This window comes from Acidobacteriota bacterium (assembly GCA_035529075.1).
In the GTDB taxonomy this organism is placed as follows: Bacteria; Zixibacteria; MSB-5A5; order GN15; family FEB-12; genus DATKXK01.
The window spans coordinates 57,672-173,014 of sequence record DATKXK010000011.1; the positions used below are offsets into that span (position 1 = coordinate 57,672).

Sequence of the window (115,343 nt, forward strand, 5' to 3'; positions counted from 1 at the left end):
ATGGTTTACACCCCGGGCCGAGGTGGAGTTGTGCGGCCACGCCACGCTCGCCAGCGCTCACGTTCTGTGGCAGGACGGGCACCTGGCCCTCGATGAGGCGGCCCGATTCATCACCAAGAGCGGTGAACTCGTTGCCCGCCGGGACGGCGATTGGATAGAGATGGATTTTCCCGCCACCCCGGTGCAGGAGGCGGCCGCCCCCGCCGAGTTGAGTTCTGCACTCGACGTCGTCCCGAAGTTCGTGGGCAAAAGCAAGTTTGACTACCTCGTGGAGATCGACTCGGAGCAGACCCTCCGTGCGCTCAAGCCGGATTTCGGTCTGCTGGCGCAAGTGCCGTCGCGCGCTGTTATAGTGACCGCCGCCTCAGCGGATCAGAAGTACGACTTTGTTTCCCGCTGTTTCGCTCCCTCGGTTGGCGTTCCCGAAGATCCGGCGACCGGCTCGACACACTGTGCCCTGGGGCCATACTGGAGCCTGCGCCTGGGCAAGCAGAGCATGGCCGCCTGCCAGGCCTCGGAACGGGGCGGCGTGCTGCGAGTTACGGTCGACGGCGAGCGGGTTCGCCTGGGCGGGCAGGCGGTCACGGTGCTGCGCGGCGAGCTTGTTTCGCCCTGAGCACCGGCCGTTGACTTGAGTGACGGCCGTACTGCTTCCGGCTCTTCTTGCCGGGTCGCTCCAACCCGCCGCGCTGCCGGCATCGGCGGGTGGTGCGGCCACATCTGGCGGAAATCTGATTGCGGAATCCGAGAGGTCATCTATATTCCTTAGCACGCCATGAATCGCCTGCTAAGTGACCTCAACGACGCCCAGCGCGAGGCCGTGACGACTACCGAAGGTCCGGTGCTCGTTATCGCCGGCGCCGGATCCGGCAAGACCCGCGTGCTCACCCGACGTCTCGCCTACCTGCTGACCGAACGGCTGGCGGAGCCGCACCAGATCCTCGCGGTGACTTTTACCAACAAGGCGGCAGGTGAGATGAGAGAGCGGGTCGCCCGGCTGATGGGCGGCGAACTGCCCGGATCGCAGGTATCGACGTTCCACTCCTTCTGCGCCCGGGTTCTTCGCCGTGAGGCGCAGGTTCTCGGCTACAGCTCGGATTTTACGATATTCGATGCTGACGATTCGAAAACCCTGATCAAGAACTGCCTGAAAAAACTCGGCTTTTCCGAAACCCAATTTCCCCATCGAGGCCAGTTGCGCACGATCTCGGGTCTGAAAGACCGGATGATCAGTTCTGAAGCTTACGCCGCGACGGCATCCGGTTACTTTGAAACCCGTAGCGCCCAAATCTACTCGCTGTATCAGAAACGTGCGCGCGAGTGCAATGCCATGGACTTCGATGACCTCCTCTTTAACGCCGTCTGGCTTCTCAGGAACGACCCGCAGGTGGGCCGGAAGTACCGGCAACGTTTTCGGTACCTGATGGTCGACGAGTACCAGGACACCAACCACGTGCAGTATCTCCTTCTCAAGGAGCTTCTGGACCACCACCAGAACCTCTGCGTCGTCGGGGACGAGGACCAGTCGATCTACGGATGGCGGGGGGCCGATATTCGCAACATCCTTGATTTCGAAAAGGACTTTCCCGGCGCCAGGGTAGTAAAGCTCGAGCAGAACTACCGTTCCACCGGTACCATTCTCAAAGCAGCCTCGGCCGTGATCGCCAACAACGAGATGCGCAAGGGCAAGACCCTGTACTCCACGCTCGAGGAAGGGGCCGAGCTGGACCTGGTGATGGTGGACAACGCCGAGGAGGAGGCGGCATGGGTAGTTGACCGGATCGTTGCCTCCAACGGTGCGCTGAAGGAAACGGCCATCCTGTACCGTACGAACGCCCAGTCCCGGCCACTCGAAGAACAACTCAGGCGTCGAGGCATCCCCTACCAGGTTTTCGGCGGCGTGGCATTCTACGCGCGAAAAGAGATCAAGGATCTGCTGGCCTATCTCAGGTTGACGTGCAACCCTGCCGACGACGTCGCCTTCGAGCGCATCATCAACTACCCCAGGCGCGGTATCGGTGCCAAGACGCTCGGGCAGATCGCCGCCATAGCCCGGGACAAGGGCGTCTCCCTGCACCAGGTGGCCGTCGAAGCAGAAAACTGCCCCGAACTGACGGGAAAGGTCAAGCGAATAGAACCGTTCGTGCAGATCATCGAGAAGTACCGACTACGCTACCGCGATGAGCCGGTGGACCTGGTGACGCAGGACCTCGTGGAAGAACTCATGATTATTCCCGACCTGATGACCGAAGACCCTGTTTCGGGACAGACGCGGGTGGAGAACGTCGAGGCCTTTATCGAGGGTATCGTCGAGTACGCACAGACCCGGGCCGAGCCAAGGCTGTCCGAGTACCTGCAGGAGATATCGCTGTTTACGGATATCGACGCGTACCGCGAGATCGATGACAAGGTGGTGCTGATGACGATTCACTCGGCCAAGGGACTTGAGTACGATACGGTCTTCATGGTCGGTTTGGAGGAAGGCCGTTTTCCGCTGCAGCGGGCTATTGTCGAACCGGCCCAGCTTGAAGAAGAACGCCGGCTGTTCTACGTTGGCATGACACGGGCGCGCAAACGGGTGTACCTGTCGCTGGCGGCAGTTCGGTTTCAGTTCGGCGAGGTTGAATCCATCCCGTCACGTTTCGTCCGCGAGATTCCCGGTGAGCTGGTTGTGAAATGCGACCAGCGGACCGGGTCGCATCTGCATCGTCCCGCCCCGGGCCGGGCCGCCGGCCGCACGCTTCCGGCCGATTTATCCGGCGATATCAGCGGCACTCACTACGAGTACGAGGGCCAGGAGATGTTCCGCGTGGGCTGCATAGTGTCGCACCCCACCTTTGGCAGGGGCAAAATCGCCAGGGCCGAGGGGTTCGGCGAATCGCTCCGCCTGGAAATCATGTTCCCCGGCGTGGGCATGAAGAAAATCATGGCCAAGTATGCCCGGCTCAGAGTGATCGGCTGACGCACTTCAGAGCCCTCTGCCCGGCTCCCGCGCGGGCCTGAAACCTATCACCTCCCGGAGTGATAGAGCCGCACGGCGGCCGCGTCTACCGACTTCCTTTTTAAGTTGCATCCCTACTGGCGGCAGTGCTTTGTCATGGTTGGATACCGTTCCACAGGAATCAGGTAGCTGTGGACAAGCTGCTTCATTACACTATTTCCAGAAAGCTCGGCAGGGGAAAACACGGCGACGTGTACGTGGCCCTCGATACCGGGCTGGATCGTGTCGTGGCCATAAAGTGCCTCACCCCGCCCCTGTTGACCGGACAGCACCGCGAGAGGTTCCTCGACGACATGGATACACTGCTGTACCTCGATGATCCTCATATCGCGTCTTTCTACTCGCTGGAGGACATTGACGGACAGCAGTACATCATCCGCGAATACGTTGAAGGACAATCGGCCAGCCAACTGCTGGCGTCCGGGCCCGTCCCCTACGAGCGTGCCCTGGCGCTCGGCCAGCAGGCCGCTTCCGGACTGCAACACGCTCACAGACGGAACGTGCTGCACCTGAACGTCACCTCTTCGAACCTCTTCGTGACTCGTCGGGGTCCGGTGCGACTGCTCGATTTCGGTCTGCCGTTTGCTCCTCCCGATACCGATCCTGCCTGTGCCGATCCCGCCGACCTGGTCTATCTGGCGCCGGAGCAGATCGCCGGAAAGCCGGTCGATCACAGGGCCGACCTGTACGCGCTCGGCGTCGTCATCTACGAAATGCTTACCGGCAGGCCGCCGTTCTCGGGAGACGACGCCGGTTCGATCATGGACAGTATCCTGCACCGGGCACCCGACCTTGCCTGTGCGGAGGTCAAGGCTCTCCCTGACGAAGCCCGGCTCCTGCTCGGTAAGCTCCTGTCGCGGGACCCGGCTGATCGATTTTCCGGCAGCGACGAGTTGCGTGCGACCCTGCAGGCCATGACGGCGTACCTGTCCGAGGACCGTGTGCCTGTGCCTCCGGAGCCTCGCTCGGGTACCGGCCGTCAATACCTGCTTATCGCTCTGTTGATTGTGCTGTTGTTGGTCTTCTGGGTGGTCGTGACAACGGTATGGCGATAATCGGCCATTAAGTCGCAGACCTGCCATTGAGGCAAACGGCCGCATATGGTGAACGGGGCAGTGGGGGAAAGTACTTGGTCCGGCGGGCGGATTGCGGTATCTTTCAGGGTTTGGCGGAGTTTTCCGCAGCACAACACAAGTTGCAGGTTATTCGACTATGAAACTTCAACACAACTCTGAAGAGATAGAGATCAGACCGCGTCTGCCCGTCATTCCGCTTCGGGACGTGGTGATGTTTCCGCACATGATCTACCCTTTGCTGGTCGGTCGGGATTTCACGGTCAAGGCGCTCCAGGAGGCTATGGTCCTGCACAAACAGGTCTTCCTCGTCGCCCAGCGATCCTCGACCGTCGACAGCCCGAAAGCCGCCGACCTGTACAGCGTCGGTGTGGTGGCGCGCATCCTGCAGGTGCTCAAAATGGCCAACGGCACCCTTCGCGTCCTGGTCGAGGGACTGGTTCGTGCCGAGATCGTACGCCTGAGCCGTTCCGAGGGCCACTTCTCCGCCCACCTGCGCATCCAGCCGCGCCAGCAGGCTGCCAAGGATCGCGAAACGGAGGCCCTGTCGCGGGCAATCTCCGAGCAGTTTGCCGAATACGTGAGGCTTAACCGCCGGATTCCCGATGAGGTCCTGGTTTCGATAGCGTCGATAGAAGAGCACGATCATCTTGCCGACACCATATCCGGCCACATCCTGCAAAAGATCGAAGCCAAGCAGCACCTTCTCGAGGCGCCGACGATCAAGGAGCAGTTCCAACTGCTGTCCAAGACGCTTCGTGAGGAGATAGAAATACTCAAGATCGAGTTGAAGATCGACGGCACGGTGCGGGAATCGATGTCCCGGGGCCAGCGTGAGGTCTACCTCCAGCAGCAACTGAAGGCGATCAAGGACGAACTGGGGCAGGGGGAGGAGCCCGGCGCCGAGATCGAGGATTTGTACGCACGGCTCGATGAGGGCGAGTACCCCGACGCCGTGCGCACCCGGGCCGAGGAGGAGATCCGGAAACTCTCACGGATGCACCCGTACTCGGCGGAGTCGGGCGTCGTCCGGTCGTATCTTGACTGGCTGCTGGTGCTGCCGTGGAACGTGCGGACCGAGGATCGGACGGATTTCGCGGAGGTGCAGTCAATACTTGACGGTGACCATTACGGCCTGGAGAAGCCGAAGAAGCGCATCCTGGAACATCTGGCGGTCATCAAGCTGGCCGGTAAGGTCAAGGGTCCGATTCTCTGCCTGGTGGGGCCGGCCGGCGTGGGCAAGACCTCCATAGGCCGATCGATCGCACGCGCCCTGGCCAGAAAATTCGCCCGCATGTCGCTCGGCGGGATTCACGACGAGGCGGAGATTCGGGGACATCGCCGTACCTATATCGGGGCAATGCCGGGACGGATCATTCAATCGCTGAAGAAGGCCAAATCCTCATCACCGGTATTTCTGCTGGATGAGGTCGATAAGATCGGCAAGGATTTCCGTGGCGATCCGGCGGCGGCGCTGCTGGAGGTCCTTGACCCGGAGCAGAACAACACGTTCTCGGATAACTACCTCGAGGTGGAGTACGATCTTTCGGACACCCTGTTTATCACCACCGCAAACTCGCACGTTTCGATACCGCAGCCTCTGCGCGACCGCATGGAGATCATCCACCTGCCGGGTTACCTCGACTTCGAGAAAGCGGCCATCGCGCGCGACTACCTGATTCCGAAACTCGTCCGGGAACTGGGGCTGCAGAAACTTCGATTGGAGTTGCGCGAGGAGGCGCTGTTCGAGATTATCCGCTTCTACACGCGGGAGGCCGGAGTTCGCGAGCTTGAACGTACGCTCGCTGCCGTTCTGCGCCGGACGGCGGTGGATCTGGCCAAAGGCAGACGGATCCGGCAGCTGGTGTTAAACAAGAATCGCGTGCACCGGGCGCTCGGGCCGCGAAAGTACGTGGAAACAAACATCAAGTCTCAGCCTACCGTCGGCTATGCCGTCGGCCTGGCCTGGACCGAACTCGGCGGCGATGCGTTGCCCGTTGAGGTCGTGCCCATGCGCGGTAAAGCCAGGTTGACGCTGACCGGGTCGCTGGGCGACGTCATGCGCGAGTCGGCGGCGGCGGCTCTGTCGTATATCCGCAAGCACGCCGCGAGCTTCGGCCTGCCGGAAGATTTTTACGAAAAACTGGAGCTGCATGTGCACATCCCCGAGGGAGCGGTGCCGAAGGACGGGCCCTCGGCAGGCATTACCCTGATGACGGCCCTGCTGTCCGCGGTGACCGGGATTCCGGTCTGCACCGACATTGCCATGACCGGGGAGATCACCTTAACCGGTGACATACTGCCGGTTGGCGGGCTGAACGAAAAATTGCTGGCCGCCAAGCGGCTCGGAATCATCCATATTATTGTGCCGGAGAGGAATCGGAAAGACATTACTGAGCTGCCGGGAGAGCTTGTCAAGGGACTTCAGCTGCGCTACGCGCGGAATGTCAAAGACGTTTTGAAGGTAGCGATGACCCAGTCACCGTACGTGAGTTCTCGGATTAAACACGGCACCCAACCCGCGGTCCGGCTCGACCGATGACCGGTCACGTCGACTGCGGGCAACCGGCCGCAGGTCAGGAGAGAACCATTAGCACCAACAAGCGACTTGACAGCCGATTCATCGGCTCCTTCTTTGCCATGGAGCAACTGCCGAACGACCGGCGCCCCCAGGTCGCCATCGCCGGCCGTTCCAACGTCGGCAAATCATCGCTGCTTAACCAGGTTCTCTCAAGCCGCAAGCTGGCCAGGGTGTCCTCGACTCCGGGCAGGACCCGCTCGCTGAATTTCTTTCTCGTTAACGAGAAGTACTACCTCGTCGACCTGCCCGGGTATGGGTACGCCAAAGTCCCCGGAGCGGTGAAGGCGCGGTGGCAAAAGCTGATGCAACAGTACCTCACCACCGCCGAGGACCTTATCGGCCTGATCCTGTTGCTTGATTGCCGGAGGGAGATCACGGCTCAGGACAACCAGCTGGCCGCCTGGCTGGCCGAACGTGAACTTCCGGTCCTGCTGGTCGTGACCAAGGCCGATAAGCTCAGCCGGAGCAGGCTCGAAGAGAGGTTGCGACGTGTCGAGAACGAACTCGGTACCGACGTGGTCGCCTGCTCCGTCGTCTCAGGAATGGGCAAGAGAGAGTTGACGGATGCCGTGCGCGAACTGGTGAGGCGTCACGTGAAGCTGTGAAAGGTCTGTAACGATGGGTAACAATAGAGTTATAGTTGGTTGTCAGTGGGGAGATGAAGGCAAGGGGAAGATAGCCGACTTGCTGGCGTCCGACGCTGATATTATCGTGCGGTTCCAGGGTGGGGCCAACGCCGGACACACGGTCATCGTTGGTGACACGAAGTATATTCTTCACCTGATTCCCTCGGGCATCATCCATCCGGACAAGGTCTGTTACATAGGCAACGGGGTGGTTCTGGATCCGGTGGCGTGCAAGGAGGAGCTGGACTTCCTCGTGGGCCAGGGCGTCGACTACCACGGCCGCCTGTTCATTTCGCCGGCCGCGAATCTGGTGCTTCCGTATCACAAGCTTATCGAGGCGGTTGAGGAGGAGAAGCGCGGGGCGGCGTGGATCGATACCACCAAACGAGGTATCGGCCCGGCCTACGTGGACAAAGTGGCCCGGCACGGCATCCGTATGATTGACCTGTTTGCACCCGACCGCCTGAAAAAACGGCTGGACTTCCAGCGGCAGATAAAGTCACGGTACTTGGAAGGATCGGCCGACGAACGCGCCGATCTGGATCGGACCTATGAAACCCTGCTGGGCCTGGCTGACCTGTTCCGTCCCATGGTGGTCGACGTATCCTATCGCCTGCACCAGGCCTACCGGGAGGGCAAGACTATTCTGTACGAGGGGGCCCAGGGGACGATGCTTGACGTCGACCTCGGCACCTACCCGTACGTGACGTCGTCCAACACTACCGTGGGCGGCGTTCTTACCGGCCTTGGTATCGGCGTGCGCATGATTGACGAGGTGGTGGGAGTGGTCAAGGCGTACACGACGCGCGTGGGCGCCGGGTGGTTTCCCACGGAACTGGTCAGTGACATCGGCGATCGCATGCGTGATCGCGGCGCCGAGTACGGCGCGGCAACCGGCCGTCCCCGCCGATGCGGGTGGCTGGACCTGGTGACGCTCCGGCACGCCGTCAGGATCAACGGCGTGGACTCCATCGCCGTGACCAAGCTGGACGTTCTCGACGAATTCGCGGAGATCAAGGTGTGCGTCGCGTATGAGTTGGACGGACAGCGCCTGGGTCAGGTGCCGCTGGATCTCGCGGCGCTCGGCCACGCCAAGCCCGTGTACGAAGTGCTGCCCGGGTGGCAGCGTGACACCAGCGGGGTGACCTCATTTGACTCCTTGCCGGAGAAGGCGAGGACGTACCTCAAATTCATGGCCGATGATCTCGCGGTCGGTATTTGCATGGTATCGACGGGCGCCAGACGGAACGAAACGATCATGGTCTGACGCCTCGCGTTTGAGCAACATTGGCAAAGGTTTACGGGGGAAGCTAAACGATAAGATCTGGAGAGAGGAGACAACACGACGTGAGAGTATTCACAATCGTTCTGCTGGCGGCGTTGGCCCTGTCCTGCAAAACGGAGCAACAACAAGTCGGGGAAGTGGCCGGTACGGTCACTGATCTGGGTGTCAGGTACGAGGAACTGGTGGTGGGTACCGGCAAACAGGCGGAAATGGGCTCCCCGGTCGAGTGCCATTACACCCTCTGGTTTGCCGATTCCGCAGGGACCAAGCTGCAGCGGTTTCAGAGTTCGAAGGACGGCGGCCAGCCGTTCCAGTGCACGCTGGGCCAGCGCCTGATCACTGGCTGGTCTGATGGAATGGTCGGGATGAAGGAAGGCGGAATCCGTCGGCTTATTATCCCGCCCGAACTGGGCTATGGCAAGGGCGGCGGCCCGATACCTCCGGATCAGTGGCTGGTGTTCGAGATCGAGTTCCTCAAGCTGCTTCAATAGCAGGGATTCTGCGCCCGTGCAGCGGCTGGTCAGCCGCTGCGGTGGCCTTCAAGGCAGGCGCGACCGGCTGCCCGGGCAAGCCAAACTGACGAAAAAAAGCGCCGCGTCCCGCGGCGCTTTTCGTCTCTACAGGAGGTAATGCAATCATCGCATCGGTATATGAAAAGCTGAGCCTATGATACAGGCTGTCGCTTCTCTTGTGTCACGGAAATGTCATGACTCTGGAAAAAACTGGCAAATAATGGCGCCGGCTGCACCGCGACAGGCGCCGGGCCGGCAAACGGGCTGTCGCAACGGCGACGAAGTCAGCATGAAATTACAGAATTGCGTTGACATCCCCGGCCGAGACGATATTTTGTTGTGCTGAGACACATCGCCCTTGAGAGGTTTTTATGGGGGTGTAGCTCAGTGGTAGAGCATCTGCCTTTTAAGCAGGTTGTCGATGGTTCGATCCCATCCACCCTCATAAAAGTCTCTTGGCTAAATGCGCCGCTAGCTCAGTTGGTAGAGCAGCTGACTCTTAATCAGCGGGTCCGGGGTTCGAATCCCTGGCGGCGTATTTTTCCATGCCCCAGCGGCGGGACCCGCCGGGCTTGAGCCGTTTGCTTTTCCGAGCGATTCCCTGTATAAATAAGTAGATCGGATTCGGGCCGGATGCTTCTGACCGGTCCTGAGAGAAGGGTTGTGCGGTTATGTCACGTGGTAAAGCAGTCGTACTGCTCAGCGGTGGAATCGACTCTTCCACCACGCTGGCTGCGGCCGGCGCGGACGGGTACGAACTGTATGCGATCAGTTTTGATTACGGCCAGCGCCACCGGCTCGAACTTGAGTCGGCCGGGAAAATCGCCCTGGCTGTCGGCGTACAGAAGCACCTCGTGATGTCGGTCGACCTGGCGCTGATCGGCGGGTCGGCGCTCACCGACCAGATCGCCGTTCCCAAGAACCGTTCGCTCGATACCATCGGCTCCGACATTCCCATAACGTACGTTCCGGCCCGCAACACCATCTTCCTGTCCCTGGCCCTGGCCTGGGCCGAGGTCGCGGGCGCGCGGCACATCCTTATCGGCGCTAACGCCGTTGACTATTCCGGCTATCCGGATTGCCGGCCGGAATTCATCTACGCCTTTGAGTCCATGGCCAACCTGGCGACGCGGCGGGGAGTGGCCGGGGAGGGCATCGAGATCAGGGCGCCGCTTATGGAGTTGACGAAGGCCGAGATTATCAGGCGCGGCCTGGAGCTGGGGCTTGATTACGCCATGACCTTTAGCTGTTATGACCCGACGGATGACGGTCTGTCGTGCGGCGAGTGCGATAGTTGCCGGCTCAGGCACAGGGGGTTCCTCGATGCCGAGATCGCCGATCCCACCAAATATGCGGTGACACCCCGGGTCTGAGGCCGGATGAAACGATCGGAACGCATTGTCCCCTGGCCAGGTCAGTCAGCCGGCAGGCTGCCGCTCACGGAGATGTTCTATTCCGTTCAGGGGGAAGGCCGCTTCGCCGGGTTTCCGGCGCTCTTTCTCCGTTTCAAGTACTGCAATCTCGGGTGTGACTGGTGCGACGCGCGTTTCACCTGGGACCCCGATGCCATTGAGGCGGGCGAGCTGCTTGCTCCCGGCGACATCGCCGGGCGGGCGGGCCGTATGGTCGGGGAAAGGAAACTGAACCCGGGGGGGCTCCATGTTGTCCTTACCGGCGGGGAGCCGATGCTGCATCAGCAAACCCTGTCGGCCCTGATCGCCCGTATGAATGCGGCCGGATTTGACTTCTTTGAAATCGAGACCAACGGCACGCTGGTGCCGAGCAGGACGATGTGCGAGGCCATCTCGTGGTGGAACTGTTCGCCCAAGCTGGCCAACAACGGCCGACCGCAAGGAGAGAATATCGTCCCGGAGGCGTTGCGGGCGATTGCGGCCACCGGTCGCGCCGATTTCAAATTTGTCGTGTGCTCCCCCGATGACGTCGGCGAAATAGTCGAACAGTTCATGCCCCTTGTGCCCGCGGATCGTATTATATTGATGCCTGAAGGAACGTCGGCAACGGATCAACTCGAGGCGATGCCGTGGCTTCTTGACGAGTGCGCGCGGCACGGCTTCAAGTTCTCGCCCCGGCTCCATATTCTGGCCTGGGGGAACGAGCGAAGACGATAACGGCGGGTAGGTAAAACATGCGCGTAAAACTGTCCAAGCAGTTTCATTTCGAGGCGTCGCATCGCCTGGATCATCTGCCTCCTGAACACCCCTGCCACGAACTGCACGGTCACAGCTACCGGGTGGAAGTCGAAGTGGCCGGCGAGGTCAGCGAAACCACCGGTTTTCTCATTGACTACCACGACCTCAAGCGCATCGTCCAGCCTGTGATTGACAGATTGGATCACAAGAATCTGAACGACGTTGACGGTCTCGAGTTGACCTCCACCGAGTACGTGTCCAGGTGGCTCTGGGAGCGGATCAAGCCCGGACTCCCGATCCTGAGCAGGATCACGGTCTACGAAACGGCCACCAGCAAGTGTGAGTACGAAGGCTGACGGCGTTCAACGCGTGTCGGCCGTGTATTCCCGAACGATGGTCGTCTGAATCCCTCCCCGGGCGTGAAAGATCCCTTCCAGGCGTAGCCGACGCGGTTTGGCCGCCGCTACCACGTCCTCGGCCATCTTGTTGACCACGTTCTCGTGAAAGATGCCCTTGTTGCGGTAGGCCAGAGTGTACTCTTTGAGACTCTTCAGTTCGATGCAGTGCTGGTCCGGAACGTAGGTCAGGTGAAGCGTGGCAAAATCCGGCAGACCGGTCCTGGGGCAGACGCACGTGAATTCCGGGATCGCCATCCTGATCTCGTAGTCCCGGTCGGCGTAGATATTGCCGAATGTCTCGATTTCGGGCGTCTTCCAGTCCCGGATGTCGCCCTGCAGGTCTTCGTAGTTCGATTCGTTCATAGCCCCAATATAGTGCCGACGGCATTGCGTGCCAACTGCCCGTGCTCACTCTTTCAGGTACACCGTCTTTGCTTTTCGTACCACCAGCCCATCCTTCTCAAGACCTGCGACGGCTCGTTCCACCTCGGCGGCTGACCGGCTCAGAACGCGGGCAATCGTGCCCGTGCGGAGCTGTCTGCGCGTGGTCAGGCGGCGGATGATCTCACCGCGAATCTGGCGTATCGAACCATCGAAGGCCTTCTGTCGGGCCAGCGGCCTGACCGTGCCAAGCTGCCTGGGCAGCGCCAGGGCGCTATAATCCATCAAGGCATAATGCCACTCGCGGGCCTGCTTTCTTGGCAGCAGTTGCAGCGCCACAGACTCGAGCTGGCGGGGGGTTGTCGACGGAGGCAATTGCAACTCGTGGATCAGGACCCGGCGGATGTTGATGTCAACCGCCACAAACGGTTTGTTGTAGGCGAAAATCGGAATGGCCCGCGACGTGTACGGGCCGATCCCGGGCAACCGGATCAGAGCAGCAGGGTCGTCAGGCAAGATGCCGCCGTGTCGAGCAATCACGACGCGAGCCATCTCCCTGAGGAAAAGCGCCCTCCGGTTGTATCCCAGCCCCGACCAGGCGGCCAGCAGTTGCCGGCTCGATGCCTCGGCCAGGGCGGACCAGGCGGGCCAGCGTGCAATCCAGCTGTCGTACCTGGGCACGACGCGTTCCACCTGCGTTTGCTGCAGCATGATTTCGGCAACCGCAATCCTGTACGGATCGCGCGTCTGGCGGAATGGCAGTGAACGTCCATGCTCCCGGTAAAAAGCCCGGATTTTGCGCCGAAAACTGTACACTTTCTCTCTTGATATGGTCACGGGAGACGAGTATACGGCATACGGGGCCGACCGGCAAGACGTTGCGCCCTGGTTTGCCATCGTCTGCGTTGACTGCCGTCACGCCGAGGTGTATCTTCAGTCCATGCGGAATCCTCCTGCGCTCGGTCGCTCTCTGCCCGGAATCAATCCGGGCGCGGTTTCAGGATACGTGGTCACGCTGGGAATCGTCTTCGCGGCCTTCCTGGTGTACGCCTTGTTGAGGAAACCGCTCTACTTATGGGCGGCGGCCGGTTTGCCCGTGGCTCTTCTCGTAGTGTCCAACCCGCGGGTGGCGCTCTGGCAGTTTGTGTTCGTGCTCTTCATCTATGTCCCGGCCATCAGGAGCATCCCCCTCTACCTGGTGGATATCAGCGCCATGCTGGCCATCCTCGCTGCGGCACTCGACCTGTTCCTGCGCGGTGGCGGGCCGGGCCGGCCGCCCCTGCTGGCCGGTAACTATCTGGCTATTCTTGCGGCCCTGGCCATAGCCGGTCTGTTCAGCTATGATCCGTCGAGGGCCCTGCGACCACTGCTTAGAGTCGGCGTTCTGTTTGTCACTTTTCTTTCGGTGTATCGTCTGGCCGGCCGGGCCGATGTCGCGAGGATGCTCAGCCTTTTCTTCGGCCTTTGCGCCGTGTATTCGGCGTTCGTCGTGGGGCAGTTTCTCGCCGGCGGCGGTTCCGTTCGAGTGTTCGGACTTGCCCGCGTTGCTTTCGATGAATTGGCCATGCTGGCTCTGCCGGTCGGTGTGGCACTGTTTCTGTGGTCATCTGACAGGCGAGCAATACCATATTTGATCGGTTCAGTTCTGGTGGCCGGAGCCCTGGTGGCAACGCAATCCCGGGCCTCCATCCTGTTCGGCTTTACAGCCGCGTTTCTGGCCCTGGCCATTACCTTTCTGCGGGTGCGAAGAATGCGCGGAGCGACGGGCCTTGCAGGGGCGGACGCCGGGTTGGTTCTGACGGCCCGATCGGCCGGGCGGCGGTCGGGCGCCCTGGTGGTTTCGTTTTTAGTCCTGGCCGCGACCGTCATGGTTCTGCAGCAGGGACTCTTTCAGGGCGTACTGGCAAGGTTCGAGGGCTTGTTCACATCCCGACCCGGCGGGACCTTTCTGCTGCGCATCACACTGTGGAAGACAGCCCTTGCCGCCTTCTGGGATCATCCCCTGTTGGGCGTGGGTCCCGGGATGTTTCGCCGCATTTCCGACGTCTACACTACCATTCACCTCGATCCTACCTTCCTGTGGGTCAGGGGAAAGTCGGCTCACAATCTCTTCCTGCATTACCTTGCGGAAACTGGACTGGTGGGCGCTGCCGCCCTGCTGGCGCTGTTTGTCAACCAACTGCGTCTCATAAGGCGGCGGTGGGTACGGGTCGCCGATCCGAACCGGTTCGGCCCGACTCTGGCACTGTACCTTTGCGGGCTGCTGCTTCTGGCTACCACCTTGTTGGAGGCGGGCTGGATGTGGGGCCAGACGGGTTTTATCGCGGTCTTTTTCCTGGCTGTCATCGCACGCCAGGCGGACCGTGACAGGCGGGCATCGTTGAGGTCGGTCACGGCGGCGGGGCTTGCCGAGAGTGAGAGCACACCGGGTTAAACCTTGACAGCGTGGGTTTGATTGACTATAATAAAATGGATTGGGATGCCTGATCCCGTTTGGAAAGACCCTCACAATTGCGCTTCCCGCCATACGCAAGTTGCACTGAATTTGTGGCCTGCAAGAGCCACAGGTAATAAACCAAGGAGTGTTCCATGATGAAAGTAGTTTTACTACTGGCGGTCCTGCTGGTATTCGTGCTCGCCCCGTGCGGAGACCTTGTCTCGAAGGACAAGCCGTGGGATGATGGGAACGACGGCGGACCTAGCGACGGCGGGCCCGAAGGGGAGGACCATCCCTGGGGAGGCGAAAACCAGACGCCCGGTGATATCTGGAATCGGCTCAGCCCACTGGAAAGCGCCACCGGTGTCTTTGTGGTCGATGCCTTGTACCGCCTGCCGGGCATCGATACGTATCTCGAATCCCGTTTGTTCTGGGTCAGAACCGACCGGCCTTACCGCGACATTCAGAAAAAAAATCGGGGCGTCACCGACGTTCCGAGGCAGGAGAATTCATCAATCGGGAGCTACGGGGTAGAAAAGTGAAGCAGAAGAGCAATAACACAGGCACGGAGTTCTGCGATGCGGTAGCGACGTACATATCGTCGCTGGCCCAAAAGCGGGACTGCGCCGGTGTTGTCAGGTACTACGAGGCACATCGTAGTCTCATTGACGACGCCGGTGGATCCTGGGCGGGCGCGATCCTGCTCAAGGTGTCCGACGCCTGGGCTTCCCTCACTGACTACCCTGCAGCCTTGAAAACGGCTCGTGTCGCACAGGCCAAGGCAGCCGAAGACGGAGACAGCGTCCTTCTTGCTGAGATCTTCGTCACTCTCGGAGGCATCCTGCGCGACATGGGACAGGTGAAGGAAGCGCAAAAGGCGTTTCAGGACGCGGAATCAATCTTCCGCCGTAACGACTGTCTCGAAGGTCAGAGCCGCGCGCTCAATCTCCTGGCCGGACTGTACTTCCGGCAGGCGGACTATCGCAGCGCCCTGCGGGTACTCATGGACGCAGTGGAGATTGCGCGCAAACTCGACGACAAGCAGAAGCTGGCCTTCATGATGGGAAACATCGGCCGGGTTTACACCTTTATGGGCGATCTGGCCGAAGCCGAGAAGCACCTGACCATCAACGTCGATCTCTCCACGGAGCTTCGGGACGAGTTGGAGGTGGCGCGTGCGTATCTGTCGCTCGGTTATATTCACATCCAACAAGCCGCCTATGACAAGGCGGAGCGGGCGCTGGCGCAGGCATATCCGCGGATCATTACGGCCGCGAGCCGGCGGGACGAGGTCATTTACATGACCTACCTCGGTGAACTGCGATACCGCACCGGCCGCAACGAGGAATCCGGCGCAGTTCTCGAGAAGGCGCTGGTCATGGCGGAGGGCATCGCGCCGGGGACGACCCTGGTCGGCCGTGTCCTCAGGCACCTGGCTGAGTTGAACTTGCGCCTGGACAACTACCGTCTGGTCCGGAAGTTTGCCGCCCAGTCCATGGTCATAATGGAAAAGACCTCAAACAAGGTCGAAACCGGCGCGCTGCTGCGTATAAAGGCGCAGGTGGCCCAGGCGCACGGTCACAAAAAGGACGCCGTCCGGCTCTACAAAAAGGCGATCGACGTGCTGGATGAATCCGGTGTTCGCTTTGAGAGGGCTGAAGCTCTGGTGGCGGCGGGCAAATGCGAACTGTTCGGTCAGCGGCAGCGCATGACCTACCTGTTCCGTGCCGAGGAGTACTATTCCCGGTGTCGGATGACTCAGCGGCTTGACAAGGTCAGCCGGTTGATCAGCTCTCTTGGCTGCACCAAGGCGGGCCCGGTAACTCCAACGAGAACCGGGACGACGGGCGGGGTCGACTTTCTGACGGCCTCACCGGTGATTCAACGTTTCAAGGCACAGTTGCCGATGTTCGGCCATTCCGACCTTCCGCTCATGCTCACCGGTGAGACCGGTGTCGGCAAGGATCATCTGGCCCGGTACTTCCACTCCCTGGTTCGGCCCGGCGGACCGTTTGTGGCCATCAACTGCGCTTCGGTTCCCGAGACGCTCCTTGAATCGGAGTTGTTCGGCTACAGCCGGGGAGCTTTCACGGGTGCCGACGCAAGCAAGTGCGGTCTGTTCGTAGCCGCAAACGGCGGTGTCCTGATGCTCGATGAGATCGGCGACATGCCCCTGAAGCTTCAGGCCAAGCTGCTTGGAGTTCTGGAGCGGCGGAAAGTCATTCCTCTCGGTTCTACGACCGAGGTTGCCCTTGACGTCATCCTGGTCGCGGCCACGAACAAGAACCTCGAAGCCATGGTCGAAGACGGTACGTTCCGGCGCGATCTGTACTACCGGCTCAGCGGCATTACCTTCCGCATCCCGCCGTTACGAGAGCGCCGGGAGGACATTGCACTTCTGCTGAAGCACTTTCTGGTAGAGCATGATCTTCTGCCGGAGGACCTGGCACCGCCTGCCGAACTGGTCAGGCTGTTTCTGGCCTATGATTGGCCGGGTAATATCCGCGAACTTGACAACAAAGTCAAACGACTCCAGGTCATGTCGCAAATGGTGGCTGAGGGAGACCTGGTAGAGTTGTACCGTTCGCTGTTCCCCCAAAGCGCCGACCTGGACGAATCCTCGGACGGCGAGAGTCTTTTCCAGCGCGTGGAGCAGTTTGAGCGGAAACTGATCACGGAGGCGCTTCTGGCGGCACGCGGCAACAAGAGCGAGGCCGCACGCCTGCTGGGCGTGCACGAGGCGACGGTGCGCACCAAGCTGAAGCGGTACGGCATTTCGGTACCGCCCACGGTCTTAAGAGGAGGTGCACCCAGCTAAGCGATGCCACCGGACAGTGATCCGGGCGGATCACGCCTGACCTGCCGGAGCGTGTGATTGTGATAATGTGTCTGTTACAATGACGCTCCGTGAGGCCCGGTGAGAGTTATCGTTCGGTCGTACGAATCTCGCACACACTCCTTGGTTGCGGTAAGCGTTTGGTTTTTCAGGCGCTTACCGCTTTTTTTGTGCCGTCATTCGTATGATTGTACGGATTTGAACACCGCCGCCGGCCGCATAATTGACACCGAATGCCAGTACGTTCATGCCGGGCAACACGATAGAGGTGCGTACCAGACCGACGGCACGCGCCTTGCTCTCATTCTGATTGTCATTTTTACTCCTGAGCACTGTTGCCAGTGCTTGGTAGGTCCTCTTTTCTTTGGTGTGTGGCCGCCCGCAATTGAGGGGATTGCGGGCGGCGCGCTTTTTTGGCTCACACGATACGTTTTAAGTTGTGTTTTGAGAACCGGTTGCCCTTCTTTGACGCTATGTCGCGGCCTGCCCTGGGATTGATAGAAACGAGGGGACTCGCCGGAGCACTGGCGGCAACCCGCGCGGCCACTGACGCCGGTCAGGTCGTTATTGCCTCCCTGGAGCAAACCGATGCCGGGATTGTCACAGTCCGTTTCGAGGGAGACTGGCAGGCAGTCCAGCAGGCGGTCGAGGCGGGAGCACGGGCCGCTGAAGCTCTGCACGACCTGATTTCCATGCACGTGATCCCTCGCACGGACAACGGTCTCAGTCCCATCCTGCCGTACGGACGGTTCGTGGCCAGGTATCGCTCCGAGGAAGACAGGGGGCCGTCACCTCCGCGAACGCCGTCGCTGAAACCTGCCTCACGGCCGGAGCACCGGGAGATCAAGCTGCCCCCCGCACAGCCCGCGCCCGCTGTACCGACAGTTGCGCGCGTGGCGCCGCCGCCGAAACCACCGGTCACGCCAGAGCCCGCCGTTATCCCCGCGCCCGCCGTCCAACCGACTTCCGCCCCGCAGCCGCTTAGTCTTGACGAACTGGCAGAGATGCCGGTGGTCAAACTCCGCAAGTATGCACGGACAATCAGGAACCTTCCGATACAGGGCCGCCAGATCTCCAAGGCGAACAAGGAGACTCTGCTGGAAGCTATCCGAAGCGTCCGCGTGCCCGAGTAGATAACTTCGCGCCACCGGTCTCCATAATCTGCAATCGATCCGTCAAGTCTTCTCTCTTCCGCCGGATCGATCAACCCGGCGGGGCACGCACTCACCGACGAACCGATATCCTGCTCTGATGCGAGCTTCAGTGCGTTCAAGCTGGCGGATGATGCGGGACCGTGACGAGGTAATGGGCGGGTCGGAGTTCCCTGCGCAGGGGGCGTTTTCGGTTGATTTATCGGGTCTTACGGTATATATATGACCTCTGAGAAACCGTCGGCAAGTGTTCAACAGGGGTCGGCAAGGTAAGTGTCCGGTCCGTCGGCATACCCGCCGGACGGGCCTGCGCAGGAGGGCGGTGCAGTCATGGAGAAGATCCTCATCACCGGTGCACTGGGCCAGATCGGCTCGGAACTGACCGTGGTGTTGCGCCAGCGGTACGGGCGGGAGAACGTCGTGGCCACGGATATCCGGATGCCGAGCGACATCAGCCTGCGCGATTCCGGTCCGTTTGAATTCCTGGACGTCCTTGATCCGCATCACATCACGAGGGTCATGCAGATCTACAAGGCGGACACCATCTACCATCTTGCGGCGATTCTGTCGGCGGTGGGCGAAACCCGCCCGAATGTCGCCTGGCAGGTGAACGTGAACGGTCTGTACAACATCCTCGAGGCGGCGCGCCAGTACGACTGCGCCCTGTTTGTCCCCAGTTCGATAGGCGCTTTCGGCAAGTCCACGCCGCTGGACAACACGCCGCAGGACACGATTCAGCGTCCCGATACGATCTACGGGGTCACCAAGGTGGCCGGAGAGCTTGTTTGCGACTACTATCACAAGCGCTTTGGACTGGACACGCGCGGGCTTCGCTTCCCGGGACTGATCTCGCACCAGACCGACCCCGGCGGCGGAACCACCGACTACGCCGTTGAGATCTTTTACGACGCCATCCGGCATCGGGAATTCACCTGTTACCTGCGGGCTGATACGTCTCTGGACATGATGTACATGCCGGACGCCATCAGGGCGATGATTGACCTGATGGAGGCCGACCCGTCCCGGCTGGTGCACCGCAATGCCTTCAACGTCACGGCGATGAATTTTACCCCGGCGCAACTGGCCGACGAAATCCGGAAACACATCCCGGAGTTTGAGATTAAATACCAGGTAGACCCGGAGCGACAGGAGATCGCGGACAGCTGGCCTAACAACATGGACGATTCGGCCGCCCGCAGGGAATGGGGTTGGCGTCACGAGTACGATCTTCCCAGGATGACATCAGACATGCTGGACGTCTTGTCCCGGAAGCTGGCGGGGTGAGTCGGCCCGTCGCACCGTTCGCCTCGAGGCCACAGGATGATTTTCGGCATCGGCATAGACGACGTGGACGTGGAAAGACTCAGGCGGCGTCTCGGTGATACCGGCGGTCTCAAGGAGAGAGTGTTCACGCCGCGGGAGATTGAGTACTGCGAGTCCAGGCGAAGCAGCGCGCAGAACTTCGCGGCGCGCTTTGCCGCCAAAGAGGCGTTCATGAAGGCAGTCGGCACCGGCTGGCGGGACGGGTTGAAGTTTACCGACGTTGAGGTGGTTAACAACGAGAAAGGGAAGCCTGAACTTGTTCTTCACGGTGTGGCGAAACGTCTTGTCGACGAGAGCGGCATCACCAACGTCCAGGTATCCCTGTCACATATAAGGGATGTTGCCAGTGCCGTTGTCGCACTGGAGAAGTAAAGGGAAAATGGAGAATGACTAACATCGGGTCCTACGCCGAACGAGTCAAAAACTTCGATTGGTCAATTTCCGAGAAAGAGCTGGCGTTTAAGGACGGAAACGTCATCAACATCGGCTGGTACTGCTCCGACCGGATCTGCCAGTTGGGCATGGCGGACAAGCCGGCCCTGCTCTGGGAGAACGCGGCGGGACGGGAGAAGCGTTATACCTACGACGACGTCAGGCTGACCACCAACACCATCGGCGCGTTTCTCAGGGGCCTGGGGATCGGCGACGGGGACAGGGTGTGTCTTTTCATGGACAAAATCCCCGAGCTGTACCTCGGGTTTCTGGGGGTGCTCAAGATCGGGGCCATCGCCCAGCCGCTCTTCTCGGCCTTCGGTGACGAGGCGTTGCGCATCCGGCTCAGTGACGCCGGGACCGCGGCGATCATCACCCAGCGCAAGCACGTCGCCAAGGTCCGGAAGATGCTCGACCAGGTGCCCCATCTCAGGCACGTTATTCTTGTCGATTACGACGGGCGCAAGCCGCTTCGGGATCGGGAGGTTGCCTTTTCCCTGGAACAGGCCGAGCCCGTGCAGGAGTTGGAGATCTTCCCTACCAAGGCGGAGTCACCGTCCGTGCTTCACTATACGTCCGGAACGACCGGGCAGCCCAAAGGCGTCAAGCACGTTCACTATGCGCTGATCGCCCAGTACCTGTCCACCAAGTGGGTTCTGGACCTGCAGCCGGACGACGTATACTGGTGCACGGCCGACCCGGGCTGGGTGACGGGTACGTCCTACGGCATTATCGGTCCCTGGAGCCTGGGCGTCACGCAGTGCGTCCTGGATGCGGGTTTCTCGGCGGAGGCCTGGTACCGCTTCATTGAAAAGCACAAGGTCACGGTCTGGTATTCCGCGCCGACGGCCATTCGCTCGCTCATGAAGGCGGGCGATGACCTGGTGCGGAAGTTTGACCTTTCCTCGCTGCGGCACCTGGCCAGCGTAGGCGAGCCGCTCAACGCGGAGGCGGTGGTCTGGTCGAAGAACGTGTATGGGCATCCCTTTCTCGATACGTACTGGCAGACCGAAACCGGTTCGATCATGCTTACGAACTTCCCCGGCATGGAGATCAAGCCCGGTTCCATGGGTAAGGCTTTTCCGGGCATAACGGCAACCGTTCTGGACACCAAAACCTACGAGCCGATCACGGAGCCGGGCCGGGTCGGGCTGATCGCTTTCAAACCGGGCTGGCCGTCGATGATGCGGGCGTACTGGAACAACGAGGCCACGTACCAGGCCAAGTTCAGAAACGGCTGGTACCTTTCCGGTGACCGTTCGAGCATCGACAAGGACGGGTACTTCTGGTTTACGGGGCGTGACGACGACGTCATCAATACCGCCGGTCACCTGGTGAGTCCGTTCGAGGTGGAGTCGGCTCTGCTGGAACATGAGGCGGTCGCGGAGTCCGCGGTGGTGGCCAAGCCCGATGAAGTAAACATGGAAGTCGTGAAGGCGTTCGTGACGCTCAAGCCGGGGTTTGACGCCGGTGCCGACCTCGAGTTGAACATCATGAACTTCATTCGCAAGAAGCTCTCCCCGCTGGCCATGCCCCAGGAAATCGAGTACGTTGATTCGCTGCCCAAGACAAGGAGCGGCAAGATCATGCGGCGGCTGCTGCACGCGCGGGAGTGGGGCGAAGAGATCGGTGACATCTCCACGCTCGAGGATGACGAGTAGACGACGGATAGAAGTGTATAGGAGACGGTTATGGAAGACGCGAAGGACGTGGTCCTCAATTACATCATCGAGGAGTATCTTGAAGAAGAGGATGACGAGATAACCTACGACACGCCGCTTATTTCCGGTGGCATCGTCGATTCCTTCTCCATGGTTTCCCTCAAGCGGTTCCTGGAGAATAAGTACCAGATAAGCATTCCCGACGACAAGGCCACGCCGGAGGCGTTTGACACCGTCAACAGCATCGTGGCGCTGGTGAAATCCTTCCTCGGATAGGCGTGCGGACTGCCGGCTCGCAGTCAGGCGGACCGCGCCGAGTTTGGAATCCGGTCGGCGCCCGAGCTGTGGGACCCGAGGGCCGGGGCGAAGAGACCGAGTGTTGCATGAGGAGTTAAACAATGGGTTACAGTGACAAAGTCAGGGCAATATACCAGGAACAGATCAAGGAAATTCAGGACGCCGGGCTGTTCAAGCAGGAACGGTTCATCCATTCCTCCCAGGCGGCGGACATCGAGGTCGAATTCCCCATCGGCTCGTCGTTGAAAAAAGTCATCAACATGTGTGCCAACAACTACCTGGGGCTTTCCAGCCACCCGGAGGTCATCAAGGCGGCGCACGACGGGCTGGAGACGCGCGGCTACGGCATGTCTTCCGTCCGGTTCATCTGCGGCACGCAGGACATTCACCATGAACTCGAGCGGAAAGTGAGCGAGTTCCTGGGCACGGAAGATACCATCCTGTTTCCCTCCTGCATGGACGCCAACGCCGGCGTGTTCGAGGCCATCCTCGGCAGCGACGACGTTATGATCTCGGATCGTCTCGTGCACGCCTCGATCATCGACGGGATGCGGCTGTGCAGTGCCGTGCACGACACCTTCAAGCACTCCAACATGCAGCACCTGGAATCAAAATTGCAACTCCACGCCGACAAGCGATTCAAGGTGGTCATTACCGACGGCGTGTTCTCCATGGACGGCGACACGGCCAAACTCGACGAGATCGTCGAGCTGTGCGAGAAGTACGACGCCATGGTGTTCGTGGATGACTCCCACGCATCGGGTTTCATCGGCCGGACCGGCAGGGGCACTCACGAAAAATGTGGCGTCATGGGCAAAATCGACATCATCACCACAACCTTCGGTAAAGCCCTCGGCGGTGCCTCGGGGGGCTGCGTCTCCGGGCGTCGCGAACTGGTGGAACTGTGCCGCCAGAAGGCGCGGCCCTACCTGTTTTCCAACACCATCGCCCCGGTGGTTGTCTCGGGCGTGCTCAAAGTGCTCGATATCCTCTCCCGGAGCACCGAGCGGCGCGACAAGCTGGAAGCCAACACGGCGTACTGGCGCAAAGGCCTGGCCGAGGCCGGCTTCGTTCTCAAGGAGGGCGACACGCCCATCGTCCCTGTCATGCTGTTCAACGCCAAACTCTCGCAGGATTTCTCCCAGGACCTGTACAACGAGGGAATCTATGCCATGGGTTTCTTCTTCCCCGTGGTTCCCCAGGGCCAGGCGAGAATACGAACGCAGATTTCAGCCGCCCACGAAACACATCACCTCGACAAAGCACTCGAGGCGTTCATCAAAGTCGGCAGGAAATACGACATCCTCGGCAAGACGAAGCAGGAGATCATCGAGAAATACGGAATGTAGACCGGCGAGTTGTTAGGCTGGGGCCCCTAATCCTGAATAGGTGGTAGTAATGGACAGCCCGTACGAGAACTATAACGCGGTTATCCCGCGTTTAGAGGCTAGCTTCTGGCTCACCGTTGGAGCCATCGGGGCTGCTCACGAAGCAAGAGCGGAGGAGGCCGCGGAGTTGGAACGCAAACTTGATCCGGCTGCGGAGTTGCAGCGCAAACTAGATCCGGCTGTTGAGGAAGAGGATTTGAGACAGCGGGTTGCGCTACTGTCGAGAACACTCCTTGTATACGGCGTGGTAATCCTGGAAGCAATGGTGAAGGACTATGCACGTTATCTTGTATTCAACAAGCGCCAGCCCGCCACCTGTCGAAAAATGCAGGACAGCATGCTTCCGGTGGAACCCACTTTTTCCGACAAAATGAAGGATGCGTCCGCTCTCAAGCATCAGCAATGGCAGAAGAAACTAATAGGGTGGATAAAGCAGGTTGGCCAACAAGTTGGCGGTGATCAGGGACGGGACTCGCGCTTTCTCGCTGTCAGGGAGGCCATTATCAAGCGATGCATGGACTTTAGTCACTGGACTATCGTGTACAAATGCTGCATTATCCGGAACCTTGAGGTCCATAATAATGGGCTTATGAACGAAAGGAATCACAAGTGCGCGCCTATTTGTGATATAGGTCAAAAGCCCAGTTGGGACTGGGAACTGGTCAGAGACCTGTTCACGGCGCTGGATCTCTTGAACGTTCATCTCAGTGAGACAGACGTTATACAAACGGGCAGTATATGAGATCACTCAAAGACAAGGTTGTCGTCATCACCGGGGCCTCGCGCGGTATCGGTGCCGCCATCGCACGGGTCATGGCCGGCCAGGAGGCCCAGCTGGTTCTGTGCGGGCGGAACAAGAAGAACCTCCAGAACGTGGCCTCATCGCTCAACCTCTCGCGCGGCAACTTCGTGACCGTCACCGCCGACGTCTCCAAAGCATCGGGCATGGCCCGGATAGTCAGGACGGCGTATGACAAGTTCGGCCGGGTGGACGTTTTCGTCAACAACGCCGGGGTGGGTATCGGCAAGCTGTTCATCAGGACCACGGAGAAAGAGTTCGATACCGTTATCAATACCAACCTGAAGTCGGTCTTTTACTGTTTCAAGGAGCTTCTGCCGCGCCTTCAGAAACAGGGCGGGGGCCAGATCATCAACGTTTCCAGCATGGCGGCCAAGCAGGGGACGCCCGGCCTGTCGGTCTACTCCGCTTCCAAGGCGGCGGTGAACGTGCTCAGCGAGGCGGTGGCCGGCGAGGTACGCAACGAGAACATCAAGATTTGCGTCCTGGCGCCGGCCTCGGTCGAAACCGGGTTCATGTCCAATTTGGCCCCGCGTGCCCGGGCTTCCAGCAAGGCGGCTCGCAAGCTCGCGGTGGAGGAAGTAGCCGACGCGGTTCTGTTTCTTGCCCGGCAGAACGAAAACGCGTGGGTATCGCTGGCCGAGATCCGGCCACTGTTCGTCAGAAAGTAAACACGCGGCCCGGCGGATTCGTCCCTGAAACAGAACCCGCCCCGGGCGCGCACCACAGGACGGGTTTCCCCCCTCACGCAGGGGAACAGCACACCAATTCCCCTACGTTGTCACCCACACGCAATACGCTTCCAGGCTGGCAAAGAGAGCCCTCATACAGAGTATGTAGCGGATGGATATGGTTGCTCTCTCTTCGCCTGTTACGCCTTGTCGCAGGCACGCAGCAAGGCGTTTACTACGGTGAATAGTATCGATAACATGGGTGGGGGTTCTGTATCAACTACTACAAAGTAAATATATCCGTCCCCTTGCTCGCTGTCAAGGCAAAACTTCGGCTTTCCACATAAACACTCCAAAAACGTTCCGCTGCGCTGCGTATGATCCGTGTTGACAGCACACGCCCGGTCCGGTATACTAAGAGGAATCACACGGCTTAACCTTATCCTTACAACGAGCATTGCATGGCCAGACATACAGTGACCCTTATACCCGGGGACGGCATTGGTCCGGAAGTCACGCAAGCCGCCGTCAGGGTGATCGAAGCTGCCGGTGTGGATATCGAGTGGGACGTGCAGGATGCGGGGCTGGCGGCAATTCAGAAGTATGGCGTGTCGGTGCCGGATTCGCTGCTTGATTCCATTCGCGAAAACAAGGTGGCGCTCAAGGGTCCACTGACAACTCTTGTCGGTAAAGGGTTCAAATCCGCCAACGTCACTCTTCGGCAGACCCTTGATCTTTACGTCAACTTGCGCCCGGTCAAGACGATAGGGGGAGTTCCAAGCCGCTTTGAGAAGGTTGATCTGGTTATTGTTCGTGAGAATACCGAGGATTTGTATTCAGGCATTGAAAGCGTTGTGCAACCGGGAGTGACGCAGGCGATCAAGATTATCACCGAGAGGGCATCCGAACGCATTGCCCGCTGGGCGTTTGAGTACGCCCGCCGGCACGGCCGCCGCAAGATCACTCTGGTGCACAAAGCCAACATCATGAAGATATCGGACGGGCTGTTCCTTCGCACCTTTCAGAGGATCGCAGTCGAATATCCGGATATAACCGCCGAGGACAAGATCGTCGATGCTCTGGCCATGCACCTCGTGATGGACCCGGGCAGGTTCGACGTGCTGTTGCTCGGCAACCTTTTCGGCGATATCGTATCTGACCTTGCGGCCGGTCTTGTCGGCGGACTGGGCGTCGTGCCCGGCGCCAATATAGGCGAAAAGTACGCCGTTTTCGAGGCCGTGCACGGCACCGCTCCCGATATCGCGGGGAAAAACCTGGCCAACCCCACGGCCGTCCTGTTCTCGGCTCTGCTCCTGTTACGTCACCTGGGCGAGGACGAGGCGGCGGACCGTATCTGGAAGGCCGTGGTGCTCACGCTCGCCATGGGGCACTGCATGACCGGAGACCTGGGCGGCACTTGCTCCACCACGGAGTTTACGGAGGCAATCGTTAATGAAATCAGGGGTCGAGGGTAAACCGCCCCGTGGCGGCAAGAAACGGACTCGGGAAATCAGAGGAGACTTGCCATGAGTCGCGCCATACTGTACGTCGTTCTCGTATCACTGGCTGCGTGTGTCGTCACCGCCCAGCAGCCATTCAGGGTGGGTGATCCCGTGCCTGACTTCCGGCTGCCTTACGCCACCGCGGATACAATCAATTTTGACGGTATCGGGTCGAAGGATCTGGCCGAAACGCGCTATATGCTTGCCTTCTACCCGGCCGACTGGTCCCCCGCCTGCACGAAAGAAATCTGCGGCTTCCGCGACGCCGTCAAGGAATTCGCAGAACTGGCCGTTGAGGTTCTGCCCGTTTCCGCCGACCTTGTTTTCTCGCATCACGAGTGGGCCAAACAACACAAGCTGCCGTTTAAACTCCTGTCCGATTACACCGGGAAGTTCGGCCGAAGACTGGGCGTGTACCGGCCCGAGCAGGGAATGTTCCGGCGTTCGGTGTTTGTTGTTGGACCCGACGGCCGGTTTGAGTATATCGACTTTGACTACTCGATCACGGGCGACGCTGACTTCATTGCCCTGAAGGAGGCGCTGGCCCGATTGAAAAAGTAGGACCGCCCTGGTACGCTGGTTGTAAATTGCGTTGCGCGGCCGCTTGCCGTCGCCGCAATTCTTTCTATATTAGGTAAACAGGACAGGACTTTTAGGAGGAAGTATGGCCACTGAGGGACTGCTTTGCTGGAGTTGTGGCCGCCCCACCGGTATCACCGGCAAAGTTTTCCGCAAGGATGAATGCCCCGACTGTATGGCCGCCCTGCGCTGCTGTCGCGGCTGTCGCCACTTTGACCCCATGCGGCGCGCCCAGTGCCGTGAGCCGGTTGAAACGACCGTCCGTGACAAGGAGAAGCCCAACTTCTGCGACTACTACCAGCAGCGGACGGTGGTCAAAACCCCCGGGGGGATTTCCACCATCACGGACACCAAGGATTCGCGCAAGAAGAGCTTCGACGATCTATTCGATGATTGAGCTGATCCGATCGTCCGAAGTTATCCCGGAGTGGAGTTATTCCCGATCCACGTGCGGGGCGGTGGGTTCGGCGGGCAGTTGCCACGCCTGCTTATTGGAGACTCTCGCTCCATTGCCGCATGTTCGCCTGATCGTGTTCGGCGCGATACCCTACCGCACCGATAAGCCTGAGGCTCTTCAGTCCCGCCGCCACCGGGCCGTACTTGGGGTGCTCGAATACAGAACCGTAACCCTCATCGAACTCAAACCCCACAGCCGGTTCTGACGGCCAGCCTGACCGAGCCACAGACTCCATCAGCGACAGATACTTTGTGCCGCCGCGATCAGACGCCAGAAAGAGCAGCAGCGTGTCGCCGTCCCGCACATAGCTCGATGTGAACACCTCGTCCAGGCCGGCGATCTCAAGGAAACTCGCGGGATAGTATTTATCCGAGGGAATGATCCGGTCTGCCTCGGGGAACAGGGCAAACGCCTCCGGCACCCAACCGGAATCGCCGATCAGTGTCGAAATCGTGACCGCCAGCAGACGCATGGCGTCGGCGGCCGCTTCGCGTTCATCTTCGGCCGTCAGCGAAACAACGCATTCTCTCTGCGTGAAGTGCATGGCGTTGCCCCGGACGTATCCTTCGGCGCCGAGCCGGAAGGTGGTGATGCCGTCCGGCCTTGACGCGGCATAAAGCCCGTACGCATCGTTGCTGGTTGCGAACTGCGCGATCTGAGCCGATATCTCGATGTCGCTCACCACATAATTTCTGGTGGAACGACCGACCAGGCCGAAGGCGAGGTACCGGGCTGCCGGTTCGCCGGGCATCTCGTGCGCCTCGGCCCGGAGAACCGTGACTGCCGAATCGGTCGGCCGAATCACCGAACTGCTGTCGGGAAGGAATCGTGCGGCCACAAAGGGAACATCGGAAGCGTCGGCCACGGATGGTTCCCGCGTGCTGTCAGCATCTTTCCTGCCGCACGAGGCGGCACACAACGTCGCTGCGAGCACGGCTGTCATGATGCAGAGCTTGCGGAACACGGCGGCCTACAGGTAATACAGTATAAGGATTGCGGTCAACAGCCAGAGGATTACGGTCACCAGTATCGGCCTGTCACTTATCAGGACCTGCGTCGGCGAGCCGCCCCTCTCTTCTTTGTGGATCAGGTACAGGTAGCGAAAAACCCCGTAGACCACGAACGGGATCGTCAGGTACAGGTTCTCCGTGCCCAGTTTTGTCGACACTTCAGTCGAAAACGAGTAGAGCATGTACATGACGACAACGGAAGCGGTGGTCACGCCGATGCATTGATCCAGGAGGTAGGGTGAGTATCGGCTGAGAATCCTGCGGTGCGCCACGGCACCGTCTTCGAGCAGAAGGAGTTCGTGGCGGCGCTTGCCGAAGGCCAGAAAGAGCGCCAGGAGCAGCGTGTTGATCAGGAGCCACTTGGATGCCGGCACGTCGACGGCCACCGCTCCGGCGTAGGCGCGCACCACGAAGCCCAACGCCACGGCCATGACGTCAACGATAACGACGTTTTTCAGCGCCAGCGAATAAAGCAGGTTCAGGCCGAGGAACACCAGCGCGACGACAAAGAAGTGCCCCCCGAGGAACCACCACGCTCCGACGAGGCCGACAGCTACCAGCAGGACGATCATCACCACCGCCTGAGGAGGGGCGACGGCGCCTGAAGCCAGCGGGCGCTCTTTTTTCAACGGATGCTGCCGGTCCTGTTGCCGGTCGATCAGGTCGTTGAAGGTGTAAACGGCGGACGACAGGAGGCAGAAGATCGCGGTGGCGATCAGGGCCAGTTCGGCCGACCTGGTGTGCCCGGCCTCTCCGGCAAAGACCAGTGCCGCCAGCACCACGCCGTTTTTCAACCACTGGGCGGGCCTGGCGAGCATGATCAGGTTTTTGAGCATATGCAAAGATATCAGTCGGCCGGGGCCCGGCCAAGTTTTTTAACCGGCGAACGGCAGTGCTCGTTCGAGGTCGAGATAAAACGTCTGAAGGTACCTGACGGCGCGGTCCGCCGTGTTGTCTATGGTTTCGTCGCTGCCTATAGGCAGATTCACGCGAACAAAGGCTACGTCCGTCGGACGCAGGAGCAGCGAGTTGACCATCAGGTTCCACTTGAGCGCAAACTCACTCCGGATCGTGCCGCTGCGCGTTTCAAACCAGTATAGCATGAGTTGTTTCTGCTCGCGGTCGCGTATTATCAGGCGGTTGACCGTCTTGTGGCCCCCGTCCGGGAGGGGCAGCCGGTACGGTTCCAGCCGTTCGATCTTCCAGCCGCTGCCCGGCAGGCAGTGTCTGGGTGAATGAATCTGGCTGCCGTATTTCTGCGATTGGAAATACCCGACGAACATCCAGTAGGCGTCACCCTCCGGTGAAACGTACAGCCGCAGGGTGGTGGTGTCGGCCTGCAGGATATCGTACGAGTAGTCGGCGAAACGGCGTTCCTGGCCCGTGTAGCCGTCGCGGGCGTACGGTATCTCGTCGAAGTGCGGCGATCCTCCCGGGGGCCTGTCGGCGTATCGCAGGTACCAGGCAAACGCCCCCCCCGCTATGATCAGGATCGAGGCGATCAGGACGTACCGTCTCATTTGAATACCCGCCTCACCACCGCTCCTGCGACAAACAGGCAGATGAATGAAAACACAAACACGGACAACCCCAGCAGGGAGTGCAGCGGTTCGGCGGTCACCTCGATGGAAATCGCCGAGACAAGCAGAGCCGTGACGAAAACGCGGAAGACGTTGGCCGCGACCGCGATGGGCACCGTGCTGACAAAAACGATGGCCTTGGCGGCGAGGCGACGTTGCGTCAGGTAGGCATACAGGGCGCCCAGGGCCAGCAGGGAAACGAGCGACCGTATCCCGGAGCAGGCGTCGGCCACCTCCAGCGAATTGCCCGCCAGGTGAATTATGTTCCCCTGGCGCACGACTCCGAGGCCGACGACCTTCAGCAGTACGACCGTGATTTTCGTGGCCAGGGTTTGCATAGGGAAGGCGACGGCGTAGTACAACACGTACGGGATCGGAACCATGAACAGCAGGAAGAAAAACGCGAACCAGCTTTTTCTGATCACCTCGCGTCCGTACAGGCAATAAACCAGGCCGAACAGGCTGAGGATGAACGAGACGCGCACCGTGAAGTACTCGGCGGCCCCGGTGCCGACAAGCAGCAGCAGCAGGCCGGCTACAAGGAGAACCAGTCCGCCCGCGGCAGGACTCGTCCCGGTGCTGCCCAGCCGGTGGCGGTTCTTCCACAGGAGATAGCCGGAAACAACGGGCACCAGAAAGCCGTGGGAGTAATTGGCGTCCTGATACCACTCCGTCACGAGATCATACAGGACCGGAAGGTAGGCGGCCGCCAACAGGAGGAACGGGGCGGTCCGCAACCAGGGGGAGTAGCGGCTTTGTACCGCGGTAACTTCTGACATGGCAAGGTCCGGTTTAATATCCCTGCGTTTGCGAAAACTGCTCTAAGGGCCTAGTCGACACAAGGCCGGGCCGCTTTAGCCGACGGTCAGGCGGCGCGGGCACGACGCGATTCGCCGCAAAAAAAACGGTGGGCTTCAGGGCCCGTTTTGCCTACATTTCGGCGGCGGTTCTTTTATGATCAAGAAACGACGTCAGAAAGGCAAACAGAATCATTACGCCCTGTTGCTCAATCGCCGGGCGGGCGGCTTCGAGCGACGGGTGGTCGAGCGGCTGACGGCGGCGATTCGCCGGGCCGGCGCCCACTATACGGTTCTCGAACCGGAGTCGGCTACGGATCTGCTGGCCATGGCACAACAGGCCGCCGGCGTGAGACGACGCCATCGCTTTCTGTCGCAGAACATCAGTCGACGGGGGCCCATCACCGCCCTGGTCGCTTGCGGTGGTGACGGGACGTTCAATCTCGTGGCCCGGGCGGCCATGGATGCAGACCTGCCGGTGGGTGTGCTGCCGCTCGGCAGCCTGAACAATATCGCGCGTTCGCTGTGCGGATCGGTCGATCCCGGCCGGGCCATCCAGAGCATTCTCTCAGGTAACTACCGGAAGTTTGACGCGGGTCGCGCCGCGACCCAGCCCTTCTTCGGCTCCGTCGGCCTCGGTTTCACGGCCGAGCTGACCCGCCTGCTAAAGGAGAAGAAACTGCCCCGTTTCGGTATCGGCTGGGCGCAGCTGGCCAATCGCGCCGCCGCCAGCGTCTCCGTGACACCCATTATCGTCAAGGTGGACAGCTTCCGCTTTGAGGTCAGCCCGCTCATGCTCAACGTCAACCTGCTGTCGTACTCGGCGGGCCTGCCGTTCTCACCGGCCTCGGTGCCGGATGACGGTCATGCGGAGGTAATCTTTGACAGGGGAGAAGCCGTCGGAGGGTTCGGCGCCTTCGCCCGCCTCATCCATAACGGAAAGTATCTGTACGGAGATGACGTCCGAATGTACCGCGCCACTACCATCACGTGCCAGCCATCCCGGGGACGGAAACTGTACCTCGACGGTGAACTGATCGACCTGCCGACCAACGTGCTGGAGGTTCAGGTGAAGCCTCAGCAGGTGAAGGTCTTTTGCTGAAATGAAGCGCGCCGCTTACGTGCTTCTTCTCGCCGGTCTCCTTGGTCCCCCGTTGCATGCCGATACTACCGACGTGACCGCACCCGCACTGTCCGACACGGTGATCTTTCAGCCGGTACGGGATACCAGCCGCGCGGTCCAGGTGGCCAACCCGTCTGACTTCGAAAAGCACCTGACGCAGAACCCGACGGCAGCGCTGTTCAAGTCCATGCTGGTTCCGGGCCTGGGGCAGATCGGCAACCGCCGCTGGGTCAAGGCGGCGGTGATCATCGGCCTGGAGACGTGGTTTATCGGTTCAGCCGTTCATTACGGCCGGCAGGCCGCCGACTTCCGTGACCAGTGGGAAAACGCAACCGGCCTTCAAACCCGGCGGATTCTCTACGATCTTTACGAGGACCGCCGCGACGAGCGCAACAAGTTCACGTGGTTTGCGGGTGTCACGATTTTCGTGTCCATGTTTGACGCTTACGTGGACGCCCATCTTTCGGGATCGCCCGGGGACCGGCGTAACGATCAGGTGGACTGGGACGTGGCGCCGGACGGCCGGGGCGGGGTCCGTGCGCTCGTGACTTATCCGTTCTAATCGCTCAGTATGAAGTCTGTGACGTCCAGTTCGTAACGGGACGGATCTATCTGTCGGATAATCTTCCGGGCGGCGTGTTCTTCCTGTGACAGGTCCACCCACAGCGGCGTGTCAAGCAGACCCTGCCGGTCGCCCACCACCTTGACGTACGGGCGCGCCCTGTCCACCTCGTTGTTTGCCAGCACCAGCGCGATCTCATCGGTGTTCAGCAGGACGAGGGAACCGGCCGGGTAGATGCCGATAATGTCGTTGAACAGCTTCAGGAGGAAGGGGTCAAACTTGATTTTCATCTGGTAGCGCAGTTTCTTGAATACGACGTCCGGGCTCAGCGCCTTCTTCAGATACACCCGACCGGAGGTAAGGGCGTCAAAGGAATCAACTACCGAGATGATCCTGGAGAAGAGGTTGGGCGGCCGTTTCTGGTAGTGCAGGACCGGGTAGCCGGTGAAATCGTTGTTGATGTGGTGTTCAAACGTGCCCCGCGCGGCCCGGGCCGTGTGGGCGTCGAGTTTCAGGTTGCGCAGCACCGTCTTGGCGCCGAGGATCGGGTGGTACTGCATCTGGATCCAATCGTCCTCGTCAAACGCTTCCGGTTTGCTGATCAGGTCCTTGGGTAGCCTGACCTTGCCGATGTCGTGGAAAAGAGCCGTGAATCCGAGCTGTGACAGGCGCGAGCGGTCCAGTCCCAGCTTGATGCCGAGCGTGAGAGCGTATACGGAGACGTTCGTCGAGTGCGCGTACGTGTAGTCGTCGAAGTCCTTGATGGCCGTGAGTTCGAGCAGCGATGATTCGTCCCGGGTGATGTGATCGATCAGCGAGTGCACGACGCGCTTGGTCTTGGAGATATTGATATCGCGGTCTTCCATGGTGTTGACAACCACTTCCTGGACCACCGCCACGGCCCGGAAGAACGTTTTGCGTGCCATGCTGCGAAAACGGCGCCGTATCTCCTCGGCCAGCAGCGGCTCCTCGTCGTCGATGTCTTTCGCCGAAAGCAGTTCAACGCACTCCAGCCCGTTCGACTTCAGCGTGGCCGACAGGGATTCCAGGTTCCCGGTCGTCGGCTTGACCGTCGCCATGTAAGTGAAAAAGCCGGCCACCTCGTCCTTGGTGATCTCCTGGAAAAAGGTGGCACCGCCTATGCCCAGCATTTTCCATTCGGCGACTACGCCGGCGGCTCCCGACGGCCCGGCATCGTCAAACCTGACCAGCCGGTTGTTTACGAAATACCGGCTGGCCACCCGTTTCACTGTCACGTCGCCTTCGGCTTCCGACAGGGATGCCAGCAGGCCATAGAAGTTGTCGAGCTGGTTGCGAAAAGCGGCGTTGTTCTCATCGATAATGCGGGCCGTTTTGTACAGCACGAAGAAGGCGTTTACCAGCCTTTCCTCGGCCTGGCCGGCCAGCAGGCGTCCGGCGATCTGACCGACGGCCTCAGTCATCTTTTCCTCCGTAGATGAGTTCCCGGCGTCGCTTTAACGCCTGTACGGCCTGCCGTTTGATATCCGGTCGCCAGCTCGACGAGAGCTTCAGCAGGGCGCGCTCGCACCGCTCGCTTCGATTGTGGCTGAGGGCCTCAAAAGCCGCGGTCCGATAGGCCCTAAGGTTCCTGTCTCGTAACGGGTTGGGTTTCGTTATCAGGTGCATGAGATATTCCACCGCCCGGTCGCCCCCGAGCACGGAGTACGCATTGAGCACCCTCTGCTGGTCGGGACCCTCCAGTTCGCCGAACGAATCGTCGTTCAGTACGTCGGTGATGGCAACGAAAGCCGCCGGTCCGCGCCGGGCCACGATAGAGTTGACCGCCTCCTTGCGAACCTCCGGATCCTTGTCACGGGCGCCACGCTTGAGCAGTTCCAGGGCCTGCTCGTGGGTGCAGTCCAGCAGCGACGACACCAGCGCCAAGCGTACTCGCCTGTCTTCGTGGTCGACGACGTTCTTCACCTGGTTAAGCGCCGGGCCGTCGCCGATCCGGCAAAGGATGATGACGGAATTGCGCACGACGAACCACCGTTTGTCGAACAACCCCTTGGAGACGAGCTGCAGATTTTCGCGGCCTCGCTCAGCCAGGAAGTCGCACAGTGATTCTCGGTGATTCCGCTGTGTCAGTTCACCCAGCAGGTCAGTCAGACCGGCCAGGGCCTCCCAGTCGAAGAGGTTGAGATACCGGCGCAGGTCGGCCGCAGCGATATCAGGGAGTTGATTGAGCGCCTCGCACAGGATTTTCAGGCGGTCTCGACTGCCCGCCGTGATGCGGGCATCTTTCAGCCGCTCGGACCACAGGGGCTTGTCCGGACGGATGCGTTCTTCAAGTGATCGGAAGTAGCCCAGCACCCGCCCCGCGTACACGAGTCTTCCCGCTCGAATGAACTCGCTCATGACCTTCTCGGAGACCGTCACCGCCTCGTCGAAGCTGGCCATGTCTCCTTCCTGGTGCAGTAACTCCCTGAGCAATTCGGTGGTTGATTCGTATATGTCAAAATCGGCGTCGTCCCGGGCGATTTGCTGCACCTGCAACTCTTCTTCCTCGGAAAGCCTCGACTCGTCCTCAAGTATCAGGGTTGTATCGGGAGTTGCACGCTGGTCCGACGGATCGAGATCGGCGAATCCCATGGCATTGGCCGCCTCGACGGTCCTCAAGCCCTCACGGTCGCCCACTTGCTCGTCAAAGACCGTCCGCCCGGGACCGGTCGGAGGTCCGCCGTCGGCGTCCTCTTGCTCGGCCGGCCTGAAAATGGCCTCGTAGTTCTCGGTTCTCTCGCTCGCCATCTGCGAACCCTCGATACCGCCGGCCTCTCGATTGCTGAACAGTTCCTGGACTCTGAAGTCACCATCGTATTCGGACAGCGCCAGGTCCTCAACGGTCGTAAACGTAATCCCGGTCAGGCCGGCTTCCCAAAGCATGTTGACCAGGTCGCGGCTCCTGTTGGGCAGGTTGACGTAGTCTTTGATCACGTTCAGGAACAGGTGAATCTGCGGGGTGTCAAGGCCTTCGCGGAACGTCAGATCGGTGATACCGGTTTCGAAGAACAGGCCGGCCAGGCTCTCCTGCTTGGAGCGGTCGATGAACGCCGTCTCACCGTCGAGGGCCAGGCGGTCACGCTCTACGGTGATCCGTATACTGCCGCAGTCCTGGACCAGCGACTCGAGCTTCTCGGCAAACGTCCGTCGCATGCACTCGGGAAGCGGGTTCCCCTCCGGGTACATGGAGACGACCTTGATCACTTTCAGGAGGTCTTTGAGGATCAGCCGGACGTCCTGAAGGCGCTGCTCTTCTGTTGCGACCGTCGTTGTCATACTTCCAGCCTCTAAACAGCTTAGATCGGCAGGATGCCGCATCGTATTAACCGGGATCACGGCGAATGCAGAAACGGCCGGTCGCTCGCGACCGGCCGCCTGTGGAACGCGCGGGTTCCCTTAGAGCAGTTCGATTTTCTGGCGATGCCTGCGGACGTGTTTGGTGGCGTTGCGGGTGTCAAAGACGGCCCTGGCGTTATCCACGATCCACTGGTAGTCGTAGCCGCTGTGGTCGGTGACAACGACGACCAGATTGACTTTCTTGATCAGTTGAGCCGTCAGCCGGCTCGATTTCATGACGCCGTCGCGCCACGCAAAGTGCGGGACAAAAGGATCGTTGTAGTAGACCCGGCAGCCCTTGTCTTCGAGCAGCTTGATGACGTCCAGGGCCGGGGACTCGCGGATGTCCTTGATGTCTCGCTTGTAGGCTACGCCGAGGATGAGCATGGCCGACTTGTTGAGCGCCCTGGCATGACGGCGGTTCATCATGGCACCGATCCGTTGGACCACCCACTCGGGCATCTGGCTGTTGATGTCGCCGGCCAGCTCGATGAACCGGGCGTAGTAATTGAGCGACTTGAGCTTCCACGACAGGTAGTGCGGGTCGATCGGAATGCAGTGGCCGCCCAGCCCCGGACCGGGGTAGAACGGCATGAAGCCGAACGGCTTGGTGGCGGCGGCGTCGATGATCTCCCACACGTCGATGCCCAGCCGATTGCACATGACCGCCACCTCGTTGACGAGACCGATATTGACCGACCTGAACGTATTCTCCAGGAGTTTTACCATTTCCGCGGCCTGGGTCGACGAGACCGCGTGCACGTGCGGGATGGTCTTTTCATAGAAGGCCTTCGCGACCCGCGTGCAGTCGCGGGTGACGCCGCCGACTACGCGGGGAGTGTTACCGGTGGTGTACTTCGCGTTCCCCGGGTCGACGCGTTCCGGTGAGAAAGCAAGGAAGAAATCGGCGCCGACCTTGAACCCCTTCCTGTCAATGAGCGGCAGGATCAGATCCTCGGTCGTGCCCGGATAGGTCGTGGACTCCAGTACCACGAGCGTTCCCTTCCGGATATACTTCTTTACCCAGTCCATGGCGGCCAGGATGAAGCTGACGTCGGGATCTTTGGTCTTGGACAGCGGGGTCGGAACACAGATGGAAATCGTATCCATCGTCGACAGCGCTTTCGGGTTGCCCGTGGCGAGAAAGCGTCCCGAGCGCACGGCCTCACGAACGCGTTCGTCGGGCACGTCGTCGATATCCGATTTCCCCGCGTTGAGTCGCTTGATTTTCTCGCTGCTGATGTCGAAGCCGGTCACTCGGAACCCGGCCTCGACCAGGGCCATCGACAGCGGCAGCCCCACGTAGCCCAGACCGATAACACCGGCCCTGGCTTTTCGATTCTTGATCTTCTCGAGCAGCGTATCAACAGCCCTGGGTTTCCTGTGGCGTGTTTCTGCCATAAAACTTCTCTCCCGTGCGCGCCGATTATGCTTTGCCGACCTTGCTCCGCCAGTACTCCAGCGTGTCACGCAACGTCGTTTTGAGTTTATATCGGATTTCAAAACCGACCGATTGAGCCGCCTTCCGGTTGCTGCCCCTCAGGACGGGGATTTCCGCCTTACGCAGCCGGGATTCGTCAACCTTGACGGTAACTTTGCCGGTCGAAAAAGACAACAGGGCATCCAGCATCTTCTGGATTGACACCGCCCTCCCGGAGCAGAGTTGGTATACCTCGCCCGGCCGGCCTTTGAGCGCGATCAGCCGATAGCCGCGGACTATGTCGCGGACGTCGGAGAAGTCTCTGCGCGCCGAGAGGTCCCCCACTTGCACCCGCGGTTTTTGCCTGCCCGCCTCGATCAGGGCCACCTGCCGGGCGAATGACGGGATGACAAACCGTTCCGTCTGTCGGGGCCCGCTGTGATTGAAGGAACGTGATATCACCGCCGGAAGCCTGTGCTGTCGGTAGTGGTATCGGACCGCATACTCGGCGGCAGCCTTGCTGATACCGTACGGCGAGATCGGGTTTAGAGGCTGATTCTCCGTAAGGGTCCGGTTCTTCGGAGAAAAGATGCCATAGCAATCGGCGGAACTTACGTACACAAACCTGTTGAGCCGATCGAGCTGTCCGGCCGCAGCGAGCATGTTCAGGGTGCCCCGAAAATTAACCTCGACAGTAAGCGCTTCCTGTTCGTAGGACCTGCCTACCGAAGCTACCGCCGCCAGGTGAAAGACATACCCCGGTTTCAACTTCCGCAGCACCTTTTTGCACCTGTCACCATCGAGTATATCCAGGGGCACCAGCCGCAGGTCACTGCGGATGGCGGCGATATTGTCGGTAGGTTCGTCGTCGTAAATCGAGCCGGAAACGGTAAACCCGGAATTCAACAGTTCTTCGGCCAGGTATGAGCCGGCGAATCCGGCGATTCCGGTAATGAAGGCGTGCGGCTGGCTCATCGCTACTTCCGTTTGGACAGTCGCTCCATGTCGGCGTCCACCATCATATTGACCAGTTCCTCGAACTTCACGCGCGGCTGCCAGCCGAGCTTTTTGTGCGCCAGCGAGGCGTCGCCAAGCAAGAGATCAACCTCTGCCGGGCGGACAAAGCGCGGGTCTGTTACCACGTATTTCTTATAGTCCAGGTCAACCCGGGCGAAAGCCTGGCGGACGAAGTCCTCGACCGAATGCGTTTCGCCGGTGGCGATAACGTAATCGGCGGCTTCGTCCTGCTGAAGCATCCGCCACATGGCCTCGACGTAGTCCCCGGCGAATCCCCAGTCGCGTTTGGCGTCAAGGTTGCCAAGGGCCAGTTTGTCCGCCATACCGAGCTTGATCCGCGCCGCGCCGTCGGTGATCTTGCGGGTGACGAATTCCAAACCCCGGCGTGGCGACTCATGGTTGAACAGGATACCGGAACTGGCGTGCATGTTGAAGCTCTCGCGGTAGTTGACCGTAATCCAGTGGCCGTACACTTTGGCCACCCCGTACGGTGAGCGGGGGTGAAACGGTGTCGTTTCCCGCTGCGGGACCTCGTGAACCTTGCCGAACATCTCCGATGAGGAAGCCTGGTAGAACCGAATGTTCTTATCGATCAGACGGATTGCCTCGAGCACCTTGGTCACTCCCATGGCGTTGAACTCACCGGTCAGAGAGGGTTGAATCCAGCTGGTGGGCACGAATGACTGTGCCGCCAGGTTGTAGACCTCCTGCGGCTGATGTTTCTGGATCGTGGTGATGATCGAGAGCTGGTCGAGAAGGTCAGCCTGAACCAGCGTCAGCCGGTCCCTGATGTGCTCGATTCGTTCGGAAGATTCGGTGGACGAGCGGCGGACCATGCCGATAACCTCGTAGCCCTTCTCCAGCAGCAGGTCGGCCAGGTACGATCCATCCTGCCCGGTAATACCGGTAATCAATGCGCGCATGTCTTCTTATCCCTTTGCTCGATTTTTACTGGCTTATACACAAGTATCGGCCGTCTGCCCGGCATTCTCTCTTTCGGGCGCCGGGTCAGGCACGAATATACGGGCCCCGTTGCCGGAGGTCAAGCCGCCTGCGGCGGGGTCTCGTTCCCGATTGACTATGGCGGCCCCGTTGAATATGTTCAGAACATGAGAAGGGGAGGCGTGGTGTTTACCCGGATTGTGCCGATCATTGTGCTGCTGCCGCTCATGCTGACGGCCATTGAGGTCAGCCAAAGAGGAGCTCGTATGGATGCCGACCAACCGACCGCTGATTCGCTGCTATACAGCGCCGACGAAATCTTCCAGCAACGGGACTACGAGCAAGCCCTGCTTAAATACGAGGAAGCCCTCGGGCGGGCGCGTGAGGAGTTCAATCGATCCGTCGAAACAGAGACTCTGGCGCAGATGGCCCGGGTGAACCTGCTTCTGGGCAATATCGACGAGGGGAAGGAATGGCTCTCCAGGGCGGCCGAAAGGGCCAATGATAGCGATCCGATGGGTTGGTCGCGATATCTGGGCGTCAGGGGACGCTATGAGTGGAAGGCCGGCGACTTGGCCGCGGCGCGCAAAACTTTTGATGAGATGTTCGCCTACTGCAACACCAACGCCCTGTGGCCCCGGGCCGTCGATGCCGCCCATATGATAGCCATCGTCGCAAAGAATCCTGAGGAACAGATCGAATGGGGGCAAAGAGGGATTGAGGTTGCTGAGGCGGGCAGCGCCGAGCACCAGCTCGGCCCCCTGTGGAACAACCTCGGCAGCACTTACTACGATCTCAAGCAGTTCGACAGCGCCCTGTCCTGCTACCTGAAAGCGCGGGAATACCACTGGCAGTTCTCCGGTGAGGTCGAAAAGCTCTTCGCCGACTACCACGTCGGTATGTCTTACCGGCTGGCAGGCAATCCGGAAGAGGCGGAAAAGTGGTTGCGGCCGGTTCTGGCCTGGGCGGAACGCCTCGAACTGCATTCGGCGATCGGACAGGCCCTGGAAGACCTGGCGGAGATCCGGATCGCCCGCGGGCAGACCGCCGAGGGCCTTGAAATGCTGAAACGGGCCCGCCTGGAATACAAAGAGGCCGGGTTCGACCAGAGCTGGCCCGCCGTCTGGGACCACATCAACGAGCGCATCAAGCAACTCGGGGGTTGAAAACACCGGTCGGCTCACCGTCCGGGCGAATGACCGCACAGGAAACGCTTTCATTATTCCGGTGATAAACGGCGATGAATCTGATCCTTCGGCGGAGCGGCGTTGCTCGGGTGGCGGGTCAGTTTGGAAGTTGATATGCTGTTTCTTGACAGGTCGATTATGTAATGAATGGGGGCTGCGGGCGCGTACCACGCTCAACCCTACTTTTCAGCGGGTACTAGGAAACAGAAGCATTTGGCGTTCTTCGGATAAATCCGTTTGCCGCTACGTACAATGTAACGACAGAACACCAGCTTCATGCCACGTGGCACTTTAATTGGCGTCTTCGCCATAGGCTCTCACCTCCTCCTTTGTTTAAACTCCGGCACCTCGTCCCTCGGTGGGAAGCCAAAAGCCCCTCACCGAGGGGAGGGCGGGAGTCTAAGCTGAAGGAGTGAAAGCCAAACGGGGCGCCGCATTGCGCCCAGCAGCCTCTCAGGAAATATAGTGGACATCTTGGGTGATGCAAGGTTATTCTCTGCCTGCTTCCTGCCTTCATAGCGCCAGTATGATATCTCCAATGCTCCAACGGTGTTTGGTCACGCCAGCACCCACATCGCCAGTAGGTCTTAGAATCACCCAAATCCCAGCAAGTTTGAATCACAGGAAATGCAGGACAACCGCATACCCAGCGTTTTCGATTGGTTTCGAAAACCGGTTGGTCAGGTGGTTAAATCGACGCATGCCCTTACGTGCCGCGAAGCGAGAAGCCCTTGAGTCGTCGCGCCTTTTTTCATAATTCTCTTGCCATAAGCAGCATAATGACCGATATTTGTTGTAGCGGGCGGCCGGACTCGAACCGGCATTTTCTGGATGGGAGTCCCAACGGTTTACCGTTAACCTACGCCCGCTCTGTACTGGTGGAGCCGGCCGGGATTGAACCGGCGATTATCAGGTGCAAACCCTGAGATCGTCACCAGACCGGCCCCATGCACCACAAGTTAGGCTCAAGCTCTCCATGAGCTTGAGCCTCGTTTATTCCTGCTCCTCATCTGCGGTCTCTCTTTTCTTCAAATAGAGAATGAGCGTCCACACGGCTTTCTGCTCTTCCTCTGTCATCTGGTCCGGGTCCAGGATGTCAATCAAAACGTCCTTAGCAGAAGGTTCCGCAAGCGATTGATCATACCTATTTCCGTTGGCCGGTTGTGATGGTCGCATCGGCTTGGTGCCTTTTCGCGGAGACCTCCGTTTCGTCGTTCTACGCTCACGCGACATTCTCTTGAGATACGGTGACAGCTCGGCACCTGCTTCTTTCGCGAGTGCCACGAAAAACGACCGGCATTTAGCCACCGTGTCTCCGGTAGCGCCTGCTTCTTGGAACCCATTGTTGAGTTGATCTGGCGTGGTCTGGGCGATGTCAATTCCGCTCTCACCAAGGAAACTATACGTCCGTTCGAACAGTTCTCTGTACTGCGCCCTCCTACTATCAGCATCCGCTTGCACCAGACTCCTAAGCTCCTCCGACGGCACACCCGCTTCGTCGATGAGTCTCATGAAACGGAGCGCTCCCATCAAGTAGGAGCGCATTCCACCTGACATGGATGGCATAACGCTTGGATCGATGCGTGACGGCATTGCTTGCTTTAGGACATTTAAGAAGTTAACGAATGTCCGCCAAGGAACGTACGGCGGTAGGGCCTTCTTCACTCGCTCTCCGTTTGGCATTACCATAACGCGGCTCCTTTACCCTGTGGTTTATACTTGTCAGCCAAATTATGCGCTATGGGCTCTGCGGAGTCAAGTAAAAAGTTGTTCGAAAACCTAGGAATCTTAGCCCTATCTTAGTATGCGCCGTCTATTCCGGACAGAAGAAGCCGTAGGATAGCAATAGATAGATAGGCTGCCGCGAATATTGGCTGTGCTACTAGATTCCCGCAGATCCTTGATTAAGCCGTTGCAATCGCGTATCGTATTGCTGCCCAGTAGGTTGCGTGATTCGATAAATCGATCGTCAGTTGCGGCTAATCGGGATTCGCAAATGTTACTGATTCCAAGCGAATGTAAGCTATGATGTTACGCAAGTAGAGGCAGCAGACGGATTAGAGCAGACCGGCGGAAAAGCCGGCCTTGGAGTTCACTTTTTGCGGTTTTCTGGTCGTTGCTAGTGCTGCTGTCTTTGCCGCAGCAGGGCAGCGCCTGTCGGTAGGGCTTTTGGCCTTGGGCTTGTGTGGCTTTGATACTCCGGGGGGCAGGATTAGGGGTCGCAGAGTACTCGGGAGCGGTGTGGCTTGACGTGGCCAATAAGAAAGGTGCGGAGTTGAACTGGGTTCGGCGGGTTATTTCGGAGGTAACGGTGTCAGGGGAAACCTGCAAGTCAGGCAATGTGCTAGTCGGCTTAGGGAACTGCTCACCGTGAGCAGCTACGTTGGTGCGCGAACGGTTGCAGGCTACCGGCATTTTGCGTACCTTCTTCGTAAAGACAGGAATCAGCCAAAGGGCGAGCGCACTATGGAATACCGTCGAGTAGGAAAGTCGGGCCTCAGGATTTCGGAGATCTCACTCGGTGCCTGGTTAACGTACGGCTCCTCGGTCGACGGCAACGCCGCCGGGGAGATTGTCAGGGCCGCAGTGGAGGAAGGCGTCAATTTCATCGATATCGCGGATATCTATGCCAAGGGCGAGGCGGAGAAAGTGGTCGGTGCCGCCATCAGGGATTTCAAGCGTTCGGATCTCGTGATTTCCAGCAAAGTGTTCTGGCCCATGTCCGACAACGTCAACGACCGGGGGCTCAGCCGCAAGCATATCACTGAATCGGTCGAAAAATCTCTGCGCCGCATCGGCACCGATTACCTCGATATCTACTTCTGCCACCGTTTCGATCCGGAGACACCGGTCGAAGAGACGGTGCGGGCTATGAGCGACCTGGTGCAGCAGGGTAAAGTCCTCTACTGGGGGACGTCCGTCTGGGAAGCGGAGCAGATCGAGCGCGCCGTGGCGGACGCCCGCGAGTGGAAAGGCTATCTTCCGGCCGTGGAGCAACCGCGCTACAATATGCTCGACCGGCACATCGAAGAGAAGATAATGCCGACCTGCGCGCGGCACGGCATGGGACTGACCGTCTGGTCACCCCTGGCCCAGGGGCTTTTGACCGGCAAGTACAATGACGGCGTTCCGAAAGGTACGCGCGGCGGCGAGACGATGTGGCTGGCCGGAGATATGGGCCCGCAGAATATCACCCGGGTCAGAAAGCTCGGCGAGTTGGCCGACTCCCTGGGCATGGCGACGGGGCAACTGGCCCTGGCATGGATTCTCCGGCGCCCGGAGATAAGCTGTGCCATCACCGGGGCCACCAGGGTGTCGCAACTCAAGGAAAACCTCGCCGCCTCCGGCATGACTCTGGACGCGGAGACGCAAACGGCCATTGACGGGATCCTCGGGAGCGACGAGAGCAGGCAGCGGCCGTAGAATGTGATTCCGTGTGACCCTGTTCGTCCTTACTTTTGCCTTGACATATTGAAAGGGTCGTGCCACGGTGCCGCCGGCACGGCGCGGTCCGAACCAACTGCATACCCGGGAGGAAACCATGTTTACAGCAGTTGCCGATTTCGAAAAGACCTGGGCCCAGGAGTCTCAGGGCACACAGAAGGTTCTGAACGCCCTGACCGACGGGTCCCTGTCGCAGAAGGTTGCCGACGAGCACCGCACGCTCGGGCGCGTCGCCTGGCACATTGTTACCAGCATTGCAGAGATGATGCCCCATACCGGCCTGAAAATGGAATCGGTTAAGGCCGATGCACCGGTACCGAAAAGCGCCGGGGAGATCCGGTCGGCGTATGAAGCCGTGTCGGACGAACTGGCCCGGCAGGTGAAGGCCAACTGGCACGACGACACCCTGCAGGTCGAGGATGAATTTTACGGTGAGACCTGGAAGCGGGGGCTGACCCTTGATATCCTGGTGCGGCACGAAGTGCACCATCGTGGCCAGATGACCGTGCTTATGCGGCAAGCCGGCCTGAAGGTCCCCGGCGTGTACGGCCCGGCCAAAGAAGAGTGGACCAGCTACGGCGCGCCGGAGCCCGAGGTATAACATCACTCTTGGTGGTTAAAAAGGCTCCCGGGAGTGCCCGGCCCGTAAGTCTGTGGCAGCAATTAGTGGTTCAGATGAAATGATTCGCGGTTGCGCTCCGGCTACAGCCAGCGCTTGAAGAATTTCAATATACCCTGGTCCCAGCCGACGCGGTGAGTTACGCCGGTCTTGAGGTGCTTCAATTCGTCCTTGTGCTCCAGGTACCAGCGGTGCGAGGCAATAAGGGCGTCCTGGTTGGAGTTCCTGGCTTTCCAGCCGAGCTTGTCCTCGATTCTCTTGGTTGAGACGTAGGAGTCCTTGTCGGCCGTTCCGTAGACCCACTTATACAGGGGAGAGATCTTCATGAACTCGAAGACGGCCAGCGCGCCTTTGACCAGGAGTGCCGGGGTCGGCATTACGCGCGCGCCGCTTTTTGCGAAATCACAGAGCGCACCCACGTCGATCTTGACCTTCTCGAAGTGTTGTGCCCCGATGTTGAAGATGTCGTTGGCCATGTCCGCCGGCGCCGAGCCGGCCAGCCAGATAGCTTCGATCAGGTCGGTAACCTCCAGAAGCTGGTACAGGTTCTCTCCCTTGCCGATAATGGGAATCCTCTTGCCGGAATCGACCCAGTCGTAGAGAATCTGAAACACGCCCAGCCGGGCCGTGCCGATAAACGTTTTGGGACGTATCACCGGGACGCACATGCCCTGTTCGCGAAACTCGGCGCACACGGCCTCGGCGGCTATCTTGCTCTCGCCGTATGCTCCCACCCCGTCAAGGGGGTCGTCTTCAACAAGGGGGTGTTTGTCCGGGACGCCGTAGACGGCCGTTGAACTGATAAAGATCGTCCGCTCGACGTTACACTTGCGGGCCTGCTCAAGGGTCGTGCGCGTGCCCGAGATGTTGGTGGACATGATCTCATCTCGCCGCCAGAGGGGCAGAGCCGCGGCACAGTGGATGATGATATCGATCCGGTTGTCGTGGATCAGCCGGTACATGGCCTCGGTGTCGCGGACGTCGACGTTCACCAGGAGGCAGTCCTCGGGGTACTCCGCCCTGATGAACGGGGCGATGTCGTTGAACGCCATGAAGGCAACGCCCCGCCTGGGAAGGTTCTGCGCCAGGTGATAGCCAAGAAAACCGGCGCCGCCGGTGACAAGAACGCGTTTGTCTTTCATAACCCTTGTTGTTACCGTATCGCCACTTGCTACAAGAAACAAAGGCCGCCGGGGAATGCCGCCCGGGGCCCGCAGCATACAGACGCCCGGACAGTATAACAGGTTTTCATGAAAAGGCAAGGGGCACGGCAAGGCTCGGCCGGATGGCTGCCCCGGGTTCCCGGGCGCGTATCATCCGAGTCAGACTATCTCGCAGGCAGTCTTGCAAACCGCCGTCATTTTCTTCCTGAACTTCGCCCTGAGATCATCGTTGGACGGCTCCAGCAGGTCGGCGGCATACTTTTCGAATTCGCGCACCAGTGTTTCGTGAAAGGCCTTTCGGTTCACGACCAGACCGTTTTCGTCGTCGGTGTATTCTACCAGCGGGATGTCGTCGTCCAAAAGGATCCTGGAGCTGCCCCGGACTTCCGCCTGGTGCAGAATACCGCAGCGGATCTGGCGATAGAAAAGCTCGGCCATGCGGTCAGTAAAATGATCGCCGAAGCCCGTCTCGGTCAGGTATCTGACGAAGTAGAGTTTTGACTTCCCTGAGGGAGTTTTGTTGACCCCTTCCCGAAACTGCTGAAGCATCTCTATCAGGAGGCAGTCCAGGGCAAGAACGGCGAACCCCGCGTACGCGCAAGGTTCGATGCGTGATATCGGGTCGAGAAAACGCTGCCGGATACGGTCGTGCAGCATTTCAACCGCCTGCCGCCAGTCGTCCTCCGCCTGGAAAGTCAGGCGCTGCCAATCCTCGGACGTGAATCGTGGTGATACGTGCATCCAATCATCCCTCCGTCCCGGCCGGACCGTCCGTGCCTGCCGCCAGGGTGGCGACCGGGCCGAACGCCGGCGTCGGAAACACCGATATCTCCCCGGGCCGTTGTCATCTGAGTCGCCAGGAAATTAAGGCGCCGGCGGCGATCATGTAAAGGGCAAACAGAGCCCGGTCCGGCCGCTTCTCAGGCCTGCGGTCTTTCGGGCCGTCTGATGGCGGGGGTTTACAGGTCGGTCGGAGCCGTCGTGCCGGTTTCCGGGTGAAGCGAGAATTCAAACGTCTTTAGCAGGGTCATGAAGATGGCGCCGATCATCGGCCCCAGGACCACCCCCAGCAGGCCGAACAAGTAAATGCCTCCCATGATGCAGAAGAAGAGCAGCAGCGGGTGCATGGCCGCCTTCCCGGAGATCAGGTACGGGCGGATGACGTTGTCAATCTGACTGATTACGAATACCCCGGCCAGGATGACAATGAACCCTTTGATGTAGAAGCCGCTGATAACCAGTATGATGCCGGCCGGTACGTAGATGAGAAAGGCGCCCAGAAACGGAATGACGGAGAGAAACGCCATGATTGCCCCCCAGAAAACCGGCGACGAGATGCCGACGGCGAAAAAGAGGATACCACCCAGCGTGCCCTGGATCAGCGCTACCACTATACTGCCGTACATCGTGGCCAGAATGACGTCGCGCAAATGGGTAAAGGTGACGTTCACCTGCTCGGCCGGCAGCGGAATCAGGCGCTTGACCTTGGCGACAATCCGTGATCCTTCCTTGAAAAAATAGTACATGGTAAAGATCATGAGGAAGAAGAAGAACACCGCCTTGGTTCCGTTGGTGATAAGCCAGGTTGTCTGGTCCACCACCACTCCCGTGACTCTGTTCATAGCGTCCCGGACCATCTCATCGAGGTTGATCTTCGATATATCATAGTATTCGGCGAGCTTCGCTTTCATGGTGGTCAGCAGGGGAACGTCTATTTGAAGCATATCCTCCAGCTTGCCGTTCTTGTACATCTCATTGACACTGGAAACGGCTTCGACCGCTTCCTCGACCAAGGCCACGAACAGGTAGGTGACAGGGCCGATGATCAGCAGCACGATCAGGAAGCAGACGATGAGCGCCGATCCCCCCTTGGTCCTGAGCCGACCGAGGATTTTCTCGTAGAGCGGGGAAAAGAGAATGGCAAAGACGGCGGCCCAGCAGATCGGCACGAAAAACGGAATGATGATCTCATAGAAGAGATAAATGAAAAACGCCGATATGACGAAAAACAGTACTGTTAATACGTGTTCTCTTTTCATCGCCGCCATTCTCGTGTAATTATCAATCCAATCTACCGTCTCTGGAATGCCGCCGCAAGAGATATCCCCCGCCGTATGCTCGGGCGTCAGCGGCCGGCTTGAGCACCCCCGGCGCGGGTGCCTGCGGCTGCTGAGATTTGTCGACTGACCGGCGACAGTCTGTACCGCGCCGAAAACAAAACAACAGTTGCCGGCCGAGTTGCCGCCCGTGCCTGCAGGATGGTGCGGTGCAGCGGCTGAGAATCAGGCAGGATGTCGCCGACGGCGTGCACGGACCAAGCCCCCGGCTCTCCGTTCGCGCGCTGCGAATCCGTGGCGCATGGTATTGTCGATTAGCGGGTTACGATACGAGGGGTGGGGTTTTCCCCATAGTCGTTCGTGCGGGTTGATCAACGTGGCGTGCATGGGGTGTTCTGATGACGCTCATGCACGCGTCATGGATGAACGGTCCGACGAACGATCGGCCACGTGATTTATCAGACTAAAAATCTCAAGCACCTGGTATCAAGTATTTTATGATTTCGTCGATCTGTAACACATGAATACTGTTTCCGGTGGGCAGGGGCGTAGCCATCGTCTCTTCTCACAGTACCTAACAACTCAAACAAGGAGTTGAGAATGGCTTACAGACGTACCAAAACAAGGACTCGTCGCTCAATGCCCCGGCGTAAGGTGACCCGCCGTGTCACGACACGTCGCGCTCAGAATGGCGGCAATCCGTGGTCCCGTGAAGAGATTGCGTTCATGCGCAGCTACTATCGGAATCACGACACAGCGTGGTGTGCTCGCCAGCTCGGCCGTACGGTGTATTCAGTCCGCTACAAGGCATCGGATCTGAACATCAAGAAGGCCAATCCGTCAGTCTGGAAAGCGAATAAGCCGAGCGCGTTTGGGAAAGTCACTCGGCGCAACTCCACCACGCAGAAGAAGCGTTGGGCTACCCCGAAGCGTCGTACCAACCGTCAGGCGATTTCTCGCAGAAGCACTCGTCGTGTGACGAGGCGACGCAGCCGGTAATAGGACATCCAGGCCCTTCGCAACGAGGGCTTTATACTTAGGACCCGTTTTCATCCTGAAGGCGGGTCCTTTTTCTGCCCTGCCTGCCGATCCCCGCGTATATTGTCGGGCGAAAGGAGGACCGAATGGCAGTCATAAAGCAGAGCGACATCGAATTCGGCACGGTCCCCGGCGACGACGTCTCGGGGGTAGTCAAGGCCAACGTAATCGGACCGACTCAGGGCTGGCAAAGCCACGTCATGCGCGTCTTCAGGATTGAACCGGGCGGTTATACCCCGCGCCACCGGCACGCCTGGGAGCACGTCAACTATATCATTTCCGGCAGGGGAAGGCTGCGCCTGGCCGATACCGTTCACGAAGTCCGGACCGCGGATTTCGCCTTCGTGCCGCCGGATACGGAACATCAGTTTGAGAACCCGTCCGATGAGCCGTTCGAGTTCATATGCATAGTGCCGCAGGAGGTAGCGTAACCGCTTGTGAGCGCAGCGGCGGCTGCTGTTGAAGCACTCGGGCGGTCAACAGCCGGCAGGTCATTCTTCGGGCGCGGCGGAATCGACCCCGCTGGTGGAATCACCCGAAGGTTCGTTGTACCACAGGGAGTCCTCGAAGTATTGCCAGTAGTCCGGCTCGTCGAGCGACGGCAGTTCGACCGGCTGGATAACCAGGGACTCGATCTGATTCTCCCGGGAGACCTGAAGGGTGGCGCCGCCTTCCTCCAGCGCCGCCATGACTTTCTCGATCAGGTCCTTGTGCGTGCGCGGCCGGGCACCGTTGACTCGCCGAATGACGTCTCCCGCCCGCAGCCCGCAGGCGTACGCCAGCCTGAATACGTCTATCTGGTCGACCACCAGGTAATTCGACTCACCGGCTTTCACGGAAAATCCCAATTGGCCCTTGAGCGGCAGGTCCTCAATGTACACCTGTGGCCGATGTTGCCCGGCAGGTCTGGTTATTCGCGGCGGACGCGTCGCCGTCACCAGCTTGGACATTGTCGGTTCTTCGGCGATCCAGACGGCCAACGGACGCTCGGGAGTCAGAATCCACTCTCCGAGGAGATAGTCCTGCAGGATCTGCCGTCCGACCGTGCGTTGCTGCCAGAACGCTGACTGGAACGCCTCGTACGTTGAATCCAGCCCCATGACCTGTTGCGCCGTTACCAGGGCCAGCAGCATCGCGAGGTTGTCCCGCCGATACGGACCGGGTTGCATGAGCGCGTGCGAGGCAATTGACGCGTGCAGCGAATCTGCCAGCCAGTCTGTCTGGGCCAGATTCCGATGGGCCAACTGGTAGATCAGGTTCAGTTTCAGTTTGGCCCCGGTAGGGGCTGCCTCCATAAGAACACCGCGACGAATACCGCCCACCGGAAGTATCAGCGGCTGGGATGCCCCCATAGTGGGGTAATAACGGACCAGGAATATGTCGAAATCGGCCTCGAGCCACGGTATGCCTGAATAGCGGGCCAGGGTTTCAAGGATGAGATTCCCGGATTCCTCAAGGAAAGCGGCCAGCCCGCTGTCGTTGGCCTGCACCCAACGCAGGTCCCGGGCCGGCGAGCTCGTCTTGTACAGATCGGGAAAAAGACCGGCCTGCAACGAGACCGACCGGTCATTCATGCTCACGAACGGGATCGTGACATCGCCTGCCGGTTCGACCAGGTAGCCCGACTGCGAGTAGACACTCGCGCCTATCGTAAGGCACCCGAACAGCAGCCATCCGACTTTGTTCATACGGGCGAAAGTATACCGTTTTGGCACTCCCTGGCAAGGCAAAAAACCATCCGGCGGGTCATCCGGCCCGGCACATTACGGGCGGTTCCGTGACGATGTTGTCCTTGCTTTTGAGCCTTCGGTGTGGTACCCAGAGAAAGTTCCGTCAACGCCCCGGCCGGGCTGCCGCCGTACCGTGCTGGACCCCCGGGATTATCGGGAGCCGAACATTGCATTATGTCTCACGATCTGCCTGGTTCGTATATGCCGGGCTGGCCGTCGTACTTGCGTTGCTGGCGGGCTGCGACTCGTCCGGCAAGGCAGACCGCACAGCCACGGATCGCCCCTCCGACAGCGACAGTCTCGTGATCGAGTTGGCCGGCGCCGATTCGGTCTCTGTCTTCGACCTGCTTGAGGCCGGCCACGAGGTGGGTTTCACCCGCACGGCCCTGGGGGTTTTTGTCACGAGAATTGACTCTGTCCGGAACGGGTCCGGGTGTTTCTGGATTTATTCTCTTAACGACACCATGCCTTCGACGGCGGCCGACCGGTGTATCACGGTTTCGGGCGATCGGGTGCGCTGGCACTTTCGGCGGACGGCGAATTAGCCCGGGCCGCGCCGGAATCGGTGGGCCGCCGCGCCGGTTGCTCCGGGCAGACCAATGGTTTATATTCAGACTCGTGGTAAGCGACGTTCTTGACAGGCTGGAGCGGGGCGAGTTCTTTCTGATCGCCGGCCCGTGCGTGATCGAATCGGATGCAGTCTGCTTCGAGGTAGCCGAAAAGGTGGCTGGACTGGCCCGGGAGTTCGACCTGCCGTTCATCTTCAAGGCCTCCTACAAGAAGGCCAACCGTCTCTCCGCCGGATCCTTCACCGGACCCGGTCTGGACGAAGGTCTCACGATACTCAAGCGCGTCAGGGACGAGTTGTCGCTGCCGGTGCTGACCGATGTTCATGAGACGGCCGAGGTTGACCCGGTGGCCGAGGTGGCGGACGTGCTTCAGATCCCGGCGTTTCTGTGTCGCCAGACGGATCTGCTGGTAAAGGCGACGTCCACGGGCAAGTGGGTGAATATCAAGAAGGGACAGTTTCTTGCCCCTGAAGACATGGCCGGGGTGGCCGGCAAAACGGAATCCCGGAAAGTGATGTTGACCGAGAGAGGCACTACCTTCGGTTATCGCCATCTGGTCGTGGATTTCCGCTCGCTGGTGATAATGAAGGAAACCGGTCTGCCGGTCGTCTTTGACGCCACCCATTCGCTGCAGCTTCCCGGCGGCGGCGGTACGGTCTCGACCGGACAGCCGCAGTATATCATTCCGATGGCCAGGGCAGCGGCCGCAGTCGGTATCGACGGGCTCTTTGTGGAGACCCATCCCCGTCCGACCGAGGCGCTTTCCGATGCCGGTGCCATGCTGCCGCTTTCGAAGATGCGGGAGCTTCTTGAGTCGGTGATCAGAATTCGGGAATCATCACGGTAGGCGGAAGATGACCACCCTTACCCGCGAGCAATTTATCGAACGGCTGAAGACTATTCGGTTGCTGGCCATTGACGTCGATGGTACCCTCACCGATGACAGCATCTTCTTCGGTCCCGACGGCTTCGAGATGAAAAAGTTCAACGTCTCCGACGGCTTCTTCATGGTGCTGGCTATGCGGCAGGGGCTGGAACTGGCCGTCGTTTCCGGCCGCAATTCTCCCGCCACCGAGACGCGCATGAAAGACCTCGGCATACAGCACGTCCTCCAGGGCCGTCGTGACAAGTGCGATATGATCGAGCCGCTTTTGAGCGAACTGGGCATCACCTACAGCCAGGTGGCTTTCGTCGGGAACGAGCTTCTGGACATCAAGCTGGCGCAGAAAGTGGGCCTGCCCCTGGCGGTGGCTGACGCCAACGACGAACTGAAAACCGTTGTCAGTTACGTAACGGCCAGGAAGGGCGGCGAAGGTGCGGTGCGGGAAATTCTGGAATGCTATTTTGAAGCTATCGGCGTTGACCCCAAGAGTCTGGTGATCTGATGAACGTACGTGACTACGGTCGGGAAGTTATACGGATGGAAGCCGGGGCGATCGCCGGACTGGCGGAACGCCTGGACGAGAACTTTGATCGCGCCGTGGAGCTTATTCTCGGCTGCAAGGGTCGGGTGATCGTGACCGGTCTCGGAAAATCCGGCTTGATCGGCAAGAAGATTGCCGCCACCTTCAACTCCACCGGCATATCCTCGTTCTTCCTGCATCCGACGGAAGCGATGCACGGCGACCTGGGCCTGGTGCGCTCCGAGGACATTCTCATGGTTCTCTCCAAGTCCGGGCAGTTTGCCGAGATCGAGGCCGTGATCGCCGCGACCGGGAGGCTCGGCGTCAAGATGATTGCGCTGTGCGGAACGACCGCGTCGCCCCTGTTCCATCGAGCCGACATTGCCCTGGACTGCTCGGTGGAGGTGGAAGCCTGCCCCAACAACCTCGTGCCCACCTCGTCGTCGACGGCCACCCTGGTCATGGGGGACGCCCTGGCCGTCGCCCTGCTCAAAGCGCGCGATTTTTCGGCCTCCGATTTCGCCGTGTTGCACCCGGGCGGAGTCCTGGGCCGCCGCCTGCTCAAACACGTGTACGAGGTTCACCACGCCGCCGATGAGATCCCCCTCGTCAAGCCCGAGGCTACGTTCTCCGAAATGATTCTCGAGATGACCTCCAAGCGGCTGGGGTGCGTGCTCATGACGAACGAAGCGGGCGAGGTGGCGGGCGTCTTTACGGACGGTGACCTGCGGCGCCTGGTTCAGACGAAGAACGATGCCTTCAGCCGGAAAGCTTCGGAATTGATGATGACGGACCCCAAGACCGTCTCGGCCGACGCCGTACTGGACGCCGCGCTGGCGATCATGGAGAAACATGCCATCACGCAACTGGCCACGGTTGACGAAAACAATCGGCTGGTGGGCATCGTTCACCTGCATGATATTCTCAAAACCAAGCTCGTGTGACGCCGGTCGGACGATCACGTGACCTGCCGGTACCTATGAGAGTTCTCAAGAAGCTAAAGAGGAGCACGGTCTACGGCGGCACGCGCCTTTTCATCTCTCTCTGCAACCGGGTCCCCCGGCGAGTGGCTGTCTTCGTCGCCGGCTGGCTGGGGCTGGCCGCGTGGAAACTGCTGCCAAGGGACCGGTACCGCGCCCACAGGCATCTTTGGCTTGTCTACGGCGACCGGCTGAGCTGGTCCCAGAGAGAGAACCTCGGCAGGACGATGTTCGTCAATTTCGGCAGGAATCTGGCGGACATGGCGAGGATGCGGCGGCACTATGCCTCTGAAATCCGGCCGCTTGTCACGGTCGAGGGCCTCGAACATTTCGACGCCGCTTACCGGCAAGGCAAAGGTGTCATCGGAATCACGGGTCATATCGGCAACTTTGAACTGATGGGCGTTCACGTGGCCTCGCTTGGCTACGACATTGCCGTGATCGGCCGCAAAATGTACGATGCGCGGCTGGATCAACTGCTCGTGGAGAACCGCCGGGCGCTGGGGCTGACCAATTTCGCCACCACCGATTCCCCGCACAAAGTGCTCTCGTGGCTGAGAAGCGGCCGAGCAATCGGAGTCCTGATCGACACCGACTCCCGGCGGGTAAGGAGCATGTTCATGCCGGCCTTCGGCCGGCTGTCCAACACGCCGGTGGGGCAGTCGATCATCGGACTCAGGGCGGGGGCGGCGTTTGTGCCGATGGCCTGCCTGCGCTGCGGCGGTGGCCGCTACCGGATCGTCATTCGCCCCCAGGTCGAAATTACGGCCAGCGGTGATCTCCAGGCGGATGTGCGCCGCCTTACCCTGTTGTGTACCAAGGCCTTGGAGGAAATTATTCACTGCCACCGGGATCAGTGGATATGGTTGCATAATCGCTGGCGGACTCCGGCAGGAATTGCCCCTTGACAGCCCGGTATTTTTTGGCATCTTAGACACCGATATGCGTACAAAGGCCGCGGCAATATCTATGCGCTACAGCATGCTTCTGATTCTCGTCTCATGGGCGGTCGGCTGGCTTGTCGGCTGCAACGGTGAGGACATCGCGAAAAACAGCGAGCCCGGACTCGTGGACAGCGCCATTCGCCCGGATTCCGAGGTCGCCGGGGCACGGATACTGCTTTATGACCGGGGCCAAGTAACCAGTGAAATCCTCGCCGATAAAATCTACAAGTTCGAGGCCAGAGACTCCACGGTCGGCCACAAGCTCGATATCGTCTTCTACGACTCGCTGGGAGAAGTCAACTCCACGGTGGTGGGCGATTCGGGCATTATTCGCGAGACCCGGGGCCTGCTTGACATTTACGGAAACGTGGTCGTCGTTGATGAAAACGAGTCTCGCCTCGAGACCGACTACCTGTTCTGGAACCAGACCACGCGGAAGATGCGCACCGACGCCTTTGTCAGAATCACCTATACCGATGGCAGCGTTGTGACCGGCTGGGGGCTGGAGGCCGACCGGAACCTCAGCACCTACAAAATCCTCAACCAGGTTTCCGGCACGGTCAAGGATACGCGAAAAAAGCGCCCGTAACGGTCCCGGCGCGTGGCCGTCTTCCCGCGCAAAATAATTCTGCAATCTGCTGAATTTTCTCACCTTCAGTCGGTAAGCATTTCAGACGGAACATGGCGCCGGTCTGCCGGAATTCCTTGGATTATGGCGCGAGCATGCATATGTTTTGCCGTGGCCGGTTCGGGGCGAGCCGGAAACGCGCTTTTACGGAGGACACATGGAGCCACAGGTAAAATACAGAAACATGTGGGGGCAGGTCGGGCTGATGATAATCACGCTCGGCATTTACTCGATCTACTGGTTCTACCAGACCGCTGTTGAACTGAAGGGCCTGGCCAAGGCTCACAGCGCTGAACCGGCGCTCTGGACGATTCTGCTGTTCATCCCGTTTGCCAACCTTTACTCCTACTACAAGTACAGCGACCTGTACGAGTTTGTCAGTTCGGATCATTTCAACCGCTGGATAATGTGGCTGCTGTGGATTTGCTTCTCTCCGGCCGTCTGGCTGATTGTGCAGCTTGAGCTGAACCGCCGCGCCACCTACGACCGCCCGTAATAGCCCGCACGGCGGCCGACGTGCAATCAGGTTGCCCGGGCCGAGGTTTTTAGTTGCCCCGGTGCCCGCGCCGTCGTTACATATATCTCCGGTATCCGGATGACTATCCTTTGCCAACGGCACTGCCCATCGGTTACCACGCAGGAGAAATCGCAAACTGCACGAAGGATATCGGTATGACCAACAGATACGCGCAGATGAACTGCTATGTCCTGGCCGGCGGCAGGAGCAATATCAGGGACGATTTCAAGGTAGACGGCGAGTTGACGCGGCTTGAAAAAGGTTTCCGACGGTACGCCGCCGTCTTTGAAAAAGTGTGCCTCGTGCTCAAAAAGCAGCAGGCCCGCGAAGGGTATCTGAATTACCCTCACGTATGCGACAGCCACCCGGAACATGCGGCCGTGGCCGGGCTGGTGGCGGCGTTGCGCGACGCCGATTCGGAGGCCGTGTTCATCGGCTCGGCCGACATTGCCGACTTCCCCCTGGAGCTGGTTGTCCGCCTCATGAGGAGCTACCGGGGAGAACCGTTCCTGGGTTACCAGGACGCCCGGTCCTCCCAGGGCCGGTACCAGCCGTGGTTTGGCATCTATCGCCGGGAGTTTGCAGCCCGGCTCGAGGGTGTACTTGACGGCCGGGAACCGGATATAGCACATCTGCTGGCCCGGGAGGGCAGGTTTCTGCCGGTCCCGAATCATGCGGCCGCCGGCAGCCTCTGCATGAACTGACAGTGCTGTCAGCCCGGCGACCGGCCGTGTCGGAAGTCGCTCCGCTGGTGCCGGGCAGTTGATTTTTTCCCGCACCGCGCTATATTGATCGGTGTTGGGGAATCAGGCAGTGGATAGAATCGGTCAGCTTTTTGCGTTCTCACCCGGGCAGCTCAGGCTCCTGTCGCTTCTAAGTGTGACGGCCTTTCTTATGGGTACCTATCTCCTGGTGGAATCTTACGCCCGCCAGACTGATCGCGGTGCGCAGCTGCCGGTGTTCCTCGGCGAGAACGACCGTGTTTTCACCGGCCTGTTCCAACTCGATCCCAATACCGCCCCGGTTGACTCCCTGGAACTGCTGCCCGGCGTCGGTCGGGCCATCGCCGACCGCATCGTGGCCTATCGCCGACAGCATCGCTTTGAAAGGGAAATAGACGTCACCGACGTCAGGGGCATCGGGCCAAAAACGTTTGAACGATTGCGGCCCTATCTGAAGGTGCGGCGATGAACCGGACTTCGGTAGTCGGCATTGATTGTCGGGACGGTCGGCTGTATCTCGCCCGGGTGGTTCACGGGGGGGGCCGGCCCGAGGTCGACAGTCTGAGTACGCTCAGCCGCGACGAGATCTCTGAAGGCTGCATCCGTGATGGTGACCGGCTGATATTGTCGGTTCCCGACAACATGGTCCTTGTAAAGGCTCTGCATCTGGATCGCACCGATCCCGTTGCCCTTGATCGACGCGTGTATTTCGAGCTGGGCCGTTCCGTGCTCGAGCCGGAAACCGAGTTCCTTTTCGACGCCCTGATCCCCGAGGATCTTCCGCTTCAGCTGGGTCTCATTTATCGGCGTGAGCGGCTCAGGGATCTTCTGGCCGAGTGCGGATGCAGCGGGCAGGACAACGTGGGCTACCTGGTCCGGGCGGCCGCCCTGGGTCGGGGCTACCTGACCTTTTGCCGACCGGCCTCCGGGGAACTTGTCGCGCTGGTTGATATCGCGCCGTCGCTGGTCTCGATCTGCATTCTCTACCGTCGTCGCCTTGTCTGCCTGGCCCACCTGGCGGACAGTGCCGGCCGGCAGGCGACCGATGAAACGATCAACAAGCTGGCCATCGAGTGCAGGACCATCGTCAACTTCAAACTTGCCGCGTTGGCCGACGTCGGGATTACGCTGCCCCTGTCATCCGTCGTTCTCAGCGGGGCTGACGCAGGTGAACGCGTCCGGGACGTGTTCAGCCGCCGCTTCTCTGCGTGTGTGAGCGGGCCTGAAATCAACCGTGCTTTTTTCACCGAAAGCACGGCGGGCGCCGATGTTGACCCGGAACAGTACCTGGTTGCCCTTGGCCTGGCGGTCAATTAGCTTGCCAATACTGGCGCCGCGGCCTATGTTTGCCTACACGATGAAACCCGGAACATGTAGTCCGGGGTCCGTATGAATATGGTGCAGAAGAAAATACATCGAGCCGTGTATCCGGGCACGTTTGATCCCGTGACCAACGGGCACGTTTCCCTGGTCGAACGGGCCAGCCAGTTGTTCGACGAACTTGTCGTGGCCGTGGCCAGAGACGGCGGCAAGAGTCCCCTGTTTGACTTTGAAGATCGCATCGGTTTCATGACGGCCGCCGTCGGCCGCCTGCGGATGGCTCAGTCGGTCAAGGTCATCGGCTTCGAAGGCCTCACCGCCGAACTGGTCAAGAAGTTGAAAGCGCAGGTGATCGTCAGGGGGCTGCGAGCTGTCTCCGACTTTGAGTACGAATTCCAGATGGCGCTCATGAACCGCAAGTTGGTTCGCGACGTGGAGACCGTATACCTGATGCCGTCCCTCTCATGGGTGTATCTCTCGTCGTCGATCGTCAAGGACGTGGCTCGGAACAGGGGGGACGTCTCGGGCCTGGTGCCGCCCGAGGTAAACGATGCCATCACCGCCAAGTTCCCCGGGCGCCCCTGAGTCCGTCGCGACCCGGCGCGGTGTGTTTAGGTTGGCTTGAGAACCTGCCGGGCATGATCGGCGGCGGGCCGTGGCTGACCGGTCTGGAAGGAACTCACGATGGACAACAACAAACGAAGCGAATCTGCAGACAACCAGGGACATCCCGAGGCGCAGCCGCCGCTGGCAGATATGATCAGGACCCGGCGGGAAAAGGCAAGAGAGCTCATCCGCAGGCACGCCGATCCCTATCCGTACCGTTACGACTGGAGCCACTACATACGGGACGTGCTCGGCGATTTCGACGCCCTGGCGGCCGGCGAGACCGCGGTGCGCATCACCGGGCGAATCATGCTCAAGCGGAAGATGGGCAAGGTCTTCTTTGCCGATCTGCGCGGCGCCAGTGAGCGCATCCAGGTGTACGTGCGAAAGGATGCCGTCGGCGACGAGGCGTTCGCCGTCTTTGACCTGCTCGATCTGGGTGATATTATCGGGTGCGAGGGCGTACCTTTCATCACCCGCACCGGCGAGCGCACTGTGCGGGTCACCAGTTTCGACGTGCTGACCAAGACGCTTCATCCCTTGCCCGACAAACACTCCGGCCTGTCCGACAAGGAAATGCGGTATCGCCGACGGTACGCTGACCTGATAGTCAACCCCGAGGTCCGTGAAACGTTTCTCATGCGTACGAAGATCATCCGGACGCTTCGCGATTTCCTGAACGAAAAGGGTTTCATGGAGGTTGAGACTCCCATCCTGCAACCCCTTTACGGTGGAGGCATGGCCAAGCCGTTTGAAACGTACCATGAGAAACTCAGCATGCCCATGTACCTGCGGGTCGCCGACGAGCTGTATCTCAAACGGCTGATTGTCGGGGGCTATGACAAAGTCTGGGAATTCTGCAAGGACTTCCGGAACGAAGGGCTTGACCGCGCGCACAATCCGGAATTCTCAATGATCGAACTGTACTGGGCCTATGCCGACTACCGCGATATGGCCGAGCTTTTCGAGGAACTGGTGCGCCACACCGTGTATGCCGTGCACGGGAAGTACAAATTACCCTACGGCGATCACGAGATAGATTATGAGCCGCCCTTCCGGTGGGTCACCATGATCGGCTCGATCAAGGACGTGACCGGCGTCGATTTCACGGATCTTGACCTGGAGCAGGCCAGGGCCGAAGCCGGGAAGCTCGGCGTGGACGACGGCGAGTTGACCAACCGAGGTAAGGTAATCGAAGCAGTATGGGAGGCTACGGTCGAGCCGACGTTGATTCAGCCGACCTTTATCGCCGACTTCCCCGTGGAGATATCGCCGCTGGCCAAGAAACATCGACGGGATAAACGCCTCACCGAGCGCTTTGAACTGTTCATCGCCGGCCAGGAAATCGGCAACGCCTTCAGCGAACTCAATGACCCCATGGACCAGTTGGTGCGGTTTCTGGACCAGGGCAAGGCGATCGAGGCCGGCGACGAGGAAGCACAGCCCCTGGACGACGACTTCATTACCGCCCTGGCTTACGGCATGCCGCCCACGGCCGGGCTCGGCTTCGGTATCGACCGGCTTGTAATGGTGCTGACCAACCAGCAGAACATTCGCGACGTTATTTTCTTTCCCCAGATGAAGGAAGTCGGCGAAGGCACCGTGCCGGTCTCTCAGATTCTCAGGCAGATCCTCGAAGATGAGGGCGGCGAGCCAGAGTAGAGGACGCGGCCCGGGGACCGACCGGTCTCAGGAGGAGTCGTGAGCGAAATCAGGAACCTGACCGAGGAGCACTTCAGCGAGTTTGTGCGTATCTCCACCGAGGCTTACCCGGGGACGCGGGTCTTTACGCCGGAAGGCCGCGAACGGGCCAAAGAGGTCCTCAAAAAGTGGTTAAAGGACACGCGCCGAACGCTGTACGGCGCTTTCCGCAACGACACCCTGGCGGGCGTGATCAGTCTGCATGACTTCATGATGAACGTTCGCGGTGCAAAGGTCCTTGCCGGCGGGGCTGGGTCCCTGGCCGTGGAATTGGCGCACAAGAAGCAGCACGTCGCCCGGGACCTCATGGAATTCTATCTCGATCACTATTACGAGATGGGCGCGCCGATGGCCGTCCTCTGGCCCTTCCGCCCTGACTTCTATCGCCGGATGGGTTTCGGTATCGGCGCCAAGATGCACCAGTACCGGTTCAAGCCGGAGAGCCTGCCCGTCGCGCAGCCGGGGGAACACGTCCGGTTTCTCAAGCCTGAGGATATCCCGGCGCTCAACGATTGTCACAGCCGTCTCTGCGAGCGGCGCACCGGCATGGTTGAGGAATCACAGATCGGCTGGGAAAACCAGTTCGAACTGCGCCCGAATCTCCGGTGTGTCTGCTACGAAGACGCCGGCAGGATTCAGGGATATCTTATTTACCGATTCCGATCCAATAACCCCGACAACTTCCTGGACAACGATATCATTGTTGACATCCTGCTGTACGAGTCCCGCCAGGTGCTGGCCGAATTGCTGACTTTCCTTCGAATCCAGGGTGACCAGGTGAACCGCGTCGTTCTCAGCACGCCCGATGACGACTTCTACGTGCTTCTGGAGGATCCCCGCAACGGCTCCGGCAACCTGTCCAGGCCAGTGTTCCATGAGTGCCACGTCTCCGGAGTCGGGATCATGTACCGCGTACTGAACGTCCGGAAAATGTTTGAGCTTCTCGCCGACCACGACTTCGGCGGTGTGTCGGTCAGCCTCAGGCTCAGCCTGACGGATATTTTCTTTCCCAGGAACGCCGGATCGCTTATACTGTGCGTAACGGAGGGCCGGCTGGCCGTCGCGGATTCCGGACCGTGCGAGGTCGATGTCGCCATGGATATCGCGGACTTCTCGTCCCTGTTCATGGGAGCGGTGGGCTTTCGGTCCCTGCTGACCTACGGCCTGGCCGAGATCTCTGATGCTGGCTATGCCGATACGGTCCATCGCCTGTTCGCAACCGAAGACAAACCGCTCTGTCTGGCTGACTTTTAGTGAAGGTACCGGATGATCACATTCAAGACGGCAATATCCCCTTGGGTCGAGCGCCAGGTGAACCGTTCGGGACATCCATCAGCGGTGGTGTCCCATATGGTACGCGGGGGACTGACGGGACGGTGGGCCGAATCGGCGATCCCGTTGTCACACTTCGGCTTGGATCCGGACACCCCCACGGCACACTTTTTGAAGGTAGCATGTGACGGAGTAGAAGCAGATTCGTCAGTGTTTCAAACAGCCCACTAACAAAGGAGCCTTAGTTATGCGAAGAGCATCAGTCCTGGTAACGGTTCTTGCTCTCCTGATCGCTTTCGGCGTGACCCCGGTTCAGGCCGGTGGCCCCAATGGAAACGGCCCGGGCGACGGCACCGGAGACGGCAACTTCTATAACTGGAACTACGGGTGGTACTACAACTGGTACTACTTCTGGCAGTCGTGCACCGGTTGCGACAATGCAGGAGGCGGTGAGCAGGCCAAGCCGTCCGATCCGCCAGTTCAGGGAGATGGAGACAACGGCAACAACCACGAGTACCAGTGGAAGTACAAATGGCAGTACAAGGTGGACAAGGAGGACTGCTGCACGGGCGGTGACCGCGATCAGACGCGCCTGAGAGACGGCAGCTGTCAGCCGTAACCCGGACTTTTCAGACGGTCCCGAGATCAAACGTACCCCGTGTGGAACCCGGCGGCGCCGGGTCACACGGGGCTTTTTTGTCCTGAATCTCACACCGAAAATGATTGCCCTGACCGCCGGCCCGGCTGTATAATTATTTGTCAAATAACTAATTAGCTCCTTTTGACGGCGGCACGGCGTGAGTTTTGAAAGCTACATTGCGCGGCGGTATTTTAGTTCCGGGAGATACTTTATATCCGTCTCGACCTGGATTACGATAGTCGGCGTGACCCTTGGGGTCGCCGTGGTGTGCTTTGTCATGTCCATGCACAACGGGTTTGAGGCGGAGATAAGGTCCCGTCTTCTCGGGACAACGTCACACATCTCGGTGTTCCCCCTCGGTGATCCGTACATTACGGACTACCGGCAAGTCGTTCGACAGTTGGAGACGGCCGACGGCGTACTGGCGGCCTCTCCCTTTATTTACTCCAAGGCGGCGATTCAATCGGCCTCGACCGGAGACGGCATTATTGTGCGGGGCATTGACCCGGACCTGGAGCGCCGTACGGCCAACATCGCCGACGATATCAAGCTCGGCACCTACACCTTCGAAGAGAAGGTCATCAACGGTGATACCCTGCCCGGGATCATACTCGGCCGGGGCCTGGCCGGCCGGCTGGGTGTCTTTATCGCCCAGCCCGTGGTGCTTTATTCCATGAGCGGCGAGGATCTGCAAAGGAACAGCCGCCCCCGTGTAAAGAAGTTTTACGTTTCCGCGCTCTTTGAAACCGGCATGTTCGAGTTTGACGGCCAGCAGGCATACATTTCACTGACCGACGCGCAGGAGCTGTTCCGCGTGGGTGATGCCGTGACTGCGGTTCACCTGAAGCTTACGGACATCTACCGGGCGAGCGAACTGGCCCCCGTCATCGATTCGTTGCTCGGGTTTCAATACGACATCGTGCCCTGGAACGTTCTGCATCAGAACCTCTTCTCCTGGATCGCCTTCGAAAAAAAGATTCTCTTTCTGGGGTTTATTTTGATTGTCATTGTCGCCGCCTTCTCAATTATCTCCACCCTGGTCATGCTGACCATGGAGAAGCGGGCGGAGATCGGAATACTCAAGACCCTGGGCACGACTCCCCGGTCGGTGCGGCGGATTTTCGTTTACAAGGGGCTTTTGATAGCCCTCCTGGGAATGCTGGGAGGCTGGGGCCTCGCCCTGCTGGCGGCCTACGTTCAGAACCGGTTCCGGCTTATCTCTCTGCCGGCGGACATTTACTTCATCAGCTACCTGCCGATCGAGACCCACCTGGTCGATTTCGTTCTGGCCGGGTTAGCCACGTTCCTTATCTGCTACCTGGCGGCTTTGTACCCCGCCGGTCAGGCGGCGCGGCTGTCGGTGATAGAGGTACTCAGGGAGTGAGTTTGTGAAACAGGCCGGTTTTGCTAAAACTTTGGGCAAATGTGGCGAAATTAGTAGTGTGGGTAGTAATATATGGGATATGCTCAGCGACTGAACATGGAACGTACTGACCCCATTCTGTCCGCCGAGGACATACACCGTGAGTTTAAAACCACCGATGGGATTCTCCCGGTGCTCAAGGGGATCACGCTGGAGGTGAAAAGGGGACAAATGGCCGTGGTGACCGGGGCCTCCGGGGTGGGGAAATCCACCCTCCTTCACATCCTCGGCGGCCTGGACCGGCCGACAGAGGGCTCGGTCCGAATCGGCAACGTCTCGTTTGGCGGGAAGTCCGAAGAGGTGCTGGCCAGATTCCGCAACGAAAACGTCGGTTTTGTGTTTCAGCACCACTATCTTCTGGAGGATTTCAGTGCCCTTGAGAACGTGATGATTCCCTTGCTTCTGGCCGGTTACGCGCGGTCCGAGGCCTGCCGCAGAGGGGAACAACTACTGCAAGACGTAGGTTTAATAGATAGAAAGTCGCATCGTCCGCGGGAGTTGTCGGGTGGTGAGCGACAGCGGGTAGCGGTAGCGCGTGCGCTGGCCAATGACCCCGAGATCGTTCTGGCTGATGAGCCCTCGGGAAACCTTGACAGTGCCACCGGCCGCGTTCTGCACGAGCTGCTGTGCCGACTCAACGTCGAGAAAGCGACGAGCCTTCTGATTGCCACCCACAACCGTGAACTGGCCGACATGTGCGAGCGGGAATTCAGGATGGTGGACGGGCGGCTGGCCGAGTGACGATGCGAGGGTAAGAGAAAAATGCTCTGTCAGGACTGCAAAAAACGAGAAGCGACGGTTCACCTGACGCAGATCGTGAACAACGAGAAACTGGCCCTGTCACTCTGCAAGGAGTGCGCGGCGGCTCGGGGTTTTCATTCGCCCCTGGACAACGTGCCGTTTCCCCTGGCGGAGATACTGTCCGGGCTGGCCAAGAACATCGCGCCCGCCCGCGCAGGAGAGACGGCCGAAGACCTCGTGTGCAAGTCGTGCGGCCTTTCGTTCGACGATTTCACGCGCCAGGGCCGGTTCGGCTGCGGCGAATGCTACGCCAGCTTCCGTCCCCGGCTTGAGTTTATCATGCGCAAGATTCACGGTGCCTCGCTTCATAGGGGAAGAAACCCCGAACAGGTTGCCTCGGCCGAAGAGGCGGCCCTGCCGATCAAGGAAGAGGAACGGCTCGAGACCGAACTGAGAAAGGCCATTGAGTCGGAAGAGTTCGAACGTGCCGCAGAGTTGCGTGACAAGTTGCAGGCGGTTCGTGACAGCATGGCGGCTGGCACCAAGTAGAGGGTAGAAAGTTGGGAACGATGTTTGAGGAAATGGCCAAATCACCGGCCGCCTGGCTCTCGGGCAGGGGGAACGAAGCCTTGGTCGTGCTCTCGACCAGGGTCCGTCTCGCCCGCAACGTGGCCGGTTGCAGGTTCCCCACCACCGCGGACAGCGAAACAAGGAAACGAGTGGTCGGCTACTTCGATTCTACGCTTGCCCGCTCCGAGTTGCTTTCCGGCTCGCAGACGTGCAACGCGAGCGACCTGGACGAACTCGACCGCGATTTCTTGGTGGAACGTCACCTGATCTCGCCGGTGTTTTTCGACGGCGACTCGTCCAAGGCCCTGCTGATCGGGGAGTCGGAGCGGTTGTCTATCATGGTAAACGAAGAGGATCACCTTCGAATCCAGGCTCTTTCGGCGGGCCTTGACCCGGAGGGCGCCTTCGACCTTGCCATCACGTACGAGTCGGAAATCGGCCGGTATATCGAGTTTGACTACGATCCGGATTTCGGTTTCCTCACGGCCTGCCCGACCAATGCCGGTACCGGTATGCGGGCCTCGGTGCTCATTCACCTTCCCGGCCTGGTTCTCACCCGGGAGATCGAGAAGGTGGTTTCGCGCATTACCCGAAGCGGCCTCATCGTGCGCGGCTTCTACGGCGAGGGCTCCGACGTGCTGGGCAACCTGTTCCAGGTTTCCAACCAGAACACGCTGGGCGTGACGGAGCAGGACATTATCGGCCTGATCTCGCGAATCACGCATGAGATTATCGAGGATGAGGCGATGGCGCGGCAGCGTCTCATTGACGAGGCCCAGGACATGATCGAAGATAAGATCTGGCGGGCCTACGGTATTCTCAAGCACGCGCGCGTGCTCACGTCCGACGAGGTTATGAACTTGCTCTCGGCGGTCAGGCTCGGCCATGCCATGAAGATCATTGATTTCCTTGATATCGCCCTGATTAACGAGATTCTGCTGGTGTCACAGCCGGCCCACCTTCAGAAGTATTACGGCCACGAGATGGATCACGGCAAACGCGATTTCGTCAGAGCGCAGATGGTGCGTGAAAAATTCCGGAACACGGAGCAATAGGCGCGTGTTTTGGTTCTTGCAGGAATTGTGCGTCGATATTATATTTTTACAGAGGGAAAAAGGTGATTTGAGATGAATGAGATGTTTACGGAGGCAGCTCGCAAAGCAATCGAATATGCCCGTGATGAGGCCTCGCGTCTGAGGCACGATTATATCGGGACGGAACATCTCCTGCTGGGGCTCATTCGACTCGGTGAGGGCCACGCGGTGGAGATCATCGCCAACCTCGGCCTGGACATCGAGGATCTCAAGGCGTCCATCGAGGAAGTGGTGCAACCCTCCGGCGGCACCATGACGATGGGTCAGCTCCCCCTGACCGCCCGGGCCAAGAAAACGCTCGAGGTCTCCGGGCAGGAGGCCCGCGCCCTGAAGTCCAAGGACATCGATACCGAGCACTTGTTGCTGGCCCTGCTCAAGGACGAGGAGGGGGTTGCCGCTCAGGTCCTTTCCACGTACGAGATCGACTACAAGGAAGCCTATGAAGAGCTGAAGAACATCCAGGGCGGCAAACCGTCAGCCTTCAAGAAAAAGCGCAAGAAGTCCAAGACACCGGCCCTGGATCACTTCGGGCGGGACCTTACGGAACTGGCGCGGCGCGGGAAACTTGATCCCATTATCGGTCGGGAGAACGAGATTGAACGCGTCTGCCAGGTGCTCTCGCGTCGCAAGAAGAACAACCCGGTGCTGATAGGTGAACCGGGCGTCGGCAAGACCGCCATCGCCGAGGGCCTGGCCCAGAAGATCGTCGAAGGAAACGTGCCGCAGACGCTGGAGAACAAGCGCGTAGTTACGCTTGACATGGCCTCGCTGGTGGCCGGGACCAAGTACCGCGGGCAGTTCGAGGAGCGGCTCAAGGCCGTCATGAACGAAATCATCAACGCCGACGACGTGATCATTTTCATTGATGAATTGCACACCATAGTCGGCGCCGGCGGTGCCGAGGGTTCGCTTGACGCCTCGAATATCTTCAAACCGTCGCTGTCCCGAGGGGAGTTGCGCTGCATCGGCGCTACCACCCTCAACGAGTACCGCAAGTATATCGAGAAGGACGGCGCCCTGGAACGGCGCTTCCAGACGGTGATGGTGGAGCCTCCCTCCGAGCAGGATACCATCAACATTCTCATGGGCCTGCGACCCAAGTACGAAGAGCATCACAAGCTGCACATATCGGATGAAGCGATCGAAACGTCGGTGCGACTTTCGAACCGGTACGTCTCCGGGAAATACCAGCCCGACAAGGCGATCGACCTGGTCGACGAAGCGGCCTCCCGGGCGCACCTGTCCACCTACACGCGCCCGGACGAGTTCGCCGAGATAGAGAGCCGGCTGACCGAGTTGCAGGGTCGGAAGGAGCAGGCGGTTAAGAACCAGGCCTTCGAAACGGCTGCCCAGTTGCGTGACGAAATCAAGGCGGAAAAGGAGAAGCTATCGGCGCTTCAGAAGGACTGGGAAGAGCAGCGGGAGAGGGACAAGGTCATCCTGACGGCCGATGACGTCGCCTGCGTTCTGGCGAAGATAACCGGTATTCCGCTGTTCCGGCTCGAGGAGAAGGAATCCCAGCGCCTGCTTCGCATGGAGGACGAGGTTCGCAAGATGATCGTGGGTCAGGATGAAGCCATCAGCCGGCTGGCCAAGGCTATACGTCGAGCCCGCGCCGGGCTTGGCGACCCGCGCCGACCCATCGGCACGTTCCTGTTTCTCGGCCCCACGGGCGTTGGCAAGACCGAGCTGGCGCGGACGCTCGCCACGTTCCTTTTTGACGACGTTGAGTCGCTCATTCGGATCGACATGTCCGAGTACATGGAGAAGTTCGCCGTTTCGCGTCTCATCGGCGCCCCGCCGGGCTACGTCGGGTACGAGGAGGGCGGCCAGTTGACTGAAAAAGTGCGCCGGAAACCGTACTCGGTGGTGCTTCTGGACGAGATCGAAAAGGCACATCCGGACGTGTACAATATTCTGTTGCAGCTGTTTGACGACGGGGCCCTGACGGACTCGTTCGGTCGCAGGGTCGATTTCAAGAATACGGTCGTGATTATGACCTCGAATATCGGCACCAAGCAGTTGCGCGACGGCAAGACGGTCGGCTTTGACGCCGATAAGGTCGACAGTTCGTTCGAAGGTATGAAGAAGAAGATCATGGACGAGGTGCGGAAGATCTTCAACCCGGAACTGCTCAACCGGATCGACGAGACGATCATTTTCAACCATCTGGACAGAGAGCATATCAAGCAGATTATCGCTATACTGGTTGTCGACATTGCCCGGCAACTGGCCGAAAAAGGGATCAGTTTCAGTCTCTCCGACGAGGCCAGGGATTTCCTGGCCGCAAAGGGGTACGATCCTTCGTACGGCGCCCGGCCGCTGAAACGGGCGGTGCGGCGGTACCTGGAGGACCCGCTGGCGGAGGAAATCCTTCGCGGTCAGTATGGCGGGGACTGCGACCTCGTCATCGGTGCGGCCGAGGACAAGCTGGTCTTCACCTTCAATACCTCTTCTCAAGAGAGGGAAAGAGTCGGCTGACCGGCCGCCGGGCGGGGATAACTTGCGAGCGCGCACGGTCGGATCGTCCCGGTCCGACCGCTTGCTTTTGGGGTTCGGCAGGCCCGGCCGGAGAGAACGGGCAAAAGGTGTTGCGAAAAATCCGATATGTATTATACTTGGGGCCCGGCCGGAACCGGCCGGCTGATATGCAGTTTGTGTCAACGTGCTGACGGTAGAGGTTTGATATGGCTCATAAAAAAGGTGTAGGTTCTTCCAAGAATGGCCGCGATTCAAATGCCCAGCGACGGGGCACCAAAGTTTACGGCGGCCAGGCCGTATCGGCCGGTTCAATCATTGTCCGCCAGCTCGGCACGCCCATCAGGCCCGGCCTCAATGTCGGCATGGGCTCGGACTTCACCCTGTTCGCCAAAGTTGACGGCGTCGTGACGTTTGAGCGCGTCGGTCGGAGAGGAAAACGGGTGTCCGTATACCCGGCCGGAGAGGCAGCTCTCCTGGCCAGAGCCTGAGCCGGGCGGTAAATCAAGTTTGCCCGTAAGCGTCGTCGAGCGCGGAATTCGACGGCGTTTTCTTATTGCCTGCCGGACTGAACGCGCACATATTTGACCAGTTCAGGCACATATCCAGGAGAGGTTCCGGCATTGTATATCAAACTGGTTAGATCGATTATCCTGCTTTCGACGTGGACAGCTCTTGGCATCGTCGCGTTTTCACCCGGAAGCAGCGCCCGGGCTCTCGGCGACAGCGCCGGCACGGCCGACCGGCCGGCAGCCGTTGATACGGCAACCGGAGCGGTGACGGCCGAAACGCCGGGAGAGCCGGCCTACCCCCTGTCACCGGAACGGTACGAGAAGCTGGTTTCGTATTCGCGCCTGAATCAGGTCTGGCTTTTTGTCGAGTTTCTTGTCGGCATAGCTACGCTGGCCATAATCCTGGTCAGCGGGTTGTCGGCCAGGTTTCGTGACTGGGCTTCACGGCTTCGGCTCCGCTTCTTCGTGATCTGGGCCTTCCTTGCCCTGGTCCTGGTCGCTGACTACCTGCTGGGCTTTCCCGTACATGTATACCGAAGTTTCTTTGTGGAGAGCGGCTACGGTTTCATGAACCAGACGTTTCTTCAGTGGTTGACGGATGATCTCCTGCAACTGCTGGTCCTGATTGTCGTGGCCGCGGTGCCGGTCTGGTTCTTTTACTGGCTGGTGCAGAAGACCCGCATGTGGTGGCTGGTGTTCACCATTGGCGCGACTCCGATACTCGTGTTTGTCATCGTGATTGCGCCGCTGGTGATAGATCCCCTTTTCAATGAGTTTACGCCCCTGAAGGACACGGTGCTGGAATCGGAAATCATGACACTGGCCGAGCGGGGCGGGGTCGAGGGGTCGAATATCTTTGAAGTCAATGCTTCGCGCCAGTCTTCCAAGGTGAGCGCCTACATGACCGGGCTGTTCGGTTCACGACGGATAGTCCTCTACGACAACCTGCTGAAGAATCTCAGCCACGACGAGATTCAGTTCGTGGTGGGTCACGAGATGGGGCACTACGTCATGGACCATCTCTGGCAGGGCATCGGGTTGCTGATCCTCTTTCTCCTGTTCACGTCGTGGCTGGTCAGCAGGACGATTCACCGGGTTATCGCCCGCTTCAGCAGTCGGTTCAGGTTCGACCGCCTCTCGGATATCGCCTCACTGCCGCTGGTCCTTATTTTTCTGCTGGTTATCTCCTTTGTGGCCCAGCCGGTTACGAACGGGTTCGGAAGGTACGTCGAATCTCAGGCCGACAAGTACGCCATGGACATCACGGGCGTCTCCGGCGAGACGGCCGCCGTGGCTTTTGACAAGCTGGCGGTCTATAATCTGTCGGACCCCGACCCACCTTCCTTCATAGAGTTCTGGTTCTACAATCACCCGTCGCTGAAAAAACGGATGGAGTTTGTCCGGAACTACCGTCCGTGAAGCCTCGGGCAGTCCGGCAATACATCGGTCGGTCGCGGCCGGCCAGATCCGCGTCCGCACTCCCGAATCTGACTTGAACTCTTAAGGAGAAAGTGTATATTTAGCCGACGTATGTGAAATTCGTAACAAGCTGGGAGGGTGTGCGATGGACTTCCGTATAGAGACGGATTCAATGGGGGAAATCAAGGTTCAGGCGGACCGGTACTGGGGTGCTCAGACCCAGCGGTCGCTGCATCATTTCAAAATCGGCGGTGAGAGAATGCCCCGGGAGCTAATCCGGGCCATGGGGATTCTCAAGAAGGCGGCGGTGCTGGTAAACCACGACCTGGGACTCCTGCCGAAGGACAAGGCTGACCTGATCGTCAAGGCGGCCGACGAGGTCATAGAGGGTAAACTGGACGATCACTTTCCGCTGGTCATCTGGCAGACCGGTTCCGGCACCCAGACCAACATGAACAGCAACGAGGTGATTTCCAACCGGGCGATTGAGCTTGCCGGCGGCGAGATGGGATCCAAGAAGCCGATCCATCCCAACGATGACGTCAACAAGGCGCAGTCGTCGAACGACACGTTCCCGACCGGGATGCACATCGCGGCGGTCGAGGAGATTCATGGCCGGCTGATCCCGATGGTCACGCGGCTGCGGGACACGCTGGCACGGAAGGCCAACGAGTTCAACAACATTATCAAAATCGGCCGGACGCACCTGATGGACGCCACCCCGCTGACGCTTGGCCAGGAGTTCTCGGGCTACGTGCAGATGTTGACGAACGCATTGGCGAGAGTCGATGATTGCCTCAAGCGGCTTTACCCGCTGGCTCTCGGGGGGACGGCGGTCGGCACCGGGCTTAACACGCACCCGGATTTTGCCGTGAAGTCGGCAGCCACGATTGCCGAACTGACCGGCAAGCCGTTTGTGACCGCGCCGAACAAGTATGAATCCCTGGCCGCTCACGATGCGCTCGTCGAGACATCGGGCGTGCTCAAGACAATTGCCTGTTCCCTGATGAAAATCGCCAACGACATTCGCTGGCTTGCGTCCGGGCCACGGTGCGGTATCGGTGAGATAACGATACCGGCCAACGAGCCGGGGTCATCGATCATGCCGGGCAAGGTTAATCCGACCCAGACCGAGGCCATGACGATGGTGTGTGCGCAGGTGATCGGGAACGACGTCTCGGTGAACGTCGGCGGGTCGTCCGGGAATTTCGAGCTGAACGTGTTTAAGCCGGTGATTATCTACAACGTGCTGCAGTCGATCAGGCTTCTTGCCGATGCGTGCGAGATGTTCAACGAGCACTGTGCGGCGGGCATCGAGCCGAACGAGACGAACATAAAGAAGAACCTGACCAACTCGCTCATGCTCGTGACGGCCTTGAACCCTCACATCGGGTATGACAATGCCGCCAAAGTGGCCAAGACGGCCCACGCGGATAACTCGACTCTCAAAGAGGCCGCGGTGAAACTTGGCATCCTCACCGCAGAGGAGTTTGACGACAAGGTTCGTCCGGAGAACATGATCGGGCCGAACCTCGGCAAGAAGTGAACACCCCGACCCGTCGGGGCGGCCGGTCATCCGGCCCCGCACAAACATAAAAGCGAAAGGCGGAAAATCCTGTTTCCGCCTTTCGCCGCTTAAGAGGTACATTGCACGTGCCCCCGTTTGGAGGGCGACACGTCTTTAACCGCTCCGGCGCTCGAATTGTTTCCGCAGACTCCCCGCATCCGGGGAAATCTTCGCCCGTGCGATCTTTCACGCGCTTTTCCGCCTGACGCAGCCCGGGGTCGCGCCATGGCCCGGCGAGCGGCTACTCCTTCACCGGCAGGACGTGAATGGCTTTGATGACGAGTTGCACCTCGTCACCGATTTTCAGATCGAGATGTTCGACGGACTCAACGGTCAGGACCGAGGCCATCTGTGCGGGCATCGCAACGTCGAACTTGACCAGCGACATAACGTCGCCCTTCTTGATTGACTTGACCCTGGCCGTGACCTTGTTTCTGGCTCCGTATTTCACGCGTTTTTTCCCTTTCTGCCGGCGCTGACGACTTTGCCGTGACGGCTCGCGCCGGCAGTATACAGGGGGACGGACGTAAATACAACCTTGTCCGACACATACAGTGCGGATATATTCGGCCCATGCAAACGGCCCTGCACATCGCGGCCCTTGTCGGTGAGCTTCAACGCGACATAATCGATGCGTCCGTTTCGTCCACCGAGTTTTACAAAAAGCAGCGGGCCGCCTATTTCTTTTTCCGACGGCCGCGATCGCATCTGGCCCTGGGTTTTGTCTATCACCCTGCCGGGTGGGGGTGTTTTGTAGCGCCGGCCTCCAAGATACGACTTGAGACGGCAGAAAAGCCGTGGCCCGTGTTCGGGCTTGATGGTGCCGTTGTAGTCGGCGTTGAACAGTTCGGCCTTGATCGGATATTCAGGATAGACGTCACGTTGGAGGGACGCAGGCTGGCGGTGGTTTTTGAGGCTGTGGGGCCCAATGGAAATCTATGGCTGCTTGACGACGAGGGCGGACGGCGCGCTACCCTCCGCAAACGCGAGTTCGACCCCGGAACTCCGTACGATGTGCCGGCCGTTCCCCCGGGGCGCCTGAACCCGCTGGAAATCACCGGTCAACTCCTGCGCAGCGCTGCAGGCCGCGCCGCCGCCGGCCAGTCACCGGTGGCCTTCACCGAGAAACGCATCGCCAGCTTCAATCAGACTATGGCGAAAGAAGCGCTCAAGCGGTCAGACATAACGGCCGGGTCGCTCGGCGACGTTTCACCTGACGAATTTGACAACCTGGCCCGGACTGTCCGCCAACTGGCCCGGACCTTTATGACAGCCCGCGATGGATATCTTTATGGCGTGAACGAGAGGCTGGAAGCCTATCCCTTCAAGCTCTCATTCGTCGAACAGACGCCCGAGAAGTTCAGGACACTCTCGCTGGCGATCCTGAATATGACAGTACAGCGGCAATCTGTAGCCGGAGCCGAGGTCGAGAAAAAAGCTGTGCTTTCCGCCGTCGAGCGCGCTATCGGGAAACTGGAGCGGCGGCTGGAGAAGCTTGAACATGACATCAACCGGGCGTCGGACTACGAGCAGGACCGTGTTATCGGCGAACTGCTGCAGGTCAACCGGCAGCAACTGCGCAAGGGTATGACCACCATCGCGCTTGACGATGTTTTCGTCGACCCGCCGTCCCGGGTAGAGATAGCGCTGAACCCCGCTCAGTCACCCGGGGGAAACATCGAGGCGTACTTCAAAAAATACCGCAAGGGCCGGGAGGGGCTTGAGCTGCTGGTGCGGCGACGGGAGATATCCGGCGACGAACTCGAGCAGTTACAGGTTATAGGGGCTGATCTCGAACGGGATTTCGAGGCTGCTCGGGAGAGATACCAGAGTGAGATATCCGGCCTGCTGCCCGGCGTCGCGCGAAAAACGCCGCTCCGACCGAGACTGCCGTATCGCGAGCACACGCTTTCGACCGGGCTGAGGATACTGGTCGGCCGTGAAGGCACTGACAACGACCGCACAACTTTTGAATTTGCCAAGCCGTATGAACTCTGGTTCCACACGCAGCAGTGCCCCGGCTCGCACGTGGTAATGAAATTCCCGAACAAGTCCTTTGACCCGTCTCGGCGAGAGATCGAAGAGGCGGCGGCCGCCGCAGCTTTTTACAGTAAGGCCAAGAACGACTCTCTGGTCCCCGTAATCTATACTCAGCGGCGGTTCGTCCGCAAACCCCGCGGCGTCAAACCGGGTCTGGTAACGGTGGAGCGCGAGAAGTCCATCATGGTGGCACCGAGAAAACCGGACTGACCCGGGTTCCCGTCCAGCAGCCGCGACCAGCATCATACCTTCGGCCTCCTTGTGAAAACTGTAACAAGAATGTGGAGAAACCGATTGACTTTCAGACGCCGACCTGCCTACATTGATGCGTAAATGTAAGTTTGCGGCAACTAACGAGAAGCACCAATGGCTCGAGTGTTCGAAGACAGGAAAGGGCAGATTCTGAGGGAGGCCACCAGCCTCTTCAGCCGGGACGGTTACGACAAAGTGACGGTTAAACAGATCAGCGAGAAGTGCGGCATCACCGAACCGGCCGTCTATCGGCATTATGAATCAAAGGAGGCGATCTACTATGCCGTGCTGGAGTCGCTGGCGGCTCGGCTCGACCATAAGACAACTTTTGATGCCCTTGAGACCGAGACCGACATCGAGAGCCTGCTATCCACGCTGGCTACACACATCCTCGCGTTCTTCTCCGAGAATGAAGACATTTACCGACTCCTGTTATACTCCGCGCTGAGGGGGCACGCCAAGGCGAGCGAGATCTACAACGTTATCCGGGGAACGTACCAGAGTTACCTGACCCGGCAGTTGAATCGCCTGTATCAGGATGGCCGGATTGCCAAGAAGAACAACGAGATTACGGCTCGCTGCTTTATCGGAATGGTTTTCGACTGCGCTCTCGGCAAGACCCTCTGGAGGGGAATGCAGGGAAAGGTTTACGCACCGTCAGAGGTCGTCGCCAACAACGTGCCGATCTACGCCAAGGGTCTTCGAGCGTAGACTTCCCGACTCCGCCGGTTGCCTCACGGATGGCACAGCGACGCCTGAGATGCCCGTGAGAGCGTGACCCGGTTCCGCCTGTTAGTTCCGATCAGAAGGTAGGTTGGGAGAAACGGCCCTCGCTCAGACGGCCCGTCAGCGTTTCACCTTTTCGCCGGTCATAGCCTCGATCTCCTGCAGCAGCGCGGACTCCAGCTCGTCCTCGCTCATTCGCCTGACGATCTTACCTTTCTTGATCAGAATGCCCTTGCCCTCGCCGCCGGCTATACCGACGTCGGCCGCGGCTGCCTCGCCCGGGCCGTTAACGGCGCACCCCATCACGGCGACTTTCAGCGGAGCCTTGATGTGTCTGGTCTTTTCGGATATCGACTCGGCTAGCGGTATCATGTCAATCTGGCAACGGCCGCAGGTGGGGCAGGAGATAACCTCGACACCATCGTGCCTCAGCGAGCAGGAGGCTAGAATCTGCCTGGCCACCCGCACCTCGTGAACCGGGTCAGCCGTCAGGGACACGCGTATGGTATCCCCGATGCCGGTCAGAAGGATGGCGCCGATGCCGACCGATGATTTGATCGTTCCCGTTTCAAGAATGCCGGCCTCGGTGATGCCGACGTGCAGCGGATAGTCGCACCGCTCGGCAAGCATGTGATAAGCCCAGAAGGCCGTCACGGTGTTTGTCGATTTCACGGAAACGACGATATCCCGGAAATCCATCTCCTCCAGGACTGCGATTTCGCGAAGCGCCGCCTCGCAGAAGGCTTCGGGACTGTCGTGACCGTGCCGGGCCAGGACGTCTTTCGGCAGCGAGCCGGAATTGACGCCGATGCGGATGGGCACACCGGCCTCCCCGGCGGCCCTGGCGACCTCGCGCACTTTCCACTGCGCGCCGATGTTGCCCGGGTTGATGCGGATTTTGTCAAAGCCGGCGGCGATGGCCTTGAGGGCCAGCTTGTACTGAAAATGTATGTCGGCGACAAGGGGACGGTCGACCTGATCGCGAATTGCCTTCAGATGATCGGCGGCATCGTGATTGAGCACCGACAGGCGGACAATATCGCACCCGGCGTCGAATAGCTGCCCGATCTGCGCTACCGTAGCCTCGACATCGCGGGTATCGGCGGTCGTCATGGACTGTACGGTGATCGGGAAACCGCCGCCGATAATGACGCCGCCTATCTTGACGGCACGGCTGGAGCGCCGGCGAATGGGATAGTCCAGTTTCATAGTTGCTACTTGACCTTGCCCGGTCAGGGGTATAATTTACCGGTTCTACGCTTGGATACAATGAAAAGTTGGCCTTACTTCATCTGGCTCAAGCGCTTACTGCCGCTGCTTCTGGCGCTCGTCATCTGGCAGGGGTATGTTCTCGTTACACGGCTGCAAACTGAGCGACAACAGAACCTGGACCGCCAGTATGCCCTCGTAACGGCGGACATCTGGATCGCCACGGCTCGCTTTCGTGACGACCCACAAGCGTATATGGCCTACAGGGATTCGGTGCTGGCCGCAAACGGCCTGTCGGCCGAGCAGATGTTTGCCTACCTGGAACGCCACTGGGATCGCCCGGAGGAATACCACTCGTTTGTGCGAATGCTCAACGAGGTCACTGATTCGCTTGGCCGGATGGAGGACTCGTTGAGCGTGGAAGCGGAGAGCCTGAAGGCGGACTCAGCCGCCGGCCAATAACCACCCTCACCGACGCGGTGCTCATTCGACTCTGAACGCGTCCGGAAAGTGTTCCAGTTCACCATCCACAAACGTGACAACGTCAAACCTCAGATCGCAGTGCTCGATGTTCCTGTCGATGAGAAACCGTCGGGCGGCGTCGATCAGGTTGCTGATCTTGCGGCCGTCGACGCGTTCGGCCGGGTGGCCGAACCGACGTGAGGATCCGGATTTGACCTCGACAAAGACGATCAGGTCGGCTTTCCTGACTATCAGGTCAAGTTCCTTGTGCCCCGCGTGCCAGTTGCGCTCGAGGATCTCGAAACCGTTGTCCTGGTAATACCGGGCGGCCCGCTGCTCGAAGACCCGCCCCCGGCTGACTTTCCGCCCCGGGGCGCGGCCGCCGCCTTCAGAGAAGGGTGTGCACATTCACGAGTTCCGCGACCGGCTTGTACGTCCTGCGGTGAATCTCACAGGGGCCGTGTTCTCGCAGTTCGCGCAGGTGAGCCGGCGTCGGGTAGCCCTTGTGGGTGGCGAACGAGTAGGAGGGGAACAGCGCTTCGTACCGGTCCATCATCCTGTCCCGGGAGACCTTGGCAATGATCGAAGCCGCCGAAACGCACCGGCAGTGTCTGTCTCCGCCGACGATGGCAATCTGCTGGTGAGAGATGTTGGGAATGCAGTACTTGCCGTCGACAATGACGAAATCGGGGTTCTGCTTCAGGTCCATAATGGCCTTGCGCATGGCCATGAGAGACGCGCGGTGAATGTTCCATCGATCCACGCACTCGTGATCCATGATGCCGATGGAGCATACGAGTCCCAGGCCGGCGATCTGTTCGAAGACCCGTTCACGGCGCAGCGGTGTCAGCCTCTTGGAGTCGTCCAGGCCCTCAATGGTTGCCTCTGCGGGTAAAATAACGGCGGCGGCCACGACCGGCCCGGCCAGAGGCCCACGGCCGCATTCATCAACGCCGCAGATCGCGCCGTACCCTTTCGCGTACAATGTCCTCTCGAAATCCAGCGTCTGAAGCGTGTCCGAAGAATCTGTCACGTCACGTCTCATGTGACCTCCAACCATGTATACGTCATTTCCCGCGAAGATTCAACAGGAATATCGTACTGGTCATAGTATCGACCGTTCAAAACAGTTTTGTTAGCGGGGTCGCTTCCGTTATCTTGGATTCGGATGATTGTTCACATTTCGTGCAGACATGTCACGTAAACGGGCCAGGCAGTTTGAGTTCATCGTGATCGCCGGCGAGCTGAAAGGTCGCAGGGTCACGGCGCCCGACCTCGGCGTCACACGCCCGCCCCTGAGTCGGTTGCGCAAATCCATTTTTGATTTCCTGACTCCGCACCTTGCCGGGGCACGGTACCTCGATCTTTTCAGCGGCACCGGCTCATACCTGTTCGAGGCCGTCTCGCGCGGCGCCGCGTGCGCCGTCGGCGTGGAAAGGGAACCGGCCCTGGTTGAGGCTGTCAATCGCCAGGCCGATGAATTTCACGTAGCCGACCGGCTGCGCTGCCTGCAGAGGGACGTGCAGTCGGCTCTGCCGGAACTGGCGGACCAGGGACAAAAGTTCGATATCATTATGATCGCGCCCCCGCAGTACCAGGGGCTGATCGATCCCACCCTTGCCGCTATCCGCACTTGCGGCCTGGCCGGATCACAGGGGCTGATTGTCTGCCAGCATGATACGTCGGAAACGCGGGAACTCCGGTTTGAAGACTACCCCGTTGCGCAGCAGCGGAAGTACGGCAACACCACGTTTACCATACTGTCGGCATAAGGGGGGGGTGCCGTTCTTTAACGGCAAGTGCGGCCTGAGGCGTCGGTCCCGGCTTGCGCAAAGAAGCACCCGGCGGCGGGTGCTTGATTCGCGATCTGGTGGTGACGGCGGCTATTTGCCGCTCTGAGGCTCTGAAGGTTTTTTGCCGCCCTTGGCGGCGGTCTTTGCTTTCGCACTGTCAGCCAGCTCTTCCTTGATGCGCGCCGATTTGCCGGTCAGGTTTCTCAGGTAGTACAGCTTTCCGCGCCTGACCGAGCCGGCGCGCACGCGTTCCACCTTGGCCACGTTCGGCGAGTGCAACGGGAAGACGCGCTCCACGCCGATGCCCTGCGAGATTTTGCGGACGGTGAAGGTGGCGCCGGTGCCGCTGCCACGGCGTCCGATGACCGTCCCCTGGAAAACCTGGACCCGCTCTTTCTCTCCTTCTTTGATCCTGACGTGCACCCGGACGGTATCGCCGGCCCCGAAGGGGGACAGGTCATCCCGCAACTGGCTCTTTTCGATCTGTGATATTCGGTGCATGGGACCATCCTTTCTATGCTAAACATCTTTCCTTTGTTCGCTGAGTCGTTCAACAAGCGCTGCCTCTTCTTCGTTCAGATCCGCCTTCTCAAGCAGGTCGGGGCGGTTTGTCAGACATTTCTGAAGGGCCTCCGTCCGGCGATAGTTCCTGATCTCGGTGTGATTCCCGGAGAGGAGCACCTCGGGTGCCTTGAGGCCCCGGTATTCGGCCGGCCGGGTGTAACAGGGGTAACCGAGCCGCTGATTCATGTACGAGTCTTCCGTGGCCGATTCAAAGTTGCCCAGCACCTTGGGAATCAACCTGGCCGTGGCGTCCACTATCACGGCGGCCGCCGGCTCTCCGCCGGTCAGGACATAGTCGCCGATCGAGACCTCCTCGAACTCGTACAACTGCGTGATGCGCTCATCCACACCCAGGTAATGACCACACACGACCGTCAACTTCTCACACAACGAGTACCTGATCGCCGTCTCCTGGTCGAGCGGTTTGCCGGCCGCCGATGTAAGCACGAGGACGTGCCCGCTCGGAGTGGCTCTCTTTTCCGCCTTGTGCGGCCAGCCGAGAGCCTCCAGGCACCGGTCCAGGGGTTCCACTTTCAGGACCATCCCGCCCCCGCCGCCATATGGTGTATCGTCGGCCGTCCGGTGTTTGTCCGTAGCGAAGTTGCGAAGGTCGACCACTGTTATTTCAAAGATCCCTTTCTCCAGCGCTTTGCCCAGCAGCGACTGCCGGAACACCGTGCTGAAGTAACCCGGGAAAAGTGTCACGATTTCGAATTTCATCGATACGTCGCCGCTCATGTCTCGTCGAACAGGTCGCCCGGCTCGACCATGATCTTTCTCTCGCCGATGTCCACCCGCTTAATGTACGGCCGGACCGCCGGAAAGAGCACCTCCTTGCCCGAGCCGGTTCGGATGACGTACACGTCGTTGGCCGGGTACTGCCGCACGTCTATCACCTCGCCGAGCATCCGGCCGGAGGTCGCCTCACAGACGGCGCAGCCGACCAGGTCAAACACGTAGTACGTCCCGTCCGGCAACTCCACCAGCTGATCATCGGTGACTGCCAGTTCCCGGTTGGTCAACCGGGCGGCGTCTTCGGGAGTGTCGACATCCCTGAACTTCAATACGGGCCGAGCCCCTATCATACGGGTCGAACTGATCAGCATCCGATCCCAGCCGTTGCGGTCGGACACATAAATCTCCTTCAGACTCAGAAACCGGTCCGGGAAGTCGGTCGACGGCGTGACGTAGATCTCGCCGGTAAGGCCGCGCGTCTTTCCCAGGCGACCGACCGATACATATCGCTTCGCTACAGTCAATTAGTCCAGCATTTCCGGAACTGCTCTCATGCCCTGCCGTGCGGCGGCGGCCGTGAGCAGCACGCCTATGGCTTTGGCCGTTTGCCCCCGCTTTCCTATCACCTTCCCAAGGTCACTGTCGCCCACTCGCAGTTCGTACACGGTGGTACGGGCACCCTCGACTTCACTGAGAGATATCTTGTCCGGGTGGTCGACCGGCGCTCTAACGACGAACTCTCTCATTGCCGTCTTCCTTTCGAACAGGCCAGCAGTCTTGCGTGAGGTCGTTTATCTGTGTTCGACGGAATCTCCCGGGGGCAGTACGGGCACCTGCGGCGTGCTCCCGCCTATTGGGATGATTCCTGGCTCTCGCCCGCTTCCTTGTCGGTTTTTTCGACAGTTTCCCCGGCGGTTTCCTGGGCACTCTCCTCGGCGGTCTCCTCGGGACTTTCCTCGGCGGTGGCCTTGGGACTTTCCTCGGCGGTCACCTTGGGATTTTCCTCGGCGGTCTCCTCGGGACTTTCCTCGGCGGTGGCCTTGGGACTTTCCTCGGCGGTCACCTTGGGACTTTCCTCGGCGGTGGCCGCCACCGCTGCCTTCTTTATCTTGCGCGTTCTCTTGCGACGCTCGGTGATAGTTGACCTGATGGTCAAATCGGATACGTCCATTCCGCGCTTCGATTTCTCGTACTTCTCGAGAAAGCCGACGTGGGTGAGAAGGGAACTGACCGTGTCCGAGGGTATCGCGCCCTCGTCCAGCCACTTGGTCAGCCGCTCCTCCTTGATGATGACGCTGGCCGGCGTGTCCACCGGACTGTAGGTGCCGAGTGCCTCAAGGAAACGGCCGTCACGGGCACGGCGCGAGTCGGCGGCAACGATCCTGTAGGACGGTTGCTTTTTTTTGCCGACCCGGCGTAGTCTGATATGTACAGCCAATCGCTTAACCTCCATTCTCCGGGCCGCTCAGAAGGGCATGATATCCTTCGGCAGCCCTTTGAATTTCTTCTTGCTCATATTTCCGATCATTTTCTGCATGGCGGCAAACTGCTTGAGCAACTGGTTGACGGCCTGGACGGAATTGCCTGACCCCGCCGCAATTCGCTGCCGGCGGGAGCCGTCGATGATGTTCGGATTGCGCCGCTCTGCAACGGTCATCGATTTGATGATCGCCGTCATGCGCTCAATCTCGCGGTCGTCAAAGTTGATCCCTTTGAGTTGTCGGCCGATTCCCGGAACCATCCCGATGATCGATTCCAGGGGGCCGAGCTTCTTGAGCTGGCCGACCTGTTCGAGGAAATCCTCGAAGTCAAACTGCGCCTTGAGGATCTTCTCCTGCATCTTCTGCGCCTGCTTGAGGTCGACGGTCTCCTGCGCCTTTTCCACTAAGGTGACAATGTCACCCATGCCGAGAATGCGCGAAGCCATGCGATCCGGGTGGAACAACTCGAGATCGCCCAGCTTCTCGCCCACCGAGGCCAGCTTGATGGGGCAGCCGGTGACCTCGCGGATAGAGAGGGCGGCGCCGCCGCGCGCGTCACCGTCGAGCTTGGCCAGGACCACCCCGGTCAGGGCCAGGCGTTCGTGAAATTCGCGGGCCACGTTGACGGCGTCCTGCCCCGTCATGGCATCCGCCACCAGCAACACCTCGTCCGGTTTGACGAGCGCCCGGATCTCTTCCAGTTCCTTCATCAATTCGTCATCGACGTGCAGTCGGCCCGCCGTATCCAGAACCACCAGATCGATGAAGTTCTTGTCGGCGTAGCGCACGGCCTCGCGGCAGATTACCGGGGGAGTCTTGCCGTCGAGATGGAAGTGCGGGACCTGTATCGAGTCGGCCAGCACCTGGATCTGTTTGACGGCGGCCGGTCGGTAGGTATCGGCGGCCACCATCAGAGGCTTCTTGTTCTTGCGTTTGGCCATCAGCGCGATCTTGCCCGCCAGCGTGGTCTTGCCCGACCCCTGCAATCCGCAGATCATGTATACGGTGGGTGATTTGTCGATAGGCGCCAGCGCCTCGGCCTTGCCCCCGAGCAGTCTCACCAGCTCGTCGTGGACAATCTTGATGACCTGCTGCCCGGGATCTATCGATTGCAGGACACTCGTTCCCGTGGCGGCCTGCTCGACCGCCTTTACAAAATCACGTGCGACCTTATAGTTGACGTCGGCCTCCAGCAGCGCCTGGCGAACATCGCGCATGGAAGCCTTGATGTTCTTCTCCGTGAGCTTGCCGTGGCCCCGGATCTTCTTGAAAGCCAGTTCCAGTTTGTCAGACAGGCTGGAAAACATCGCGCCGCGTGAACCCGATTCTAAAACAGTTTTAACCGCTTACTGCAAAGGCGCGGCCGAAATGGCAGCGCCCGACCTCTTGAGGATCGATATCCTCTCGCTTGCAACCAGCCAATATACGCAATTCCCGCGGATTGGCAAGGGGTTTGTCCATCTCCCGCACTCCCCCGCCGCACCTTCGCCATCGGCCAAGTACCTGTCAGGCAGGCGCTTTCACGCAGGCCGGAGAGGCGGCACGGCCGCCCTCGGCTCAGGAATGTCCCAGGTGCTTCTGCAGCCATTCTCGCCGATACTCGTCTATCTGCCTGTAAGAGCCGTCCTTGAGCGTGACGTGCGTACCGCCTTTTATCGCCACGTATTTGTGCGGTATTTGTCGCTGCGTCAACTCCGCCGCCAGCGCCTCGGACTGCTCGATAGGTACCACTGTATCGGCGGTCCCGTGCATGAGCAGAATGGGTATGTTTTTCGGCAGGCGGTCGACGAAGTGAACCACGGACATCTTCTCCATTTCCGTCCGCTTCTCCTGCGGCTCCAGATGAGCGTACTTCCTGTCGAGCAGCCGGCAGAACTCGCGGTCGCTGCTGCACAGTTTGAACAGGTCGGCGATGCCCGCATAGACGATAGCGCATTTGAAACGATCCTCGATGGTCATGGCGCGGAAGGTGGTGATGCCTCCCCGGCTGACGCCTTCGATGCCGATTCGCTCCACGTCGCACTCGGGGTACTGCTCGGCCACCCGGATCAGGTTCAGCGCGTCGTGCACGTCGCGGCCGCCCCAGTCTTCCTGACCTTCGCTGCCCTTGTTGCCGCGGTACTGGGTGGCGAGCACGACATAGCCCCACGCGGCGGTGCTCGCCAGCAGCAGCCAGGCGGTCAGGTCATCCAGCGAGCCGCGGTCATGAACCCCTCCCCGGTTCCAGATGAGGACCGGGTACACGCCTGGATCGACGGGCCGGGCCACGTACCCCCTGATCTTCAAGCCGTCACTCAGGTAGGTGATCCGTTCCAGGATTGTGTCTTCGGTCAGGCGGACGTCATACAGGCGCTGGATGGTGCTTACATGGAACCGGTTTGGCTCGACCAGCCGCTGGTCCAGCAGTTTGCCATCGTAATCTGTCATGATAATACCAATGGGGGAGCCGATTCGGCCTTGTCATCACCTTTCGCGCAAGGAAACCGAGCGAATTACAGCCGGCCTGCGGCGGCTGTCTGCTCCTGCCGGTCACACGTTTCAATACCGGTTCCGGGGCCGGAAGTCAACGAAAATCCGCCCGTCGGCCTGTGCCGGGCATGAGAGAGACAAGTGCCGCTGTAAGCTTGTTTCACTACTCGGTGGAGCTGACCACGAGGTCAATCTCGGTTCCGATGTTCAGTTCGGTGCCCTGCGATTCAGACTGTTCGAGCACCGTCTCGGGAAGGTAGTTTTCGTCCGTCCGGTAGCTGATAAGACCGAGTTTCAGGGCCTTGTCCTCGAGCCGCTTTTGGGCTTCGTCTATGGTCAGGCCGATCACGTTGGGCATATAGGTGAAATCCGAGGCGCGCCCATGGTTGACCATCAGGTTGACGTACGAGCCAAGGGGTATTTCGGATCCTGCATAGGGGTAAGAGAAAACGACCACCTTTTCGGGGATGGTGTCGGAAACGGCCCATGCGATTTCGCCCAGTTTCAGTCCCGCCGACTCCAGTTCCAGCATGGCCTGCCGGACAGACTGGCCGGCCATGTTCGGGATGACGACCTGCTTCTGACCCAGCGAGACAACGAACTTGATGTCGCGTCCCGGCTTGACCTTGGTGCCGGCCACGGGATACTGGCTGAGGACCGTCCCGTGCGCCTTTCCGGGGGAGTATTCTTCCGAGGCGATCTGGTAGCCCAGGCCAAGATTATCGAGCGAAATCTGGGCTTCGATCAGCCGCTGGCCGGAGAAGTCCGGCAGCGGGAACTCCGCTCCCTGGCGGGTTACGATCGGCATTACGATCCTGTCGACTATTATTACGGCAAGGAGAAGACCGATCAGGGGCAGGATGACGGTCAGCACGATTTTCCGCTGACGTGAACCCGGGGGGAGCCATTTGTCCATCCATCCCCGGCGGCGGTAAGCCGAGTGGCTCAATCTGGTGGCACGTATTTGGTTCATACTTGTTTTTACTCAGCCCGCAGCAGATAGGTTCGGCCTTGTCGGGATACGTTCCGGACTCAGGCGGCTCAAATCAAGGTTTAACAGCACGGCCGTAAGATCAGGGGTTCAGCTTGCGCCTGAGTCGGGCGCAAAAAGAGCCGTCGAGGCCGTTGTCGGCGGGATACGTTTTGACGAAGCCGCGCTCCGTGGCCAGCGAGGCGTCGAAGAACTGGCCCGCCGGGTCGATTTCGAACTGGTCGTTGCGCAGCAGTAATTCTTCCACAATCTGGTCGTTCTCGCGGCGGATTATGGTGCAGGTGGAGTACACCAGTACACCGCCCGGTTTGACCAGCCGGGCGGCCCGGTCGATCATCATTGTCTGCACCTTGACAAGATTGTCGATATCCTCGGTCGTCTTGGACCAGCGAAGGTCGGCCAGTTTTCCGGCGGTTCCCCATCCGGAACAGGGGGGATCAAGCAGCACGCGGTCGAACGGTCCGCCGGTGAAATCGGCAACATCACAGACCACCGGGGCAATGATCCGCAGGCCCAGGCGGCGCGCGTTTTCGGTCAGGAGTTTCAGGCGCGCTCGTGATTTATCGACCGCCGTAACGCGTCCTTTGTTTCGCATGCGCATGGCTGCATAAGTCGACTTGCCTCCGGGGGCGGCGGTCAGGTCGGCGACTTCCGAGCCTGGTTTCGGATTCAGCAGTCGCACCGGCAGGCCGGCGGATTCATCCTGCACAAAAACCTTGCCGGTTCTGATCAGTTCGGCCTCCAGCGGCAGCCCGCTCATCTCTATGTGTACGAACTCCGGCAGGTACTTGCCGAACGAGAATTCGATGTTGTTCTTCTGCAGAATGTTGGCTACCTCATCCGGCTTGGTTTTCAGGAAGTTCACCCGGTAGGTGACACGCGGCGGCCGATTGTACGCGACCAGCAGCGGTTCGGTTGCTTCCAGGCCAAACTCGTTCAGGCAGTATTGCACGAAGTAGTCCGGGTAGCTGTAGTAGTTGCCCAGGAAATTGACCGGGTCCTCGTTCTTGTCCGGGTAGACCACCTTGTCAGGCTCGCGGAGCTTGGCGCGCATGACGGCGTTGACCAGACGAGCCTGGGCTTCGTCGCCGAAGTGCCTGGCCAGGTTCACCGATTCCGAGACGGCGGCGGCGTGAGGGACGCGATCGGTGAACAATAACTGGTAGAAGCCCAGGCGCAGGATGTTCGACAGGTTTATGGGCAACTCCAGCGAGGGGCGCGCGAGGTAGAACTTCATCTCGAAATCAAGGCGGCGGCGCATCTTGGTGGTGCCGTTGACAAGTTGTTGCAGGAAGCGGATGTCGAGCGGACGGAAACCTCTTCTCTGGATGACTGACTTTACGGCGTGGTCGGTCTGTTCGCCGTTCTGTATGCGTATGATCGCCTCCAGGGCGGCCGCACGAACCGTATCGTACCGAGTCGTCGAGCCTGTCTTATTTCCCGCGGCCATAACCGATCATATCTCCATCGCGTCTATTTTCTTGCCGTCCGGCTGTACCCGGTACACTTCGGACCGGTGGAAGGCAAGTGCGGCGATATCCGTTTTCAGGCCGTCGGTCAGAAACTCCATGACCTCGTCCGGCCGGGTGTACCCGCCCTCGCCAAGGCCGAGGACCATGCTCAGTTGCCGTTCCCCGACGGAGAGTTCGAATATCGCCGGACGAACGTCGACCTGCCTGGTTTCCTCCTTGCCGCTTCGTGTAACTTCGAGTGACTCGGTGTCCATGACGTTCACAACGGCGGCACGCAGGGCGGTCACGTCCTGCCAGGCATCCAGCGGCAGCGTGTAGACGACGCGGTTCAGGGCCGACGACAGTGAGGCCGTTTTTGCGAGAACCGCTTTAGCCTCGTGCAGTTCGATCTCCTCCGGCAGGGCCTTCGTGAGCAGCTCGATCATGTACGGCATCAGGTTGGCTTTCAGCGTGATATCGACGTACTCGGCGCTGGAAGTAAACCCGAGCGGCAGCGGCGGCCCGAACGACAGCTTCATCGTCGGGTTGTAACCGAGGCTGTAAGCTACGGGAAGCCCGGCGCGACGGATCGTCCTCTCTATCATCCGCAGGTTGTCACGGTGCGACATGAAGCGGTAACGCGCCGTCTTGCCCCAGCGTATGCGTACGCGGTTTTTCGTCGGCGCAGCCTGGTTACGCCCGGCCAGTTTCCTCTTGACCCGACCGAACGTTCTTTCGCCGGAAGCCTCCTCGCCCGGTTCGTGCGCCGCTGTGAGCGGGCCGGTGTACTGACCTATCTGCGCCGACGTCCGCTCCCGTTCCGCCCTGAGGTGTTCGACCGAGGGGCCTTTGCGGATATGTGACCACGGGAGGTTTTGGGAAAAGGGAATGGCCCCGTGGTGTTCGCCGAGATCGATCTTCTGCGTCTCGAAAGCTCTTTTCCATGCCTCAAAGTCAAAGTCTTCGCTCCAGCTGTCGAAACGGCAGCCATTGCGGAAGGCGCTTTCGACGACGTCGGCCATGCGCCTGTCTCCACGGCCCAGGATTCCCACCAGCATTGCCAAGGGGGTGCTGTGGTATCGGAAATGAACCTGTCCCAGCCGGGTGTGCGTTTTGATGAACCTGACCTTGTCATAAATGACGTTCTCGGGGACGATTTCGTCCCACTGGAACGGGGTGTGTGGTTTCGGCACGAACGGCGACAGGGTCACGTTGATGGTCGTTTTGCCTTCGTATTCGCGGCTGATCCCGTGAATGGTGCGGCACATATTCACGATCCCCCGCAGGTCGTCCTCGGTCTCGGTCGGCAGGCCGATCATGAAGTACAACTTTATCTTCGAGAAGCCCTTCTGGAAGGCCAGCCGTATCGAATCATAGATCGCGGCATCCGAAATGTTTTTCCGGATAAACGTGCGGAGTCGTTCCGTACCCGCCTCCGGGGCGAGCGTCAGTCCTCCCTTGCGGAACCGACCGATTGAGTCGAGCAGCGTCGGCGTGACGGAATCCGGTCGAAGGGACGGCAGAACCAGCGAGACCTGTCGGGGCTCAAGCTGCTGGGCCAGCGTGGCAGCCAGCGGCTCGATGTCCGGGAAGTCGGAGCTTGACAGGGAAAGCAGGGAGACCTCGCCGTAGCCGGTGTGCTGCAACTGCGTGTCGACCTGGTGTACGATGTCCTGCCCGGACCTGAGGCGTACGGGGCGGTAGATGGTCCCGGCCATGCAGAAGCGGCAGCCCTGCGGACAGCCGCGCATGATCTCGACACCGAGATGAGTGTGCGCGGTCTCGATAAGCGGCACCAGCGGCCTGGCCGGGTAATAGGCGGGTTTCAGTTGCGGGACGAGGCGCGCCCTGATCTCGGCCGGTGCAAACTCCGTCAGCGGTACCCGGTTGTCGTCGTAAAATGCCGGTATGTAAACCGATTCGACCGCCCGGCAAAGCGCCTCCAGCTTCTCCGCGCGGGAAGCCCCCCGCATATCGCCAAGGATGCCGAGTATCTCCGGCAGGCCTTCTTCAGCGTCACCGATGAAAAAGACGTCGACAAACGGTGCGAGCGGTTCGGGGTTGTAAACGGCCGGCCCGCCAGCCATGACCAGCGGCTGATCGTCGGTGCGGTCCCGAGCTCTCAGGGCAATGCCCGCAAGGTCCAGCATGGCCAGAATGTTGGTGTAGACCGTTTCATCCACCACCGTGAACCCGATGGCGTCGAACCGGCTTACCGGCCGGGACGATTCCAGCGAGAAAAGGGGTATATTCTCGCGCCGCATGATCTCTTCGGCGTCCCGGTCGACCGCGAAAACGCGCTCGCAGAGGAAACGATCGTCACTGTTGACGACGTGGTAGAGTGATTGCAGCCCCACGTAGGACATCCCGAGCTCGTACTTGTCCGGGTACGCGTGTACGTAGTTTACCCTGCCCTGGGGATTCTTTACAATCCGGCCCGGTTCACCGCCGGCGTATCGGCCGGGCTTGATGACGTAGGGAAACAGCTTTCTTTCCAGCAGGTCTCTCATCTGGGAATCACGTGCTACGGTTACAAGGCAGACCTTTCCCGGTCCCATAGATACACGATTTTGCGTTCCCTTGCAAGGCGTAAGTGAGCAGTTTGGGGTGGGCTTTCAGGCCTGTTCGAGAGACAGGTAGGGAACGGCGTTGGCGATCAGTTCGCCCGGACCGACCTTCTTGTATCGGTAATAGCCCGCGGCGGCGATCATGGCCGCATTGTCCGTGCACAGCTCGAGCGACGGATAAAAGAGCCTGCGGCCGGGGGCCAGTCTCTCAGCCAGCATTTGCCTGAGCCGGCTGTTGGCCGCCACGCCGCCGGAGATCGTAACGTGCCGCACCGCCTTTTCAACGGATGCCCGGACTGCTTTCTCCACGAGCACCTCGACCACCGCCTCCTGAAACGAGGCGGCGATGTCAGAGAGGTGAAGTTCGAATTCTTCCTTGCCGATGCGACCGAGGTAGAGAGCCACGGCCGTTTTCAGGCCGGAATATGAAAACTGGTAGTCCTCGTGTCGCAGGGCGCGGGGAAAGCGATGGTAGCCCGGGTCGCCGTCCGCGGCCAGGCGGTCGATCTCGGCGCCGCCGGGGTAGCCGAGTCCCATCAGTTTCGCCACTTTGTCAAACGCCTCGCCCGCGGCGTCGTCCCGCGTGCGGCCGAGGATATTGTACTGCCCGAACTCGATCACCTCTACCAGCAGCGTGTGGCCGCCGGAAACGACGAGGGTCAGGTGGTGCTGATCGAGGTCGCGATGCTCCAGGATATTCGCGGAGATGTGGCCCTCGAGGTGGTTGACCGGGACAAACGGGAGGTCACGCGCGTACGCCAGTCCCTTGGCAAAAGTCAGCCCGACCAGCAGCGGACCCACCAGCCCCGGTCCCTGGGTGGCGGCAACGAGGTCCACGTCGTCCAGCGTCACGCCGGCTTCCCGGAGCGCTTCCTGGAACGTCGGCACGATAGTCTTGATGTGTTCGCGGCTCGCGACCTCCGGGACGACACCGCCGTACTTTGAGTGGACCATCTGGGAGAGGATCACGTTGGAGAGGACCTCGCGGCCGTCACGCACGACAGCCGCCGAGGTCTCATCGCAGGACGTTTCAATCCCGAGTGTCAGCATCCTGTCCCAGGATTACCCGGGTGGAGTCGATGGAGGACTTTTTCACCCGGAAATTGGACGGGCAGTCAATCTTAACGGCGGTGTAGCCGGCGGCGTCAAGACGACGGAAATCGACGGAAACGGTCAGGGCGTTACGATTGAGAAGGTCGATGTCTTCGGGCGGGCCGGTAAGTTCGATGTCCACGGTGGCCGGATCCGTCAGAACGGCCTGCCCCGGCGGGGCATTGTAGACCACGATGGGCAGAGCACTGTACACCCTGGTCTTGACGGGGACGACCTCGATCTCGAGCGTGACCGAGTCGGGGCGTACGGTGTACCCGTGCCCGGGCGGGGACATCACGGCCATGGTTAACGAAATGCTGTTGCGAAGGGACGTCAGCTGCTTTTTCTCCGTAAAGACGCTCGTGAAGCGCCCCAGGGTCGTTCGCGGGCCGCTGAGTGTCACGTTCTCCGGGGAAGAGACGTAAATCCGGCTGATGGCGAAGCCGTCGTCGGCTTGCGCGGTGATGTCAGGGGTCACCGGCAGACTGACTTCTTCCAGATGATCGATGTGCAACTGGATCTCTCTCGGCAGGACGACCTCGTCCAGCGAGATGTCTCCGGAGGGGCTGACCAGAAAGGTGTTGGCGGGCGTGAGAGTGATGTTGTAGCGGCCCGCCGGAAACCCGGTGGCGTTGATCCGGACGCCGCGCTCGCGCCACTTTTCCCTGAGCAGTTTCTTGCCGTTGGCCGAGACTGCGACCAGCAGCGAATCCGGGGGCTCACGCAACAGGGTAAGGGAATCCTTGAGGATGACCCCGTTCACCGGCAGCTTCAACTCATAATTGTACGTCTTCTCGGTGGCCACGTGCAACCACACGAGAAAGCCCATGAGCAGGGCAATCAGTTTGAGCCAGAAATTGTCAAGCAGGCGCATAGTCTACGTACCCGCTGTAGTTTGGTCTCGACACACGGGTTCGATGGTACGCGCATAGTCTACGAAATGGACCGCGGTCAATCAACCATTAAAGTGCCAGCCGGTCAGTCGATGCGATCGGGATTGTTCCAGAAGAATCGGGTCAGACCGAGATCGGTCCCGACCCATATGTAGTCGCCGTCAAGGAGAAGGGCATTGACGGTGCTCGAAGCCAGGCCGTCGTCAGTCGTAAACTCCCTGCTGAACCGGTCCCGGCGGTCCAGAAAGATCAGCGTCATCCCTCTGTCAGAGGCGGCGGCCGCGATTCTGTCGTTGACGGCGAGGGCCCGACCCCCGGCCCGTCGGGTGAAGTCTCGGAAAGGAACCGTCTCGCCGCTGCTCATATCCAGGCTCAGCAGCCCGTCGTCAGAGGCGAACCAGACCTTGTTCCCATACGATTCGATGTCGTAGACCCGGGCAAACAGGACGCCGTGAGGATCATCAAACCGCTGCAGGTTCCCCTCAACCAGCGACAGCCGGTAGGCGCCGATATCGGAGCCGATCCACAGAAAATCGCCGATCACCTCCAGATCGTATATCAGGCGGCCCCCGAACTGGTTCGCGTAGACGTGGCCGATCGAGTCCGTGGCAAGGTCAATCAGGTCCAGTCCGCGTCCGGTGCCGACAAACAGCGAGTCGTGCCGCTTCTCCAGGGCCAGGATCTCGAAGTCGGAAAGGCCCTGGCGCCGGCCGAAACGTTCGACAACCTGCCATCGTTGCAGGTCTGCAACGTACAGGCCGTCGGCCGTCCCGATGTAGAGGGCGACGCTGTCCCCTTCGAGGCAGTAAATGTCGGATGCGGGGAACGATCCCTGCACGCCCGATTCCAGGTAGGCAAACGAGTTGTCGTTGACGTTGAACGCCGTCAGGCCGGTGCGATAGCTGTTACCCATCCAGCCGGCAATCCACAGGAGGCTGTCGTCGCGATAGAGCGTGTTCACCTGGTTTTGCACCAGGCCGTAGGGCAGCAGTTCCAGCAGACGGGCCGAGCTGCCGGCCACTCCGGCGCCGTACCCCCAGGTGCCGATCCAGAGGTCGCCGCTCTGGTCGTCGAGGACGTCGACGATGGGGTACGTTCTGTTGTACGGATCGACAACGCTCTGGGACTCGACGAAGTTGAGACTGGTCGACGGGATGAGGTCCTGCGGAGTGGCAATGTGTTCGTTGTCCGACTCGATATCAGGCAACTCGTTGATAGGGTACCAGCGGTCGAACAGCCGGTTGTACTCGTACAGCCCGGAGCCGGTCCGAACGTAAAGATAGTCGTCGAAGTGCTCCACCCAGACGCGGGCGGGTTGTTCGTTCTCCATGCCCTCAGCGCCGGTCAGCGGCAATTCCCATCGGCTCTCGAGCTTGTTGTACCGGATAATGCCGCCGGGCGTTGCGAAGTAGACGTGCGTCATGGAACTGGCCACGGAGCTGATGTAGTTAAAGTCGGCCCACGTGACCGCCTGGTCCTTCGGGCGAATGCCGCGAGCGTCCGATACGATGAGGAGCAACACCGCGGCCGGCAGGATGAAAAAGATGCGGCGAATCATGCGACTTGCTTCCCCAACAGGTCGAGCACGAAGGCGGCGAACAGCGACGTGCCGTACACGAGAGCGTCCTCATCGGCCATGAACTCGGGCGAATGCCAGGGTTTGTCGGCCCCTATCTTTCGGTTCCTGATACCGAGGCGGAACATGGCCCCCGGGACCTTCTGAAGGTAGCGGGCGAAATCCTCGCCGCCCAAAACGAGATCGGTCTGAACGATCTTTCCGTCTCCGAAAAGCGCCCGGTAATTCCTTTCGTACAGGCGGTTGGTGCCGGGGTCGTTCCTGAGCACGGGGTAGTCGGCGACGGGCTTCAGTTCGCACGTGGCACCGTGAGCCCGACAAATGCCGGACGCCGTGCGTTTGATCAGGGACGGGACTTTGCGGTACAGTTCTTCGGAAAGAGTGCGCGCCGTCCCGACCAGCCGAACCCTGTCGGGGATCGTGTTTCTTGCCCGGCCGCCTTCGACCTGGCCGAACGTGATCACGGCGGGCGCGATGGGGTCGATTTTGCGCGAGACTACCGTTTGCAGCGAGCCGACCACTTCCGCCGCGGCGACCAGGGCGTCCACCGCCGTGTGCGGCCGCGCGGCATGACCGCCGCGACCGTGGATGATCAGGTCAAAATCGTACACCGCTCCCATGCACACGCCGTCACGCAGGGATATCTTTCCGGTCGGCAGGTCGGGGTCGACGTGCGCGCCGAGTATCGTGGAAACGCCTTTCAGGGCGCCGTTTTCGATCATCGCAAGCGCCCCGCCGGGCGGCTGCTCTTCGGCCGGCTGAAAGATAAAGCGCACGTTGCCGTTCAGCCGGTCACGCATTTGGCTCAGTAGCGCCGCCGCTCCGAGTGCCGTCGCCGTATGTACGTCATGTCCGCAGGCATGCATGCGATCCCTGACCCGTGACCTGAAGGACAACCCTGTTTGTTCATGAACCGGCAGAGCATCGATGTCAGCGCGAATGGCCACAGTCGGACCCGAACCGCGGCCTGACAGTTCCGCCAGTACGCCCGTCTTCATCTTGAGCGGAAGGACCCTCAAGCCGATCTTCCTGATTTCCCGCTTGAGAAACTTCGTGGTTTCGAATTCCTCGAAGGAAAGTTCGGGGTGCATGTGCAGGTGCCTTCGCCAGGTGACCTGTTTTCGGTGCAGTCGCCTGGCGGCCGCCCTGACCTCGTTGATGTGATCCGTGTTCAGGCTCATCTCGTTTCTTCTACACGCCAGAGGGTTATAGTTGCTCGATCTCCTGGGGTTGCCGGTGATGGCGGTCCGTTTCGTTGTAGTGCTTATGCTTGTTGGCCAGGAGGTGCGCCACGCGCAGGGGTTCCGGGAGGCGGAAACCTCTCAGGCAGCGCACCACGATCTCCCGGGCAAAGGTTATGTCGCAACGGTGTCCGGGAGAGACGAAAATCGGCTTTACATTGTCCTTGCTTCGATACACAACGCCCACCTCGCTGCCGCGGAAGGTGATCGGCTGCCAGGCACCTCGGGCTGTGTCGACCGGCTTCTGGTGGCCTGCCAGCAGCCTGCGAGCACAGCCGATGGTGGGTTTGTCGAAGGCGATCCCGATATGGCAGGCCATGCCGCACCGTCTCGGGTGAGCGATCCCGTGGGCGCTGACCAGAATCAGGTCGGCGTCGGTGTCCAGGTCGGCCAGCGCCCTGATGATGACCGGCCCCTCCCGGAAGTAAAAAAGCCCCGGGTAGTACGGGAACGATACCGGCATCTGGGCATAGCTGCGTTCAATTTCCTGAAGGTCCGGAAACGTCATCACCACGGCTGCTGCATAGATGAACCTGCTGGCATAACCGTACGCCGTGTCGACGGCGGCGATCAGAGACGGTTCCTCGGTGTCTTCCTGGATCAGAACCGTTCGAGTAGCCTGGTCCTGGTGCGCATAGGCCTCAGGCTTGGTCGCCGGCCACGGATGCTGATACGATAGTTCCATAAGTGAATCCGTTGCGATCAGATAACCGGAGTGAACAGAACGGCCGCGTCCGTAAGCCCGAGGTGTCAGTATGTTCTGCCGCGCGTGGTTCCTTGTACCCGAACTTTTGAAGATCGCCAGCGGAACAGGTATTACCCTGTAAGTACGCACGTTGCTGATCGTTTGTCAAGTTTGCAGCCCGCCTCTGATCCCCGCGACGTGTTGAAGCCCTGAAAAAGTGAAAAAAGAGAGTGCCGTCGCGGCGCTTATTGGCTACCATGGGGGCACTGAAAGGGGCTTGTCGACTCTGCGTAAATATTGCCGTGCGGGCCGGCGGCCTTGTGCAGGAAGTGATCCCGGTGGGGCTCAATCCCGTGGCAGTCTTCGAGGTAACGTATGCCGCCAACCAGCCGTGACAGGTCTGCGGCCGTTCTTTTGTCCCGCCAGGCCCTGCGGCCGACCGGGCGGTCGCAGTGGGTTTGCCGGGTGGCTGAGGCCGTCCGCTACGTCAAGGAGAAGGGCTGTTTGCTCCATACCTCCGTCGGTATGCAGACGTGGGACCTGCTCACGGCGCTTGCTTCGATGGAGCACATCCCGGTGCGCATCTTCGTGACTTCCTCCGAACCAAACCGGTTCGTGCATCGCCGCCAACGGATACTGTACGACTTCGACCTTTCGCCGCAGGCGACGGATTTCGTGCCGGTGGAGCCTGTTGCAGGCTGCGCGACCAAAGAGGCCGTGTTGCGGATTCGAGACGAAGCCGTCATCGAGGGTGCCGACCTGCTGGTTCCGGTATCGGTGCGCCACGGCGGACACATGTATACATTCATCGCGGCGAGCGGGAAGCCGGTCGTCTCAGATTTTCAGGTCCCGTACCAGCCACGGGGATCAGCGCTGGCCTACCGACTGCCGCCGGACTGCACGTGGTCCGGCGCGATTCGGTCCGAGGGACAATACCTGTACCACTGGACTCGGGGCGTGAGTCACGCCTGGCCGGACGAGCGTCAGATCGAGTTCTACCGCGACGTTATTACGTCCGATGAATGGCCTCGCGGCGCCCTGGCGACCCTGCGGCGGATACTGCGCACTAAACGCATTATCGCTTCCGGGCGCCACATGCCGGGCGGCGAGCCGACGGTGTCGTTTTCGGCACTGTCGCCGGACGAAACCGTCCCTCTCATGCGCTGGCGGTCTCGCTATGCCGAGATGTCTTTTGAACCCTACGGCCTGGGTATTGACTGTGCCTGGGCGGAGCGACGAGGAGCACGACCCGTCCGCTATTGTTCGAAGCAATCAGAGGCCGAATCTTCCGAGTCCCCCCTCTGGTTGCAGCAGTCGGTGGGCCGGGTCACGGACTGGCGGTCAGAGAAGGAGTTCCGTCACCGCGGAGATTTCTCGCTGGAAGGGATTCCCGCCGATCGGATGGTGCTGCTGTGCCTGCACAGGGATGAAGCTGCAATGCTGGAACGGGAGTTCGGTATATCGTCAATATACGTAAGGTGACGAAACCTCGCAGCGGTCCTATTTGAGCAGCATCATTTTCTTCGTGGCCGAATGCTCACCGGCCTCGACTCTATAAAAGTAGATACCGCTGCCATACGCCTCGGCATTCCATTCAATCGACACCCGGCCGACACCGGCCCGACCGGTCTCTTCGTGAACGATCTGTCCCAGGGTGTTGAATATGGTCAGCCGGTATTCCGACGCCCGGGGCAGGTCGAACAAGATGACGGTCGCGGGGTTGAATGGATTGGGGTGGTTCTGGTGGAGCACGAACGTCCGTGGCAGCGGCTTGTCGCCGGAGAAGGGGACATCGGTTATCACGACGGAATCCGTGCGCGCGGCGGCACCGCTGATATCTGCAAAGCTGTTGCCGGCCAGAAGGGCAAACGTCACCGTGTCGGACCCCCCCGGCTCGAAATCCAGCGGCCCGGCGGCGACGAGCTGAAAAAGTGCGTTCGGGGAGTTCCGGTAGGTGTTGGCCGTTCCGAACCCGTCCGTGAGCGCCTGGTATTTCTCCCACATCACGAATCCGTCGCCATCAAACGCCGGGATCACTACGAAGGATTCCTTTTCCGTCAGGGCGGTTGCCGGCGGACCCTCGAGCAGCTTCGCTCCCCGGTAGTCTCTGGGTGAACCGCCGTTGTAGTAGGCAATCCAGGCAAACTCCTTGTCCGCCTCGTAGCCGCCCACGCTCTGGGTGTAGATGCCGGCCGCGTCCCAGTTCAGATACAGGCCGGTGTAAACGCCGCTGAGGGCCGAACCGCTCCGGTTTTGAAGAATGTACCGCATCACGATGATGTCGCTGTTGCCGCCGGTGCTGGCAAACGATTCCTGGATGATCTCCAGGCCCAGCGGGTTGGCAGCGTTGCTGTCGTTGAATATCGAATACGTCTGCTCCGTGGCCAGCGGTCCGGGGGACGTGAACACCAGGTCGCCGCCTGCGGCCACCCTGAAATCGTTCTCGGGTTCAAAGATGTACGTGTGCACGCCGCTTGAAACCCGCGTGTAGTCGTCACCGACAATCAGCCCGCCCTCGTACAATTCGTTGGTGCCGCCGTCGAACCGAAAGCCCGCTCCCGGTCCCGGAACGTAGGAGACCGGCCCGAACCCGTAGACGCCGAAATTCGACAGGCTGAATTCAATTCGCCCGGTGTTGTGGGTGACGACGGACTTGCCGGCCGGGGGGCCGACCAGAAAGTGCAGCCGTGCGGGCACAGTGAGATCGGTCCCGCTGATGAGAAAATCAATCGAGAGGATCTGCCCCGGCGTCACGGTGTCGGAGACAACGGCACGAATGCTGTCCGCGGACCGTACGGTATCACGCGGTGACATATTGCCGAAAAAGGCTGATGCGTTGAGCACGGTCAGCGAGGGTTGACTCCCGGTTATCGCGGCCGACACGTTCGTCACGGCGGCACCGAGGCACTCCAGAACGACCGCACCGGCGACCGTGTCGCCGGGCGAAATCGGCGGATAGTCGAAATCGTAAACGCGCACGTTGGCTGACACCTCCGGGCCGTCGAGCGAATCCAGCGCCGCCGGGCAGTCAATGGCTCCCCAGCCGAAGTTGTTGTTGGGCAGTGTTCCGAAGTTGGGGTGAGACGTGGCCGAACTGAGAATAGCCTGCTTGATCTCGTTGACCGTGGCGTTCGGATTCTTCTGCCGCAACAGTGCTACCAGCCCCGATACGTGGGGCGTAGCCATCGACGTGCCGGACATCTTGCCGTATGTATTGCTCGCCTTGGTGGAGCGGATTTCAAACCCGGGCGCCACGACGTTTGGTTTGACGGCTCCGTTGCAGTCGGATGGTCCCCGAGAGGAATTCGGGGCGATACTGTCGACAAGGTGCTTGAGATTGCCGACCGCGAAGCAATCCAGGATATCGTTGGCCCGGTTAGCCGGGTTGGTGATGGTTTGGGTTCCGAAAAGTCCGCTGTTGCCGGCGGCGAAGATGTTGACGATGCCGAGCGCCTCGGTGTTGTCGATGGCGTCGGAGAAAATGTCCTGGCAATCGATACTCCAGTCGATCCGGTCGAAACCCCAGCTGTGGTTGATCACGTCCGGAACGTCATCGACCGTGTTAGGATTGCCGTCGGGGTCCGCCGCCCATTCGAAGGCGCGCAGGATGACCGTAGCACCGACGTCCACCACCGCCGCCGCAATCCACCGGGCGCCCGGCGCGACCCCGGTGGTGTCACCGGCTACGTCGTCGTGCCCGACCATGATTCCCATGACGTGGGTGCCGTGGTTGGGAGAGACAGGCTGTGTATGCGGGAACGATTCACCGAAGATGGGGTCAAACCAGGCGGCGGCGGAATCGCCGTCGTGCCCCTTCCAGTTGCTGAATAAGGCATCGTGGTCGCCGTCGATGCCCGTGTCGAACGAGCAGACCAGTCGCCCGCTGCCGGTGTAGCCCATAGCCCAGGCCTGGTCGGCTTTGATATAGGCAAGGTTGCTCTGGACGGAATCTGTGCCCAGCGCACCCCCCGGGGAGTTCGGGCGGTCCGGCTCAATCAGATAAATTTGAGGCACCGGTTGGATGATCTGGACGTCCGGTCGTTCCGCCAGCGCCCGGAGGCTGGCGGCGGCTACCTGCGCCTCCACCACGTTGACAATCCAGTAGCCGTGCACGTTGTCGGCCTTGTCCGCCGCCTGCAACTCGCGGAGCCTGCCGAGCAAACTCGCCTGCGCACCGTCATGTTCCGCCCGCAGTCGCGCCAGGCCGAGAGTGTGCCGCCCGGCACGGGTAGCCGCCTGCTCCTGAAGTACCGCTCCGAGACGCTCCAGGCCGCGGGGTTCAGGCAGCTTGATCCACACTTTGATCAAGTCATCGCCCGGCCTGTTTGCGATTTGGCGCTCCAGTTCGGGCGCCAGCGCGCCCGCCCGGGCCGCAGGCATGGTCATCGCAACAACGAAAAGGCACAGTGAGAGCATGCTCAGAAGCTTCATCGGAGTCTCCAGATTATAGACGGACCGGTGTTGTCATCCTTCCAGCGAAAAGAAGGCCGGCTGCCGACTGCCGCGCCGGGAGTCCACTTTCGCAGCCGGTTGTAAGATAGTATACTTGGTGCGGTAAGTAAAGCGCCGCATAGACGAACCCCGCGGGGACGGTACCGCAATGAGGCTGAGTGAGGTGACCGGATGAGCGAGCAACCGACACAAAAGGACCACGCGCTGCTTCGAGGCATGCTGGAAGATTTCGCCAGGAACTGGCTGGCCCACGACGGTCTCTGGTTTCAGGCCGTGGAAAAGCGCCTGGGTATTCAAGAGGCGATTGAACTGGACACGGAAGCCTGGGAGGCGTTCACCGTGCTGGAGGCCCGGCGGATCATGCAACGGCACTCCATTGCCCCGGACAGCGGCCTCGAGGGACTCAAGAAGGCGCTGCAGTTCCGCCTGTATGCCTTCGTGAACAAGCAGGAAATTCGGAACGAGACGGAGAAGTCGTTCGAGTTTTACATGCTTGATTGCCGTGTCCAGTCTGCCCGCAAGCGCAAGAACATGCCCCTGTTCCCGTGCAAATCGGTCGGGCTGGTGGAGTACGCAGGCTTCGCCGGAACCATTGACCGGCGCATCAGCACCGAGTGCATCTGTTGTCCGCCCGATGAGCGGGCCGGCGACGAATTCTACTGCGGCTGGCGATTCACGCTGCAGGAGTAATTGGCGGTCCGGGCTTGTCTGCCCGGGAACACGGCCGTGCTTCGCCGGGAAGCGCGCAGTCAGCGGCGGTCCGGTCGGCCGAAGAAATCGACGGTCCTGCGCAAACCCTGCTCGAAGTCAACCGTCGGGTCGTATCCGTACTTCCGAAACTTATCCACCGCCGCGTACGAATGACGGATGTCTCCGGGCCGGGAAGCATCGTACGTGGCTGCAATATCGACACCCATTATGGCGCGGAGCTTGTCCAGCAGGTCGTTGAGCGTGTACCGGGCTCCGCAGGCCACGTTGAACACGTCGCCCACGATTTCATCGTTGGTCGCGGCCAGCAGGTTGGCCTGCACGGCGTTGTCGACGAACGTGAAATCGCGCGACTGGTCGCCGTCGCCGAACACGGTCGGAGGTCGTCCCTCGGCCAGCGCCGTGATGAATTTCGGCACGACGGCGGCATACTCGCCCTGCGGGTCCTGGCGGGGGCCGAAGATGTTGAAGTAGCGCAGGCTGACGGTCGGAAAGCGATACAATTGCCAGTAAACCCGGCAGTACAACTCGCCAGCCAGCTTGGTGATTGCATACGGGGAGAGCGGCTGCGGCGCCATGCCTTCGTGCTTCGGCAACTCCTCAGACTCGCCGTAAACCGATGACGAGGACGCCGACACGAGCTTTTTCACGCCGGCCTGGCGCGCCGCCTCCAGCACGTTAAGGGTACCGTCGATATTAACCACGTTTGACGTCAGGGGATTCCTGACCGAGCGCGGCACCGACGGCAGGGCCGCCTGGTGCAGCACGTAGTCCACGCCGGCCATGGCCCGGCTGACGATCCAGAAGTCGCGGATGTCGCCCTCGATTATCTCGACCTGGTCGGCCACGTGAGCCAGGTTCTTCTGCCTGCCCGATGAGAAATTGTCCAGGACCCGGACCTGCTCGCCCCGGTCGACGAGCGCAGTAACGATGTTTGAGCCGATGAAGCCGGCTCCTCCGGTTACGAGAAAGTGCATGCGATGTCTATCCTTGTCTTGTCGTCTCCGCTATAAAGTGTCGGCTATTTAACCGCCCCGATTTACGATGATATTCTCGTTTGAGAAACTCGAGAAGCCTGTCCTGCTGGTACCTAACAGTAACACTATCCGGGCGGTTTGTAAAGTAATTCTCTGACCCCGGCAGGCGGCCTCAAACAGCCTTACTCCCGCCGGGAGTACACCGTATAATCCCAGGTCAGGGCGCTAAAGCCGGTCTCCGGGCGGTACTGCTCGAGAAAAACAGAATCACCCAGAAAGCCGCTGATGGGGCTTGATCGCGCCGCCACCAGCCAGTCGGGGGCAAAATCCAGAATCGCGGTCCCGTAAGCTCCCTGGCGGTTATACGGGATCACCTCCGGAGATATCAGGCCGTCGCGGTCCAGAATCCGCCGTTTCGAGTAGTAGCCGAGGTAGCCAATGTCTTCGGCCGCCACAAGGTCGTCCGGTTCGGCATGGGTGTACAGGTAGTATCCGATCTGCCGGTGCACGCTTTCCAGCCCCTGCTGATACTCACGGTAGCGAGCGACGGGGCGGATGTTCCCTGCCGCCAGCAGCAGCGCCAGCGCGCCGGTGACGGCGATCCCGATGGCTCTCTGACGCCGGATGGAAAGGTCCACTCCGGCAGATGCAATGCGGTCAAGCAGCCACGGCAGGGCCGCAGCCGCGAACAGCAAGTACACCGGATATATGGGCGGAATGTACCAGAAAAAGATACGGGTCGGGCTTAAGGTGAAAAAGAGGATCAGCGAGACCATCCAGACTATCTCGAGTCGTCCGAAGTACTGCTTGCGGTGCAGCCACCAGCCGCCGACAACGGCCGCAGCCGTCAGCAACCAGCCGAAGGCGTTATGCCACGCCATCACGTACACCAGGGTTTGCCAGGGAGATCCCGCCCCGAATCGGCTGTACAGAGCCAGCTTGGCCGGAATCGAGTTGGGGACGGGAGAACCGAAGTAGTACCAACTAAAGGCGCACCAGGGTCCGAGCAGAACCGCCGGAATCAGGAGATAGCGCAGCCACCCGGTGCGATCCGTAAGGACATTGTAGGCCAGCAACAGCAGCAGCAAAATGCCGCCCTCCGGTCGGGTGGCTGTGGCCAGAGTGGCCATGCCGATGGCATAATACTGGAGGCGTCGGTGCTGAAAATAAAGCCCGGCCGTGACAAGCAGCGTGAAGAACGCCGTCTCCATCCCGCAGGCATCGGCGGCCACGGAGCGGGGCCAGAGCACGTACAGGAGTGCGGGCAGAACCGACAGACGCATAAGGCGCAGCGAGCACGCCCAGCGATAAAGGATCATCGCGGTCAGGCCGGAACTGATTACGGACACGACCAGGGCGGCTGCGACCGGTGCAACTCCCGACGTGGCGAACATCGCCAGGACCAGCGTGAACAGCGGAGTGGAGGTCCCCAACACGTGCTCGCCGGCGTTGTACACAAAACCAAGTCCCGCGACGAGATTGCGGGCATATCGAAACGTGATGAACGCATCGTCGGCAATGAACCCGGTCAGGTGGTGAAAGGCCAGCCGTGCCGCCACCGCGGCGGTGAATAACCAGATCACGTGGCGCTGTGAAGACGTCATCGCCCGCTGCCCGTGATCGCTGTCGCCCAACGGAAGCCCATAGACCATGGATAGCACGCACGCGTATCAATGTCAACGGACGCTTTTGAAGGGAATGGACGGAGCCTGACGGTACCCGACCCGAGACAAACCGACGGTACCGCTCGGCGGTGCATGGGGCCGGCTACGGCGGCGGAGACATCATCTGCTTTTTGTAAGGCACGTGCAGTCCCCGCGCTTTCTCGCCGAGGTACTTCTTTGTCAGTGTGACCATGATGCCCGAGAGCCCGATAAGCGCCACCAGGTTCGGGACCGCCATCAGGCCGTTGGCAATATCGGCAAACGACCACACGGCCACGAGATCCAGTCGAGCGCCGATGAGCGTGAAGCAGATGAACACCCACTTGTACGGCTGCTTGGCCTTGACACCGGCGATGTATTCGATCCCCTTTTCGCCGTAGTAGGACCAGCTCAGCACGGTCGAGTAGGCGAACAACAGTATCGCGCACACGACCATCCAGCGGCCGTAGACCGGCAGCGCCTGGTCGAACGCCGCCATGGTCAACGGGGCGCCGTTGATGCCGCTGTCCCACAGGCCGGAAGTGATGATCACCAGGGCCGTCATGGAGCAAATGATGATCGTATCGATGAACGGTCCCAGCATAGCCACCATACCTTCGCGAACCGGTTCCTCCACCTTGGCCGTCGAGTGCGCCATTGGCGCCGAACCCTGTCCGGACTCGTTGGAGAAGAGACCCCGCCTGAGACCCCACTGGATTGTCATCCAGACGGTGATACCTGCGGCGGAACCGCCGACGACAGCAGTCGGGTTGAAGGCGTGGTAGAAAATGAGCTGGAAGGCCGGTATTATCTGGTCGCGGTTGATGTAGAGTATCACCAGCGCCGAGCAGACATACAGGACGGACATGATGGGCACCAGGTACGAGGCTACGCGCCCGATGCGCTTGATGCCGCCGATGATGACAACGCCCACCAGAGTGCAAATCCCCAGGCCGATTACCCACCGCCACAGGCCGACCTGTTCGGGCGATACTTCGAAGGCGTCCACCAGCGCGTGGGCCAGGGTATTGGACTGCGCCATGTTTCCGGCACCGAAGGCCGCGACGGCCGTGCACAGCGCAAACATGTAAGCCAGCGGCCGGTAGGCCCTGCCCAGGCCGAGTTCGATATAATACATCGGCCCGCCACGCACGTTGCCGTTAGACTCGATCTTTCGATACTTGATGGCCAGTGTGCACTCGCTGTATTTGATGGCCATCCCGAAAAAGGCCGACACCCACATCCAGAAAATCGCCCCCGGGCCGCCGTAGTAAAGGGCGATCGCCACGCCGCCGATGTTGCCGATGCCGATGGTGGCGCTCAGGGCGGCCGACAGCGCCTGAAAGTGCGTCAGTTGACCCTTGTGTGCGGGGTCGTCGTAGGCACCGCTCGTTATAGCTACGCCGTGCGCGAAACCGCGCATCTGGATGAACAGCATTCGAAGAGTGAGGAAGAGACCCGTGCCGAGAAGGAGTATGACCAGCGGCACTCCCCAGACCTGCCCGGAGACTTCTTCGAGGATGTGGTTAAGTTGCTCCATGGGGCGCTCGGTAGATAATATATCCGGATGCCTTTGGCAAATACTATCTTGGCCGAAATGACGCGCCCGCCGGTCGCAGCACGACTCGAACGCGGTTGTTATGGGCTGTCCGAGCGGCGCAAGCCGCTCGATGCGGGAGTGTTTTGCGGCAAAAAAAGAGGGGCCGGCCAAGCCGGCCCCGAGCCAGCACTCTTTTAATCCACTGGCCCTTGGTGCTATTAATGCTATCGGCAGGCCCGCGTACTTCTTCAACACACGGGCGATTCAAGGTGAAGAGTTTAGACTTGTGCGCTTCGTGGCCCGGTCATATGTTTGCTCAAAACGTGCGCAGCTTACACAAGAGGATTGTACAGATGTCGGAATTTCAATACATCCATGCTCGCCAGATTCTCGATAGTCGTGGAACTCCTACTATCGAGGTGGACGTTTGCCTCAGCGACGGCACCCTCGGACGCGCGGCGGTTCCGTCAGGAGCCTCGACCGGCACCCACGAGGCCGTCGAACTGCGGGACGAAGACGACTCGACGTATTTCGGCAAGGGGGTCCTCAAGGCGGTCGACAACGTCAACAAGGTGATCGGACCGGCGCTCCTGTCCGACCAGATTGATCCCTTCGACCAGGTAGCGCTGGACAACTACCTGATCAATCTGGACGGAACGCCCAACAAGGGAAAGCTTGGCGCCAACGCCACGCTGGGCGTCTCTCTGGCCACCGCCAAGGCGGCCGCGGAGAGTCGCGGGCGGTTTCTGTACGAATACATCGGCGGCTGCAATCCCAAGGTGCTGCCGGTGCCGATGATGAACATTCTCAACGGCGGCAAGCACGCGGACAACAACGTGGATCTCCAGGAATTCATGATCATGCCCGTCGGTGCGGGCAGCTTCCCGGACGCGCTGCGGATGGGCGCGGAGGTGTTCGGGCACCTGAAGACCGTGCTGAAAGACAAGGATTACAACACGTCCGTGGGCGACGAGGGAGGTTTCGCTCCGAATCTGAAGTCGAACAAGGAGGCGCTCGCGGTTATCAAGCTGGCCATCGAGAAATCCGGCTACGTGTTGGGTCGGGACATCATGATTGCCCTCGATCCCGCCTCGACCGAGTTCTACGACAAAGCGACCGGGAAGTATCGCTTGGAGGCCGAAGGGAAAGAGCTTACGAGCGCACAGATGATCGATTATTATGCCGACCTGTGTGAAGAGTTCCACGTTATTTCAATCGAGGACGGCCTGGCCGAGGACGACTGGTCCGGCTGGCAGGAACTCACCGCCAGGCTGGGTGACGATATACAGATTGTGGGCGACGATTTGTTCGTCACCAACCCCGAACGGCTGGCCAGGGGCATCAAGGAAAAATCGGCCAATTCCATTCTCATAAAACTGAACCAGATCGGCACCCTGACGGAGACGCTTGACACCATCAGCATGGCCCAGAAGGCCGGCTTCACGGCCGTGGTGTCTCACCGGTCCGGGGAGACGGAGGACGCCACTATTGCCGACGTCGTGGTGGCTGTGGGAGCTGGGCAGATCAAGACGGGTTCCGTCTGCCGTACCGACCGTATTGCCAAGTATAACCAACTGCTGCGGATAAACGAGCAGATCGGCAAACACGCCGTCTATCCCGGCATGGATGCCTTTTATAACATACGTCGCTGACAGTTGGTTCGACAGCCCCCCGGTATGCATCAACGGCAAGACCTTCAAGGTCTTGCCGTTGTCTCAAGAAACTCGTTGCTGATTCCTGCGGTCGACAGGCCTGCCGGTGCGACCCGCCGGAATAACCGGCTTCACAATCTGCCTAATACGTTTCCCACGGGTATTGACTCCTGAAGACGCAGTGCGTGCCCGACGTCGGTGCGCTCAGGTCGATCACCAAATCCAGTTCCTCGTCGCCGGACGGTTTGTACGGCTCAATGACGATCAGCCTGTACTCTCCCGGCGGCAGGCCGGTTATCTGATAGTCGACGTCGAACAGACAAAGGCACTCACATGGATTGATCAAGGAGTCAAGCTCGTTGATGGTGATGGTAAAATCCGTGACGTCAATCTCGGCCGCGATCACCGGACAACAGTTGAAGCCCGCGTTGATGTGCTTGATGGTCAGCGTGTAGTTCTCTGAGTAGCTGAAGTCGATGCAGTCCTGGTCCGAAGGCGGATCACTCACGGGTCGCGCCAGCATTTGCGACTTGCAGGTTGAATGCGCGGTTACACCTGTGAACCAGTCACCCCACGGGTACTCCGATCGATACACGCAATGCGTGCCTGACGTCGGGTTGCGCAGATCGATTACGACATCCAGTTCGTCGTCGCCGAAGGGTCTGTACGGCTCTATTACGATCAGCCGGTATTCTCCCGGTGGCAGGTTGGCTATCTCATAGTCGACGTCGAACAGACAGAGGCAGGCACAGGGTTCGATCACGGAGTCAAGTTCGTTGATCGTGATGGTGAAGTCCGTAATGTCGATCTCGGCCGCAATCACCGGGCAGCAGTTGAAGCCGGCGTTGATGTGCTTGATGGTCAGCGTATAGTTCTCGCCGTAGCTGTAGTCAATGCAGTCCTGGTCCAAAGGTGGATCACCCTGGGGTTTCTCCTCCAGGAGCGACTTGCAGGTCGAGTAGCCGACCACGGAACCTGACGGGCCTTCGCATGAAAGCAGGCTCCCCTGACTGATGAAGAGATAGTCAATCAGGGCGGTCAGGTCGCCGATGTCCACTACGACTTCGCGATCTGCATTCAGATTCGCCTCCTCCGGACAGCAAAGCGAAGCCTGGGAAATGAACAGGAAGTCGATCAGCGCCGTCAGGTCGCCGATGTCGACCACGCCATCCGGACTGCAATCAACGTTACCTCGCACGTCCTGGCAGCACGTTTCCTGTGCGTACGCCGAAGCCGTGCCGAAACTCAGAAGCAATAAGGCACATAAGAGGACCGTCGTGAAGCCCCCTGGCCGGTCCGGCAATCGAAAAAGCCCCGAGCAGGTGTGCTTAAACCGCATAAGTCCCTCCCGGTCTGTGAGTGGCGATGGGTACGTAGATGTTGCGCTGGCACTGATGTCAGTAATAACATACAAGTCCATCCACGTTGTGTCAACAGCTTTTTCGGCCGGCTCAGGCGAAATCCGTCTGAACTTTCTGCCGCTTATCCTGTTATGGTCTTCGGGTTTAGCTGTAAAGGAGCTCTGCCCGAACTGCCGATATAATGATAGATGGGCTTGCGGGCGAAATTATGTACAGGTTAACACTTTACATGGCGGTCATTCTCCTGCTCGGAACCATTCCGAGCTGTCAGATGGCACTTACCGAGATCTCCGCCCCGTCCCCGCCCCCCCTGGCTGACAGCCTGATGAGCGTCTTCGGCGAGTTGCACCAGGCCGTGCTGCAGGATGACCTGGACCGGTTTCTTTCCATACTGGACCCGGTGGAGGCCGCCAACCTGAAATCGCTCACGCGGCAGCGGGGGTTCGGGTCGCTGGCGGCCTATCTGCGAACTCAGTTTTCGAACTGGCCGAAACTGGATACGCTGCAGTTCGAGAGCCTTGTCGAGGAGAGCGGCTATGCTCGTCTTGGCCTGATCGGGCCGGGCAGCCGCCTGGGCTTCAAAATCGAGCGAACACGTTATACCTTCCTTCTCTTCAAGTCTCGTGACCAGGACTGGAAACTCAGTGCCATGACGACCATCGAAAAGGACCGGTACGACCTTTACGGTCACGAAATCACCTATCATGAGACCGATCTTCCCCCGAGGCTGCGTTTCCCCCGACGCTTCTAATCCCTCAGACTGTACATGGCCCAGCCGTCACGCGCGGCCCGGGAGCGTGCAGTGAAGGCGCGGTACAGGCCGACCGATCGCTTTTAACTTGCACCCGGGTTGTGCCGCCGTCTAATTCATGGCATGCCTCGCCGAGTCAAGCCAAGATCGTCACTGCTGGCGCCTGCCGAGTCGCTGATCAGGCGCCTGTCCGATGCCGACAGGCATATCCGCAGGCGAATTATCCGATGCGGACTGCTGGCGATGGCTCTGTTGTTTCTATACTCCCTCATGAGCGGCACGTACGGTCTTCCCCGGATCGTACGCCTGAAGATCGAGAAGGAGGCATTGATCGAGGCTAACCGGGAGTGTGTTGTGGAGCTTGTCGACATGGCACGGGTGCGCCGAATGCTGAGGTCCGACCCGGCCTATATCGAGCGAATAGCCCGCATGCGCTACCACATGGTTCGCTCTGGAGAGACCATCTACCGTTATCGCGGCCAGTAACTGCCGATGCCACTGGAAAAGTCTGAAGCCGTCATTCTGAGGATGTTCAATTGGTCGGAGTCCTCACGAACGGTTGTCTTCTTTACGCGGGACTTCGGCAAGCTTCGCCTGCAGGATAAAGGCGGGCGGCGGCTGACCACGAAGCGCGGGCGTCTGTTGCCCTTTACTCGAACGGAAGTGACCTTCTACCGCTCCGAGAGGTCCGGCAGCGGCTACATTTCGGACAGCGAAGTCCTGGAGGCGTTTTCGCTGGAGGGCCAGGGAGAATTGGGCCGGCTGGCGTACGCGTCCGCGGCCTGCGAGTTGCTGTACCTGCTTCTTCCCGAGCAGGAAACGCAGCCTGAGCTGTACGAGTATTCGATCGCATATTTAAGACAAGTAGCGGCGGCTGACAGGAGGGCCTTGCCGCCGGTGTTCATCAGCTTCTTTCTGCGGCTCATGTCACAACTCGGCTACCGTCCTTCCCTGGCCTACTGCGCCGGCTGCAGCACTGCGCTGGACAGGATCATCGCAGCCGGTCAAGGCCTTGTCTTTGCGCCCGAGCGAGGCGGAGTGCTCTGCCGGGCTTGCCAAAAGGCGGGAGAGCGTTATATTCCCGTTTCGGCCGGCGGCGCCAGGTTGCTTGCGGCCCTTCAGCGGGCCTCTCTTGCCGAGGCGGCTTCCCTGCCGATAGGATACGAAGACGCCTGCCGGCTGATCGAGGCGCTGACGAAGTTCCTTAAGTATCATTCCGGTCTGGTATCGGATTTGAAGTCGCTGGCGTTTCTGGAGAAGTTGAAAAACAAGCGACTCAACGGGTGAGACAGCGATATGGGCAAAGACAAAGCTAACGACCTGATGGACAAGATCGTCTCGCTGTGCAAGCGGCGAGGCTACGTATACCAGTCATCCGAAATCTACGGCGGCCTGGGGTCCTGCTGGGACTACGGCCCGCTGGGTGCCGAACTCAAGCGCAATCTCAAGAATTTCTGGTGGGATGCGATGACGAACCGCCGCGACGATATCGAGGGCCTCGATGCCGCGATTCTGATGCATCCCCGCGTCTGGCACACCTCCGGACACGTCGACGAGTTCACCGATCCGCTGGTTGACTGCAAGACGTGCAAGGGCCGGTTTCGAGCCGACAAGCTGTCCGAAAGCCACTGCCTGCTGAAACCGTCAAAAACCCCGCTCGAGTGCGGCGGCGAGTTGACCGAGGCGCGCAGTTTTAACCTGATGTTCAGAACCTTCATGGGACCGCTCGAGGATGATTCGGCTACCATCTACATCCGGCCTGAAACCGCCCAGGGGATTTACGTCAACTTCCTCAACGTCAAGAACTCCTCGCGCCAGAAGATACCCTTCGGCATCGCCCAGATGGGCAAGGCCTTCCGCAATGAGATCACGCCCGGTAATTTTATCTTCCGCACCCGCGAGTTCGAACAGATGGAGATGCAGTTCTTCGTCCATCCGAGCGAGGACAAGAAGTGGTTTGATTTCTGGAGACAGGAGCGCTGGCGCTGGTACGAAGAACTCGGCATCGACCCCGGCAAGCTCCGGTGGCACTGCCACGAGGAGAAGGAACTGGCCCATTACGCGAAGGAAGCATACGATATCGAGTACGAGTATCCCTTCGGCTGGCAGGAACTGGAAGGCATCCACAACCGCACGGATTTTGACCTGAGCCGCCACATGGAGGCTTCCGGCAAGGACCTGCGCTACTTCGACGAGCGCTACGACCAGAAATTCATCCCCTACATTATCGAGACCTCCGCCGGGTGCGATAGGACCCTGCTGACACTCCTGGTCGACGGTTACGATGAAATGGAGATCAAGGGAGAGAAGCGGGTATTCCTTCGGCTCTCGCCTCGAATAGCCCCCATCAAGGCGGCCGTATTCCCGCTGGTCAAGAAAGAGGGTATGCCGGAATTCGCTACCGCGGTCTACCAGGAGCTCAAGAAGCGGTTCAAGGTATTCTACGATGAGTCCGGCGCCGTGGGGCGGCGGTATGCCCGGATGGACGAGGCCGGATGTCCTTTCTGCGTCACCATCGACGGCCAGACCCTGCAAGATGAAACCATGACCCTGCGTGACCGCGATACCATGGAGCAAGTCCGTATGAAGATCCCCGAAGTTATCCGCTTTCTCGAGCAGAAAATCAACGGGCAGGACCCGGACCCCCGGCCGTAAACCTGCCGGACATACGCCTGCTCTTGCCGTGAGCCCCTTTACTCGTTGATGATAGTCGGCAACCGGCCCGGCCGGCCTGCATCAGGCCCGCCGGACGCGTAGTAATCGTCAAGTTCTCTTAGCGCTTACAGGCACCAGATGTGTTCTTCGAGGGCACGGGCGATATCGTCGAGCGAGGGGTACATTACGGATGAATCGTCGCGGGGCTTACTGCGCTTGTCTCGGAGCGCGTGGCCGTCGATAATGACGGTGGGAGACTTGACTGCCTGCTCAGTTTCTACGATGTGGGCGAGTATTCCTCGTTCCCGGACAAACTGACGTACGAAATCTCTGGTTTTGGTCTGACGCGGGTCCTTCCGTGAATAGACCAGACCAATCTCCATAGTATCCTCCCTATTTCCTATACTATAATGCCAAGATCGGCTCGTCAACAAGAATCTCTATCTATGGAACGAATCAGGCGGCGTGAAAGTGTCACGTCAGTCTCATTTTGTCGAAAAATCGGTCAGGAAAATCGATCCGGACTGCGACAAGCATTCGTCCGCAGGCGATGGGCGGTCTGGTCCGCCCGCGCTGTCACCTGCCGGTGCCGGATGGCGAGCCGGACATCCGGGCGAGAGTCTGCGCATAGAGGCTGTTGGCGTAATCGGCCTTGTAGGGATTGAGGATGGTCGCCCGTTCGTAATATTTCTGGGCCCGGTACAAAAGCAGGCGGTCCTGCCTGGTCAGAGCCAGGCGCTGCAGGAAGTGGCCGCACTCGAGTTGGAGGCTGAAGTCGGTGGGAAAGCGCTCGGCAAGTTCGGTCAGCAGTTGCAGCACGTGATCGTATTGCTGTTTGCGCTGCATCAACCGCGAGTACAGGATGCCGGCGGCCTTTGAGGAATTAACCATCATCGGTACAGAATCCAAGGCCGCCAGGGCGCTGTCGATCTGGTCCCGCTGGAAGTAGTTGGCGGCTCGCTCATAGGGAGACTCCGCGTACGCATTCGCCCTGACGTTGGGGAACGTTTTGCTGACGTTATACAGTTCGACCAGATAATCCCGGATCCAGTAAGAGGCCACCGGTTTCAGGCCGGCCAGAGCCGGGAAGTCAACCACGGCGGCCCGCCAGTTGGACAAGTCTGCAGCTACGTGAGTGATCGGAAAGCTGTCGAACAGGCCGCTGTCGGACCGGGTCGCCCCGAAGAAATGAATAACCGACTGGTGCTCCGTCTGAAATGTCAGTGTCGGCGCGTATGGCCCGGCCACGACGGCCCCGGGGCCCAGAATCTGGCCCATATCACTATTGGCTTCAGCCACCGAGAAGTGATGATCGAGGAAGTGCTTGCGGCGGACCCTGAAACCGTTCACCAGAGCAGACGTCCCGACCAGAAGCGTTGCGAGCATAATCACTGTAGCCCGGCTGAAAAGGCGCGGCCTGCTGCGGATGACCTGTCTCGTGGCCAGGGCCAGGCCGAGGCCCGCCGCCAGCGAGAGCCACACGATCAGCCTGCGCGGAGCGCTGACGTCGTTGAAGAACCAGGCGTTCATCACCGTATGGAAGGTCAACATCCAGAAGAGCAGGACGGCCAGCCAGCCGCCTGTTTTTCGCCATCCGGCGGCGCCTAAAGGCTGCGAACGCATCGACCAGTCGAGGGTCGTAAAACAGAATACGATCACGGCCGGCACAAAAAACAGACTATAGCGCAGGGGTGAATAGTTCAGCGGCATCAAACTGATCCAGCCCGAGAGAATCCAGAAAAGCGAGTACACCATCGTCGGCGGCAGGTTCTCAATACGGGATTTGCGGCCCTTTCCGCGGAAAACGAAGAAGAGGCCACCGGCCACCAGAAAGAGCAGCAGGTCCGGATTGAGATAGTACAGATGGTTGTCAAAACCAAACGAAACCAGGTGCTCGGCAAACGCCCAGGGGGATTTCAGGCCGTCAGGAAATCCGTGCAGGCCGAAAGATTCGCGGGTGAAGAACTGCACCGCTTGAGAAGCGTGTCCCCCGTAAAGCAGAAGGATCGAGGCGGCACCGGCGGCGATAAACCCGATCAACGTCGCCGCTATGTGTTTCCATGGTTCCGGGCGTCGCAAGGCCAGGATTGACAGAACGACCGTCGGCACCAGCAGGGCGCCAAACAGCTTGCCCGTGACGGCAGCCAGAGCCGCCACGGCCCCGGCGGCTGCAGCCCCGGAGATCCGGTCGCCCCACCGCGTCCAGATGAGAAAGGCCAGGCCCGCCCAGAAAATCAGCCCGTTTTCCAGGTAGGGGAGCCGGCCGTAGGTCAGAAGCGTCACGTTGATGAGGTAACACAGGGCCACGGCAGCCGTCACCCACGGGCGGTGATATTTCACCAGCGCCAGCAGGACCAGGAACATCCCGGCTATGCTCAGCAGCACGCCGACCGTGTTGGCCTCCCTGAGCGTAACATCCGTCAACCGAAGCCACAGGCACGAAACGAGTGACACGAGCGATTTCTGAAACACGATCCAGCGCGGGTCGTTCAGCGGGTCGAACTCACCGAAGAGAATCCTGTTGCGTGCGTGCAGGCTGTACATGTAGGGGTCGGTGGAAAGAGACTGGCCGATCCCCGAAAAGTACATGGGCGGGTCTGACGTCAGGTCCGACTGCCAGAAAGCGAATCCGGCTACGATTACCAACGCCGTCAGCACAAACGCCCATTCGCCGACTGATTTTACCTTGAGCACCATAACGGTCCGACGGTTTTATCCCTGCTATCGGCAGAGACTACACGCGGCTTGAGAAAAGCGGCACCTGGCGCGATATCCCGAGCGCGAAACGGCAACGGGCGCCGCCGCTCGAAACGCCATCTGCTCATGGTGAGATGTCAGTGGTAAAATGCGGTGCGCGCTGCCCGAAGATACCGCGCTACCGGACAACTATGGGGTATTCCCCCGGAGGTTCGACTGCACCGACGACTTTTTCCGGCAACCCGTTTTTGGCCAGGGCCTGACTGAATTCGTCCGCGCGGTCCGAGGGAATGGCGATGAACAGACCACCGGAAGTCTGGGGATCAAAAAGCACCGCCGCAAGGCGCTTGTCCAGCGAGTCGGCCACGTGCGCCTTCCCCGTCATGTATTCTCGGTTGTCGCCCGCCCCGGCCGGTATCATCTGCCGCTCCACCAGTTCCCGCACTCGAGGCAGGAGAGGCAGGCTTTCCGCGAAGATGCGGATGGTAACTCCGGAAGCGGCGGCCATCTCGTAAGCGTGGCCGAGCAGGCCGTAGCCCGTGATATCGGTCGCGGCGTGCACGTCGTGAGCCAGCATGAGATCAGCCGCGGTTTTGTTCAGTGCCGCCATCTGCGTAATGACGGTCTCGATAAGCTCTTCGTCGACAGCATTGCGTTTGATACCTGTCGTAATCAAACCGGTACCGAGCGGTTTGGTCAGGAACAGCTTGTCGCCCGGTCTGGCGCCGGCGTTGGAGACGACCCTTCGCGGATCGACCAGCCCGGTGATCGCCACCCCGTACTTCAGTTCGCTGTCCTTGATGGAATGGCCGCCCACCACCACGGCGCCGGACTCCTCGATTTTTTCGCTGCCTCCCTTCAGGATTTCCGTAAAAACGCTGGTCGGCATTGATCCCAGGGGAAAGCCGATGATATTGAGCGCCGTTAACGGTCGACCGCCCATGGCGAAGACGTCCGAGAGCGCGTTGGCGGCTGCGATCTGCCCGAAGTAGTACGGGTCGTCGACGATCGGCGGAAAGAAATCGACGGTCTGGACCAGGGCCAGGTTCTCGGCAATGATAAACACGCCGGCGTCATCGGCCTTGTTGAACCCTATCAGCAGGTTTGGGTTATCGGCCTGCGGCAGGTCTTTGAGCGCTTCGGCCAGGAACCCCGGCCCGAGCTTGGACGCTCAACCAGCGCAACTGACTTCGGCGGTAAGCTTTATAGCTATCTCACGGCGTTTGTCAACCATTGGACAAAGCTAACATGCCGGGCCGGTGATTTCAACCCTGAAGTGCGCCTCGGCGTTGTCCTGTGCAAATAAGGTACAGGCTATGCCGCTGCATACCCCTACAAATCCGCGCCATACTTCCGAAAATAGTACATTAGCAGCTTATTCCGGAGGTTTGCGGTCGGACCCGGTCGGTCGGCCGCTCGTCGGGGGCCGCTGCAGTTGCCCGGTGGGCAGGGCGTTCGGTTGCCGGACCGCCCGGTTCTCGCCGGAGGATCCATGCGGCTACGGCTCGGACGAGAGTTGAGCAGCGCTTGGGAGATACGGGAAGCACATGAAGAACGATACGACAACAATGCGACTCGACCAGATCCTTATCTCTGAGGGGCTGGTCACACAGGAGCAGGTAGCCGAGGCGCTGGAGCATCAGAAACAGAACGGCGGAAAGCTGGGTTCTCTTCTGCTTCGCTTCGGACACGTCGACGAATCCGGACTGCTCAAAGCCCTCGAGAGGCAATTTGGATGCGACAGTGTGCGGCTCTCTGAAATCGAGATTCCGGATATGGTGCTCAAGTTCATACCTTCGCGGGTGGCTCGGGCGCGCAACGTCATTCCGTTCGACTACAATCCTGAAACGAACGAGTTGAAAATAGCGTGCGAGAACCCCGGCGACGAGCACCTCGTCGACGAACTGGGATTTGTCGCCCGCGGCAAAACCGTCAGACTATACGTCGCGGCGGAGATGTCCATTCAGGCGGCCATTGGACGCTGCTATTCGAGCCCCCCCGAGCAGCTTCTGACACAGCGTATCTCGACTCCGGACAGTGCCGGCCACAGCGAAGTTGCAGCCGGGACGCCAGCGGGCGGCCGTAAGTCGCCTTCGGCCAAAGGGGCCGTGCTGCTCGTGACCGACGACCTCAAGGCGGACGATCCCGTCAGGAAAGGGCTGGAGCAGGAGAACTTCGACGTCGCCATCTCGGATTCCGCAAATGAAGCCATCGGAATGATCGGGGGGCGCAGTTTCCACACCGTCTTTGTTCGGGATTCCGTGTCGGGTAACTACATGGACCTGATCGATCGGGTCAGAAAGATCTCCCCGAGCACGCGCGTCCGGTATTACGGATCGGCCGGCGAGCTGTTGCTGGACGAGACAGTGACCTCCGAACAGGCCGACCTGACGGTGATGAATTTCGACCTGCTGACGACCCTGCTGGCCTCGAGGGAGAAGCTGCGGTCGAACCACAGCGGCCGCGTGGGCCAGTACGTCGATCGCCTGTGCCGTCGGCTCGAACTTCCCGCCAGAGACCGTCTCGCCATCGTAACGGCGGCATATCTTCACGACCTGGCCCGCTACTACTATGGAAACTCCGACGAGCCGAACTACGAGCGAACGCTGGTAACGTTGTCCGCCGGCAGTCTCGAGTCATTCAATTACTCGCCTCTGGTGACCGGGATATTGCGGTGCATGTACAAGGACCTGGAAGGCAAGTACACGAAGCGGCTGCCCATAGAGGCGCTCGGCGGCAATATCGTGACGGTGGCCGACATCTTCTGCGAGGGCATTCCATACAACGAGAAGGTCTCGCTGGACAGATTTGACCGGATAAAACAGACGTTTCACGACCTGGTCGGAAAGCTCTTCATGGCCGAGGTCGTTGAGGCGTTTCTCAACATGGTGCAGGAGGACATGCTCGCCGTGCAGGAGTCCCGGAGATTCAACCAGGTGATGATTCTCTATGAGGACAGCGAGGCGATGGTCCTGGTTGAACAGCGCC

Annotated in this window: 106 protein-coding genes, 4 tRNA genes and 1 pseudogene (2 of these 111 cut by a window edge); 66 read left to right on the forward strand and 45 right to left on the reverse strand. The window is 59.9% G+C overall.

Features of this window, described 5'->3' with window-relative positions; all coding sequences use genetic code 11:
* The 12 genes from VMY05_05795 to queD form a co-directional block, all read left to right on the forward strand.
* Positions 1–616, forward strand: partial view of a PhzF family phenazine biosynthesis protein gene (locus tag VMY05_05795; GenBank protein ID HUV30581.1) — the 3' portion only. 179 nt of this gene lie to the left of the window's left edge; only the last 616 of its 795 coding nucleotides appear in the window; the start codon falls outside the window, past its left edge; its stop codon occupies positions 614–616.
* 159 nt (positions 617–775) lie between these two features.
* Positions 776–2,962, forward strand: a complete 2,187-nt coding sequence (locus tag VMY05_05800) for a UvrD-helicase domain-containing protein (GenBank protein HUV30582.1) — start codon at positions 776–778, stop codon at positions 2,960–2,962.
* Between the two features lie 170 nt (positions 2,963–3,132).
* Positions 3,133–4,056, forward strand: a complete 924-nt coding sequence (locus VMY05_05805) for a serine/threonine-protein kinase (GenBank protein HUV30583.1) — start codon at positions 3,133–3,135, stop codon at positions 4,054–4,056.
* Positions 4,057–4,213: 157 nt separating this feature from the next.
* A complete protein-coding gene (gene lon, locus VMY05_05810; GenBank protein HUV30584.1) occupies positions 4,214–6,616 on the forward strand; it encodes an endopeptidase La in 2,403 nt (800 codons plus the stop codon).
* Entirely contained in the window at positions 6,613–7,260 is a 648-nt protein-coding gene (yihA, locus tag VMY05_05815) for a ribosome biogenesis GTP-binding protein YihA/YsxC (protein ID HUV30585.1), read from the forward strand. The genes lon and yihA overlap by 4 nt, the downstream gene beginning before the upstream one ends.
* 13 nt (positions 7,261–7,273) lie before the next feature.
* A complete protein-coding gene (locus tag VMY05_05820; GenBank protein HUV30586.1) occupies positions 7,274–8,548 on the forward strand; it encodes an adenylosuccinate synthase in 1,275 nt (424 codons plus the stop codon).
* Positions 8,549–8,628: 80 nt separating this feature from the next.
* Complete coding sequence (locus VMY05_05825; GenBank protein ID HUV30587.1) at positions 8,629–9,057, forward strand: FKBP-type peptidyl-prolyl cis-trans isomerase; 429 nt, start codon at positions 8,629–8,631, stop codon at positions 9,055–9,057.
* A gap of 394 nt (positions 9,058–9,451) precedes the next feature.
* Positions 9,452–9,523: transfer RNA gene (locus tag VMY05_05830), tRNA-Lys, on the forward strand.
* A gap of 20 nt (positions 9,524–9,543) precedes the next feature.
* Positions 9,544–9,616: transfer RNA gene (locus VMY05_05835), tRNA-Lys, on the forward strand.
* Between the two features lie 133 nt (positions 9,617–9,749).
* Positions 9,750–10,451: a 7-cyano-7-deazaguanine synthase QueC gene (queC, locus tag VMY05_05840; protein ID HUV30588.1), complete on the forward strand. Its 702-nt coding sequence runs from the start codon at positions 9,750–9,752 to the stop codon at positions 10,449–10,451.
* A gap of 6 nt (positions 10,452–10,457) precedes the next feature.
* Entirely contained in the window at positions 10,458–11,207 is a 750-nt protein-coding gene (locus VMY05_05845; protein HUV30589.1) for a 7-carboxy-7-deazaguanine synthase QueE, read from the forward strand.
* Between the two features lie 17 nt (positions 11,208–11,224).
* Complete coding sequence (queD, locus tag VMY05_05850) at positions 11,225–11,584, forward strand: 6-carboxytetrahydropterin synthase QueD (GenBank protein ID HUV30590.1); 360 nt, start codon at positions 11,225–11,227, stop codon at positions 11,582–11,584.
* A 6-nt stretch (positions 11,585–11,590) separates the two neighbouring features.
* Here the strand turns inward: queD and queF are convergent, their stop codons facing one another.
* A complete protein-coding gene (gene queF / locus VMY05_05855) occupies positions 11,591–11,989 on the reverse strand; it encodes a preQ(1) synthase (GenBank protein HUV30591.1) in 399 nt (132 codons plus the stop codon).
* Positions 11,990–12,034: 45 nt separating this feature from the next.
* Complete coding sequence (locus VMY05_05860) at positions 12,035–12,718, reverse strand: Fe-S cluster assembly protein HesB (GenBank protein HUV30592.1); 684 nt, start codon at positions 12,716–12,718, stop codon at positions 12,035–12,037.
* An 85-nt stretch (positions 12,719–12,803) separates the two neighbouring features.
* On the opposite strand from VMY05_05860, the gene VMY05_05865 reads away from it, so the two are divergent.
* The 14 genes from VMY05_05865 (at position 12,804) to VMY05_05930 (ending at position 27,480) form a co-directional block, all read left to right on the forward strand.
* Positions 12,804–14,441 (forward strand): O-antigen ligase family protein, encoded by a 1,638-nt coding sequence (locus VMY05_05865; GenBank protein HUV30593.1) that lies wholly within the window; start codon positions 12,804–12,806, stop codon positions 14,439–14,441.
* 155 nt (positions 14,442–14,596) lie between these two features.
* The gene (locus VMY05_05870; GenBank protein ID HUV30594.1) at positions 14,597–14,986 is read left to right on the forward strand and encodes a hypothetical protein; all 390 of its coding nucleotides are present in this window, start codon (positions 14,597–14,599) and stop codon (positions 14,984–14,986) included.
* Positions 14,983–17,262 (forward strand): sigma 54-interacting transcriptional regulator, encoded by a 2,280-nt coding sequence (locus VMY05_05875; protein ID HUV30595.1) that lies wholly within the window; start codon positions 14,983–14,985, stop codon positions 17,260–17,262. Before VMY05_05870 ends, VMY05_05875 begins: the two co-directional genes overlap by 4 nt.
* 431 nt (positions 17,263–17,693) lie before the next feature.
* Positions 17,694–18,413 (forward strand): BMC domain-containing protein, encoded by a 720-nt coding sequence (locus VMY05_05880; GenBank protein ID HUV30596.1) that lies wholly within the window; start codon positions 17,694–17,696, stop codon positions 18,411–18,413.
* Between the two features lie 348 nt (positions 18,414–18,761).
* Positions 18,762–19,715: an L-threonine 3-dehydrogenase gene (locus VMY05_05885; protein HUV30597.1), complete on the forward strand. Its 954-nt coding sequence runs from the start codon at positions 18,762–18,764 to the stop codon at positions 19,713–19,715.
* A 36-nt stretch (positions 19,716–19,751) separates the two neighbouring features.
* Entirely contained in the window at positions 19,752–20,126 is a 375-nt protein-coding gene (locus VMY05_05890; protein ID HUV30598.1) for a holo-ACP synthase, read from the forward strand.
* A gap of 14 nt (positions 20,127–20,140) precedes the next feature.
* Positions 20,141–21,847, forward strand: a complete 1,707-nt coding sequence (gene acsA / locus VMY05_05895) for an acetate--CoA ligase (GenBank protein ID HUV30599.1) — start codon at positions 20,141–20,143, stop codon at positions 21,845–21,847.
* Between the two features lie 30 nt (positions 21,848–21,877).
* Complete coding sequence (locus VMY05_05900) at positions 21,878–22,123, forward strand: phosphopantetheine-binding protein (protein HUV30600.1); 246 nt, start codon at positions 21,878–21,880, stop codon at positions 22,121–22,123.
* Between the two features lie 122 nt (positions 22,124–22,245).
* Positions 22,246–23,493, forward strand: coding sequence for a glycine C-acetyltransferase (locus tag VMY05_05905; protein ID HUV30601.1), 1,248 nt, complete (start codon positions 22,246–22,248; stop codon positions 23,491–23,493).
* Positions 23,494–23,542: 49 nt separating this feature from the next.
* On the forward strand, positions 23,543–24,274 hold the full coding sequence (locus tag VMY05_05910; protein ID HUV30602.1) for a hypothetical protein: 732 nt from the start codon (positions 23,543–23,545) through the stop codon (positions 24,272–24,274).
* Positions 24,271–25,002 (forward strand): SDR family oxidoreductase, encoded by a 732-nt coding sequence (locus VMY05_05915; GenBank protein HUV30603.1) that lies wholly within the window; start codon positions 24,271–24,273, stop codon positions 25,000–25,002. Before VMY05_05910 ends, VMY05_05915 begins: the two co-directional genes overlap by 4 nt.
* Positions 25,003–25,463: 461 nt before the next feature.
* Positions 25,464–26,477 carry an isocitrate/isopropylmalate dehydrogenase family protein gene (locus VMY05_05920; GenBank protein ID HUV30604.1) on the forward strand — a complete coding sequence of 338 codons (1,014 nt, stop codon included), beginning with the start codon at positions 25,464–25,466 and terminating at the stop codon, positions 26,475–26,477.
* Between the two features lie 51 nt (positions 26,478–26,528).
* Positions 26,529–27,065 (forward strand): peroxiredoxin, encoded by a 537-nt coding sequence (locus tag VMY05_05925; protein HUV30605.1) that lies wholly within the window; start codon positions 26,529–26,531, stop codon positions 27,063–27,065.
* Positions 27,066–27,168: 103 nt separating this feature from the next.
* The gene (locus tag VMY05_05930) at positions 27,169–27,480 is read left to right on the forward strand and encodes a hypothetical protein (GenBank protein HUV30606.1); all 312 of its coding nucleotides are present in this window, start codon (positions 27,169–27,171) and stop codon (positions 27,478–27,480) included.
* A 91-nt stretch (positions 27,481–27,571) separates the two neighbouring features.
* On the opposite strand, the gene VMY05_05935 is transcribed toward VMY05_05930, so the two are convergent.
* From VMY05_05935 to VMY05_05950, 4 genes are read right to left on the reverse strand one after another with little or no spacing between them, the layout of a single operon-like run.
* On the reverse strand, positions 27,572–28,483 hold the full coding sequence (locus VMY05_05935) for a DUF6599 family protein (protein HUV30607.1): 912 nt from the start codon (positions 28,481–28,483) through the stop codon (positions 27,572–27,574).
* Positions 28,484–28,510: 27 nt separating this feature from the next.
* A complete protein-coding gene (locus tag VMY05_05940) occupies positions 28,511–29,386 on the reverse strand; it encodes a decaprenyl-phosphate phosphoribosyltransferase (protein HUV30608.1) in 876 nt (291 codons plus the stop codon).
* Between the two features lie 39 nt (positions 29,387–29,425).
* On the reverse strand, positions 29,426–30,070 hold the full coding sequence (locus tag VMY05_05945) for an EpsI family protein (GenBank protein HUV30609.1): 645 nt from the start codon (positions 30,068–30,070) through the stop codon (positions 29,426–29,428).
* Entirely contained in the window at positions 30,067–30,909 is an 843-nt protein-coding gene (locus VMY05_05950) for an exosortase/archaeosortase family protein (GenBank protein HUV30610.1), read from the reverse strand. The genes VMY05_05945 and VMY05_05950 overlap by 4 nt, the downstream gene beginning before the upstream one ends.
* Positions 30,910–31,084: 175 nt before the next feature.
* On the opposite strand from VMY05_05950, the gene VMY05_05955 reads away from it, so the two are divergent.
* Both VMY05_05955 and VMY05_05960 read left to right on the forward strand, forming a co-directional pair.
* Positions 31,085–32,029: a diacylglycerol kinase family protein gene (locus VMY05_05955; protein ID HUV30611.1), complete on the forward strand. Its 945-nt coding sequence runs from the start codon at positions 31,085–31,087 to the stop codon at positions 32,027–32,029.
* Between the two features lies 1 nt (position 32,030).
* Complete coding sequence (locus VMY05_05960; protein ID HUV30612.1) at positions 32,031–32,612, forward strand: DUF5683 domain-containing protein; 582 nt, start codon at positions 32,031–32,033, stop codon at positions 32,610–32,612.
* On the opposite strand, the gene VMY05_05965 is transcribed toward VMY05_05960, so the two are convergent.
* The 5 genes from VMY05_05965 to gmd form a co-directional block, all read right to left on the reverse strand.
* A complete protein-coding gene (locus tag VMY05_05965; GenBank protein ID HUV30613.1) occupies positions 32,609–34,054 on the reverse strand; it encodes an HD domain-containing phosphohydrolase in 1,446 nt (481 codons plus the stop codon). The two genes, VMY05_05960 and VMY05_05965, sit on opposite strands and share 4 nt — an antisense overlap.
* The gene (locus tag VMY05_05970; GenBank protein ID HUV30614.1) at positions 34,047–35,909 is read right to left on the reverse strand and encodes a HEAT repeat domain-containing protein; all 1,863 of its coding nucleotides are present in this window, start codon (positions 35,907–35,909) and stop codon (positions 34,047–34,049) included. Before VMY05_05970 ends, VMY05_05965 begins: the two co-directional genes overlap by 8 nt.
* Before the next feature lie 120 nt (positions 35,910–36,029).
* Positions 36,030–37,370 (reverse strand): nucleotide sugar dehydrogenase, encoded by a 1,341-nt coding sequence (locus tag VMY05_05975; protein ID HUV30615.1) that lies wholly within the window; start codon positions 37,368–37,370, stop codon positions 36,030–36,032.
* Between the two features lie 25 nt (positions 37,371–37,395).
* Positions 37,396–38,364 (reverse strand): GDP-mannose 4,6-dehydratase, encoded by a 969-nt coding sequence (locus tag VMY05_05980; GenBank protein HUV30616.1) that lies wholly within the window; start codon positions 38,362–38,364, stop codon positions 37,396–37,398.
* A 2-nt stretch (positions 38,365–38,366) separates the two neighbouring features.
* On the reverse strand, positions 38,367–39,329 hold the full coding sequence (gene gmd, locus VMY05_05985; protein HUV30617.1) for a GDP-mannose 4,6-dehydratase: 963 nt from the start codon (positions 39,327–39,329) through the stop codon (positions 38,367–38,369).
* Between the two features lie 204 nt (positions 39,330–39,533).
* Between gmd and VMY05_05990 the strand changes: the two genes are divergently transcribed.
* Positions 39,534–40,514, forward strand: coding sequence for a tetratricopeptide repeat protein (locus tag VMY05_05990; protein ID HUV30618.1), 981 nt, complete (start codon positions 39,534–39,536; stop codon positions 40,512–40,514).
* An 818-nt stretch (positions 40,515–41,332) separates the two neighbouring features.
* Here VMY05_05990 and VMY05_05995 read toward each other — a convergent pair.
* From VMY05_05995 to VMY05_06005, 3 genes are all read right to left on the reverse strand, one after another.
* Positions 41,333–41,404: transfer RNA gene (locus VMY05_05995), tRNA-Gly, on the reverse strand.
* Positions 41,405–41,411: 7 nt separating this feature from the next.
* Positions 41,412–41,482 (reverse strand) — tRNA-OTHER (locus VMY05_06000).
* A 46-nt stretch (positions 41,483–41,528) separates the two neighbouring features.
* The gene (locus VMY05_06005) at positions 41,529–42,047 is read right to left on the reverse strand and encodes a hypothetical protein (GenBank protein HUV30619.1); all 519 of its coding nucleotides are present in this window, start codon (positions 42,045–42,047) and stop codon (positions 41,529–41,531) included.
* 858 nt (positions 42,048–42,905) lie between these two features.
* Here VMY05_06005 and VMY05_06010 point away from each other — a divergent pair.
* Positions 42,906–43,958 (forward strand): aldo/keto reductase family protein, encoded by a 1,053-nt coding sequence (locus tag VMY05_06010; GenBank protein HUV30620.1) that lies wholly within the window; start codon positions 42,906–42,908, stop codon positions 43,956–43,958.
* A 118-nt stretch (positions 43,959–44,076) separates the two neighbouring features.
* Positions 44,077–44,580: a DinB family protein gene (locus tag VMY05_06015; GenBank protein ID HUV30621.1), complete on the forward strand. Its 504-nt coding sequence runs from the start codon at positions 44,077–44,079 to the stop codon at positions 44,578–44,580.
* A gap of 101 nt (positions 44,581–44,681) precedes the next feature.
* Here VMY05_06015 and VMY05_06020 read toward each other — a convergent pair whose 3' ends face one another.
* From VMY05_06020 to VMY05_06030, 3 genes are all read right to left on the reverse strand, one after another.
* Positions 44,682–45,740 (reverse strand): NAD(P)-dependent oxidoreductase, encoded by a 1,059-nt coding sequence (locus VMY05_06020; protein ID HUV30622.1) that lies wholly within the window; start codon positions 45,738–45,740, stop codon positions 44,682–44,684.
* Between the two features lie 180 nt (positions 45,741–45,920).
* The gene (locus VMY05_06025) at positions 45,921–46,502 is read right to left on the reverse strand and encodes a hypothetical protein (GenBank protein ID HUV30623.1); all 582 of its coding nucleotides are present in this window, start codon (positions 46,500–46,502) and stop codon (positions 45,921–45,923) included.
* A gap of 218 nt (positions 46,503–46,720) precedes the next feature.
* Entirely contained in the window at positions 46,721–47,800 is a 1,080-nt protein-coding gene (locus VMY05_06030) for an AI-2E family transporter (GenBank protein HUV30624.1), read from the reverse strand.
* 1,142 nt (positions 47,801–48,942) lie between these two features.
* Between VMY05_06030 and VMY05_06035 the strand changes: the two genes are divergently transcribed.
* A complete protein-coding gene (locus tag VMY05_06035; GenBank protein HUV30625.1) occupies positions 48,943–49,287 on the forward strand; it encodes a cupin domain-containing protein in 345 nt (114 codons plus the stop codon).
* A 60-nt stretch (positions 49,288–49,347) separates the two neighbouring features.
* On the opposite strand, the gene VMY05_06040 is transcribed toward VMY05_06035, so the two are convergent.
* Positions 49,348–50,544, reverse strand: coding sequence for a PDZ domain-containing protein (locus tag VMY05_06040; GenBank protein HUV30626.1), 1,197 nt, complete (start codon positions 50,542–50,544; stop codon positions 49,348–49,350).
* A gap of 209 nt (positions 50,545–50,753) precedes the next feature.
* On the opposite strand from VMY05_06040, the gene VMY05_06045 reads away from it, so the two are divergent.
* The 22 genes from VMY05_06045 (at position 50,754) to fumC (ending at position 71,671) form a co-directional block, all read left to right on the forward strand.
* Complete coding sequence (locus VMY05_06045) at positions 50,754–51,131, forward strand: DUF4430 domain-containing protein (GenBank protein ID HUV30627.1); 378 nt, start codon at positions 50,754–50,756, stop codon at positions 51,129–51,131.
* Positions 51,132–51,204: 73 nt separating this feature from the next.
* Positions 51,205–52,002, forward strand: a complete 798-nt coding sequence (gene kdsA / locus VMY05_06050; protein HUV30628.1) for a 3-deoxy-8-phosphooctulonate synthase — start codon at positions 51,205–51,207, stop codon at positions 52,000–52,002.
* A 7-nt stretch (positions 52,003–52,009) separates the two neighbouring features.
* A complete protein-coding gene (locus VMY05_06055) occupies positions 52,010–52,540 on the forward strand; it encodes an HAD hydrolase family protein (protein HUV30629.1) in 531 nt (176 codons plus the stop codon).
* On the forward strand, positions 52,540–53,502 hold the full coding sequence (locus tag VMY05_06060) for a KpsF/GutQ family sugar-phosphate isomerase (GenBank protein ID HUV30630.1): 963 nt from the start codon (positions 52,540–52,542) through the stop codon (positions 53,500–53,502). The genes VMY05_06055 and VMY05_06060 overlap by 1 nt, the downstream gene beginning before the upstream one ends.
* Positions 53,503–53,537: 35 nt before the next feature.
* Positions 53,538–54,446 (forward strand): hypothetical protein, encoded by a 909-nt coding sequence (locus VMY05_06065; protein HUV30631.1) that lies wholly within the window; start codon positions 53,538–53,540, stop codon positions 54,444–54,446.
* 34 nt (positions 54,447–54,480) lie between these two features.
* Positions 54,481–55,071, forward strand: coding sequence for an LPS export ABC transporter periplasmic protein LptC (gene lptC / locus VMY05_06070; protein ID HUV30632.1), 591 nt, complete (start codon positions 54,481–54,483; stop codon positions 55,069–55,071).
* Between the two features lie 196 nt (positions 55,072–55,267).
* A complete protein-coding gene (locus VMY05_06075) occupies positions 55,268–55,606 on the forward strand; it encodes a DUF4234 domain-containing protein (GenBank protein HUV30633.1) in 339 nt (112 codons plus the stop codon).
* Between the two features lie 176 nt (positions 55,607–55,782).
* Complete coding sequence (locus tag VMY05_06080; protein ID HUV30634.1) at positions 55,783–56,331, forward strand: NTP transferase domain-containing protein; 549 nt, start codon at positions 55,783–55,785, stop codon at positions 56,329–56,331.
* 109 nt (positions 56,332–56,440) lie between these two features.
* Positions 56,441–56,818, forward strand: a complete 378-nt coding sequence (locus VMY05_06085) for a helix-hairpin-helix domain-containing protein (GenBank protein HUV30635.1) — start codon at positions 56,441–56,443, stop codon at positions 56,816–56,818.
* Positions 56,815–57,666: a hypothetical protein gene (locus VMY05_06090; GenBank protein HUV30636.1), complete on the forward strand. Its 852-nt coding sequence runs from the start codon at positions 56,815–56,817 to the stop codon at positions 57,664–57,666. Before VMY05_06085 ends, VMY05_06090 begins: the two co-directional genes overlap by 4 nt.
* 78 nt (positions 57,667–57,744) lie before the next feature.
* Positions 57,745–58,254 (forward strand): pantetheine-phosphate adenylyltransferase, encoded by a 510-nt coding sequence (coaD, locus tag VMY05_06095; GenBank protein HUV30637.1) that lies wholly within the window; start codon positions 57,745–57,747, stop codon positions 58,252–58,254.
* A gap of 99 nt (positions 58,255–58,353) precedes the next feature.
* Positions 58,354–59,937 carry a lysine--tRNA ligase gene (lysS, locus tag VMY05_06100; GenBank protein HUV30638.1) on the forward strand — a complete coding sequence of 528 codons (1,584 nt, stop codon included), beginning with the start codon at positions 58,354–58,356 and terminating at the stop codon, positions 59,935–59,937.
* A 39-nt stretch (positions 59,938–59,976) separates the two neighbouring features.
* A complete protein-coding gene (locus VMY05_06105) occupies positions 59,977–61,230 on the forward strand; it encodes a GNAT family N-acetyltransferase (protein ID HUV30639.1) in 1,254 nt (417 codons plus the stop codon).
* A 265-nt stretch (positions 61,231–61,495) separates the two neighbouring features.
* On the forward strand, positions 61,496–61,867 hold the full coding sequence (locus VMY05_06110) for a hypothetical protein (protein ID HUV30640.1): 372 nt from the start codon (positions 61,496–61,498) through the stop codon (positions 61,865–61,867).
* A 178-nt stretch (positions 61,868–62,045) separates the two neighbouring features.
* Positions 62,046–63,272: an FtsX-like permease family protein gene (locus VMY05_06115; protein HUV30641.1), complete on the forward strand. Its 1,227-nt coding sequence runs from the start codon at positions 62,046–62,048 to the stop codon at positions 63,270–63,272.
* Between the two features lie 72 nt (positions 63,273–63,344).
* Positions 63,345–64,052 carry an ABC transporter ATP-binding protein gene (locus VMY05_06120; GenBank protein ID HUV30642.1) on the forward strand — a complete coding sequence of 236 codons (708 nt, stop codon included), beginning with the start codon at positions 63,345–63,347 and terminating at the stop codon, positions 64,050–64,052.
* A 21-nt stretch (positions 64,053–64,073) separates the two neighbouring features.
* On the forward strand, positions 64,074–64,601 hold the full coding sequence (locus VMY05_06125; protein ID HUV30643.1) for a UvrB/UvrC motif-containing protein: 528 nt from the start codon (positions 64,074–64,076) through the stop codon (positions 64,599–64,601).
* A 20-nt stretch (positions 64,602–64,621) separates the two neighbouring features.
* Positions 64,622–65,677: a protein arginine kinase gene (locus VMY05_06130; protein HUV30644.1), complete on the forward strand. Its 1,056-nt coding sequence runs from the start codon at positions 64,622–64,624 to the stop codon at positions 65,675–65,677.
* Between the two features lie 72 nt (positions 65,678–65,749).
* Entirely contained in the window at positions 65,750–68,197 is a 2,448-nt protein-coding gene (locus VMY05_06135; GenBank protein HUV30645.1) for an ATP-dependent Clp protease ATP-binding subunit, read from the forward strand.
* Positions 68,198–68,403: 206 nt separating this feature from the next.
* Complete coding sequence (gene rpmA / locus VMY05_06140) at positions 68,404–68,685, forward strand: 50S ribosomal protein L27 (protein HUV30646.1); 282 nt, start codon at positions 68,404–68,406, stop codon at positions 68,683–68,685.
* Between the two features lie 132 nt (positions 68,686–68,817).
* Positions 68,818–70,125 carry a M48 family metallopeptidase gene (locus VMY05_06145; protein HUV30647.1) on the forward strand — a complete coding sequence of 436 codons (1,308 nt, stop codon included), beginning with the start codon at positions 68,818–68,820 and terminating at the stop codon, positions 70,123–70,125.
* 145 nt (positions 70,126–70,270) lie between these two features.
* Positions 70,271–71,671 carry a class II fumarate hydratase gene (fumC, locus tag VMY05_06150; GenBank protein ID HUV30648.1) on the forward strand — a complete coding sequence of 467 codons (1,401 nt, stop codon included), beginning with the start codon at positions 70,271–70,273 and terminating at the stop codon, positions 71,669–71,671.
* 262 nt (positions 71,672–71,933) lie between these two features.
* On the opposite strand, the gene VMY05_06155 is transcribed toward fumC, so the two are convergent.
* Entirely contained in the window at positions 71,934–72,143 is a 210-nt protein-coding gene (locus tag VMY05_06155; GenBank protein HUV30649.1) for a TOBE domain-containing protein, read from the reverse strand.
* Positions 72,144–72,265: 122 nt separating this feature from the next.
* Between VMY05_06155 and VMY05_06160 the strand changes: the two genes are divergently transcribed.
* On the forward strand, positions 72,266–73,942 hold the full coding sequence (locus VMY05_06160; protein HUV30650.1) for an NFACT RNA binding domain-containing protein: 1,677 nt from the start codon (positions 72,266–72,268) through the stop codon (positions 73,940–73,942).
* Between the two features lie 156 nt (positions 73,943–74,098).
* Complete coding sequence (locus VMY05_06165; protein HUV30651.1) at positions 74,099–74,695, forward strand: TetR/AcrR family transcriptional regulator; 597 nt, start codon at positions 74,099–74,101, stop codon at positions 74,693–74,695.
* A gap of 135 nt (positions 74,696–74,830) precedes the next feature.
* Here VMY05_06165 and ispG read toward each other — a convergent pair whose 3' ends face one another.
* Complete coding sequence (gene ispG / locus VMY05_06170) at positions 74,831–75,919, reverse strand: flavodoxin-dependent (E)-4-hydroxy-3-methylbut-2-enyl-diphosphate synthase (protein HUV30652.1); 1,089 nt, start codon at positions 75,917–75,919, stop codon at positions 74,831–74,833.
* Positions 75,920–75,979: 60 nt separating this feature from the next.
* On the opposite strand from ispG, the gene VMY05_06175 reads away from it, so the two are divergent.
* Complete coding sequence (locus tag VMY05_06175; GenBank protein ID HUV30653.1) at positions 75,980–76,381, forward strand: hypothetical protein; 402 nt, start codon at positions 75,980–75,982, stop codon at positions 76,379–76,381.
* A gap of 21 nt (positions 76,382–76,402) precedes the next feature.
* Here VMY05_06175 and VMY05_06180 read toward each other — a convergent pair whose 3' ends face one another.
* Complete coding sequence (locus VMY05_06180) at positions 76,403–76,789, reverse strand: YraN family protein (protein HUV30654.1); 387 nt, start codon at positions 76,787–76,789, stop codon at positions 76,403–76,405.
* Entirely contained in the window at positions 76,770–77,426 is a 657-nt protein-coding gene (locus VMY05_06185) for a ribonuclease HII (GenBank protein ID HUV30655.1), read from the reverse strand. Before VMY05_06185 ends, VMY05_06180 begins: the two co-directional genes overlap by 20 nt.
* Before the next feature lie 148 nt (positions 77,427–77,574).
* Between VMY05_06185 and VMY05_06190 the strand changes: the two genes are divergently transcribed.
* Positions 77,575–78,153 (forward strand): RsmD family RNA methyltransferase, encoded by a 579-nt coding sequence (locus VMY05_06190; GenBank protein ID HUV30656.1) that lies wholly within the window; start codon positions 77,575–77,577, stop codon positions 78,151–78,153.
* A 111-nt stretch (positions 78,154–78,264) separates the two neighbouring features.
* Here VMY05_06190 and rplS read toward each other — a convergent pair whose 3' ends face one another.
* From rplS to VMY05_06265, 15 genes are all read right to left on the reverse strand, one after another.
* Positions 78,265–78,675, reverse strand: a complete 411-nt coding sequence (gene rplS, locus VMY05_06195; GenBank protein ID HUV30657.1) for a 50S ribosomal protein L19 — start codon at positions 78,673–78,675, stop codon at positions 78,265–78,267.
* Between the two features lie 18 nt (positions 78,676–78,693).
* Positions 78,694–79,476, reverse strand: a complete 783-nt coding sequence (gene trmD, locus VMY05_06200) for a tRNA (guanosine(37)-N1)-methyltransferase TrmD (GenBank protein HUV30658.1) — start codon at positions 79,474–79,476, stop codon at positions 78,694–78,696.
* Positions 79,473–79,997, reverse strand: coding sequence for a ribosome maturation factor RimM (gene rimM / locus VMY05_06205; GenBank protein ID HUV30659.1), 525 nt, complete (start codon positions 79,995–79,997; stop codon positions 79,473–79,475). The genes trmD and rimM overlap by 4 nt, the downstream gene beginning before the upstream one ends.
* Positions 79,998–80,219: a KH domain-containing protein gene (locus VMY05_06210; protein HUV30660.1), complete on the reverse strand. Its 222-nt coding sequence runs from the start codon at positions 80,217–80,219 to the stop codon at positions 79,998–80,000.
* A 104-nt stretch (positions 80,220–80,323) separates the two neighbouring features.
* A complete protein-coding gene (rpsP, locus tag VMY05_06215) occupies positions 80,324–80,911 on the reverse strand; it encodes a 30S ribosomal protein S16 (GenBank protein ID HUV30661.1) in 588 nt (195 codons plus the stop codon).
* A 27-nt stretch (positions 80,912–80,938) separates the two neighbouring features.
* Complete coding sequence (gene ffh, locus VMY05_06220; protein ID HUV30662.1) at positions 80,939–82,261, reverse strand: signal recognition particle protein; 1,323 nt, start codon at positions 82,259–82,261, stop codon at positions 80,939–80,941.
* Between the two features lie 250 nt (positions 82,262–82,511).
* Positions 82,512–83,381: a prolyl oligopeptidase family serine peptidase gene (locus VMY05_06225; GenBank protein HUV30663.1), complete on the reverse strand. Its 870-nt coding sequence runs from the start codon at positions 83,379–83,381 to the stop codon at positions 82,512–82,514.
* A 205-nt stretch (positions 83,382–83,586) separates the two neighbouring features.
* Complete coding sequence (locus VMY05_06230) at positions 83,587–84,396, reverse strand: PASTA domain-containing protein (GenBank protein ID HUV30664.1); 810 nt, start codon at positions 84,394–84,396, stop codon at positions 83,587–83,589.
* Positions 84,397–84,496: 100 nt separating this feature from the next.
* Positions 84,497–85,864 carry a 16S rRNA (cytosine(967)-C(5))-methyltransferase RsmB gene (gene rsmB / locus VMY05_06235; protein ID HUV30665.1) on the reverse strand — a complete coding sequence of 456 codons (1,368 nt, stop codon included), beginning with the start codon at positions 85,862–85,864 and terminating at the stop codon, positions 84,497–84,499.
* 6 nt (positions 85,865–85,870) lie between these two features.
* Positions 85,871–88,375, reverse strand: a complete 2,505-nt coding sequence (locus tag VMY05_06240; GenBank protein ID HUV30666.1) for a TIGR03960 family B12-binding radical SAM protein — start codon at positions 88,373–88,375, stop codon at positions 85,871–85,873.
* 105 nt (positions 88,376–88,480) lie between these two features.
* The gene (gene tsaD, locus VMY05_06245) at positions 88,481–89,482 is read right to left on the reverse strand and encodes a tRNA (adenosine(37)-N6)-threonylcarbamoyltransferase complex transferase subunit TsaD (GenBank protein ID HUV30667.1); all 1,002 of its coding nucleotides are present in this window, start codon (positions 89,480–89,482) and stop codon (positions 88,481–88,483) included.
* On the reverse strand, positions 89,463–90,398 hold the full coding sequence (locus VMY05_06250) for a CdaR family protein (GenBank protein ID HUV30668.1): 936 nt from the start codon (positions 90,396–90,398) through the stop codon (positions 89,463–89,465). The genes tsaD and VMY05_06250 overlap by 20 nt, the downstream gene beginning before the upstream one ends.
* Positions 90,399–90,502: 104 nt before the next feature.
* The gene (locus VMY05_06255; protein ID HUV30669.1) at positions 90,503–91,975 is read right to left on the reverse strand and encodes a hypothetical protein; all 1,473 of its coding nucleotides are present in this window, start codon (positions 91,973–91,975) and stop codon (positions 90,503–90,505) included.
* Complete coding sequence (locus VMY05_06260) at positions 91,972–93,174, reverse strand: amidohydrolase (GenBank protein ID HUV30670.1); 1,203 nt, start codon at positions 93,172–93,174, stop codon at positions 91,972–91,974. Before VMY05_06260 ends, VMY05_06255 begins: the two co-directional genes overlap by 4 nt.
* A 25-nt stretch (positions 93,175–93,199) precedes the next feature.
* Entirely contained in the window at positions 93,200–93,919 is a 720-nt protein-coding gene (locus tag VMY05_06265; protein ID HUV30671.1) for an endonuclease V, read from the reverse strand.
* Between the two features lie 375 nt (positions 93,920–94,294).
* Between VMY05_06265 and VMY05_06270 the strand changes: the two genes are divergently transcribed.
* Complete coding sequence (locus VMY05_06270; protein HUV30672.1) at positions 94,295–95,401, forward strand: hypothetical protein; 1,107 nt, start codon at positions 94,295–94,297, stop codon at positions 95,399–95,401.
* Positions 95,402–95,419: 18 nt separating this feature from the next.
* Here VMY05_06270 and VMY05_06275 read toward each other — a convergent pair whose 3' ends face one another.
* Positions 95,420–98,350: a S8 family serine peptidase gene (locus VMY05_06275; GenBank protein ID HUV30673.1), complete on the reverse strand. Its 2,931-nt coding sequence runs from the start codon at positions 98,348–98,350 to the stop codon at positions 95,420–95,422.
* Between the two features lie 192 nt (positions 98,351–98,542).
* Between VMY05_06275 and VMY05_06280 the strand changes: the two genes are divergently transcribed.
* Positions 98,543–99,061 carry a DUF6125 family protein gene (locus tag VMY05_06280; GenBank protein HUV30674.1) on the forward strand — a complete coding sequence of 173 codons (519 nt, stop codon included), beginning with the start codon at positions 98,543–98,545 and terminating at the stop codon, positions 99,059–99,061.
* A gap of 59 nt (positions 99,062–99,120) precedes the next feature.
* Here VMY05_06280 and VMY05_06285 read toward each other — a convergent pair whose 3' ends face one another.
* The 3 genes from VMY05_06285 to VMY05_06295 form a co-directional block, all read right to left on the reverse strand.
* Entirely contained in the window at positions 99,121–100,056 is a 936-nt protein-coding gene (locus VMY05_06285; GenBank protein ID HUV30675.1) for an SDR family oxidoreductase, read from the reverse strand.
* A 182-nt stretch (positions 100,057–100,238) separates the two neighbouring features.
* On the reverse strand, positions 100,239–101,660 hold the full coding sequence (locus VMY05_06290; GenBank protein ID HUV30676.1) for a hypothetical protein: 1,422 nt from the start codon (positions 101,658–101,660) through the stop codon (positions 100,239–100,241).
* A 163-nt stretch (positions 101,661–101,823) separates the two neighbouring features.
* Complete coding sequence (locus VMY05_06295; protein HUV30677.1) at positions 101,824–103,239, reverse strand: sodium:alanine symporter family protein; 1,416 nt, start codon at positions 103,237–103,239, stop codon at positions 101,824–101,826.
* Between the two features lie 353 nt (positions 103,240–103,592).
* Between VMY05_06295 and eno the strand changes: the two genes are divergently transcribed.
* Complete coding sequence (eno, locus tag VMY05_06300) at positions 103,593–104,891, forward strand: phosphopyruvate hydratase (protein HUV30678.1); 1,299 nt, start codon at positions 103,593–103,595, stop codon at positions 104,889–104,891.
* 142 nt (positions 104,892–105,033) lie between these two features.
* Here eno and VMY05_06305 read toward each other — a convergent pair whose 3' ends face one another.
* Positions 105,034–106,089 (reverse strand): hypothetical protein, encoded by a 1,056-nt coding sequence (locus tag VMY05_06305; GenBank protein ID HUV30679.1) that lies wholly within the window; start codon positions 106,087–106,089, stop codon positions 105,034–105,036.
* Positions 106,090–106,460: 371 nt separating this feature from the next.
* On the opposite strand from VMY05_06305, the gene VMY05_06310 reads away from it, so the two are divergent.
* The 4 genes from VMY05_06310 to VMY05_06325 all read left to right on the forward strand — a co-directional run bounded on the left by VMY05_06310 (position 106,461) and on the right by VMY05_06325 (position 109,658).
* Positions 106,461–107,003, forward strand: a complete 543-nt coding sequence (locus VMY05_06310; protein ID HUV30680.1) for a hypothetical protein — start codon at positions 106,461–106,463, stop codon at positions 107,001–107,003.
* Positions 107,004–107,126: 123 nt separating this feature from the next.
* On the forward strand, positions 107,127–107,489 hold the full coding sequence (locus tag VMY05_06315; protein HUV30681.1) for a septum formation initiator family protein: 363 nt from the start codon (positions 107,127–107,129) through the stop codon (positions 107,487–107,489).
* 6 nt (positions 107,490–107,495) lie between these two features.
* Positions 107,496–108,290, forward strand: coding sequence for a DNA repair protein RecO (gene recO, locus VMY05_06320; GenBank protein HUV30682.1), 795 nt, complete (start codon positions 107,496–107,498; stop codon positions 108,288–108,290).
* Between the two features lie 9 nt (positions 108,291–108,299).
* Complete coding sequence (locus VMY05_06325; protein HUV30683.1) at positions 108,300–109,658, forward strand: glycine--tRNA ligase; 1,359 nt, start codon at positions 108,300–108,302, stop codon at positions 109,656–109,658.
* Positions 109,659–109,783: 125 nt separating this feature from the next.
* On the opposite strand, the gene VMY05_06330 is transcribed toward VMY05_06325, so the two are convergent.
* The 3 genes and pseudogenes from VMY05_06330 to selD form a co-directional block, all read right to left on the reverse strand.
* A complete protein-coding gene (locus VMY05_06330) occupies positions 109,784–110,041 on the reverse strand; it encodes a hypothetical protein (GenBank protein ID HUV30684.1) in 258 nt (85 codons plus the stop codon).
* 193 nt (positions 110,042–110,234) lie between these two features.
* Complete coding sequence (locus tag VMY05_06335; protein ID HUV30685.1) at positions 110,235–112,355, reverse strand: tetratricopeptide repeat protein; 2,121 nt, start codon at positions 112,353–112,355, stop codon at positions 110,235–110,237.
* 178 nt (positions 112,356–112,533) lie between these two features.
* A pseudogene (gene selD / locus VMY05_06340) lies at positions 112,534–113,511 on the reverse strand (selenide, water dikinase SelD).
* Between the two features lie 391 nt (positions 113,512–113,902).
* Here selD and VMY05_06345 point away from each other — a divergent pair.
* A protein-coding gene (locus VMY05_06345) for a DUF4388 domain-containing protein (GenBank protein HUV30686.1) crosses the window boundary here: on the forward strand, positions 113,903–115,343 show its 5' portion. 698 nt of this gene lie beyond the right edge of the window; the window shows 1,441 of its 2,139 coding nt (coding positions 1–1,441); the start codon lies at positions 113,903–113,905; its stop codon lies off the right edge, out of view.

Bases quoted from the DNA above. Each gene is read 5' to 3' on its own strand.
- VMY05_05800 (HUV30582.1), top strand. From the start codon at position 776: ATGAATCGCCTGCTAAGTGACCTCAACGACGCCCAGCGCGAGGCCGTG.
- lon (HUV30584.1), top strand. From the start codon at position 4,214: ATGAAACTTCAACACAACTCTGAAGAGATAGAGATCAGACCGCGTCTG.
- yihA (HUV30585.1), top strand. From the start codon at position 6,613: ATGACCGGTCACGTCGACTGCGGGCAACCGGCCGCAGGTCAGGAGAGA.
- VMY05_05820 (HUV30586.1), top strand. From the start codon at position 7,274: ATGGGTAACAATAGAGTTATAGTTGGTTGTCAGTGGGGAGATGAAGGC.
- queC (HUV30588.1), top strand. From the start codon at position 9,750: ATGTCACGTGGTAAAGCAGTCGTACTGCTCAGCGGTGGAATCGACTCT.
- VMY05_05845 (HUV30589.1), top strand. From the start codon at position 10,458: ATGAAACGATCGGAACGCATTGTCCCCTGGCCAGGTCAGTCAGCCGGC.
- queD (HUV30590.1), top strand. From the start codon at position 11,225: ATGCGCGTAAAACTGTCCAAGCAGTTTCATTTCGAGGCGTCGCATCGC.
- queF (HUV30591.1), bottom strand. From the start codon at position 11,989: ATGAACGAATCGAACTACGAAGACCTGCAGGGCGACATCCGGGACTGG.
- VMY05_05860 (HUV30592.1), bottom strand. From the start codon at position 12,718: ATGCTGCAGCAAACGCAGGTGGAACGCGTCGTGCCCAGGTACGACAGC.
- VMY05_05870 (HUV30594.1), top strand. From the start codon at position 14,597: ATGATGAAAGTAGTTTTACTACTGGCGGTCCTGCTGGTATTCGTGCTC.
- VMY05_05885 (HUV30597.1), top strand. From the start codon at position 18,762: ATGGAGAAGATCCTCATCACCGGTGCACTGGGCCAGATCGGCTCGGAA.
- VMY05_05890 (HUV30598.1), top strand. From the start codon at position 19,752: ATGATTTTCGGCATCGGCATAGACGACGTGGACGTGGAAAGACTCAGG.
- acsA (HUV30599.1), top strand. From the start codon at position 20,141: ATGACTAACATCGGGTCCTACGCCGAACGAGTCAAAAACTTCGATTGG.
- VMY05_05900 (HUV30600.1), top strand. From the start codon at position 21,878: ATGGAAGACGCGAAGGACGTGGTCCTCAATTACATCATCGAGGAGTAT.
- VMY05_05905 (HUV30601.1), top strand. From the start codon at position 22,246: ATGGGTTACAGTGACAAAGTCAGGGCAATATACCAGGAACAGATCAAG.
- VMY05_05910 (HUV30602.1), top strand. From the start codon at position 23,543: ATGGACAGCCCGTACGAGAACTATAACGCGGTTATCCCGCGTTTAGAG.
- VMY05_05915 (HUV30603.1), top strand. From the start codon at position 24,271: ATGAGATCACTCAAAGACAAGGTTGTCGTCATCACCGGGGCCTCGCGC.
- VMY05_05920 (HUV30604.1), top strand. From the start codon at position 25,464: ATGGCCAGACATACAGTGACCCTTATACCCGGGGACGGCATTGGTCCG.
- VMY05_05925 (HUV30605.1), top strand. From the start codon at position 26,529: ATGAGTCGCGCCATACTGTACGTCGTTCTCGTATCACTGGCTGCGTGT.
- VMY05_05930 (HUV30606.1), top strand. From the start codon at position 27,169: ATGGCCACTGAGGGACTGCTTTGCTGGAGTTGTGGCCGCCCCACCGGT.
- VMY05_05935 (HUV30607.1), bottom strand. From the start codon at position 28,483: ATGACAGCCGTGCTCGCAGCGACGTTGTGTGCCGCCTCGTGCGGCAGG.
- VMY05_05940 (HUV30608.1), bottom strand. From the start codon at position 29,386: ATGCTCAAAAACCTGATCATGCTCGCCAGGCCCGCCCAGTGGTTGAAA.
- VMY05_05945 (HUV30609.1), bottom strand. From the start codon at position 30,070: ATGAGACGGTACGTCCTGATCGCCTCGATCCTGATCATAGCGGGGGGG.
- VMY05_05950 (HUV30610.1), bottom strand. From the start codon at position 30,909: ATGTCAGAAGTTACCGCGGTACAAAGCCGCTACTCCCCCTGGTTGCGG.
- VMY05_05955 (HUV30611.1), top strand. From the start codon at position 31,085: ATGATCAAGAAACGACGTCAGAAAGGCAAACAGAATCATTACGCCCTG.
- VMY05_05960 (HUV30612.1), top strand. From the start codon at position 32,031: ATGAAGCGCGCCGCTTACGTGCTTCTTCTCGCCGGTCTCCTTGGTCCC.
- VMY05_05965 (HUV30613.1), bottom strand. From the start codon at position 34,054: ATGACTGAGGCCGTCGGTCAGATCGCCGGACGCCTGCTGGCCGGCCAG.
- VMY05_05970 (HUV30614.1), bottom strand. From the start codon at position 35,909: ATGACAACGACGGTCGCAACAGAAGAGCAGCGCCTTCAGGACGTCCGG.
- VMY05_05975 (HUV30615.1), bottom strand. From the start codon at position 37,370: ATGGCAGAAACACGCCACAGGAAACCCAGGGCTGTTGATACGCTGCTC.
- VMY05_05980 (HUV30616.1), bottom strand. From the start codon at position 38,364: ATGAGCCAGCCGCACGCCTTCATTACCGGAATCGCCGGATTCGCCGGC.
- gmd (HUV30617.1), bottom strand. From the start codon at position 39,329: ATGCGCGCATTGATTACCGGTATTACCGGGCAGGATGGATCGTACCTG.
- VMY05_06005 (HUV30619.1), bottom strand. From the start codon at position 42,047: ATGAGACTCATCGACGAAGCGGGTGTGCCGTCGGAGGAGCTTAGGAGT.
- VMY05_06015 (HUV30621.1), top strand. From the start codon at position 44,077: ATGTTTACAGCAGTTGCCGATTTCGAAAAGACCTGGGCCCAGGAGTCT.
- VMY05_06020 (HUV30622.1), bottom strand. From the start codon at position 45,740: ATGAAAGACAAACGCGTTCTTGTCACCGGCGGCGCCGGTTTTCTTGGC.
- VMY05_06025 (HUV30623.1), bottom strand. From the start codon at position 46,502: ATGCACGTATCACCACGATTCACGTCCGAGGATTGGCAGCGCCTGACT.
- VMY05_06030 (HUV30624.1), bottom strand. From the start codon at position 47,800: ATGAAAAGAGAACACGTATTAACAGTACTGTTTTTCGTCATATCGGCG.
- VMY05_06035 (HUV30625.1), top strand. From the start codon at position 48,943: ATGGCAGTCATAAAGCAGAGCGACATCGAATTCGGCACGGTCCCCGGC.
- VMY05_06040 (HUV30626.1), bottom strand. From the start codon at position 50,544: ATGAACAAAGTCGGATGGCTGCTGTTCGGGTGCCTTACGATAGGCGCG.
- VMY05_06055 (HUV30629.1), top strand. From the start codon at position 52,010: ATGACCACCCTTACCCGCGAGCAATTTATCGAACGGCTGAAGACTATT.
- VMY05_06060 (HUV30630.1), top strand. From the start codon at position 52,540: ATGAACGTACGTGACTACGGTCGGGAAGTTATACGGATGGAAGCCGGG.
- VMY05_06065 (HUV30631.1), top strand. From the start codon at position 53,538: ATGAGAGTTCTCAAGAAGCTAAAGAGGAGCACGGTCTACGGCGGCACG.
- lptC (HUV30632.1), top strand. From the start codon at position 54,481: ATGCGTACAAAGGCCGCGGCAATATCTATGCGCTACAGCATGCTTCTG.
- VMY05_06075 (HUV30633.1), top strand. From the start codon at position 55,268: ATGGAGCCACAGGTAAAATACAGAAACATGTGGGGGCAGGTCGGGCTG.
- VMY05_06080 (HUV30634.1), top strand. From the start codon at position 55,783: ATGACCAACAGATACGCGCAGATGAACTGCTATGTCCTGGCCGGCGGC.
- VMY05_06090 (HUV30636.1), top strand. From the start codon at position 56,815: ATGAACCGGACTTCGGTAGTCGGCATTGATTGTCGGGACGGTCGGCTG.
- coaD (HUV30637.1), top strand. From the start codon at position 57,745: ATGGTGCAGAAGAAAATACATCGAGCCGTGTATCCGGGCACGTTTGAT.
- lysS (HUV30638.1), top strand. From the start codon at position 58,354: ATGGACAACAACAAACGAAGCGAATCTGCAGACAACCAGGGACATCCC.
- VMY05_06110 (HUV30640.1), top strand. From the start codon at position 61,496: ATGCGAAGAGCATCAGTCCTGGTAACGGTTCTTGCTCTCCTGATCGCT.
- VMY05_06120 (HUV30642.1), top strand. From the start codon at position 63,345: ATGGGATATGCTCAGCGACTGAACATGGAACGTACTGACCCCATTCTG.
- VMY05_06125 (HUV30643.1), top strand. From the start codon at position 64,074: ATGCTCTGTCAGGACTGCAAAAAACGAGAAGCGACGGTTCACCTGACG.
- VMY05_06130 (HUV30644.1), top strand. From the start codon at position 64,622: ATGTTTGAGGAAATGGCCAAATCACCGGCCGCCTGGCTCTCGGGCAGG.
- VMY05_06135 (HUV30645.1), top strand. From the start codon at position 65,750: ATGAATGAGATGTTTACGGAGGCAGCTCGCAAAGCAATCGAATATGCC.
- rpmA (HUV30646.1), top strand. From the start codon at position 68,404: ATGGCTCATAAAAAAGGTGTAGGTTCTTCCAAGAATGGCCGCGATTCA.
- fumC (HUV30648.1), top strand. From the start codon at position 70,271: ATGGACTTCCGTATAGAGACGGATTCAATGGGGGAAATCAAGGTTCAG.
- VMY05_06160 (HUV30650.1), top strand. From the start codon at position 72,266: ATGCAAACGGCCCTGCACATCGCGGCCCTTGTCGGTGAGCTTCAACGC.
- VMY05_06165 (HUV30651.1), top strand. From the start codon at position 74,099: ATGGCTCGAGTGTTCGAAGACAGGAAAGGGCAGATTCTGAGGGAGGCC.
- ispG (HUV30652.1), bottom strand. From the start codon at position 75,919: ATGAAACTGGACTATCCCATTCGCCGGCGCTCCAGCCGTGCCGTCAAG.
- VMY05_06175 (HUV30653.1), top strand. From the start codon at position 75,980: ATGAAAAGTTGGCCTTACTTCATCTGGCTCAAGCGCTTACTGCCGCTG.
- VMY05_06180 (HUV30654.1), bottom strand. From the start codon at position 76,789: ATGTGCACACCCTTCTCTGAAGGCGGCGGCCGCGCCCCGGGGCGGAAA.
- VMY05_06185 (HUV30655.1), bottom strand. From the start codon at position 77,426: ATGAGACGTGACGTGACAGATTCTTCGGACACGCTTCAGACGCTGGAT.
- VMY05_06190 (HUV30656.1), top strand. From the start codon at position 77,575: ATGTCACGTAAACGGGCCAGGCAGTTTGAGTTCATCGTGATCGCCGGC.
- rplS (HUV30657.1), bottom strand. From the start codon at position 78,675: ATGCACCGAATATCACAGATCGAAAAGAGCCAGTTGCGGGATGACCTG.
- trmD (HUV30658.1), bottom strand. From the start codon at position 79,476: ATGAGCGGCGACGTATCGATGAAATTCGAAATCGTGACACTTTTCCCG.
- VMY05_06210 (HUV30660.1), bottom strand. From the start codon at position 80,219: ATGAGAGAGTTCGTCGTTAGAGCGCCGGTCGACCACCCGGACAAGATA.
- ffh (HUV30662.1), bottom strand. From the start codon at position 82,261: ATGTTTTCCAGCCTGTCTGACAAACTGGAACTGGCTTTCAAGAAGATC.
- VMY05_06225 (HUV30663.1), bottom strand. From the start codon at position 83,381: ATGACAGATTACGATGGCAAACTGCTGGACCAGCGGCTGGTCGAGCCA.
- VMY05_06230 (HUV30664.1), bottom strand. From the start codon at position 84,396: ATGAACCAAATACGTGCCACCAGATTGAGCCACTCGGCTTACCGCCGC.
- rsmB (HUV30665.1), bottom strand. From the start codon at position 85,864: ATGGCCGCGGGAAATAAGACAGGCTCGACGACTCGGTACGATACGGTT.
- VMY05_06240 (HUV30666.1), bottom strand. From the start codon at position 88,375: ATGAGAGACCTGCTGGAAAGAAAGCTGTTTCCCTACGTCATCAAGCCC.
- tsaD (HUV30667.1), bottom strand. From the start codon at position 89,482: ATGCTGACACTCGGGATTGAAACGTCCTGCGATGAGACCTCGGCGGCT.
- VMY05_06250 (HUV30668.1), bottom strand. From the start codon at position 90,398: ATGCGCCTGCTTGACAATTTCTGGCTCAAACTGATTGCCCTGCTCATG.
- VMY05_06255 (HUV30669.1), bottom strand. From the start codon at position 91,975: ATGATTCGCCGCATCTTTTTCATCCTGCCGGCCGCGGTGTTGCTCCTC.
- VMY05_06260 (HUV30670.1), bottom strand. From the start codon at position 93,174: ATGAGCCTGAACACGGATCACATCAACGAGGTCAGGGCGGCCGCCAGG.
- VMY05_06265 (HUV30671.1), bottom strand. From the start codon at position 93,919: ATGGAACTATCGTATCAGCATCCGTGGCCGGCGACCAAGCCTGAGGCC.
- VMY05_06270 (HUV30672.1), top strand. From the start codon at position 94,295: ATGCCGCCAACCAGCCGTGACAGGTCTGCGGCCGTTCTTTTGTCCCGC.
- VMY05_06275 (HUV30673.1), bottom strand. From the start codon at position 98,350: ATGAAGCTTCTGAGCATGCTCTCACTGTGCCTTTTCGTTGTTGCGATG.
- VMY05_06280 (HUV30674.1), top strand. From the start codon at position 98,543: ATGAGCGAGCAACCGACACAAAAGGACCACGCGCTGCTTCGAGGCATG.
- VMY05_06285 (HUV30675.1), bottom strand. From the start codon at position 100,056: ATGCACTTTCTCGTAACCGGAGGAGCCGGCTTCATCGGCTCAAACATC.
- VMY05_06290 (HUV30676.1), bottom strand. From the start codon at position 101,660: ATGACGTCTTCACAGCGCCACGTGATCTGGTTATTCACCGCCGCGGTG.
- VMY05_06295 (HUV30677.1), bottom strand. From the start codon at position 103,239: ATGGAGCAACTTAACCACATCCTCGAAGAAGTCTCCGGGCAGGTCTGG.
- eno (HUV30678.1), top strand. From the start codon at position 103,593: ATGTCGGAATTTCAATACATCCATGCTCGCCAGATTCTCGATAGTCGT.
- VMY05_06310 (HUV30680.1), top strand. From the start codon at position 106,461: ATGTACAGGTTAACACTTTACATGGCGGTCATTCTCCTGCTCGGAACC.
- VMY05_06315 (HUV30681.1), top strand. From the start codon at position 107,127: ATGCCTCGCCGAGTCAAGCCAAGATCGTCACTGCTGGCGCCTGCCGAG.
- recO (HUV30682.1), top strand. From the start codon at position 107,496: ATGCCACTGGAAAAGTCTGAAGCCGTCATTCTGAGGATGTTCAATTGG.
- VMY05_06325 (HUV30683.1), top strand. From the start codon at position 108,300: ATGGGCAAAGACAAAGCTAACGACCTGATGGACAAGATCGTCTCGCTG.
- VMY05_06330 (HUV30684.1), bottom strand. From the start codon at position 110,041: ATGGAGATTGGTCTGGTCTATTCACGGAAGGACCCGCGTCAGACCAAA.
- VMY05_06335 (HUV30685.1), bottom strand. From the start codon at position 112,355: ATGGTGCTCAAGGTAAAATCAGTCGGCGAATGGGCGTTTGTGCTGACG.